Raw genomic sequence first — 114,608 nt, forward strand, 5'->3', positions numbered from 1 at the left:
GGCCCACGATGACGCCGTGAACGCTTTTCAACGCGCCATTGCCCTGTCGCCAAACCTGGCCGGTGCGCACCTGGGACTTGGCGTCGCCTTGCATGAAGCGGGGGACGGGGCGGCGGCGAAGCAGGCTTACGGCAAAGCCGTTGCGCTTAACCCGGATTTTGTCGAAGGGCACTGCAATCTCGGCAATCTGGCACGCGACGACATGGATTTCGAGGCTGCCGTCGCACATTACCGCGCGGCACTCGCGATCGATCCGGCGCAGGCCACGGTGTGGGGGAATCTGGCGGTCGCTTTGCAAGAATCGGGCAATCTCGAAGAAGCGCTGCGTGCCTACGATCGTGCCATGGAACTGACTCCGGAAGCCCCCGACATCCGCCGCAACCGCGGCATGGCGCTGCTGGCCAGAGGGCATTTTGTCGAAGGTTGGCGGGATTACGAATACCGCTGGCAAACGGCGCGGTTCAGGAAATTGCAGCGCGACTGGCCGGTGCCGATATGGGACGGCGGCGATCCGACCGGCAAGCGCATACTGGTGCATGCCGAACAGGGGCTTGGCGATACCCTGCAGTTCTGCCGCTACCTGCCGATGCTGAAGAAACTCGGGGCGGATGTCGTGTTCGAATGCGCCGACAGTCTGCGCCCGCTTATAGAGACCATGCCCGATGTCGATGCCGTCATCGCGCCGGGGGACGCAATTCCGAAAATCGATTTTCACGTACCCTTGCTCAGCCTGCCGGGACTGTTCGGCACCACGGTTGAGAGCATTCCCGCCGACGTACCGTACCTGACGGCGCCGCCGGTCAGGCGGGCGAAATGGCAGCGGATATCCGCCGCTTGGCCATCAGGAGCGAAGATCGGCATCGCCTGGCGCGGCAGCCCGGACCACCCCCGCGATGCGGTTCGCTCACCGGGGCTGGCGCCGTTCATGGCGCTGACCGCTCTGGACAATGTGCACCTAGTGTCTTTGCAGAAAGAAGGCGGCGCCGAGGAACTGGCGATGACCGAAGGCGCGGCACGGATCATCGACCCCGGGGCGGATATCGGCGATTTTGCGGATACGGCGGCGCTGATGCGCGGACTGGATTGCGTTGTGTCGTGCGACAGCGCGCCCCTGCATCTGGCGGGCGCGCTCGGCATCGGGGCCTTTGCCGTTCTGCCGCATGTGGCCGAATGGCGCTGGGGAACGGCAGGGGACACGACGCCCTGGTATCCGGGGATGACGCTTGTGCGTCAGCCGTCACCCGGCGATTGGGAGAGCGTGTTTGGTGAAGTCAAAGAACGTTTTGGCTAATACGTCGTCATTCCGGCGCAGGCCGGAATCCAGTTTTCAAAGTACATTGATTGCACCCTGGACCCCGGCTTTCGCCGGGGTGACATCGGGTGGCTTGATCGGATGGTGTACTTAAGTGGAAATCACTGCCACGGCATCGAGAAGGTTTTGACGTTGGTGAAGCTCTTCATCGCTTCGATGACGCCTTCCTTGTAGCCGAGACCGGAATCCTTGACGCCGCCGAAAGGCGACATCTCGATGCGGTAGCCCGGGACTTCCCAGATGTTGACGGTGCCGTGCTGCAGTTCGTTGATGAACCGCGTGATGTAATCAAAGCGGTTCGTGGCGACCCCCGACGACAGGCCGAAGTTGGTGCCGTTGGCTACGCGAATGGCATCGTCGATATCCTTGATACGCATGATCGGGATGGCCGGACCGAAGGTTTCTTCGGTGACCAGTTCCATTTCAGGCGTCACGTGATCGACAACGGTCGGCGGGAAGATCGCACCCTCGCGGTCATTGCCGTGCAGCAGCGTGGCACCTGCCTTGACCGCGTCATCGACGCGGCGCTGGAAGGTGATGGCGGCATTTTCGGTGATGACGCAGCCGACATCGGTGTCGGCGTCGGTCGGATTGCCGGCCTTGAGTTTCTTGGCCTTCTCGACACAGGCGGCGGCGAATGCGTCGGCGATGCTTTCGTGCACCAGAATGCGTTTCACCGCCGTGCAGCGCTGGCCGGAGTTCTTGGTTGCACCGGCAACGGCCATGGTGGCGGCACGGTCGATATCGGCGTCTTCCATGATGATGAACGGCGCGTTGCCGCCCAGTTCGAGCACGGTGCGGCGGTATCCCGCTTTTTCGGCGATCATCTTGCCGACCGGTACACCGCCGGTGAAGGTGATCAGATCGATGTTCGGGTCGGTGATCATGGAATCGCCGATTTTCCCCGGCAGGCCGGTGACGATGTTGAACATTTCCGGCGGCAGGCCGGCTTCATACAGCACGTCTGCCAGCAGAATGGCGGTCAGCGGCGTCAGTTCCGTCGGCTTGCAGACCATCCGGTTGTTGGTGGCGATGGACGGCGCGATCTTGTGCGCAACCATGTTGAGGGGGTGGTTGAACGGGGTGATGGCGGAAATCACGCCGAGCAGCGGCTCGCGCTGGGTGAAGATTTTGCGGCGCTGGCCGTGCGGCGTCAGATCGCAGGAGAAAATCTCGCCGTCATCCTGAATACACAGCTGACCGGAAAGATGGAACACATCGAACGCGCGCCCGACTTCGTACAGGCTGTCTTTCTTGGACAGACCGCATTCCGCCGTGATCACATCGGAAATCTCGTCCTTGCGGGCAACCAGAAGCTCCGCCGTTTTCATCAGGATCTGCTGACGCTCGTAGCGGGTCAGGTTCGGCTTGAACGCGGCGGCCTTCTTGAAGGCATCGGCGATCTGTGCCGGATCCGCATTCGGAACCGTACCGACAACACTGCCGTCATAGGGGTTCAGAACCTCGATACGTTCATCGCTGTCGACGTGCTGGCCCGCGATCCGCATGGTTTCGTGTCGGGGCTGGAAGGTTTGTTCTGAGTGCGCGTCCATGATGAAATTCTCCGATTTTCAGGAAACGTGATTGAGAGCGACATCGAAGATGTCGAAGTTACGCAGCTGACGACCGCCCGGCAGCTCGCCCAGCGGCTTGGTGACGATCAGCGGCACGGTCTGTTCCGTGACCCCGCCGTGCGAACGCAGCGGTTCTTTCAGTTGCGACAGATCGTGACGGTCGGCACTGGTGCCGAGCACCTTGGATTTCCCGGAAACGACGATCAGGTCGCCCAGACGGTCTTCGGGCAGCCCGAAGATGCGGCAGCCTTCGGCGCGCGGGTAAACACGTTCGATTCCGTCGATCTCGCGAAGCCTGTCGGCAACATCCGCAGCGTCGTCGTCGCCCTTCAGATACACCGTCGCGAAAGAACCGAGCGCGCCGTGATGCACGACGTAAGGATCGGTGATCGGCAGGATCACACGCGCCTTTTCCACACCCAGCATGTCGTCGAGAACTTCCTGCAGGTAAATCACATCGGGTTCGCCATCGGCATTGAATTTTGCGTTCATGCCATGGTCGGCGGTCAGCGCAAGCGTTGCGCCCATGGCGTCGAGCTTGGCGAAATAACCGTCCATCATCGCATAGAACTGGTTGGCGACGGGGGTGCCGGGGGCGTGCTTGTGCTGAATGTAATCGGTGGTCGACAGATACATCAGATCGGGGCGCATGCTTTCCATCAGCTTGACGCCGGCATCGAAAATGAACTCGCTCAGCTCGGCGGAATAAACGGACGGAATTTCCCGCCCGACCATGGCCTGGGCGTTGTCGATGCCGTTTTCCGCCAACGTCGTCTCGTCCGCTTTTTCGGACGAGAAGCTGACCGCGCGGCCGCTTGAAAAGTCGAGGCCATGACCCAACAGCCGGCGCAGCTTGTCCTTCGCCGTGATGACGCAGATCTTTGCGCCGGCATCGTGAAAAGCCTTGAAGATGGTGTCGACGCGCAGAAACTTGGGGTCATTCATCATCACTTCCTCGCCGCTGTCGGGGTCGAGGAAGAAGTTGCCCGAGATACCGTGCACCGCCGGCGGCTGGCCGGTGACGATGGACAGGTTGTTCGGGTTGGTGAAGCTCGGCACGACACAATGCGCGCGCAGATCGGCACCTTTTTCGAGAGCTTTTTCAAGGAACGGCATATGCCCGCCGGCAATCGCCTGTTCGATGTAATCCGGCTCGGAGCCGTCGATGCAGACAACCACGACAGGTGTTTTTGGCCAGTTGTATGTACGGCCGTTCACGGTCACGGTTTTGTTGATGCTGTTCATGTTTCCAACTCTCTCTTACTTGCTTGTCAGGCGGCGGCAGGGCGTCCGTTTTGGACCCCCATATCGCTGAGCACGTTGCGGATGACGCCGAGTGCACCCTGCATTTGTTCGGCTCCGAGCGCGCCGATGCAGCCGATCCGGAATGACGGTGCGACGGTCAGCTTACCGGGATAGATGATGTAGCCCTGGTCCTTGAGGTGATCGTAAAACACCTCGAAATCGAAATTCGGATCCTCGGGCATTTTGAAGGTGATGATGATCGGCGCCTGCAGGTGATCGGGCAGCAGGGTTTCGAAACCGAGGCTGCGCATGCCGTCGATCAGGATGTCGCGGTTTTCCATGTAGCGCTTGAAACGGCCAGGGACACCGCCTGCTTGCAGAAACTGCCGGATCGCCGCATCGAAAGCGACGATGACATGAGTCGGCGGTGTAAAGCGCCACTGCGCGTTCTTTTCCATGGCCACCCATTGATCGTACAGATCAAGGCTGAGCGCATGGGCATTGCCCTTGCATCCTTCGAGCGCGGATTTGCGGATCAGCGCGAAGCCCATGCCGGGGACACCTTCAAGGCACTTGTTGGATGACGCCATGACGGCATCGAACGTCACCTTTGTGGCATCGAGATCGATGGCACCGAAAGCGCTCATAGCGTCGATGATCAGACTTTTGCCATGTCGCGCGCAGACCTCGGCGATCTCGGCAATCGGATTCAGGATGCCCGACGTGGTTTCGCAATGAACCGCCAGCACATGACTGATGTCATGATCTTCGGCAAGTATCTTGTCGAGATACGCCGGGTCCGGCGGAGTATCTTCCGGCGTTTCATACGTTGTGCAAGTGCGCCCGGCATAACCGAGGATTTTCACCATGCGCTGGCCGTATGCACCGTTGATCAGAACAAGGGCTCTGCCGTCCTTGGGGATCAGCGTACCGAGTGTCGCTTCGACGGCAAACGTGCCGCTGCCCTGAACCGGGACGCAGACATGCGTGCCTTCGGCGTTGGCGATTTTCAAAAGATTGGCCCGAACGCGGGCATTGGTTTCGATGAATGTCGCATCGCGCGAGCCCCAGTCGTGCAGCATCGCCTGCTTGGTTTCTGCGCTGGTGGTCAGGGGGCCAGGGGTCAGAAGCCAAGGATCTCGGTCTGAAGTCGTCATGTTTCTCTCCGCAGGATGATCAATCGTTCGCGAATGCGGACTTTATCGGGCATAAACGGTCAAAAGTCCACAAATAAAAAGGCCTGCGTAACGAAAATCAGCGTTTTCGCCAGGCCTGGGTGCGCCGTTGTATGCCGCGCGTCAGTAGCATGTGCAGCAACCGCACGCCGGCTGCGGTGCTGACGATCATCATGCCCATGGCGGCAGCAGGAGACTGGTCGCCGGCATCGTCCATGTTCAGCACGGCCACCGAAGCCAGCGTCGTGTCGGATGAATACAGGAACACCACGGCGGACACGGTGGTCATGGCGTTGACGAACAGATACATGGAAATATCAAGCACCGCCGGTGTGCATACAGGCACGGTGACACGCCAGAAGGTCTTGTAAAACGGCGCCTTCAGGGATTGCGAGACGGCCTCGAATTCCGGGTCCATCTGTTTCAGCGCCGTCACCGCCGACAGGTGCGAGACCGTATAAAAGTGCGTGATCGTGCAGATCACCAGGATCGGCATGGTGTGATACAGAAAGCCCAGCGGGTTCGACGGGTGGTTGAAGAAAAATACATAGGCAAGACCGAGCACGAGACCCGGCACCGCCATCGGCACCATGCAAAGAGCCTGCATCACCGTCCGGCCGGTCTTGAAACCGCGGCTTTTTTCCACCAGATAGGCGCCGAAGAAGATGATTGCCGTGCCGAAAATCGCGGTCCACGTCGCCAGTTCGATAGAGTTGAAATAAGACGCCCAGCCGCCGCCGTCCATCAGATCGAAATTGTAGTGCTTGGTTGTCAGGCTCAGGTTGTAGGGCCAGAAGGTGACGACCGATGAGAATATGGCCATCGCCAGAATGGAAACGATGATAAAACCGACCAGGCAGCAAAACGCCAGCATGATCATGTCGAACTGCCGGTTCGGTTTCGGCTGGAAAGGTACGGCGCGGGCTGACAGCAGGGCCACCTGTTTGCGCTGCACCAGCCGGTCGGCGACGAAGGCAAAGGCGGCCGGGATCAGCAGGGCCATGGAGACCACGGCACCCATCTGGAAATCATGCCGGCCGACGACCTGTTTGTAGACATCCGTTGCCAGCACGTTGTATTGCCCGCCGACGACCTTGGGGACGCCGAAATCGGTGATGATCAGGGTGAAGGCGACAAAGAACGCGGACACCAGCCCATAACGCATGCTGGGCAGCGTCACGGTGAAGAACGTCTTGATCTTGCTTGCGCCGAGAACTTCCGAGGCCTCGTAAAGGCGGGCATCGCTGAGCGACATGCCGATCAGCATTATCGTCATGACGTGCGGGAAAACGTAAAATACCTCGCCCATGACGATGCCGATGGGGCCGTAAAGCTCGGCGCCGAACAGCCATTCCTTGATGATGCCCTGGTTGCCGAAGAAAAACACCAGCGAGATTGCCGGCAGCAATGACGGCATCAGGATCGGGATCAGGGCCACACCCTTGAAAATGCTTTTGAACGGTATGCACGAGCGGGTCAGGGCATAGGCGTAAATAAAGGCAATGACCATTACAATCGCCGAGGCAAGAAGCGTGACCTTGAAGCTGTTGCCGATCGACCATGACAGTGCGGGCGTCGTCAGATAGGTGATGTAGTTGGCGAGGCCGACAAACTCACCGTGCGAATTCTGAAAACTTTTCTCGAGCAGGGCATAAAGCGGAAACGCGATGCCGATCAGCAGAAATAGCGCGATTGCGGCCATCGAGGCGCGCATGACGATGTCGTCGCGGCTGACTTTCGCCTTAACAGGCCGGGAAGTGGCGGCAATGGTATCGGTCATACGTAAAAATCAGTTCCTTGCCGGGTACACAATTGTCAGGTCGGCGGGCAGGGCGAGGTGAATTTTGCCGCCCGGCGTCATGTCGATTTCGCGCGCCCGTGCAACCGAGACATCGACCATCAGTTCCGACTCGGCACCGTTAACTGGCACGGTATGAACGCGGTGGAAGGAGCCCAGGAATTCGACATGTTCAATTGTCAGGTCGATCTGGTTATCGGCGCCGCTGGCACGGCTGCCGGTCAGGATGTTTTCCGGGCGAATGCAAAGGACGATGTCACTGCCGGTTTGCAGCCCCGGCGGCACGTCGCTGAGTGCGATATCGATCGTGCCGATCCGCGCTGCATTTTCGGATTGCAGGGTCGCTTCGATGAAATTGGTCGTGCCGATGAAGTCGGCGACGAACGGGGACGCCGGCTCGCTATAGATTTCATAAGGCGAGCCGACCTGTTCGATCACACCGTTGTTCATGACGACGATCCGGTCGGCCATGGTCAGGGCCTCTTCCTGATCGTGAGTCACCATGATCGTCGTGATACCGATCTTGTGCTGCAGTTCCTTGATCTCGTGGCGCAGGTGTGTGCGGACCTTGGCGTCGAGTGCCGACAGCGGCTCATCGAGAAGCAGAAGACCGGGTTCCGTCGCCAGCGCCCGTGCGAGGGCGACGCGTTGCTGCTGGCCACCCGATAATTGTGCCGGATATTTGTCTTCCTGTTCCGGCATGCCGACCAGTTCCAGCAGTTCCGTAACACGCTGGTTGGTTTGCTGTTTCGGGAGTTTCTGGTTTTCCAGCCCGTAAGCCACATTGCGGCGCACCGTCAGGTTCGGAAACAGGGCATAGGATTGAAAGACGATCCCGAAATCGCGGGACGACGGGGGCAGCGCGGAAATATCGCGCCCCTTTTGAAAAATCTGGCCGCTGGTTTGAATATCCAGGCCGGCAATCGCGCGGAGCAGGGTGGTCTTGCCGCAACCGGACGGGCCGAGGAAGCATACAAACTCCTTCTCGAAGACTTCGAGCGAGATATTCTTAAGCGCTGTGAAATCACCGAACTTCTTCGTGACGTCTTTGATCTTCAGGTACGGTTCGACGTTTACCGATGCCATGTTTGTTCGTGCCCCCTGCAAGCTGCAAACCACATTAGCGTAATGAAGTTACAATTTAAATGGATCGCCCCGGGGGAAATTTCCGCCCGGGGCTTTCCAGTTTCGTTATCCGGACCGCTTACTTCGGATCGGACTTGCTGTCGTAGCGCTTGCGCCATTCATCCAGAATACGGATGCGGTTGGCGGCGGCCCAGGCAAAGTCGTTGTTGATCATTTTGCCTTCGATCCCGGCCGGGAAGTTCGGAACCGGCTTGGATTTGCCTTTCATGGACACGACGGCATACGACTCGTTGTACATCGCCATGGCTTTTTCGCTGACGGACCAGTCGGCCAGTTTTTTCGCGGCGTCCAGATTCTTGGTGTTGTGAACGATGGCAAAAGCTTCGAGGTCCCAGCCAACGCCCGGTGTCGGCGCGATGACTTCAAGCGGTGCACCTTCGGACTTCGACTTGGCGCCACGATAGGCGAAAGATACACCGATCGCCGTTTCGCCGCGCGCGGCCAGTTTGCACGGTGCGGAACCGGAGTGCGTGTAGCGCGAGATGTTCTCGTGCAGGGCATCCATGTATTTCCACGCAGCGTCTTCACCCATCATTTGCATCCAGCTCGAAACATCGAGGAAGCCGGTCCCCGACGAGTTCGGGTTCGGCATGATGACATGGCCCTTGTAGACCGGCTTGGTCAGGTCGTTCCAATCGGTCGGGATCGGCAGATTGGCTTTTTTAGCTTCGACGGTGTTATAGCAGACCGAAGCAATCCACGCGCGCTGGCCGACCCACTGCGGGGCCTTGTTGACCTGGTCGTAGAATTTCGACTCAAGCTTGTCGAGACCCTTCGGTGCATAACCCTGGAAGTAGCCTTCGTTGCCGAGCAGCATCAGGCTGGTGGCGGCGAGGCCCCACACAACGTCGGCCTGCGGGTTGTCTTTTTCGGCCATCAGTTTCGATGTCACGATACCGGTGGAATCGCGGATCCAGTTGATGGTGACGCCTGGGGTGTCACTTTCGAAGGCTTTTTTGAAACCTGCCAGTTCATCGGCTTCGACGGCGGTGTAAACGGTCAGTTCGACTGCCGAGGCCGGTGTTGCGGACATGATGCCGAGGGCGGCGGCCCCGAGCGTCATGCTTTTGAGAAATTTTGAAAATCCTGCATTCATTATTGGTACTCCTAGCTCCCTGGTTGCAATATTGATGAAGTGATCAAACAGGCAAAAAGCCAATATTGTCAACAAAACCGGTCATCGCGAATATAGCAAGCGTGTGCGTCGATCCGAAATTAAGGTGATGATTGAAAGTGCAATACTTTTACTGTTTGCCATCGTGCATAAAGATTAGCCAATCAAAGCCGCTGGGGGTAGCGCAAAATCTATTTGTAAAGAAAGTTTGATGTAGGTCGGCTCCTGCGGTTATTTACACGCTAATGTGGATGTTAACTGCGCCGAACAGAAGCGCGACATCGGACCGGGGACTGAGGGCATGCTGGCAGAAGAGCGACGTGCGAAAATTCTCGAAATTGTCAACGAGCGGGGGTCTGTCTCGGTCAGTGACCTGCACCGCCGCTTGAAGGTCTCACAGGAAACGATCCGCCGCGATATCACCAAACTTGCGCACGATACCCGGCTTCGCAAGACCCATGGCGGGGCTTTGGCGCTCGATCATTCGGAGCCGGTTTTCGATGAACGGATGGCCGTCAATATCGACGGCAAAAGGGCGATCGGCCGGGTTGCCGCGGAAATGGTAACGGACGATTCTACGTTGCTCATCGATTCCGGTACCACCACGCTTTGCCTTGCCGAGAGCTTGATGGAGCGCCGCCGTCTGACGGTCTACACCAACGATATTCATATTGCTCAACGCCTGGGCGGGCGGAACGACAATCATGTTTACCTGACGGGGGGGGAGCTGCTGGCCAGCGAAGGGGCGCTGGTCGGGCGCGATGCGACCGCCATGCTGGCCAATTATTATCCGGATTTCTGTTTCGTCGGTGCGGCGGCGTTCGCTAATCATCCCTGGATAATGGATTACACCCGCGAAGCCGCCGAGCTCAGAACGCAGATGCTGTCACAGGGCCGCACCAAGGTCGTGCTGGTCGATCACACCAAGTTCGGCCGCACCGCACCGGTCAAGGTCGGCGGGCTTGAGGACGTGGACATTATCGTTACCGATATCCCCCTGAAGGGCGAGATCAAGGCGGGCATGGCCAGGCTGTCGGCGGAAATCATCATCGCCGAAGAGGTCTGAGCGGACTTCCTGAGAGGCGCCATGCTTCGAGACGGACGCTACGCGTCCTCCACAGCATGAGGCGTATATTATCAGACCCTCATCCTGAGGAGGCCGAAAGGCCGTCTCGAAGGTTGCGTAAGGCAGGCCCCGATTATTCAGCTTCAGCCGTAATCATTTCGCCGTGCAACTCGCAGCCGGCTTCGGCCAGTCTGACGAATTCGTGGGCGATGCTTTCCGGGGTTTTCAGGGTTTCCGGGTTCTCGCCGGGCATGGCGGCGGCGCGCATGCCGGTCCGTGTCGGCCCCGGATTGACGAGATTGACGCGGATGTTCGATTTGCGCGTTTCCTCGGCATAAACCTTGGCCATCATCTCCAGTCCGGCCTTGGAAATGGCATAGGCGCCCCAGAAGGCACGCGGCTCGTGTCCGACCGTCGACGTCACATAGATCGCGCGGCCGCTGTCGGACGCCCTGAGAAGCGGGTCCATTGAGCGGGTCAGCCGCCAACATGCCGTCAGGTTGACGCTCATAACGTCGTTCCAGACCTTAGGGTCGAGTTGGTGCATCGGTGTCAGCACGCCCAGCAGCCCGGCATTGGCGATCAGAACATCCAGACGGCCGAAACGCTCGTACATCGCTGCGCCGACCTTGTCGATGGCGTCGAAATCCCTGAGATCGAGCGGCACCAGCGTCGATTCAATCCCGTAAGCGGTGCGGATCTCGTCATCGAGTTCCTCAAGCGCGCCTTGTGTGCGGGCAACGAGGATCGGGTGCGCGCCTTCCTCGGCAAAGCGTTTCGCAACGGCGCGGCCGATGCCGCGCGATGCACCCGTGATCAGGGCGATACGTCCGTCCAGTCGTTTGGTCATTGATGAGATTCCCGTCTAGTCCCGTTCGGCGAGCAGGGATAACTGTTTCGGAAGGCCGCCGCCATCGCGGTCGACAAGCGGTATCGGATACTCGCCGGTAAAGCAGGCATCGCAGTATTGCGGTATTTCGGCATCGCGTTTCGCTTCGCCGACGGCGCGGTAAAGACCATCGATGGAAATGAATGCCAGGCTGTCGACGCCGATGATATCGGCCATTTGCTGTACGTTGTGCTGCGACGCCATTAGCTGTTCGCGTTCCGGCGTGTCGATGCCGTAAAAGCATGAATGCGTCGTCGGCGGCGAGGAAACACGCATGTGAACTTCGGTCGCCCCCGCAGCGCGGACCATTTCGACGATCTTGGTCGAGGTTGTGCCGCGGACAATGGAATCGTCGACGAGGATAACCCGCTTGCCCTTGATCGATCCCAGGTTCGCATTGTGCTTGAGGCGCACACCGAGGTTCCGGATCTGTGCCGTCGGTTCGATAAAGGTGCGGCCGACATAGTGGTTGCGGATGATGCCGAGCTCGAACGGGATTTCGGATTCCTGTGCATAGCCGATTGCAGAAGGCACGCCACTGTCCGGTACCGGCACGATGACGTCGGCATCGACATGGCTTTCGCGGGCCAGTTCCTTGCCGATATTCTTCCGCACGGCATACACGTGGCGGCCTTCGATCATACTGTCGGGGCGCGCGAAGTAGATATATTCGAAGATGCAGAAGCGGCGCGGTTTCTTGGTGAACGGCTTTAGCGAATGCAGACCGTTTTCATCGATGATGACGATTTCACCGGGATCGACATCGCGGACGAACTTGGCGCCGATGATGTCCAGCGCACAGGTTTCCGACGTGATGATATAGGAATCGCCGACCCTGCCGATGACCAGCGGGCGGACGCCATGCGGGTCGCGAACGCCGATCAGCTTCTTGCCGGTCATGGCGACCAGCGAATAGGCGCCTTCGAGCTGCGAGATGGCATCGGTCAGGCGGTCGACGACGCGGCCGTATTCGCTGCGCGCGATCAGGTGAATGATTGTTTCGGTATCGCTGGTCGATTGGAAGATGCTGCCGCGTTCGATCAGTGCGCGCCGCACGGCATAGGAGTTGGTCAGATTGCCGTTGTGGGCGACGGCCAGGCCGCCGAATTTAAACTCGGCGAAAAGCGGCTGCACGTTACGGATGACCGTGTCGCCGGTTGTCGAGTAGCGGACGTGCCCGATGGCGGTGTGGCCAGGCAGTTGCTTGATGACTTCTTCGGATGAAAAGTTGTCGCCGACCAGACCGAGCGCGCGGTGGCTGTGAAACTGTTCGCCGTCATAGGAGACGATGCCGACGGCTTCCTGTCCGCGATGCTGGAGTGCATGCAAGCCGAGCGCGGTGTGCGCGGCGGCGTCGATATGTCCGAATATGCCGAATAATCCGCATTCCTCGTGCGGGTGGTCGTCATCGAGGAAGGGGTCCGTAGAGTTCATCATCGCGGGCATCCTAGCGCTTTCGTTCACTGATTGGAACCTGTGCCGTCGATCAGGCGCTCAAGATTTTTGCGCTGATCGGCATTGTATCCGTCCCGGGCCGGGGCGTCTTGCTGTTTCGGGGTCGGGGACAGCAATCCCTTGACGTCGATATTGGTTTTACCGCCGCCCGCCGATTTCCCGGAAATCTGGTCCGGCACCAGGGTTTTAAGTAATTCGGCGCCGGGTTTTATCAACTGCATGGTGCGGGCATCGCGGATTATGGCCGGCTGGTCTTCCTCGGGCATGATCAGTTCCAGCCCGATATAGGCGACGCAGACGAGAACCGCACCGCGTGCCAGGCCGAACAAAAAGCCGAGCGACCGGTCGAGCACGTTGAGCGCGCTGGCCTGAACCTTCTTGGCGATGGCGCGGGTGATCAGCGACAGGAATACCAGCGTGACGATGAAGATCACCGTACCTGCGGCGAGGTCCGCAGCGAGATCCAGCGAGATATACTTGCGGGCAAACGGTTTGGCATACGGAAAGCCGTAAAACGTCGCGAAAATCGCCCCGACCCAACCGCCGACGGACAGCACTTCGTGTACGAAGCCGCGCGCATAGGCGAGTACGGCGGAAACCAGAAGGATGAGGAGAACGCCGACATCGACGACATTGATCGGCAGATCGTTGATGGCGTCCATGTTCCGACCTCAGCCCAACGCCCTGTGGCTGCGCGCCGTTGGCAGAATGGCATCCGCTAACTCGCGCAGATGCGCGATTTCAATCATCTCGAGACCATGGTCGGGGTTTTTCGCACGCTTGGAAGCACGGACACGCGGTACGATGGCACGGGTGAATCCCAACTTTGCGGCCTCCTTCAGGCGTGCGTCGATCCGGGAAACGGGCCGGATTTCACCGGATAAACCGATTTCACCGAATATCACCGTGGGACCGGAAATGGCGTCCCCGCTTTCCGACGAAAGCAGCGCTGCTGCAACGGCAAGATCGGCGGCCGGTTCGGAAATCTTCAACCCCCCGGCGACGTTGAGGTACACATCCAGCGGCCCCAATGCAAGCCCGCAACGCGCATCCAGCACTGCCATGACCATCGCCAGCCGGCCACTGTCCCAGCCGATAACGGCGCGCCGGGGCGTCGCCAGCGCGCTGGGCGCGACAAGTGCCTGAATTTCAACCAGAACCGGGCGCGTCCCCTCGATCCCGGCGAACACCGCCGCCCCCGAGACATCGCCTTCGCGTTCGCCCAGAAACAGCTCCGACGGGTTCGTGACTTCGACAAGCCCGCCATCCGACATTTCGAAGACGCCGATCTCGTCGGCCGGACCGAAGCGGTTCTTGACGGCGCGAAGAATGCGGAACTGGTGCGAACGCTCGCCTTCGAAGTGCAGTACGGTATCGACCATGTGTTCGAGCACGCGCGGTCCGGCGATGGTGCCTTCCTTGGTCACATGACCGACCAGCAACAGCGCGAAGCCGCGCCGCTTGGCGAGACGGATCAGTTCCTGTGCCGATGCACGGACCTGCGAGACGGTGCCGGGGGCGGATTCTAGATTGTCCAGATACATGGTCTGAATGGAATCGATCACCACCACATCGATATGATCGGGCGTGTCTAGGGTCGAGACGATATCGCGCACATTGGTGGCGGCGGCGAGCGACACGGGGGCCTTGTCGAGACCAAGCCGGCGGGCGCGCAACCTGAGTTGGGCGATTGCTTCCTCGCCTGAGATATAGAGCGTCTTGCCCGACCCGGCGAGCTTCGCCGTGACCTGCATCAGCAGGGTCGATTTGCCGATGCCCGGATCGCCGCCGACCAGCACGGCGGAGCCGGGGACGAGACCGCCACCGAGCACACGGTCGAACTCTTCGATGCCGGCGACACGGCGCGGCGGGTCTTTTTCATGGCCGTCCAGACCGACGAATTCGATTTTTTTGCCGCGTTTGGAGCCAAGCCCCTTGGGCGCACTTTCGGTCCCGGTTTCCTCTGTCAGGCTGTTCCAGGCACCACAGGCATCGCAACGGCCCATCCATTTCGGATGTGTGGCGCCGCATTCCTGGCAGACGTAAACGGATTTTGCTTTGGCCAAGCCTCGCTCCCTTAGCCGACGGAGATTGAGGCTTAAGCCAATCCGGGCGTTGTCGCAAGCGGCCTCGTTTTTTCAATGATGCGGAGTTAGACTCCGCGCAACTTAGCGGAAGGATTTTCGATCATGTACACGCTTTATTGGGGGCCACGAACCAGCGCAATCGCTCCGGATGTGGTGCTCAGCGAGGCAGGCATCGATTTTACACGAAAACTCGTCAACAGGACCGACGGCCGTGTCGACGATCCGGCGTTCGAGAAGATTTCACCGATGAAGCAGATTCCGGCGCTCGTTCTGCCGGATGGCACGGTTTTGTGCGAATCGGCGGCGATTGCCCTGAGCTTGGCTGAACGGCACCCGGAAAGCTGCATGCTGCCCCCCGTCGCCGGCGAGGCGCGGGCAAAAGTCTATCGCTGGCTGATGCATATCCTGTGCAATATCTACGAATGTGATCTGCGATACAGTTACGCCGACCGCTACACGTCCGACCGAGCCGGCATCGACGGGGTCCGCAAGGCTGCCGCCGAGCGGTGGGACCGTGCGTTCGAAGTGATCGAAGCCGAAGTCGGCGACGGCCCCTGGTTCCTTGGGGCGGATTATTCACTTCTGGATATCTATCTCGCGGCCACGGTGTGCTGGCACTACGACACGCCGGCATTGCTGGCGCGCTCGCAGAACATTGCCCGGATATGCGCGAATGTCCGGAAGCGCGAAAAGAGCGGACCGCTGTTCCAACTTTATGAAATGCCCGAGCTGGACGGCTTGGTTTGATTTCTGCCTCATCGTGAGGAGCAGCTTCGCTGCGTCTCGAAGGATGAGCGGGTTGGTGTCTAACCCCTAACCGCCATCTTGATCGGGCCGTCGGCGCGGCCGTGGATGAACTGATCGACGTATGCGTTGTCAGAATGGTCAATGGCGTCGGTCGGCCCGGCCCAGATAATCCGGCCGTCATAAAGCATGGCGATCCTGTCGCCGATCTTGCGCGCAGACGCCATGTCATGGGTGATGGTCACGGCTGTGGCGCCGACGGTCTGGTTGACGTGCACGATCAGGTTGTTGATGACGTCGGCCATGATCGGGTCAAGGCCGGTGGTCGGCTCGTCGAAAAAGATGATTTCCGGTTCGGTGGCGATGGCGCGGGCCAGGCCGACACGTTTCTGCATGCCGCCCGACAGTTCCGACGGCGACAGATCGAGGACGTCCGGCGCCAGCCCGACGAGGCGCAGTTTCTCGGCGGCGATGTCACGCGCATCGGCGCGCTTGCATTGATTGCGGGCCAAAAGGCCGAAGGCGACGTTTTCCCAGACCGGCAATGAATCGAACAGCGCGGCGGCCTGAAACAGCATGCCGACCTGCCGGTTGATGCCTTCGCGTTCGCCCGGCGACATGGTCGTGACCTCGCGGCCGTCGATGGTGATCGAGCCGCTGTCGGGTTTCATCAGGCCGAGCATGCATTTGATGGTGACGGACTTGCCGGTGCCCGAGCCGCCGATGATGACCACGCTTTCGCCCTTGCCGATATCCAAATCGACATGATCCAGCACCACCTTGCGTCCGTTCGCAAAGCTCTTGCGAACGCCCGACAGACGGATCTTGGCGAGATTATCCTGTGACATCTTTGGTGAAGAACAAAAGGGTCAGGATATAGTTGAGGCAGAGAATCAGGATCGATGCCGAAACCACCGCATTGGTCGTCGCCTTGCCGACGCCCTGTGCGCCGCCGGCGGAATAAAAGCCGTGATAACAGCCCATCAGCGTCGTGATGAAACCGAACACCGACGCTTTGACGAGACCGGAAATCACGTCCATGGGTTCCATGAACTCCCACGTGTTCTGCAGATAGTTCGACGGGTTGAAGCCCAATTTATAGACCGATACCAGATAGCCGCCGAAGACACCGATGATGTCGGCGATGAAAATCACCAGCGGCAGCATCACCGTCCCGGCGATCAGGCGCGGTGCGACCAGATACTTCATCGGGTTGGTGGACAGCGTGGTCAGGGCATCGACCTGTTCGGTCACGCGCATGGTGCCGATTTCGGCGGCCATGGCGGCGCCAATGCGCCCGGCGATCATCAACCCGCCCAAGACGGGGCCTAGCTCGCGGGTAATCGAAAGGACGACGACGTTGGCGATCGCGCCTTCGGCAGAGAAGCGCGCGAAGCCGGTATAGCTCTGCAGTGCCAGCACCATCCCGGCAAAGATCGCCGTCAACCCGACGACGGGCAGGGTAAAGAAGCCGATCTCGATGATCTGGCGCAAAAGCTGGCGGCCATAGAACGGCGGTCGCACGCAATGCGAAACGGCGTTGAGTGTAAACATGGCCAATCTGCCGGTCGTGGCGAGAAACGCGAGGAACCCTCCACCAATCGGCCGCAACGGATTAATCATGCACCAGTCCCTTTATACGTGCGGGCGTAGCGCCGCCCGAGTCCGGTTAATACTTCATAGGGGATGGTCTGCCAATCCTTTGCCAGATCGTCGGGTGTGCGGTGCGCACCCATGAATTCGGCCATGACGCCGGGCTGGGCCAGGTGTTCGGGCACATCGGTGACGTCCAGTGTGATCAGATCCATCGAAACGCGCCCGGCAATCGGGGCCTTGTGCCCGTCGATGCTGGCAAAGCCGGTGTCCGAGCCGGCACGGTGATAACCGTCGGCGTAGCCGACCGGCACCGTGGCAATTCTTCTGGGCCCCGTGACCGGATGCGTGGCGCCATAGCCGACTGTTTCCGGCGGCGCGACGTGGCGCACCTGCAGGATACGCGCTTCCAGCCGCACCGGGTTGGCCATAGGGTTGGCCAGATGCGGTGTCGGGTTGCCGCCATAGAGCGCGACTCCCGGCCGGGCCACGGCGAAATGATAATCGGCGCCGAGAAAGACGCCCGATGAATTGCAGAGTGACGGTGTGCCCCGGCCAAGCCGCCCAAACGCCGCCTTGAACAGGGCAAGCTGTCGCGCACTCTGATCGCTTTCGTTAACGTCGGCGCTGGCCAGGTGGCTCATCACCAGGCCGAGATCGATGCCATCCAGCAGCGCATCGGCATCGCCCAGAAAGGTCTCCGTTTCTGCGAGGTCGAGGCCGAGACGGCACATGCCGGTATCGATGTGGACGTGGGCCTTCAGCGCCTTGCCCCGAACCTTTGCAGCATCGCGCCACAACGCGATATCGCCGAGTGAGTTCAGTACCGGCGTCAGGCCGTAATGCAGATAGTCGTCGACGGCGTCGGGCAGGGGGCCGTTAAGGACATGCACACGGACATCGGGCAGCTCTTCGCGCACAATGACGCCTTCGTGCGGATGGGCGACGAAGAAATCCACGCATCCGGCGTGAGCGAGGGCACGCACGACCGGCCGCGCGCCGAGACCGTAACCGTCACCCTTGACCGCGGCCCCGGCTTTGGCACCGGCGGCGTCGAGCTTCCCTTGCAATAGGCGATAGTTCGCCGCGACCGTATCGAGGTCGATGGTCAGGCGCGCGGCATAAAGATCATCCGGGATCGTCATACCGGATATATTCAGTAATCTTCGTGATGCGGGTCAAGATTTCCGAAGCGCGTGAACTCGCCGATGAAGGCCAGTTTGACGGAACCCACGGGACCGTGACGCTGCTTGGCGACGATGACTTCGGCCTTGCCGCGGGCGCGTTCGACCCGTTCTTCCCAGCCGGCCTGACGCTGTGCGAACTTCTCACCGCTTTCGTCGGCGCGCTGCATGGGCTCGGCTTTTTCGAGATAATATTCGTCACGATAGATGAACATGACGACGTCGGCATCCTGCTCGATCGACCCCGATTCGCGAAGATCGGCAAGTTGTGGGCGCTTGTCTTCGCGGTTTTCGACCTGGCGTGAAAGCTGCGACAGGGCCAGCACCGGCACGTCCAGTTCTTTGGCTAGCGTCTTCAGGCCACGGGTGATTTCCGAGACTTCCTGCACGCGCCCGTCGGATCGTGACTTGGCGCTGCCTGAGATCAGCTGGAGATAGTCGATCACGATCATGCCGAGATTGCTCTGGCGTTTCAGACGCCTGGCCCGGGTGCGGAGCGCACTGACGGTCAGCGCCGGGGTGTCGTCGATGAAGATCGGCACTTCGTGAAGCGCATTCGATGCCTGAGCCAGACGGGAGAATTCCTCGTTCGTCAGTTCGCCCTTGCGCATGCGGTCCGACGACACATTCGATTGCTCGGACAGAATACGTGCGGCCAGCTGTTCCGCCGACATTTCCAGCGAGAAGAACCCGACAACCGCACCTTCGTTGCCCTTTGTGTCGGCGAAGTTCTTGGCGGCGTTATAGGCGATGTTGGTCGCCAGTGCGGTTTTCCCCATGGCCGGACGTCCGGCAAGGATCAAAAGGTCGGAGCGGTGCAGACCGCCGAGCAGCTTGTCGAGATCGATCAGGTCGGTGCCGACACCGGCCAGCCCGCCCTGTCGCGCGTGCGCTGCGTCGGCAACCTTGATGGCTTCCATGACGGCGTTTTTGAAAGGCTGGAAACCACCATCGAAATCGCCGGTGGTGGCAAGGTCGTAGAGCGCCTGTTCGGCTTCTTCGATCTGCGTTGTCGCTTCCTGATCGATGTCGTTGTCGTAGGCATCGTTGACGACCCGCTCACCCAGCGAGATCAGCTCGCGGCGCAGGTGCATGTCATAGATGATGCGCCCGTATTCCCGCGCATTGATGACGTTGATGGCGCTGGCCGCCAGGTGCGCCAGATACTGCGCGCCGCCGATGTCATCGAGGGAGTTGTCGGCTTCGAAGTAGGGGCGAAGCGTCGTCGGGTCAGCAATCTGGCCGCGATCGATCAGCTTCATCATGGCTTCGAAAATACGCGCGTGCGCGGTCAGGGCGAAATGTTCGGCCTGCAGGAACTCAGCGACTTGTTCCAGCGCTCGGTTGTCCACGAAAATGGCGCCCAACAGACCGCGCTCGGCCTCGATATTGCGCGGCAATTGACGGTATGCCGGGGTATCGAGGTCGCTCGTGTCGTCGTCCGGGACAAGGTCCTGGGGGGCGTTTTGGGTGTTTGCAACCATGGCCGGACCATACTCGCCTTACGAAATATGTGCGCTTTTTCTTCTGTGGAATGCTGTGGAAGCTGGGGAAAACTCGCGAATAACTCAGTTGACTTTTGAAATCGAGTCTTGGAACCCATCCCATTCCGCCAATCAAAAGGGCGCGCCCTTGCGGACACGCCCTTTGTCATTCTCAAGTCTGCCTGAAGCGTTATTCGGGCTTTTCTTCTTCAGCGGCTTCCTGCACGGGGTGCACAGCTTCGACCACCGGCTCGTTTGCGGCGGCGGCTTCAGCTTCGGCCGTGGCTTCGGCTTCGGCGACAGCTTCTTCGGCAGCGCCTTCCTCGAACACCGCATCGGCCTGTTCGGCAACCGCAACCGCGGCTTCGGCGGCAGCTTCAGCTTCCGCTTCGATTTCGGCCTGTTCTTGCTGTGCCAGTGAAAGAACGGCGGCGCCGGTCGTTTCCTGGGTTTCCGCTTCTTCCAGCGAGCGGGCGATGTTGGCGATTACACTAATGATCACTTCGCCATGAAGCTGGACGCGAACCTCATGCATGCCGATGGTCTTGATCGGCTTGTCGAGGATCACCTGACCACGGCGGATCGTGGTACCGGCCGCCGTGACGGCATCGGCGATATCGCGCCCGGTGACCGAGCCGTAAAGCTGACCGGCATCACCGGCCTGGCGGATCAGAACGACTTTCAAGTCGCCCATCTTCGCCGCGACGGCTTCGGCTTCTGATTTTCTTTTCAGGTTGTCGGCTTCGAGCTGCGCGCGTTGCGCTTCAAAGTGCGACTTGTTCTGATCGGTTGCCCGAAGGGCTTTACCTTGGGGGAGCAGAAAATTACGGGCAAAGCCGGGCTTAACGGAAACGATGTCGCCCATTTGACCGAGTTTTTCGATACGCTCCAACAGAATGACTTCCATTATTCACTCTCCTGGTCATTGACCGGCTGCATCCTGTTGCGCAGTCCGATCCATTGTTCCAAAACACCAGCGCCGGCGACCAGAAACGCGGTCCATCCGAGCACCATGAGAAGTACGTAAAACGCGACAAGCATCAACATGCCGTTTGAAACCCTGCGCGCGAAGGTATGCACGACGGCAAGCCCCAGCAGGAAAAACGGCACCAGTGCCACGATCACAAGATTCCGCCCGAGATAGCTCCCGTCTCCGGGAACCACGAGGGCGATAACGCCTGCGCCGACCAACAGCCACGAGCACCAGTCCGGCAGCGTGATATCGGCATAGGAAATTTTCGGCCGCAGATTGCGCCCCGATTTCACCAATGCAGCCTGTCCGGCAGCCGCATTTACCAGATGCATGACGACCCAGCTTGCGACCGCCATACCGGGGAAGAAAGGCGCCAGATTGCCGGCCAGATTTGCACGGACATCGGCGGGAATATCGGACCCCATCCGTTCCAGTGCGCTGCCGATCAACCCCGCGACGATTTCCTGTAGCGGTCCCGCACCCTCGTCCATGATTGCCATCATGGCAAAAAACACGAGAGCCGTGGCACCGATAACGGTCAGGGTGCCGATCAGATTTCCGGCTGGATACCAGATCGGGTTCCCGTTGGTGTCGGGCTGAGTACGCAATGCCAACTGGCAAAGCACGATTGCCGGTACGGCATAGGCGAATGCGAACGGAATGGCGGTATATGCATTGCCGATCAGTCCGGCGGTAAACACCGCCGTCAGACCGGCGGTAATCGCCCCCTTCGTTCCGATCCCGAATCCTGCCAGATATAGCGGCAGGGGGGCCAGATAGAATAACGGCATTGCCAGAATCGAGCCGAACACGATGGAGAACACCGCGATCGCGCTGCAAATTCCGGCGCTGAGCGCCATGATGGGGGTGAAGGGCATAATCAGTCTGTCCGCTTGGGCGCGTCTACGCCTACGCCTTACTTAAGGACGTAGGGAAGCAGACCGAGGAAGCGGGCGCGCTTGATAGCGCGGGCCAGTTCCCGTTGCTTCTTCGCAGAAACAGCCGTGATACGGCTGGGGACGATCTTGCCGCGCTCGGAAACATACCGGCCGAGCAGTTTAAGATCCTTGTAATCGATCTTCGGCGCATTCGAGCCCGAAAACGGGCAGGTTTTGCGGCGGCGGAAGAATCCACGTCTCATTATTCTTCTCCCTCTTTGCTGTCGCTTTTGACTTCGGGCTTGTCTTCATCAAAGCGCGACGGACGGTCACCACGGTCACCACGATCGTTGCGGTCGTTGCGGCGCGGGCGATCATCACGATCCTTGTTGCGCAGCATGGCCGAGGGGCCTTCCTCGAAGCCATCGACACGGATCGTCATGTAACGCAGCACGTCTTCGTGGATGCGCATCTGACGTTCCATTTCATGAACCGCCGGCGCCGGAGCGTCGATGTTCATGAGCACGTAATGGCCTTTGCGGTTTTTCTTGATACGGTAGGAAATAGAACGCAAACCCCAGCTTTCGGTATTGACGACATTGCCGCCATTACCCGAGATGATTTGCGAAAAGGTTTCTGTAAGTCCCTCTGCTTGGGACGCAGAGATGTCTTGGCGTGCGATGAACACGCTTTCATAGCAGGGCATATTTTTGCTCCCTTCGGCTTTTCTCAACCCGGACATCGACCGAGCATAGCCAGGACAATCCCGGCAAGGAGTGACGAAGCGGCGCAATATACAGAGTTTCCGGGCCACTGCAAGGGTTTGCATGCATCCGGGCCGGGGTGAAATTTACGGTTGGGTCGGCTGGCTTAAATCGTTAATAAATAAGCATGAATAAGACTGCAGATGTTACCCCCTTCGATCTGACCGGCCGCCATGCTCTGGTGAGCGGCGGCGTTCGCGGTCTGGGGTTTGAAATCGCCCGCGGACTGGCGAAAGCCGGGGCTTCGGTGGCGATTACGGGGCGCGTCGAAGAAACCGTCTCGCAAAGTGCCCAGGCTTTGGCGGCAGAGGGTTTCGATGCCGAGGGCATCGCCCTCGACATGACGGATGACGCCGCTGTCACGGCTTGGTTCGAAGCCTATGACAGGGATATAGACATCCTCGTTAATAATGTCGGTATGCGGGACCGCCGCGGCACGCCCGATCTGCCTGCGGAAGCTTTCGCGCGGCTTTTGGACTTCGGCATTACATCCGCGTATCGCATGTCCAGGCTGGTGCAGCCCGGCATGGCAGCACGCGGCAAGGGGGCGATCATCAATGTCGCGTCGATTGCGGGACCGCTGGCGCGGCCGGGTGATCCCGGTTACACGGCGGCAAAGGGCGGCATGGATGCGCTGACCCGTTCGCAGGCCGTCGAGTTTGCGCCGATGGGGATTCGCGTCAATGCCATTGCCCCCGGGTTCTTTGCGACGGAAGCTAATCAGGAATGGGTCAGCGACCCGGTTGTCACCGACTACATCGAACGCCGCATTCCCATGCAACGCTGGGGGCAACCGTCGGAGGTCGCAGGGGCTGCGGTCTTTCTGGCATCGGAAGCGGCCAGCTACATCACCGGTCATACACTGACCATCGATGCCGGCCTGTCGGTCAGAATGTAATCAGGATTCGACGAAATTCACCAGATCGCGGCGGCGCAGCACGCCGATGACACGACCGTGTTCGGCGACGCCGACCCTGTCCCATCCGTCTTTTCTGAGCGCTTGCAGGACCACATAGGGGCTATCCGTGATGCTGCACACCGGCCGGTTGCGCTGCACGGCCTCGATGATCGGATAATCCAGCGCGCGGACGCCATCGCGTTTGATCAGGGCCATCACGTCCTCGTCCACCGCAACGCCCATAAACCCGTATTCTTCATCGTAAACCGAGACCGAGCAGCCGGGGCTCGCCGCCAGCCAGTCCGCGATATAGCCGATCGTCGCCGTGGCCTCGACATCGCGCGTTTGAATATCGTGTGTCCCCAGAAAATCCCGGATCATCACCGGTGGCCAGGGGCGGACGGATACGGCGTCGTTTACGGGGCCAGCGGCCCCGTTCAGGACTTCGATGATGTCGTTTCTGACGATGTCGTCCCAGGCATTCATGTTCATCTTCGCCTCCGGAGATAATTCTCAGTAGGGCGAGAAATACGCCGGCAACGTAATCGCGGTATGTCGGCAATGTAATAAAGTGTTACGCGATGCGGTGGCCCAAGCTTGACAGCCCTGAGACCTGCGGCCAATTTGCGATGAAACCAAGAACGCACTTCCAATGGGAGGACACTTAATGTCCCGAGCTTTCGTTTTTCCCGGTCAGGGGTCTCAGGCAGTCGGTATGGGCAAGGAACTTGCCGACGCGTTTCCCGCCGCCCGCGAGGTATTTCAAGAAATTGACGAGGCCCTGAAGCAGAAACTCTCGGCCCTGATGTTCGGCGGACCCGAAGACGAACTGACACTGACCGAGAATGCGCAGCCTGCCCTGATGGCGGTCAGTATGGCGGTGATGAAAGTTCTGAAATCCGAAGGCGGTATCGATCTCGTCAATGTCGCCGATTTCGTTGCCGGGCATTCGCTGGGTGAATATTCCGCTCTGGCAGCGGCCGGGTCGTTTTCGCTGGCGGATACGGCACGCCTTCTGAAGACACGCGGCCAGGCGATGCAGCAGGCGGTTCCCGTCGGCGAGGGGGCGATGGCCGCCTTGCTGGGGCTCGACCTCGAGCAGGCCCGTGACGTGGTCGCTGAGGCGGCCGGCGGCGATGTCCTGGCGACGGCGAACGATAACGCCCCCGGGCAGGTCGTCATCAGCGGCAAGCGCGAAGCGGTCGAACGTGCCGTTGACGTGGCCAAGGAAAAGGGCGCCAAGCGCGCCATGCTTTTGCAGGTCAGCGCCCCGTTCCATTGCCCGATGATGGCGCCGGCGGCCGATGTCATGGCCGATGCGCTTGCCGAGGTGAATATCGATGCTCCGCAGGTGCCGCTGATTGCCAACGTCACGGCGGCCCCGGTCGAGGATCCGGCGGAAATCCGCCGCTTGCTGGTCGAACAGGTGACGGGCATGGTGCGCTGGCGCGAAAGCTGTATGACGATGCGCGGAAAAGACGTGGACACGCTTGTCGAAGTTGGCTCGGGCAAGGTGCTTTCCGGTCTGGCCAAGCGAATCGACAGGGAATTATCGGCATCGAATATCGGCGTACCGGCCGATATCGAGGCGTTTTTGGGTACTCTTTGAGGCCCTGACGAGCGAAAGGAAAACTTATGTTTGATCTCACAGGCAAGCGGGCAGTGGTTACCGGGGCTTCCGGCGGCATTGGCGGCGCTATTGCCAAGGCTCTGCATACGCAAGGTGCAAGCGTCGCGCTGTCCGGTACGCGCGTTGAAGCATTGCAGGCGGTCGCCGATCAGCTGGGCGATCGCGCCTACGTGGTGCCGGCCGATCTGTCGAGCGCGGAAGGGGCGGACAAACTGATCAAGGATTCCGAAACCGCCATGGGCGGGATCGACATTCTCGTCAACAATGCCGGCCTGACCCGCGACCAGCTGGCGATGCGGATGAAGGACGAAGACTGGCAGACGGTGCTGGATGTCAACCTGACAGCGGCTTTTCGGCTTTCGCGTGCATGCCTGCGTGGCATGATGAAGGCGCGTGCGGGACGTATCATCGGCATCACCTCGGTGGTCGGTGCGACCGGCAATGCCGGGCAGACCAATTATGCAGCAAGCAAGGCCGGCATGATCGGGATGTCGAAATCGCTCGCCCAGGAAGTCGCTTCCAGGGGAATTACGGTGAACTGCGTTGCGCCGGGTTTCATCGAAACCGCGATGACGGATGTGCTGTCCGATGATATTAAAACCAAGCTTCTGGCGGGAATCCCTGCGGGACGGCTGGGGAATGTGGATGACATCGCCGCCGCCTGCGTCTATCTGGCCAGTGACGAAGCCTCTTATGTTACCGGACAGACCTTGCATGTGAACGGCGGCATGGCGATGATATAAGGGCAATCCGCCTTATGAAGTTTTCCGTGCTAACGTTCTGGTAATGGCGAAAAGAGTGTGTTAGTTACCCCCACCTTTCGGGGGATTATAGGCGGGAAACCGTTGTTTCATGAGGGCCTTCGGGCCGGGGAGCGAAGCTCTCAAGTTTAAACCGTAAAGATCGGGGAAAATCGACAATGAGTGATGTTGCAGATCGCGTAAAAAAGATCGTTCTTGAGCATCTCGGCGTGGACGAGGACAAAGTCGTCGAAGGCGCCAGCTTCATCGACGATCTGGGCGCTGACAGCCTGGATACCGTTGAATTGGTGATGGCATTCGAGGAAGAATTCGGCATCGAAATTCCGGACGATGCGGCCGAAAAAATCCTGACCATCAAGGACGCGGTCGACTTCATCGAGTCGCAGAGTAACTGACCTGATACACGGTCGTATCCACATCAGGTGGGTATGACCGGTTATCATTGAAACGACGGGCGCTATCTATGAGACGTGTTGTCATCACCGGGATAGGTGCGGTTACGTCGCTTGGTGTTGGTGCCGAGCATAACTGGAAGAATCTTCTCGAATCCCGCTCGGGTATTCGCGGGATCGACAGGTTTGACGTTTCCGATCTGCCAGCCAAGATTGCCGGGTGCGTTCAGCCGGGCGACGGCAGCGGCGATACCTTTAATGCCGATGACTGGGTTCCGGCCAAGGACCGCCGGCGCATGGATGATTTCATCATCTATGGGTTATGCGCGGCGGAACAGGCCATTGCCGATTCCGGTTGGGAACCGAAGACCGAAGAGGACGCCTGTAATACCGGCGTACTGATCGGCTCCGGCATCGGTGGCCTGCCCGAGATTGCGCGCGGCGCCATCAAGGTCGATGCCGAGAAGAACCCGCGCCGTCTTAGCCCGTTTTTTATTCCGGCCAGCCTGATCAATCTGGTCTCGGGGCATGTTTCCATCATGCACGGCTATAAAGGTCCGAACCATGCCGTGGTCACAGCGTGCTCGACCGGGGCGCATGCCATTGGCGATGCCGCGCGGCTGATCATGTGGGAAGATGCAGATGTGATGGTTGCCGGTGGCGCCGAAGCGGCGATCTGCCGCGTCGGGATTGCCGGCTTCTGTGCCGCCCGCGCACTTTCCACAGGCTTTAACGACACCCCTGAAAAAGCATCGCGTCCGTACGACGTCGACCGTGACGGTTTTGTCATGGGCGAAGGTGCGGGTGTGGTTGTGCTTGAGGAATACGAACACGCCAAGGCGCGCGGCGCGAAGATTTATGCCGAGGTTGTCGGTTACGGCATGTCCGGCGATGCGTATCATATTACCGCACCGGCGGAATCCGGCGATGGTGCGTTTCGTTGCATGAAGGCGGCGCTCAAGCGCGCCGGCATGGACCCGAGCGACATCGATTATGTGAATGCACACGGCACCTCGACGCCGCTTGGCGATGAAATCGAATTGCGTGCGGTCGAACGTCTTTTCGATGGCCATACGCAGGGCATGTCCATGTCCTCGACGAAATCGGCAATCGGACATCTGTTGGGTGCCGCCGGTGCCGTCGAGGCGATTTTCTCTATCCTGGCGATCCGTGACAACGTCGCGCCGCCGACCTTGAACCTCGACAATCCATCGGTGGACACACCGATCGATCTGGTGCCGAAGCAACCCCGTGAGCGGCCGATCCGCGCTGCGCTTTCGAATTCCTTCGGGTTCGGCGGCACGAATGCGTCGCTGATTTTCCGCGAGGTTGATTGAAGGCCGGCGGCATGATGCGCCGTCTTCTTATCCTGTTTGCGATTTTGATCGTCCTTGCCGGGATGACCGGCGGGGCAGGCTTTTTGTGGCTGCAATCCGCGTATAACGCATCCACGCAAACCCAGAATGAAAAAATCATCGTCATCGAGCGTGGCAGCTCGGTGGCGTCGATTGCCCGGCAGTTACAGAGCCTGGGGCTGATCCGCTTTGCCCGTGTCTTCCGTTTAGGTGTCCGTCTGCTTTCCGACAATAAACCGTTACAGGCCGGCGAGTACCGGATTCCGGCGCAAGCAAGCGCATCGGCGATTGCCGAAATCCTGAAATCGGGTGCCCAGGTGGTTCACAAGCTGACGATTGCCGAGGGGCTGACCAGCATTGAAATCGTCGATCTGCTGAGTGACGAGCCGTTGTTGAAAGGCGAGGTCAGGGGCATCCCCAAAGAGGGCACGCTGCTGCCGGAAACATACCACTTCCATCGCGGCGAAACGCGCGCAGAAATCATCAGGCGCATGGGCGATGCCCTCGAAGAGGTTCTGGATGAGTTCTGGGACGGACGGGCCGACGGGTTGCCGTTCGCATCCCCTGAAGAAGCGGTTATTCTGGCGTCCATCGTCGAAAAGGAAACCGCCGTCGAAGCCGAGCGCAGTCTGGTCGCCGGTGTTTTCATCAACAGACTGAAAAAAGGCATGCGCCTGCAATCCGACCCGACGGTGGTATATGGCATTACCAATGGCGCCGGTCCGCTAGGGCGGCCGTTGTCGCGCGCGGATCTGAATGCAAAAACGGCTTACAACACCTATCAGATCGGCGGCATGCCGCCGACGGCGATTGCCAATCCGGGCCGGGCTTCGATCGCGGCTGTTCTAAACCCTGCAACAACCGATGCCCTGTATTTCGTCGCCGACGGCAGCGGTGGGCATGCTTTTGCAGCGACGTTGGAAGAACATAACCGAAATGTCCGGGCGTGGCGCAAGCTGCAACGGGCGAATTGACGGGCGTCAGACGGATTTTCTGGGGGCCCTGCTGAGGATCGCGTTGTAAACCGGCCCCGGCAAAGTTGTCAGGATCCGCATTATCCAAACCATCTGCCACGGAAAGGCAATCGTCTTTTTGCGCCGGTATAGACCGTCGGCAATGATCTCGGCGGCTTTTGCGGCAGGCATCAGGAACGGCATCGAAAAATCGTTGGCATCGGTGATGCGGCTTTCGACGAAGCCCGGATAAATCATGCTGAGGTCAATGCCGTCATGTTTCAATTGCGGGCGGATGGCTTCCCCCCAGGCTTTCAGGGCGACTTTGCTCGCGGAATAAGCCGGCGCTGTCGGCATGCCGCGAAACCCGGCAATGGAACTGACAATGGCAATCTGTCCTTTGGCTCGCGCACGCATGGCCGTCAGCGCGGGCAATACCGTGTTCAAGACGCCGGTAAGATTGATGGCAAACACATCGTGCGTCATTTCGTCGTCACCTTCGCCTGCGCCCGCACTGCTGGAAATACCGGCATTGGCAAACACCAGATCGAGCGGCCAGCGTGCTTCGATATCCGCGACGAGGGCAGACATTGCCGTGCGGTCGGTGACATCCGCCACGTGCGCCATCGTGTCGGCGCCTTTTTCCTTCAGGTCGGCTGCAACGGCCTGAAGTCGTTCGGCGTTCCGCCCGGTAATCGCGATCAGCACGCCCGGGGCGGCGAGTTGGCGGGCGACGGCGGCGCCGATGCCGCTGCTGGCGCCGGTGATGAGGATGCAACGATACGGTTGGATAGCCATGATGCGGTTATAGACAAATTACGTGTCGAAGGCGATGCCGATTGGCGGTTCTGCCGCTTGTAGCCCGTGAAGCGGGCGGCTAAAGTCTCGACATTCGATGGAAAGGAACTGCGTTGACAATCAATTCAATGACCGGGTTTTCCCGTGCCACCGGGACACACGCGGCTTGGTCGTGGACGTGGGAACTGAAAAGCGTTAACGCGAAAGGGCTTGATGTCCGCCTGCGTTTACCGATGGGCTTCGACAGTTTTGAACCGCCCGCCCGCACCCTGCTTTCGAAAATTTTCGATCGCGGCAATGTTTCGGTCAATCTAATGCTGAAGCAGTCGGACACATCGTCTGGATATCGCATCAATGAAGAACATTTGCAGACGCTGCTGTCTGCGGCAGACCGCCTGAAAACCCGGTTGCCGGACGCTGCACCCCTCAGCATAGATGGCATTCTTGCCCTTCGCGGCGTTATCGAGCCGATTGAAGAAGATGTCGACGAGGCCGCCCGCGCCGCATTGGAGTCGATGTTGCTGAAATCGTTGGATACGGCCGCCCATGATCTGCTTGCTGTTCGCGAAGAAGAGGGTGGACGTCTGGAAACGGTCCTCGGCGCGTTTGTCAGGTCTCTGAGCGAGCTGTGTGCTCAGGCACAGGATGCGGCGATGTCGCAGGAAACGGCAATCCGTGCCCGCATGAAAGAGCAACTCGACGCGATCATCGAGGATGTTTCCACCATGGATGCAGGACGGCTGGAACAGGAAGTCGCCTTGTTGATGACGAAAGCGGATATCCGCGAGGAACTAGACCGTTTGGGTGCGCACATTGCATCCGTCCGCGAGCTTCTTGAGGCGGGCGGTGCTATCGGCCGCCGTCTTGATTTCCTGTGCCAGGAGTTGAACCGCGAAGCCAATACAATATGCTCGAAAGCGCACGAGACGTCGCTGACGCGCATCGGTCTGGATTTGAAGGCAACCATCGAACAATTCCGTGAGCAGGTGCAGAATATTGAGTGATAACAACCAGTCCATTCACATTTCTCGTCGTGGCTTCATGCTTGTGCTGTCCTCACCGTCGGGGGCAGGCAAATCGACGATTTCCCGTGCCCTGCTCGAAAAACACCCGGACCTGACGATGTCCGTGTCGGCGACCACGCGGCCGATGCGTCCGGGCGAGGTCGAGGGAAAGGACTACTTCTTCGTGAGTACGGAAGAATTCGAAAACATGGTCGCTGCCGGCGAACTGCTCGAACATGCGAAGGTCTTTGATAATTATTACGGAACACCGCGCGCCCCGGTCGAGGCGGCATTGAAAGCCGGTAAGGATGTTCTGTTCGATGTCGATTGGCAGGGGACGCAGCAATTGCGCCAGAATGCTCGTGACGACCTTGCCAGCATCTTTATCCTGCCGCCCTCGGTGGAAGAACTGGAACGGCGGTTGTATGCGCGTGCGCAGGATCCAGTCGAGGTCGTGAAGCGCAGAATGGCCAAAGCGACGTCCGAAATGAGCCACTGGGCCGAGTACGATTACATCATCGTCAACGAGGATATCCCGCACAGCGTTTCCGAAGCGGAAGCGATCTTGTCCGCTGAGCGGCTTAAACGCGAGCGCCGTGTCGGACTTGCAGAATGGTTGCGCGGTATGGGCGTCGGCCAGTAAGCCTGATCCAGAAGAACTAGTCCTGGTCTTCAAGCATCCGCGACAGCGCGCAAAACTGCTCGATTGTCAGTTGCTCTGCCCGCAGTTCGGGATTGATGCCGGCATCTGCCGGATTGATCCCCACGGATTTCAGTGAGCTGCGCAGCATCTTGCGCCGTTGACCGAATGCCGCCTGTGTCACGCGCTCAAGATGGGGGAGCGATGCTTCGGCGATTTTATTTTTACGGGGTATGAGTTCGATAACGGCTGACATGACTTTTGGCGGCGGCGTAAAGGCGCGTTTGTCGACGTTGAAAAGGATGCGGGCCTCGCACAGCCATTGCGTCAGTATCGCCAGCCGTCCATAAGCCGAAGTGCCGGGCTGTGAAGCGATACGCTCGGCAACCTCTTTTTGGAACATCAGGACCATCCGCTCGATCCCGTCCAGGTTGTTGAGCCACTTGATCAACAGCGCGGTCCCGACGTTATAGGGCAGGTTCGAGATAATAATGCCGGGTTGTGGCGAGAGACCGGCGAGATCCGTCTTCATCGCATCCGCTTCGACGATATTCATGACGGACGGATATACGGACTGCAGACCGGCAAGGGCGTCGATACAGCGCTTATCGCGCTCGATCACACACAACGATGCGGGATGACAGGCTAGGATGGAACGGGTAAGGCCTCCGGGGCCGGGGCCGACTTCGAGGACATGCTTTCCCTCAAGCGGGCCTGCGCTGCGGGCAATGCGGTCGGTCAGATTGGCATCGAGCAGAAAATGCTGGCCGAGTGATCTCTTCGCGCCGAGGCCATAGGCCTTGATAATGTCGCGCAGCGGCGGGAGGTCGGTATCGGCGCTCATGTGATCACGTTGCTTTGTAGGCGAGGCGGCTCGCGCTGATCTCGGAGGCCATCTTCAATGCGCTTATCAAACTCGACGGATCGGCCAGGCCTTTGCCGGCGATATCAAGCGCCGTGCCGTGATCGGGCGAGGTGCGGACAATCGGCAAGCCAAGGGTGACATTGACTGCATTGTCGAATTCCAGCGCCTTGATGGGGATCAGCGCCTGGTCGTGGTACATGCAAAGCGCAGCGTCATAGCGTAACCGGGCGCGTGGTGTGAACAGGGCATCGGGCGGCACAGGCCCGAACAATTCCACGCCCGGCGTGGCCAGCGCCTGAATAGCGGGAGCGATGATGTCTTTATCCTCGCGCCCGAGTTTGCCGTTCTCGCCGGCATGGGGGTTCAACCCGGCCACGGCGAGGCGGGGATTCTCAATGCCGAAATCCTGCCTCAGGGCGGTAATAACGAGCCTGCCTTGTTCAATGATCGCCTCGGTCGTCAGCTGGTCCAGTGCGTCACGAAGCGGCAGATGGACGGTAAGCGGCACGACGCGGAGTGACGGTGACGCCAGCATCATGACCGGGCGCATGCCGCCACCGACCAGTTCCGCCAGATACTCCGTATGGCCGGGAAAACCGAAACCGGCATCGTACAGGGTTTCCTTCTGGATCGGGTTGGTGATCAGGGCATTCGCCTGGCCATCTGAGGTATATGCAACGGCGCGTTCTATCGATTCCAGAACGGCTTTCGCGGTTTGGATGCTGGGAATGCCAGCATCTGCCTGCGCGTCTGCCGTAAGCGGCAGGACGGGTAGGGCATCGGCGAATACAGCGGCTGCCTCGGCCGGCGTGCCGATCTCGGTAATGTTGATGTTCCAACCGTTAGCCGTGGCGATTTTTCTGAGGCGATCTGGACTATCAAGGGTGAAAAACGGCGACAGCCGGTCGCGGAATCCCGACCATGCTTTCAATGTCAACTCACCGCCAATACCGGCTGGTTCACCCATCGTCAGCACACTTGGCGCCTGAGTTGTCATATCCTGGATCAGAGCCTGATGTCGATGAAGGCCTGGCGGCGGAGTTTATCCTCGTGCTGGGCTGCCATGCGCGCGATCCGGCGGTTGAGAATGCGCAGCCGGATGTTTCCTCTTGCTGCGGCGATGGGATCTTCCTGACCCCCGGATTCCCTTGAACAGACCATCAGAACGATCACGCCGTCGGCCGTGCGGAGCGGCTGGCTTGCTTGATCGACATTCAGGGACCTCACCATGGCCTTCAATTGCGGGTTGAGTTGGTCGAGCTTGAACTTGCCTAAAAATCCGGAATGCTCACTACCTTCGGATTTTGAGATTCTGCTGAAAGCATCGCAGTTTTCGGCGCTTTGTGCGAGTTGCGTTGCCTGCATAGTCGTATCGGTGATTGTTTTGGGGTCGGCGTTCTGCGGAATCGTCAGATGCAACTGGTGGATGCCCAGCGTAATGTCTTCAGGACTGGCTTCTATACCCTTGGCGATCCGCTTGTTGCGCAGTAGCAGTATATACACGCCGTCATCCGTTGTGATCGGCGATGACATCTGCCCTGGCTCAAGCCTCGAGACGACACCGCCAAGGACGGCGCCGAGATCGGAGGCCAAGTTCCATCCCAAATCACCGCCATTCACGGCGCTGGCCGATTCCGAGAAATTCTGTGCCATTTGCGGCCAGCTTGCACCGGCGCCAAGTTGTGCATGAATGCGCTGCGCAACTTGTTCGACTTCGCTGCGTGGTTTCTCGTCGTAAGCCAGAAAAATCTCGGCGACGTGGTATTCAGGTTTGCCTGCATCGGCACGCATTTTTGCCAGTACATCCTCGACTTCCTGATCGGAGACGGAAACCAGACGACTGAAAAGCGATCTGACGATGTCGCCCCAAACAATATCGGCGATGACCTGCTGTCTTAGTGATTCCGGGTCGATGCCGACCCGTTCCAGCGCCGCATTCATCTGTCCGGGAGGTATGTTGTTGCGTTTTTCTATTTCGGCGATGGATCTCTGTATCTCACTCTCCGGCGCTTCGATCTGAAGCCGCTTGGCTTCCTGCATTCTGAGCTTTTCAATAATCAGACGGCGCAGGACATCGGGTGCTATCCGCTGTTGGTTTTGCGGCGTGTTCGGGATTTGTGAAAACGTGATGACCATAAGAATTCGCTGCGACAGGTCGTATACGGAAATGACATCGTCATTCACGATGGCTGCAATATTAAGCGTGTCCTGGCTTCGAGCGGCGGAGACGGCAATAAATTGCTGAGCCGTGCAGGCAAATAACAGTGCTGCAATCAGAAAAAACTGTTTTAGACGCATTGGTTTCAAGAATTTTGCCATGAATGGATTTTCCCAGTCTTACTGTAAACGGGAAGCCCCCGAGTGAATTTCTCCAAGAGTTTTCAGCACGACGGTAAACGTAACTGCGTCGGACGGCCTTAAATCCCGGTCTTCGAAGTAGGAACGGGAGAATTGAGATGTGAATTTAATACACTCATCCTCATAAACGATGCCGAAGCCGAGTGAGCGCAGGTCAGATGCTGAAAGATCATGGCGCGCTCTGACATACGTCGACCAGTTTTTGCTGATCTCGGATGAAATTCCCCCATTGATTTCTTCCCGTCCGGAAAACTCGCTTCCCTGCTTCTGATTGATAAAGATGTAATCCGTATTCACGTTAAACGCCGGTGTGCCGATGTTAGCTGACAATTCATTGCGTTGGGGTGACAAATTATCAGGGCTGAACTGGGTCCGGTAAATCATGTTCAGGTATTTCTGCGGTGAAATCTGCACGCGCCCTACAAAGTCCGAGAAATTGTCCTCAAGCCCGGAAGATTGACTGTAAGAACTGTCGATTCTCGGGCGGTACGACTGGCCCAGGAAAACGGACGTGCTGCCGCCTTCATTTCCAGTAAGGACCCAATTCAGGCCGTAATTGAAACGCGTGCCGCCATCGACACGGTCAAAGCCATCATAACGGTTATCCTGGAAAAGATTGGTCTCGTCGAATTCGATTTCCTGGCTGTCCTCGTTGGGGATTTTATCCGGGTTGCCGCCGTTCGGGGCAACGGTGACGGAAGCCAGGGGTTCGATCGTCTGGCTGAAGTTTTCGCCCGGGCGTATCAGGGGGAGTCGCCACGAAAGAGAAGCGCGAGGCACAAACCTGCCGCTCATGCCGGTGTAACTTGAGCCGTCATCCCGGGTGACGTCTGATGCATGATAGGCATCAGCAGCGAGCGAAACCGAGGCGTTATAAATTTCACCGAACGAGCCGTTGAACGGCCTGTCCCATCGTGGCCGGAATGCGAAACGGCGGGTGTCAGTACCTGAATCCCTGATGATATTCAACGCGTTGAAATCAAATGAAGCAAAGCCGCCAGCCCTGTCACGTTTGCCGCTGTAATTGAAATCATACATAGGCAGTACAATCGGCGAGTCTCCGGATTCTTCTTCCTGTCTTAAATCGTTGAAGGCATAGGTGTTCAGTGCCTGATAATTCTGACCGCGGAAACCTTCCAGGTATCCTCTGGAAACAAGAACCGGCTCCGTGTCGAAGCCGTAGCGGCGTGTGTAGGTATCGTCGGATGCCGTTTCGACTTTCAAACCGGCACGCCAGGTGGGGTCGATGTGATATTCGGTTTCCAGATCAATGTATCCACGCGATCCTTTATCAGGGTCGTCTACGACAAAATTGCCGTCGGCTATGATGCTGCCGTGCTTAAAATTGCGTCTGAACTGACCTATTGCGCCCTGACCGCCGTCGGTTGCCAGCATCGGGGCGAAGGTTGCATCCTGATGTTCGTCAATGGCCCAGAAGTACGGGGTGCGTAACTGTAAACCCAGATCCGAGGAATTCGAGAAAGTCGGTGCGAGGAAACCCGAACGGCGCTTTACGGTCGGGTCGGGATGGCTGAGGTAAGGCGTATACGCGACAGGGATGCCGTAAACCTCGAGCCAGGCATTACGGTAAGAGATTTGCTTTTGTTCTGAATCGTGGATTACGCGGATGGCTTTAATCTGCCAAAGCGGTGCCGCTGACGGGTCGTCCTTGCACAGATTGCAGGGGGAATAGACGGCCCTGCTGATCTCGGTGATTTCAGCGTTGGAACGGCGAGCGCCTGCACCGGCTACCCGCGATTTATCCTCGAGTACCAAGCCGATGTTATAGATGATGCCGTCTTTGAGGTCGCCCGTGATTTCGACCTTGTCGCCGAACAGAACCTTACCGGTCTGATCGGTCATGGAAACATTGCCATCGGCGATGACGACGTCGGTTTTCTGGTTATAGGAAACCTTGTCTGCAATCAGGGAACGGGTCCCGTATGTGATCCCAACGTTTCCTGTTGCGACGACCAATCCCAAGTCGCGATCATATGTCATCGAATCTGCGCTTAATTCAGCACGCAGAACGTTCAGGTCCTGATTAACCGAGGACGCAGCAGTCGCCGTACCTTTTATCGGCTCCGGGCTTTTTGTCTTATCGCTGGATATGCCGGTGGTCCGGTCTTTCGGGATGCGCGGCGAACTGCCGAAAAGCGTACCCAGCGGTTTGGCGTCCGTCGCATCGCTGCCGGGTGTTGCATATGCCTTGTGTGCAGGCTGCACTTCACGTGCCTGAACGGCGGCCCCGGACGTCTGCGCGCCTGCAGAGGTTGGTCGTGCCTGTGGCAGGTTGATCAGGGTGCCCAGAGGGCGTGTCGCCGAGCCCGTGGTGGTGGTATCCTGACCCGTCGGGGCGCTGACGCGAGCCGGGTTCGAGGCCCAGTTCCGGGGCAGGACGGATCCGGTTTTCCGCACGGGTTCCGCTGGCGCGTTAAACAGACTGCCGAGTGGGCGGTCTGTGGCGTCTGCGGCCGAACTCTTTGGCGCGGTGCTGGCGGCGGGAGAACCGGTGCCTGTTTGCTGATGCGGGATCGGTGGGATGGGTGAGCGGACCTGCGGCGCCGGCTGTTGAACCCCCGGAAACAGAATGCCAAGCGGTCGTTCCGCATCCTGCGCGTGGAGCGGCTGGGCAAATGCCATCAACAGGCAGACCGTGGCTGCAGCCGGGAATTCAGGTCTCAACAGACGCATCATGGTTTGACGGCAAAGACGCACTCAACCGTCCTCCAGATGTAAAAGGGTTCCGAGCCCCAGCAAGGTGGCGACCCCGGATGGTGCCCAGGCCGCCAGTGTGACCGGGATGCTGTCGGATAGACCCAGGGCGAAAACGACATCTGAAAAGAAATAGAGCAAGAAGCCGGTCAATACACCCATTGATATGATGAACGTGGTGCCGCCCCGGCGCGAGCTTTGGCGAAGCGTAAAGGTTGCCGCGATCAGAACCATTGCGCACATCAATAACGGAGAGGCCAAGAGGGCATTCAGATGCAGCCGGTGGCGAATGGCCGAAAACCCGGCCGCTTCCAGCGTCTCGATAAAGTCGGACAACGCCCAGAAGGACATCGTTTCCGGGGGCGCAAAACTGTCCTGGATTTTTGTCAGTGTGAGATCGGTCTCCAGCCAGTATTCCTCGTAAGTTTGTGTGCCTTCCTCTGGTTTTTGGATATGCACATCTCGCATGTACCAGAAACCATCTTCGAGGCGTGCATAGGCGGCATCGAGACGTTCCTGAAACTTGTCAGTTCCTTCATATACGAACACGACAACTTTGTTGAGCTCTACGTCCTGGCCTTGCTGCAGAACGGAATTCGAATGAATGACGGATTGCCCCTGGGAGTTCGCCTGACGGAGCCACAGTCCGGATTTTGAAACGGCGAGAGAATTCGCCTGACCGCGAAGTTTTGTCGCCTCGAGTTGTTCGAATCTGGTCAGCATCGTCGAAGCAAGCGGGTTGAAGATGGTGATATGAAAAACGCCAAGGGCCGCAGCCAATAAAAGAACCGGCAGCAGGAATTGCCAGGCTGAAACGCCTGCGGCCCGGGTGATGACCAGTTCATGCGTTCGCGCCAGCCGCCAAAAAGCCGACATGCCGCCGAAAAGTACGGCGAAAGGAAAGGTTTCCTGGCCCATGTGCGGCAGCCTGAAGAATGCCATCTTGATCACATCCGTGAAGGTGATGTCAGGGAGAGACGCAGACCGGCGCAGCAATTCGATACTGTCGAAAAGCATGACGACCAAAAGGAAAACGGCAAAACATGCCAGAAAGCTGACAAGAAAATGCCTGCCGATGTAAATTGAGAGGGTTGTCGATACGCGCATCAGTCCCTCATGCCGTCTTCAGTTTGTTGCGACGGTGCCGTTTTGGCTGCTTCGGGCCTTTCGGGTGGCGCATCAGCATGATTGTGCCTGCCAGCATGGGAACGACCGCCAGTACATAGAACAAAGGCGTCAGAACAAGATTTTTGGCAATGACGTTTTCAAGTCCGAGTGCTGCACCTTGTAAGGAAATCATAATCGTCACTGCAGTTACAATTCGCATCGACTGGCTGCGTCGTGTGATCGGTCCGTACAGCAGACAAGCGAGCCCGATCATGGCATACCCGACGCCCAGAAGCGGGGTGACGAAACGTTTATGAAGTTCGACCTTATACTTGCCCCAGTCATGTGGATTTATGTCCTTGGCGCTTTCGAGGTTGATAAGTTCGCTCATCGATCGTTCTCGGGGTTCCCTGAAGCGCTCGGAAATACTTTCGGAACTGGTCGGTACTTCAAAGACATACCGGTCGAAATACAGGATCGACAGCTTGTTATTGGTGCCGATTGTCTGACGGTTGCCGTTATACATGACGACACGGGGTCCCTTGCCGGTATCCACCAGCGCGCCCCTTTCCGCCATTAATGTGACGGGGGCGGTCTCATCGCGCTCATCGTGCACGAGAATCCCGAGAAGCTGCCCATCTGCTGCACGTTCACGGATATAGACAGTGACGGTCTCGGAAAGCGGGTTAAACGCACCTTCCTTCAGCAGTACATGCGAATAGGTATTGCGGATTTCCCACTGCAAAAGACGGAATGCCCGGTAGGATTCCGGCAACAGATAGAGATTGAGGAAGTAGCCAAAGAGCAGTGTCAGAAATGTAATGATCAGGGCCGGTTTCGCGAGCCCGAACTGGCCGACGCCGGCGGCGCGCATGACCACCAGTTCACGGTCCGTGACCATCTTGGAATAAGTGAAGACGATGATCGTGAACAGGGCGATCGGCAGGATGACGGTGAGGAAATTCGGCAAAAGCAGCATCGTCATGTAGACGAAGGTGCCGGCGCTGACACCCCGGTTGACGATCATTTCGACGAACCGGAGTGACTGCGAGAGCCAGATAATGCACGTCAGTCCCGCACTCACCAGAATCATACCGGCGAAGAGCTGGCGCAGCACGTATCGTGTGTAGCTGTTCATGCACTCGAACCTAACCTTCGGAGACCGCCCAAATTGTGGTATCGGCGGCAAAAAATCAAGGAATCTCCGTAAATTAGCGCATGCTATGGTTAATTAATCAGATCGCTTCCGGCGGTGTCTCGGCGATAATCGAACTGCCGTCCAGAACGGCATCAGCGAGACCGGGTGCCTGCGTCAGGATATGCCGCGCATAGAAGCTTACGGACACCTGCCGGCGCTGGGCGAGCAGGGGGTTTTCCGCGCTCCGGGCCTTGGATGCCTCATAGATCCGCACCATCAGCCAGCCGCCGATGGCAATGCCTGCCAAACGTAGATACGGCACCGCGCCAGCCAGTGCGGTGACGGGGTTTTCTGCGAACCCCTGCACAATCCAGTTGGTGGCCCGCTCCAGTTCATCGATTGCCTTGCTGAGCCGGGCATGGTCATGACCCATGGCTGCGATGGACGCTCGCATTTCGGCGATCAGAGCCGTCATCGTCTCGCCGCCTTCGCGAGCGATCTTACGCCCGGCCAGGTCGATGGCCTGAATGCCGTTTGTACCTTCGTAAATCGGTGCAATGCGGGCATCGCGCAGATGCTGGGCGGCGCCGGTTTCTTCGATAAATCCCATCCCGCCGTGTACCTGAACGCCGGTATTTGCGACCTCGACGCCGATATCCGTGCTCCATGCCTTGACGATCGGCGTCAGCAGATCGACGTAGGATTGCGCCTTCTTGGCCACTTCGGGATCCGGATGGCGGTGCGCGATATCAAGCCGGGACGCCACCCAATAGGCCAGCGCGCGCACGGCTTCGGTCTGGCTGCGCATCGACAACAGCATGCGCCGCACATCCGGGTGCTGGATGATCGCCACCGGTTCTTTGCTGGCGGAAGCGCTGTCGCGGCCCTGAACCCGTTCATCGGCAAAGGCACGGGCGCGTTGATAGGCTCGCTCGGCGATGGCGACCCCTTCAAGGCCGACGGCCAGGCGGGCGTTGTTCATCATCGTGAACATGTATTCGATGCCGCGGTTCTCCTCGCCGATCAGATAGCCGATGGCGCCGTCGTTTTCGCCGAACAGCATGACCGCGGTCGGGCTCGCGTTGATCCCGAGCTTGTGCTCGATGGATCCGCACCGGAGGTCGTTTCTGTCGCCGAGCGACCCGTCCGCGTTGACCAGGAACTTAGGCACCACAAACAGCGAAATGCCCTTGATCCCGTCGGGCGCGTCGGGGGTTCGGGCCAGCACCAGATGAATGATGTTCTCGGTGAAATCATGCTCACCATAGGTGATGAAAATCTTCTGCCCGGAAATGCGATAGGCATCACCATCACGGACCGCCTTGGTTCTGACGCGCGCCAGATCGGACCCGGCCTGCGGCTCGGTCAGGTTCATGGTGCCTGTCCATTCGCCGCTGATCATATTTTCAAGGTAAATACCTTTCAACTCGTCCGATCCGTGGATGGACAACAACTCAGCAGCACCGCCGGTCAAGAGCGGGCAGAGGCCGAACGCCATGTTCGCGCCATGCCAGATTTCCGAAACCCCGGTCGACACCAGCCAGGGCAGGCCCTGGCCGCCATACTTCGGATCGAAGGGCATGGAATTCCATCCGGCGTCGATAAATTGTCGATAGGCTTCCTTGAAACCGCTGGGCGTGCGGACCACGCCGTTCTCGAGCGTGCAACCTTCCCGGTCGCCGCTGACGTTGATTGGGTCCAGGACATCGGTGCCAAGCTTTCCGGCTTCATCGAGGATCGCCTGCACAAGGTCGGGCGTTGCATCCTCATAGCCGGGGAGACCGGAAATATCCTCGAGATTGCCGATTTCGTTCATTACGAAAAGCATTTCCTCGACGGGGGCACGATACGCGGTCATGCGTTTCTCCTACTTTTCTTTCAACAGGGCACCAATATTCAGGTCCGGGATGGTGGCGCCGGTTTTCGCGGCCAGTGCCTTGAGGTCGATACGCCGCGATGCCCGTTCCGATGCCGTGATCATGAGTTGGGTGATCTCCGCAATCACTTCGGCAGGCAGTGCCCCATCGGGTGCCTTGCCGATGTCGCGGACACGGCTGTCGGGCAGGGGGACCTCGGTTTCGTTGCCGTCAAGAAAATCGGCGCGGAACAGCATCGTGCCATTCTGCAGGACAAGTTCATCGATGATCAGGCGCTGTCCGGAGGCGGCTTCCTCGTCATCGTTTTCGGACCGCGCCACCCAGGCTTTGTTGCTGTCCTTGAGCCGCATCAGATTGACGCGGCCATCCTTGATTTCGAGAACGATTTTGGGCTGATCGATCACAACCCGGTTCAGCGCAATCGCCTTGTCCGCCATCCGGTCGGTATCGGCATTGAGGGTGATCAACGGGATATGTACGGCATCGGGCGCGGTGAACCCCGGCGGGTTTTGAATTCTGAGGCCGATGATCCGCCCGGCTCCCGACTTTAGCGACATGGTGGCTTCGGTAACGCTCACCGGGACCTTATAGGCTTTGGACGCCGTCCCCTCGATCGTGTCCTTAATCAGCTCATCGATGTTGAACAGGACATACGTGACGGATACGAGGACCAGAATAATCGTCGCGGTTAGCGCCAAGCCACTGAATAAAAAAGCTTTTCTCATAAACCTGTATGCCGCCCAACGTTATGTTCTTTTCTGGACGATATCCGCCGGTCATCCTTGCCGCAAGGCATAGTGAGCCGGGTTTATTTCCAACACATCAAGGAAACCGCTCGCTTTTACAAGCATGATTTGCTGCACTGATTCCAAAGGGGGAATGGCCGATGCCACTGCATTTTGATGATGGGGAATACAATGCACGTGCGGCAAGGGCACGGGACGCTTTGGCGGCACATGATCTTGACGGACTTTTGATGTTCGCCCCCGAAAGCCACTACTGGCTGACAGGATATGACACATTCGGTTTCGCACTCTTCCAGTGCATGGTGATGTGCGCCGATGGCGATATACACCTGTTGACGCGCGCCCCGGATCTGCGCCAGGCGCGCTATACGTCGACACTCGACGATGATCACATTCATATCTGGGTCGACCGTGAAGGCATGGCGCCGGCGGACGATCTGAAAGCGCTGTTGGACGCGCTTGGCCTTCATGGCAAGCGCCTCGGCATCGAAAAGTCCACGGTCGGGCTGACGGCTGCGAACTGGGATATGGTGCGGGGCGTTCTTGGCGAGGATTTCATCGATGCATCGACGCTGATCCGCGACCTGAGAAGGGTAAAAAGCACGGCCGAGATCGCCTGCCACCGCCGGGCTGCCGAACTGGCGGATGCGGCGCTTGAGGCGGGCATAGAACAAACCCTTGCCGGCGCCTTTGAAGGGGATATTCTCGCCGCCATGCAGGGCGCCGTTTTCAAGGGGGGCGGCGATTACGCAGGCAACGAATTCATATTGGGGTCCGGTCCGGGCGCGCTGCTTTGCCGGTATTATTCCGGCCGCCGACATCTGGATGCGACGGACCAGCTGACCATCGAATGGGCGGGTGCCTATGCGCGCTATCACGCGGCGATGATGCGGACCCTTGTCGTCGGCGGGCCGGTCGATCTGCAAAAAAGGATGCATACGGCCTGCGTCGAAGCGCTTGAATCCTGCGAGGCGGCGATGATCCCCGGCGATCCGATGGGCAATGTCTTCGATGCCCATGCCCGGACGTTCGATGCACACGGTTTCGAACATGCCCGGCTGAATGCCTGCGGATACGGCATGGGGGCTGTCTATAATCCGATCTGGGTCGATTTCCCGATGTTCTTTACCGGCAACCCGTTGCCGATGGACGTCGGTCAGGTATTCTTCATGCACATGATCTTGATGGATTCGGAAAGCGGCTACGCCATGTGCTGGGGACATTCCGTGCTGATCGGAGAGAACGGCGTGGAGAGGCTTTCCAAGGCCCCGCAAGATATGATTGTTTGCTGACATGACCATCTCGTCCAAACCGTTTGATATTGTTTTCGATGCTGGCCGTCATCCGCTGGCCAAGCTCGGCTTTATCCTTCTGGCGACGGAACAGACGGTGCAGGACGATATGATCGCGATTTGCCCGCCGGGCGTCGGCGTTCATTTCGCCCGTGTCGACAATCCGGATTCGATCACCAACGAGAGCCTTTCCGCCATTGCCCCGGACCTGACGCGGGCGGCGCGCACGATCCTGCCGGACGGGAGTCTGGATGTCGTCAGTTATGCCTGCACTTCGGGGTCGCTGGTATTGGGTCAGGAACGCGTCGAGGCGTTGCTCAGGGACGGCAATCCGAATGCCAAAGCTTCGTCGATTATCGCCGCGGTGATTCGGGCGCTACAGGCTGTCGGTGCTAGGAAGATCGTCGTCGCGACGCCTTATCTGGATGAAATCAACACGGCTGAGAAGGCGTATTTGCAGGACCGGGGCTTCGACGTTCTGGACATACAGGGTCTGAATCTCGAAAAAGACAGTGACATGGTGCGCGTCAGCCCCGATTTCATCATGGACATGGCACTACAGCTCGACCGGCCGGACGCAGACGCGATTTTTATATCCTGCGGGGCGCTGCGCTCGGTGGATGTCATCGAAGCGCTGGAGGAAAAGACCGGCAAGCCCGTCATTACGTCCAATCAGGCGCTGGCGTGGGATGCGCTCCGACTTGCCGGGATGAACGAAAAACGCGACGGATATGGCCGGCTTTTACGTGAATTATAAGGGATGGCCGATCAGGGCTGCGGGCGCGTGAAGACCCAGGTGGTCTCGTCGGACTGATCGGGCTGATAGCTATAGCCGCCGTCATTGAAGGCCTTGAGCTTGGCTTCCGTCTCGATCCTGTTGACGATCATATAGCGTGCCATCATGCCGCGCGCCCGTTTGGCGAAAAGGCCGAGCACGCGCGCCGTGCCGTCCTTGATTTCCTTGAACACCGGCGTGACGATGCCGCCTTCCAGTGCTTTGAGGCGGACGACCTTGGCGTATTCGTTCGACGCCAGATTGATGATCCGCCGATCCTTGTGTGATTTGGTGGCGGTATTCAATTGCTCGGTGACGCGATTGTCCCAGAAGTCATATAGGTCCTCGTTGCCATTCACCGGGAACTTGGTGCCCATTTCCAGGCGGTACGGCTGGATCAGGTCCAACGGGCGCAGGACGCCATACAGGCCTGACAATATCCGTAAATGATCCTGTGCGTATTCCAGGTCTTTCTTTTTCAGGCTCGGCGCATCCAGCCCGACATAGGTATCGCCGGCAAAACTGAACGCGGCCTGGCGGGCATTCGCCAGGTTGAACGGCGGCTGGAAATCCTGGAATCGCCGAAAGTTCAGATCGGCCAGCTTGTCGGAGATGCTCATCATTGCCTTCAGGTCCGAGCGTTTGAGCTTTTTGGCGTTTTTCGCCAGAACCTCGGCGTCTTTCATCAAAACCGGCTGCGTGTGTGCATCCGTGATCGGATCGCTCTCGAAGTCGAGCTTTTTCGCGGGAGAGATGATCGCGAGCATGGACCGGATTCCTTTTTTGACCGTTTCTAAACTACACCTTACATATAGAACGCTCACCCCAACCTTCAAACCTTAAGAGATATTCATGTTGAAGATGTACGGCCTCAAGAACTGCGATACCTGCCGCAAAGCCGTGAAATGGCTGGGCGGGGAAGGAATCGATCATGAATTCATCGATGTGCGCAAGGATGGCATAAGCGAAGCCGATATCGCTGAATGGGCAGCTTCGGCGGGTGTCGATTCGCTTTTGAACAGGCGAGGCACAACATGGCGCGGCTTGTCCGAGGCAGACAAGGCGAAAGCCGATGACGGCGGCGCCATCGCCCTGATGGCGACTTACCCGGCTCTGATCAAGCGCCCGGTGTTCAACAACAACGGCGATATCCGGGTCGGCTTCAAGACGGATGAGCAGGACTGGCTGAAAGCGTGATCCGCTTATAAGGCAAGCGGGCCGCTGCGCTGTTGCCATGCTTCAAAGCCACCCCGGAGGTATGACGCCGAAATACCCGCTGAGCGCAGTTCCGCCGTGGCGCTTTGGCTGACTTCATGGCCGTGCACGCAATAGCAAACGACGGGAAGCCCGTCATTGACGCTATCTGCCCATGCTTTGACATTCTGAAAGTCCTGCCAGACGGCGCCTTGTATTTTTGCCGGATTTTTCTCGACAGCGGGCTGTTTGCGGACGTCGACGATATGAACCGGGGCTTTGAATTTGATGAGGGTTTCAAGTTCGTCCTGCGTGATCATGCTCATGATGAGTCTCCTTGCGTTAGCAGGGTTGCGGGCGAGAGACGTTTAGATAAAGGAAGAAACGAGGCCGAAAGCGGCACCCAGTGCGACTAGCAATGGAATGCCGAGCCGGTTCGTGACCAGTAAAGCCAGGGAGATCATGGCCGCAGCAACGGCGATCCACTGGATTTCACCCTGCTCGAGAAATGCGGCGCGGCCGAGGAAGATCGCGAGGCTGAGAATTACCCCGACGACCGCCGCAGTAATTGCCGACAGTGCATTTCGCGCCCAGGCGAACCGCTGGATGCTCTCGACATAAGGCGCACCGGCGATGATCAGGTAAAATGACGGGATAAATGTCACATATGTGGTCAGCAGTGCGGACAAGATTCCGGCACCCAGGCCGCCGTTGTTCCAGCCGGCGAAAAAACCGACATAAGTCGTCACCAGTATCAGCGGCCCCGGCGTGGTCTCAGCCAGCGCCAGACCGTTCAGCATGTCGTCGCCGGAGAGCCAGTGGTATGTGTTCACCCCGGCATCGGCAACGAAAGGCAGCACCGCATAGGCGCCGCCGAAGGTTACGAAAGCAGCCGTCGTAAAAAGCTTGATCACGTCGGCGAACGGTTGCGAACCAAGGATGCTCACGGCCAGAGCCGACGGGGCAATCAGGGCGGCAAGAAAGATGATGCTTATTCTTATAAACCTGCGCATTGCCGAAGGTCTGGATGCGCTCTGCACCGTATCCTCGATGGGATGTTCGCCATGCCCTTTGGTCAGCGCATCCGGCATGAACCGCGCGATTGCAATCCCGGCGATCCCGGCACCAAGGATGACGACAGGAAACGGCACGCCGGTGAACTGCAGGGCGGCAAACGCCGCGATCGCCAGAGCAAGCGGCACCGGCCCCTTGCAGGTCTTGCGGCCGATCCGGTAGACGGCGGCGACAACAATGGCGACGACGACGGGTTTGATCCCGGCGAAAATCGCGGCAATGGCGCCTTCGCCGCCGTATGCGGCAGCGATCCATGCGAGGAAAATCATCAGCGCGCAGCCCGGCACAATGAATGCCGTTCCGGCAAACAGCGCCCCTTTGACGCCGTGCAGGCGCCAACCGATATAGGCGGCGAGCTGTTGTGCTTCGGGTCCCGGAAGCAACATCGAATAGTTGAGGCCGCGCAGGAACGCGCCCTGGCTGATCCAGCGCCGGCGATCGACGCATTCGGTCTGCATCATGGCGATCTGGCCCGCCGGGCCGCCAAAACTCATGAAGCCGAGTTTTATCCAATAGCTTGCGGCTTCCGCAAAACTGGGAGCGGTGTTGGTATCGGTAGAGGTGGTGTTGTTTTTAATGTCGTCCATGGACCCTCACATTCGGGATGTCCCGAAGTCAACTAGCGAGGGCAGTTCTTGGACGATCCATCGCCTTTGAATGCCGGGCGACTGCCTCGAGCCCGACGCACAACTCATAAAACAATTCGCTCACGCAGAAAAGAAAAAACCTCACAGGATCGTGACACCCCGTTAGATCAACGTGACACCACTTCACAAAATGCTTCGCTATTATGCTTTTGCCGGTAACGAGCCGGCTGGGGATTTTTAATTCACTACAGGAGAACTTTTTATGTCCATTCAAAAGAAAACCGTTGGTGCTACGCTCGCCACTGCCGCCGCCGCAATGTTCATTGCCGGGGCTGCTCTGACCGGTGCACCGACCGCCGCCAAAGCCGACGTCAAATGCGCCGGCATCAATTCCTGCAAAGGCCATGGTTCGTGTGCCAGCGCATCCAACGCTTGCAAGGGCCAGAACGCCTGCAAGGGTCAGGGGTGGGTCAGCACCACCAGCGCGTCCGATTGCACAGGTAAGGGTGGCCACGTCGTCAAAGGCTGACGCAGACTTCCCAATACGTTACTTTGAATCGGAGGGGACGCGGATGCGGCTCCTCCGTTTCTTTTTTACGGGCGAACACGATGGCACTTGAAGGTTTCGGTCTCGGTCTCAGGCCACAGCATTTTCCGGACATACTGGGCGACGATCCGGATGCGACGGCCGGCGTGGACTGGTTCGAAATCATATCCGAGAATTTTATCGGCGCCGGTGGGCCGCCGCTCCGCAATATGATGGCGGTGCGCGAACGTTTTCCGATCGTCATGCACGGGGTGTCGCTGTCAATCGGCTCGACCGACCCGCTGGACATGGATTACCTGAAGGGCCTCAAGGCTTTGGCCGATCTGGTCGAGCCTGCGCTGATTTCAGATCATCTTTGCTGGACCGGCGTGCATGGTCTCAACATGCACGATTTGCTGCCGCTGCCGATGACCGAAGAGACCGTCACGCACGTCGCATCGCGGGTCATGCAGGTTCAGGATTTTATTGGTAGGCGTTTCATGCTGGAAAATGCTTCCACCTATGTCACGTTCGAAGAAGACGAAATGACCGAGTGGGCATTCTTGTCGGAAATCGCCGAGCGAGCCGATTGCGATATTCTTCTAGACGTCAACAACATCTATGTGTCGGCTTTCAATCACGGCTTTTCGGCAGACGATTATCTGTCCGGTGTGCCGGCAGGACGGATCAGGCAAATCCATCTGGCGGGGCATGAGCACAATGGCGATTACATCGTCGATACCCATGACGAGCCGGTGCCGGATTATGTACTCGATCTGTATGCGAAGACCTTGGAGAGGTTTGGTATGGTGCCGACGATGATCGAGCGCGATGCCAATATTCCGCCGTTCAGCGAGCTTGTCCGCGAGCTTCAGGGCGTCAGGCATATTGCCGAGGCGGTGCTGTCGAAAGTACCGGCATGAAGGATTCTCTTTCACAGTTGCAAGATAAATTTCAGGCGCGGCTGTTGTCAGGCGATCCGTCAATCGATCCGCATCTGACGGCAGGTGGGCCGTACATGAAAGCCTATGATCATGCGTACAGGGCGCGTCTCGTTGAAATCCTGACCGAGGATTTCGAGGGGCTGCACACGCTGCTGGGGGACGAGAACTTCTTTCAGACGATGACCGATTATGTTGATGCGTATCCATCGACGTCGCGCTCGGCGCGTTGGCTGGGCCGGCATTTGCCCGATTGGCTCAGACATTCGGAGGCCTGGGCAACTCAACCCGTCGTCGCCGATATGGCGGCTTTCGAATGGATGATCGGTCTTGCCTTCGATGCACCGGACGCGGCGCTTGTCGCGATCTCGGACATGGGGGCGGTTCCACCAGAAGCTTGGCCGATGCTGACGTTCACGTTTCACCCGGCGCTTAATACGGCGCAATTGACGCATGATGTTTCGGGTTTCTATCAGGCTGCCAAGGCGGGTACCGACCCGGATGGCCCACCGGTCGCATATGATCATCCCGTGACCTGGGCCGCATGGCGTGATCCGCAAAGCCTGATGGTGACTTACCGTGTACTGGATACGGACGAAGCCATGGGACTTGCGGCCGCACAGGACGGTCAGACATTCGACGGCATTTGTGAAATCATCGCCGACTGCACGGAAGCCGACGAAGCGGCTGTTCGTGCTGCCGGGCTGTTGAAGGTATGGATCGAAAGCGGATGGGTGATCGGCCTCGATGCCGAGGGCATGAGCTGGTAGCGCCTAAAGCACCTTGCCCGGGTTCATGATCCCGCTCGGATCGATGATCGACTTGATCTTGCGCATCAGATCGATCTCGACGGGCGAACTGTAACGGACCAGTTCTTCACGTTTCATCCTGCCGATTCCGTGTTCGGCGGAAAAGCTGCCGTTCATTTCTTCGACCAGATCGTTCAACGGATCGGTGATGTCATGCCATTTGTCCAGAAACGCCTGAGGGTCCATGCCCTCGGGCTGGGTCAGGTTGTAGTGCAGGTTGCCGTCGCCGATATGCCCGAAGGTCATGGGGCGTGTGCCCGGAATAATACGCTCGACGATAGCGTTGCCCTTGGTCATGAACTCCGTCACGCGGGAAATCGGGATCGACAGATCGTTCTTGATCGATGCGCCTTCGAATTTCTGTGAATCCGAGATCGCTTCGCGGATATGCCACAGGTCATGGCGTTGCTGACCGCTTTCGGCGATTACGGCGTCGACGACGGCGCCGCTTTCGAACGCGTCACCGAGAAGATTCTCCAATGCCTCGCGGAGATCCGTTCCGGACCTGGGCGAGGTCAGCTCCATCAGCACATACGCTGCATGTTTATCGGCGAACGGATCGCGGAGACCATCGGTATATTCACACGAAACCCAAAAGCTGTTGCGGTTCATGTATTCGAATGCCGTCAGGGTATCGCCGACCACGTTCGATGCCTGACCGAACAGTTGCATCACCGCATTCGCATCCGCCAGGGCGATCAGCGCCGTTTCCGTTTGCTGCGGTTTCGGGAAAAGTTTGAGAACGGCCGCAGTGATGATACCCAGCGTCCCCTCGGCACCCATGAACAGGTGCTTCAACTCGTACCCGGTGTTGTCTTTTCGAAGACCCTTGAGACCGTTCCAGATGTCACCGTTGGGCAGGACCACTTCAAGGCCCAGCACCAGTTCGCGGGCATTGCCGTAACGAAGTACATTGGTGCCGCCGGCGTTGGTCGAGAGATTGCCGCCGATACGGCAGCTACCTTCCGCTGCGAGGCTAAGCGGAAACAGTTTGCCCGCTTCGTCGGCGGCGTTCTGGATATCGGCAAGGATGCAACCCGCACCGACGGTCATGGTGCCGTTCAGCGTATCGATTTCGAAAATATCGTTCAGCCGCTCCGTGGAAACGATGATTTCCTGATCGGCGATGCCGCCGCCGACAAGTCCTGTATGGCCGCCGAGCGGGACAACCGGCACCCCGGCATCCGCGCAGGTCTTGAGGACGAATGCAACGTCATCGGTCGTTCCGGGACGGGCCACGAACGTCGCCGAGCCGCGATACAGGCCGCGAGCTTCGACGTTATAGGCATCCAGTGCGCCGGGATCGTCGACGTAACCGGAGGGGCCGAGTTGCTGTTTGATTTTTTCAATAACGGAATTTTTGTCAGTCATGGGGCAGGATATTGGCGTCGGCGACGGCGATGATCAAGACCGAACGGCACGCCGAAGCCGATCATTTATGGCAAGACCCAGACCGCTCTGCGGTATAGGGGCAACCGCGATGGCTTCAGCATTGCCTTCATCGAGCGCATGCAGCATCTGGAACAGATTGGCCGCTGCCTGTGTCAGGTCCCCGTCGGGGCTGAGGTTGTAACCACCGGGTGTGCCGGTCGTGCCAAAACCGACAAAGACCTCGCCGGATTCTGCGGACAGGGCATTCATCCGGAGCTTGGCCTTCGGCGCATAATGGCGGCTCATCATGCCGGGGGATTTCGGTGCGTGATCGTCGCTGCCGGCCATGGCGAGAGGGCCGATGACGCTTTCGATATCTTCTTTCGATAGGCCGCCGGGGCGCAGCAGTGTCGGTGTCGCGGTGGAAAGGTCGACAACGGTCGATTCCAGGCCGACCTCGCACGGGCCGTCATCGAGGATGATCTCGGGTCCGCCATCTTCAGGACCGGGCAGGGAGGCGGCGACGTGAACGGCCCGGCTTGGGCTGACGGCGCCGGAGGCATTGGCGCTGGGCGCGGCCACAGGGACACCGCAGGCTTCCAGGAATTGCCGCGCTCGGGGGCGGGCGGGAATGCGCACGGCGATGGTCGACAATCCCGCCGTCGTCAATGCCGCGATACCGGCGTCGTCGCGCTTGTTCAGGACAAGGGTGAGCGGACCCGGCCAGAAAGCATCCGCCAGCAAGGTCGCGCGTTCATCGACAACGGCAATCGCCTTCACGCCATTCATGTCAGCGACATGTGAAATCAGCGGGTTGAAGGTCGGACGCCCCTTGGCAGCGAAAATACGCGCAACGGCATCCGCGTTCGTTGCATCGCCGCCAAGTCCGTAAACGGTTTCCGTGGCGAAAGCGACCAGACCGCCGGCACGGATGATCCGGGCGGCGTCTTCGATCGCCGCATCATCCATTGCGCGGATCGGCGTTTTCGCGGTCATGTGTCAGGCTGGGTCGGGGACACCCGGTCCCCGGGCGATAAAGGAAGGATTACGGAATTCCGGCTTGCCGTACTGCAACTGCCTGCCGTCTTCGGTAATGACTTCACCGCCAGCATACATCAGCACCGCGTGTCCAGCGGCCGTGTCCCATTCCATGGTCGGCCCGAAGCGCGGATAGACGTCGGCTTTACCTTCGGCGACACGGCAGAATTTGAGGCTCGAACCGGCGCTGATACGCTCTTTGACAGGCAGTCCGGCGAGGTAGTTTTCGGTTTCTTCGGTCAGATGGCTTTTAGACGCAATGGCGGTCAGGCCATCCTTGGGGGCAAGGCGGCAGGATATCTGGATCGCTTTGCCTTCACCGCCGTACTGAACGAACACACCGGCACGCGTCGCGATAAAGGTATCGTCGCTGACCGGAAGGTGCACGACGCCAAGAACGGGAATGCCGTTTTCTATCAGGGCGATATTGACGGTGAACTCGCCGTTTCTGGAGATGAATTCCTTGGTCCCGTCGAGGGGATCGATCAGCCAGAACGGCTTGTCGCCGATGACAGGTGCTTTCCCCTGCGACATCGCTTCTTCGCCGACCAGCGGAAACTCGCCGGTGATGCCTTCGCGGATCATGCGGAAGATCAGGTCTTCGGCCTGGGTATCTGCCTCGGTCACGGGGGAGGCATCGCCCTTGGCTTCGACGTCGAAGTCCGTCTTGTAGACATCCATGATGACACGGCCTGCACGGCGCGAAACTTCACCGATTTGTTCGGCGAGGCCGAGTGTGACGTTGAGTACCATGATGCGTGCTCTCCGGCAAAATTGACGTATGCGGACAATTGCCTTCACCGGACCGATAGTCAACCGGGCCAATCATCCGGCGGTTCAGGAATGCGCGTGAATTTCCTCGGCAATAAAGCGGTTGGCGCGGAAATCCGGCGACCAGTGGGTAATGCCCATTCCGGCCTTGTGCTTGAGGTGCTGAAGGAACTGCTTCGGATCCGGCAGCTGCTCCCAGACCGAGGGGAGAAACAGGGCGCGGCGCCCGCCGTCTGCAATCACGAGGCCGTCGATGCCGGGTCGTAACTGGCGCAGCAAATCGGCCTCGTCCTTGATGTGCATGGGCGATTGCGGGCTGAGGACGGAGATCGAAAGGTGCAGGTCTTTATATTCATCCGGCCCGACCGCCTTGAAACGGGGATCGTTAAAAGCCGCCTTGAAGGCATTCGTGGCGACATCAAAAGCGAGCGGCTGGTGCGCCACCGGCGAGCCGATGCAGCCGCGGAGCTGCTTATCGCGCGTTTTCAGCGTCACGAACGATGCCCCGTTGGCCTGCAGCGAAGCGGGTTCCGCCGGCAGATCAAGGGGCAGGGGTTTCTTGTGCATGAGGCCATGACGTATCGAGGAATCGGCGATTTCAAGCAGACGCGGACCATGCTCGGCCAGAAGCTGTTTTGTTTGTTGTTCAAAGTCGGCGGCAGTGGCGGGGGACGGCGCCTTGTTTCCGTCTGCCGGTTCCTTGCGTTTAATGGTGATGTTGAGCGGCACTTTCCGCTTTGCCGTTTTCGGCTCGAAGAACGCCCAGGCGCCATACCCGACGACCTTGTCCTTGCCGCCGGCGGTATCGCCGGAATTTTTAAGTTCAAGGGTTTCGACCGTCATGCCATGCGCCTTGGCGAGGGTCAGCAGGCCACCGACCGGGAACCGACCGCAGGCGCCGTTGCGCTCGATCTTTGCCGGGTCGAACGCGGTGATGGCTTCACAGGTGCGCCGGTCGATTTCCCTGGCGGCCTCGTACCCGAGAAAATGACTGAGATCGGACGAGACGACGATCAGGGTTTCCGGTCCGCCCCACAGCGTTTCGAGGACTTCGGCGACTTTCGACGGCGGCGTTTCGCCGACGACCAGCGGCACCAGCTTGAAGTCGCCCAGAACCTCTTGCAGGAACGGCAGGTGCACTTCCAGCGCATGTTCCGCCACATGCGTCGGCGGAAAGACGCCGACCTGGGGCAGGTTTGCGATTTGCGATTCAGCGTCCTTGTCGATTTCTATGCGACCCAAGGGGGTCTCGAAATAATCGGCGCCGGAAAGGGCCAGCCCCTGTACCGCGACACGGTGGCAAGGCCCCAGCAGGACAACACGCTTGATACTGTCGGCAACGGGTTTCAGCAGGGCATAGGCCTTGGCGGCAATGGCGCCGGAATACCGGTAACCCGCATGCGGCGCGATAATCGCCTTCGGCGCGGGACCCGTGGGGGTGCCGGCATCGTTCAGGAAGCCTTGCACCTCGACCTGCAGGACGCGGGCATCGTTTGGATAAAAGGCTCCGGCGACGGCGGGTTTGCGAATAGCGGTCATCTGTCTCTGTTCCAAAAGCTCATTTGATTATTTTAGAGCAAAATGACGGTATTCGAAATACCACGTCACTGTTTTGCCGACGGGCAGGGAGGTTTATAATAATTATATGACTGATGCTGCCCCCATGATGGACGAGACCTTTGCTGATGCCGTGCCGGGCCGCTACTGGCACAAGCTTGATGACGGCCGTATCCAGTGCGATGTCTGCCCGCGTTTTTGCAGGCTGCACGAAGGCCAGCGTGGGCTGTGTTTCGTGCGCGGCCGTCAGGACGATCAGGTTGTGCTTACGACCTACGGCCGCTCCAGCGGTTTCTGCGTCGACCCGATCGAGAAAAAGCCTCTGAACCACTTCCTGCCGGGGACCCCGGTGCTGAGCTTCGGCACGGCGGGTTGTAATCTCACATGTACGTTCTGCCAGAACCACGACATTTCAAAGTCACGCGCGTTCGACAAACTGCAATCCAAGGCAACGCCTGAGATGATTGCCGCCGCTGCCGTCAAAACCGGCTCGCGGTCCGTCGCCTATACCTATAACGATCCGGTGATCTTCCTCGAATACGCGGTCGATACGGCGATTGCCTGCCGCGAGCGGGGGATTAAGAACGTCGCCGTGTCGGCGGGGTATATCTGCGATGCACCGCGCGAAGAATTCTACCGGCACATGGATGCGGCCAATATCGATCTGAAAGCGTTCACGCAGGAATTCTATCGCAAACTCTGCACGGCCGATCTTCAACCGGTGCTCGAGACGCTCATGTACCTCAAGCACGAAACGGATGTGTGGTTCGAGATCACCGATCTGTTGATCCCGGGCGAAAACGACTCGGAGCATGAAATCGAGGAAATGACGCAGTGGATCATGGAGAACCTCGGCCCCGACGTACCGCTGCATTTCACGGCGTTTCATCCGGACTGGAAAATGCTCGACAAGCCTCGCACGCCACCGGAAAGCCTGATCCGGGCCCGGGAAATAGCCATGAAGAACGGGATACGATACGTTTATAGCGGCAATATTCACGACAAGCCGACCCAGAGCACGTATTGCCATAACTGCGGCGAACTGCTGATCGGACGGGACTGGCACCAGCTGTCCGACTGGAATCTTGTGTTCGGCGGGAATCACATTTGCGACTGTAAAAACTGCGGTACACAGCTGGCCGGTGTGTTCGAGGAAAAACCCGGGGATTGGGGCCGAAAACGTGTTCCGATCCGCTTTGGCGATTAAATCTTTCTTGTCGGTTTTAATATACGTCTCACAGCGTGACTTTCCGCGCCTGACCTGCTAAACGCGCGCCCATATTCCAGTTAAATAAGGCCATTAAGTTTAATGACCAGAAAACAATTTTTGATCGCGCTGAAGGTCGTTGTTTCCATCGGCTTGATGAGTGTCCTGATCAGCGGGATCGACCTCGGCGCCGAAAAGGACCGCATCATATCGGCCGACATCGGCCTGATGCTGGCGGCTGCTTTTGTGCTGATATTCCAGATGGGAATCGGCGGCGCGCGCTGGTGGGCGGTGATGCGTGCGATCGAGCATCCATTGCCGTGGCTTGAACTTACGCGCCTGTTCTGGATCGGTGGATTTTTCAGCCAGGCACTGCCGTCATCGGTCGGTGGCGACCCGATCCGGATTTATATGGCCTACAAGGACGGGCTGCCGCTCGGCAAATCGATCAACGGCGTGATGCTGGAACGGGTCGTAACGATCGTCGGTCTTGTCGTGCTGGTTACGGCTGTACAGCCTGCGTTCCTGCCGAAACTCGATGATCAGGCGCAGATGCTGACGCTATGGAGCCTGTTCCTGCTCGGGGTGGGAACGATCGCCGGTATTATCGTCTTGATGTGCCTCGACCGTCTGCCGGCAGCACTGACACGCTTCAGGGTTGTTCGTGGTCTGCACGAGCTTGCCGGCGATACGCGGAAACTGTTTCTGCACCCAGGCCATGTCGTCGCCGCACTGTTTTTCGGGGTGATGACCCACATAAACATTTCATTGTGCGTCTTTCTGCTGGCGCAGGGACTTGCCGTCGATGTGACCTGGCTGGACTGCATCGTACTGATGCCGCCAGTGATCCTGGTAACCACCTTGCCGATTTCCATAGCTGGCTGGGGCGTCCGCGAGGGGGCCATGACGGTCGCTTTTGCGCTTGTCGGCGTATCCCAGGGCGGCGCCGTCGTCCTGTCGCTGTCGATGGGCTTGCTGGCGATCGTCATTACGCTGCCGGCCGGCGTGGTCTGGTTGCTGGGCCGCAAGAAGGGCGAATCGATCTCGGTCGCCGAAGCCGAGGCTGCGGTCGAGGAAGAACTCGAGCACGCCGCCGAAAGTGCTTCCGAAAAGTCCTGAACCATCGAAGCGCGGCCTTGAACCGTGGACGCTGGCCTATACACTCGCTTAAACCGTTTTCACAGCGAGGTTCTCCATGAAGGTCACGTTCACTAATCCTGCACAGCCCGCCAAGGGTATCGCCGTTGTTTTCGCCGCCGAGGGTGGCAAATGGACATCGACGGCAGCGGCTCTCGATAAAAAACTCAATGGCACTCTCAAACGTGCCGCCAAGGCCGCCAGCTTCGATGGCAAGAAGAAACAGACGATGACGGTGCTGGCGCCGGGCGGGACCAGCCTGGACCGCGTGCTTTGTGTCGGTGTCGGCAAGCCTGGCGATATTACCGCCGAGAGCATGGCCGAAGCCGGCGGGGCGATTTTCGCAGCCCTCAAGGGGGCGGGTAAAAGCGCTGAAATGCACGTCGACGACATTCCCAGAAGCAAACTGAAAGCCGACGAATGTGCCGCCAACCTGGCTTATGGCGCTAAGCTGCGGGCCTATAAATTCGAAAAATACAAGGGCAAGGAAAAGCAGGACAAGCAGCCGGGTATCGATACACTGTCGGTCCGGTGCAATGGTTCCGCATCGGCCCGCTCGAGTTACGCCAATCTCGCGAAGATTGCCGATGGTGTCTACTTCACCCGCGATCTGGTGTCGGAGCCGCCGAATATTCTCTACCCGGCCGAATTCGCGAAGCGCCTGAAAAGCGATCTGACCAAGCTCGGCGTCAAAGTCACCATTCTCGGCGAGGCGCAGATGCGCAAGCTGGGTATGGGATCGCTCCTGTCCGTCGGCGACGGCAGTTCGCGCGAAAGCCAGATGGTGGTGATGGAATGGAACGGCCTGCCGGCATCCAAGAAGAAAGGCTCGAAGCCGATTTCCTTTATCGGCAAGGGGGTCTGTTTTGATACCGGCGGTATTTCTCTCAAACCGTCAGCCAGCATGGATGACATGAAATGGGATATGGGCGGCGCTGGTGTCGTTTCCGGACTGATGAAAGCGCTGGCCGGCCGCAAGGCCAAGTGCCATGTGATCGGCGCGGTCGGGTTGGTCGAGAACATGCCGGACGGCAACGCCACCCGTCCCGGCGATATCGTCAAATCCATGTCCGGACAGACCATTGAGATTCTGAACACCGATGCCGAAGGCCGCCTGGTGCTCTGCGACGTGCTGCACTACGTCAACAGCAAGTATAAGCCGCAGTTCATGGTCGATCTGGCGACGCTGACCGGCGCGATTATCATCTCTCTCGGGGCCGAGCGCGCCGGCATGTTCACCAACGATGACAACCTGGCTGACCGCATCTTTGCCGCCGGCGAAACCATCGGCGAGCGCGTCTGGCGTTTTCCGCTGGGCGAGGAATACGACAAGGATCTGGATACCGCTGCGGCCGATATGCGCAATATCGGATCCGGCCGCGGCGCCGGGTCGATTACGGCGGCGCAGTTCCTGAAACGCTTTGTCGGCGACACGCCATGGGCGCATCTGGATATCGCCGGTGTGACGTGGTCCAAGAAAGACACGCCCGTGGTGCCGAAGGGCGGCACGGCTTTCGGTGTCCGATTACTGGATCGTTTCGTCGCCGATCATTACGAATAGGCTTCGTTCGGGACGCAGCTTTGCTGCTCCTCGCGATGCGTCCGGGGTTAAAACTTCGTGCCGGGGGAGTTCGCTCAGGGCCGTCTTGAAGCATGTGAGGCTAAAAATGGCATGACCGAAATCGGCTTTTATCACCTGACGCGTTCCGGCCTTGACCGGGCACTGCCGCAGCTTCTGCAGAAAACCATGGAGGCGGGGAAGCGCGCGCTCGTTGTGCTGGGCTCGGATGAGCGTGTCCACTGGTTCGACGATTACCTGTGGACGTATGATTCCGCGTCGTGGATGCCGCATGGCTCGGCTAGGGACGGCGAGCCCGAAATGCAGCCGGTGTGGCTCGATACTTCCGACGCCAATCCGAATAATGCCGAATTTCTGTTCCTGGCCGACGGCGGCGCATCGGCGCGCGTCGGGGATTTCGAACGCTGTTTCGATCTTTTCGACGGTCAGGATGAAGACGCCGTTACCGAAGCGCGGGCGCGCTGGAAAGCATTGAAGGACGCCGGGCATGAGCTCACGTACTGGCAACAGGGCGAGCGCGGCTGGGAAAAGAAGGCTTAACCGTAAAAAGAATATCGGGGGAAGACAGATGACCAAACGCTGGGTGAAGCGGCCCGAGGGATCGACCTGGGGGGACTGGGGCGATGACGACGAGTGGGGACGGAAAAACCTTCTTACACCTGACAAGGTCAGAGCTGGCGTTGCCGAGGTGACGGAAGGACTGACGTTCTGCCTGTCCATGCCGCTCGATATGCCGGGCGGTAATGGCGTCAATCCGAAACGCTTCCCGCCACAGTTCGGCCCCGTGTTCCACCCGCCGGGCGGCGATGCGTTCTACTACAATATGGAATGGCGGAAATGGCAGGACGGCAACATGGATGTGTCGTCGGATGAATGCACCACATTCTGGAACCAGTATTCGACGCAGTGGGACAGCTTTGCGCACGTCGGTAGTATGTTCGATGCCGATGGCGACGGCGAGCCGGAACGGGTCTACTACAACGGCTTCCGTGCCGATGTCGACGTTCTGGGACCGGATCACCCGGACGGCATGGGCGCGCGTTCGCTTTCCGTTGCGGGGATGGCCGAGGCCTGCATGCAGGGCCGGGGTGTTATGCTGGACATGGTGGCGCACCATGGCCGCGAGCGAGTCGTTGTCGGCTATGACGAGCTGATGCGCATGTTCGAGGCTGATAACATTGTCGTCGAAGAAGGCGATTTCTTTCTGTTCCACACCGGTTGGGACGACATGATCTTCGAGATGGACGGCAATCCGGACGCCAAGAAACTGCATTCCAGCGGCGCCGTGCTGGATGGTTATGACGAGAAGCTTTTGCAGTGGATTACCGACAGCGGCGTTGTTGCCCTTATTTCAGACAATATGGCGGTTGAGGATTCTCATGGATATGGCGAGACCCAGGGTGGGTGTTCGCGTCTGCCGCTGCACCGTCATTGCCTGTTCCGTCTTGGCGTCCATCTTGGTGAGATCTGGCATCTTTCAGAACTGGCCAAGGCGCTCAGGGAGCGGGGCCGCTCGCGGTTCCTGCTGACGGCACCGCCGTTGCGGCTGCCAGGCGCGGTGGGATCGCCGGCGACACCTGTCGCCACGATCTGATCGATGCTGCAGCAACGCGAATTCAATCCCGATCAGCCGCAGCCGCTCGAGGGTGTGCGGGTGCTGGACCTCTGTCGCCTCGTGTCGGGCAATATGCTGACCCATCAGCTGGCCGATTTCGGCGCCGAGGTGATCAAGATCGAACCCGCCGGCAAGGGCGATCCGCTGCGTGCCTGGACGCAAGGCGGGATCGGCACGTTCTGGAAAGCGTATTGCCGCAACAAGAAAAGCATGGCGATCGATTTTCGCGCCGAGGGCGCCACCGAGGTCATCCTCAAACTTTGTGAAACAGCGCAGGTCCTGGTCGAGAATTTCCGCCCGGGCCGGCTGGAAGAAATGGGGCTGGCCCCGGATATCCTGCTGGCCCGTAATCCGAAGCTGATCATCGTACGGATTTCCGGTTTCGGCCAGACCGGTCCGTATCGCGAGCGCCCGGGATTCGGATCGCTGGTCGAGGGTATGTCGGGCTTTGCCTACCGTAACGGTTTTCCCGACCGGCCGCCGCTTTTGCCGCCCATTGCCATGGCCGACATGATTGCCGGTCTGCAGGGGGCCTATGCGACCATGGTGGCGTTGCGTGAAGTCGAGTTGAAGGGCGGCAAAGGACAGGTGATCGATATGTCCCTGCTGGAACCAATCCTGTCCACGCTGGGGCCGTCGGCCATGGATTACCTTGCCACGGGCGAGGTCGCGGAAAGGGTCGGGAACCGTTCGAACACATCGGCGCCGCGCGATGTATACACGACCCGCGACGGGGGCTTCATTTCGCTCTCGGCTTCCATCCAGCAGATGGCCGAGCGCGTATTCCGCACCATCGGCCGCGAAGACATGATCGACGATCCGCGTTACCGCACCAACGCCGAGCGGGTGGCGCGCCGCGACGAGGTGAATGACATTGTCGCCGAATGGGTGGCGGCGCGCGATATGGATGAAGTCCTGGAAATTTTCGATGCGGCGGGCGTTACGGCCGCGCCGATCTATAATGCGGCTGATATTCTCGACGATCCGCACGTGAATGAGCGGGGCGTGCTGGTCGAAGTGCCGGACGACGATCTGGGCCGTGCGCCGATGCACAATATCCATCCGTATCTTTCTGAGACACCCGGCGGCTTTCGTATTCGGGCGCCGAAGCTCGGCGAGCATACCGATGACGTGCTCGGCAATGGCGGCTTTAGTGCTGAAGAGGTCGAAAGCCTGCGCCGACAGAAAATCGTCTTTTAAGGATCGTTTCGCCTGCGGCGGATGCTCCAGGCCAGGATCATGCCGATCCCCCCCATGCCGGCCATGGCCAGATATGCCTGCCCCTGATAGGCACCATAAAGGTGACCGGACAAATAACTGGTAAGGCCGATGCCAAGGCCGGAAACCAGTAACGCATAGACCGTCTGTGCCGTCGCCGAAACTTCGTCGGGCATGCGGTCGGCGATGAAATGAATGGCACCGAGATGTGCCGCGCCGAAGGTGAATGCATGCAAAAGCTGCAGCAAGACAATGACCGGCATGTCGACCGCGTAGGCGGTCAGTGACCAGCGGATGAGACAGGCCAGTCCGCCCAGCGCGATCAGTCGTGCCGGGCCGATCCTGCGGATGGCGTTGGCGGCGAAGACGAAAAGAATAACCTCGGCAATGACGCCTTCGGCCCAAAGCATGCCGATGACGCCTTCGCCCAATCCCATGCGCAGCCAGTTCAGGGTGCCGAAGCCGTAATAAAGGGCATGCGATCCCTGTATGCACGCCGTCGCCGCAACGAACACCAGAAATGTCCTGTCGGTCAGAACATGCGTCAACGGGGCGGTTTCCTTTGTCGCGGCCCGCGTGCGGAGATCCGGCAGGAGCAGGCTGCAAAGCACGGCGATCAGGATTGCAACGGCGATGCTGGTCCAGATCATCCCGGGATCGGCGCCCTTGAGGAAGAAGCCGACACCCGATGCACCGACAATGAATGTCAGCGACCCCCATAACCTTACCCGCCCGTAATCGATCCCGTGATTGCGCACGCCGATCATCGACAGGCTGTCGCTGAGCGGCATCAGCGGCCCGAGCACACCGGCGAAGCAAGCCTGCAGCATCAGGATCGCTATGAAGTCGTCCAGCAAGGCGAACGGCAAAAACAACAAGAACGCGCTCAACGACAATGCGACGATTGGCCGTTTGCGCTCGCCCAGGCGGTCGCAGAATCGCGCGATCAAAGGGCTGATAAAAACCCGAACGACACTGCCTGCGGCCAGAACCATGCCGATTTCCGATGCAGAAAGTCCTTTCGCGGAAAGCCAGACCGGCCAAAACGGCATCATGATGCCGATGACCAGAAACATGCCGCCGAAGTGCAGGGACAGGCGGAGTGCGGTGCTCATGACGCTATCGTTTCAGCAAAATTCTTCAGATAGCCAAGTCCGCTTATGGCGCGCGATCCGTACCATGACGTCATCTCGCCATCAATCAGATGCGCCTTGTGCGCGTGTTCGGGAAACGCCGCTTGAAAAGCATCGATATCGGTTTTGCCGAAGGCATATGGCTCTGTCGAGAAAAGCACGAGATCGACATCATTCAACATGTCGACGTTGAGGGTAACTTCAGGATAACGCGCGGCGTCACCGCTAAGGGCAGGTTCGGCGCCCGGTGTTGCGGCCTGCCAGTTCACCAGCCCCAGCATGTTCGCGATATAGGTGTCCGGGGAAATCGCCATCCACGGGTCTTTCCAGATCAGGTACAGTACACGCCGATGCGTAAACGGCCCGGTTTCAGCAAGTGCCGCATGCGCATCGTTATAGGCTGTGACCAACGTTTCTGCTTTGGCACCGGCGTTGAAAATACCGCCGATAAGCCGGAACAGTTGAATATTATCGTCCGGATGCATGGGATGGGTGACGATGACGTCGATGCCCTGGTCCCGAAGCGCATCGGCCATGTCTTTGGGGTTCTCATCGACATTCAGCAAGGCATGCGTGGGCGCCAGTTCGGCGACGCGGTCCATTTTGATTTTCTTTGTGCCGCCGACGGAGGGGACCGTCTTGAGGCCTTCGGCTGGATGGATGCAGAATTGCGTGCGCCCGGCGAGGTTCTGTTCAAGCCCGAGATCGAATAACAGTTCTGTCAAGCTCGGCACCAGCGAAAGGATGCGCGCATCCGGAGCCTGTTCGAATGTTTGCCCAAGATAATCGGTGAGCGGGATGTGCATCACGGCTCACGCCGCGCCTTCCAGCGCTTCCTGAGCTTCGAGCCAAGCCGCTTCTTCCGTTTCAAGGGCTTCCTTGATCTCAGCATGCTTGAGCTGCAGGTCCATTAAATCACGGGTTGAATTGTTATATACTGCGGGGTCGGCAAGCTTGGCCTCAAGCGCAGTTTTTTGCTCTTCGAGTTTGGCCATCCTGGATTCCGCATTCTTGATGGCTTTGCGGAGATTTGCCGTCGCCTGACGTTGCTCGGCACGTTCCTTGCGGGCTTGTTTGCGGTTGTCGCGGCTGTGCTCGCCCTCGGTCGACTGCTTGCCGGACTGACGTTTTGCTCTGCGCGATGCCTGCAATTCAGCGGCATAATCGTCGAGTGTCCCGTCGTAGGGTAGGCAGGTGCCGTCCGCGACCAACCACAATCGGTCGGCGACCAGTTCGATCAGGTGCGCGTCGTGGCTGACCAGAATGACGGCGCCCGGGAATGCGTTAAGTGCCTGCACCAGCGCTTCACGGGCATCCACATCCAGGTGGTTGGTCGGCTCATCGAGCAAAAGAATATTCGGCTTGCCGCAGCTCATCAGCGAAAACAGCAATCGTGCTTTCTCGCCCCCGGAAAGGTTCTCGACACGGGTGTCGGCCTTGTCCGAGGAAAAACCGAAGCGGCCAAGATGGCCACGTACCTGACTTTCCTTTCTATCGCCGAGCGCACGGGCGACATGGTCATAAGGCGTTTCATCCAGGTTTAATTCGTCCGTTTGATGCTGGGCGAAATAGCCGATTTCCAACTTCGATGCTTTGACAATCGTGCCGTCCTGCGGCTTCAGGCGCTGGCTCAACAACTTGACGAGCGTCGACTTGCCGTTGCCGTTGGCGCCGATCAGTGCAATGCGGTCATCGGGATCGATGCGCAGGTCCAGATGTTGCAGGATTGGTTTTTTCGCCTCGTATCCGACGCTGACATCCTGAATGGCCATCAGTGGCGGCGGCGGCGGATCCGATTCCGGGAACGAGAACTGGATGGATTTGTCCTCGATTGCGGCGGCAATGGGTTCCATTCGTTCCAGCATTTTCAGGCGGCTTTGCGCCTGTTTGGCTTTGCTTGCCTTGGCGCGGAACTTGTCGACAAAACTCTGGATGTGCGCGCGTTGGGCTTCCTGCTTCTCGCGCTGCTTGGATTCATGCATCAACCGCTCGCTACGGGTTTTTTCGAAGCGATCATAGTTCCCGGCATATCTGGTCAGCTTGAACTCTGCGAGGTGCACGATGCCATCGACAATTTGGTTCAGAAAACGCCTGTCATGTGAAATCACCAGCAAGGTGCCGTTCCACGTAAGTAGATACTGTTCCAGCCACAATGCGGCTTCGAGATCCAGGTGGTTGGTCGGCTCGTCGAGCAAAAGGAAGTCCGGGCGTGCGAACAGCGCGGCCGCCAAGGCAACGCGCATTCGCCAGCCGCCGGAATAATCGGAACAGGGACGTTGCTGGGCTGTTTCATCAAATCCGAGACCCGCCAGAATACGGGCGGCGCGGGCCGGTGCGCGTTCGGCATCGATATCGGCCAACCGGGTATGGATTTCGGCAATGCGCATCGGGTCCTGGGCAACCTCAGCTTCGCTGAGCAGGTCGGCGCGCTCGGTATCAGCGGCCAGAACCGTATCGATCAGGCTTTCCGGCCCGGCAGGCGCTTCCTGGGCGACCTCGCCCAGACGCACGCCCTTCTGTAACTGTATCCGGCCGCCATCTGGCTGCACATCCCCGGTTATAAGACGAAACAGGGTTGTTTTGCCGGTGCCGTTACGGCCGACAAGACCCAGTTTCTGGCCGCGCTCGACGTTCAGCGACGTGCTTTCCAGAAGTGTGCGCCCGGCGATCCGGTAGGTGATGTCCTGAATGCTTAACATGGCGCGGGTCTTAGCATGCACCCGGTTTCTTCAAAAGGGGGATTCCCAGGAATATTAAATGTTTGTCCGAATACGCCAGGCTCATGTTTCCCGGGATAATATCCTGCCGGCCCGGTATGTGCTGAATACAATGCCTGGTGGGAATATTAATATATCAAATCGAGCCGTTTTATTATTGTTTACTCGTCCTGACTGCACGATGGGCAGGTTGTCTGGCGGGTGAGCAGAATATGGCGGTTGAGCAGAATATGGCGATGGTAGAAAATGGCATCTAGGTAATATACGCAACTTTTCATATGGCCCTGCGTATGGTCTTTAGAATCCGGTAGCGACCTATGAATTGAAAAATATAAAGAAATCCAACTGAATATTCAGACGGAACAGCGATCCAGAGAATGCAAAGAGAATGCAATCAGCTTAATTAGCGAGTTCCCTTGACCCGTCATCGAAATTTGAAACTCAAACTGATGTATGCGGCGCCGTTTCCGGTTGTCGCAGCCGTCCTGTCTTTTTTGTTTCTGTCGATATCGATTGGCGCGGTCTCATATTTCCTCAGTGTTTCTGCCGACAGAGAGAACGATGTCGCTTTCAGGGAGTCTCAACATATAGTCGAGACGGCTTTTTCTCTGGCGCAACGTGACGTCAGCAATTGGGTAAAGGACTATGCATGGTGGGACGACACGGTCCTGAAAGCATCAAATAATGTCGATATTGAATGGGCTGAAGACAATATCGGCACGTACATGCAGGAATCATTCGGCATTACCGGATCTTTTATTGTTTCCCCCACTCTGGAAACGATTTTTCACTCTCCGAGATCGGAAAACGCAAATGACGACGCGATTGCTTTTCTGGGCGTAACCGGGCGTGATTTTTTAGGCAGCGTGCAATCGACAAGCATGGACAAAAGTATTCCGCTGACAACGTACACGTGGTTCAAGAACGACCTTTATCTTGTTGGTGCGGCGGCGATCACGAAAGAACATCCGACAGCGGCGGAACTGGTCCCTCGTTTGCGCTCGGTACTGATATTATACAAGAAGCTGGATCGTGAGCAGATAGATGAAATGTCAGCGCTATTTCTGCTGCGTGATCTGCAGGTCACTGTCGAAGCGCCACAAGGGGCCTCGGCGTGCATTCCCATGTATGACAACGGCGGGAATGTGATCTCATACATTAGCTGGACACCCGGCAAGCCAGGGGATCAGCTTTTTATGGAGTTGTTGCCTAAAATTTCGCTGGTCTCCATTTTGCTGTTCATAATGGCTTTGCTGGTCTTTTTTGCATGGTGGCGCACGGCGTCACAGGCAAACGAGGAAAAGTCCAGATTTCTTGCAAAAATGAGCCATGAGCTTCGCACGCCCTTGAATCCGATCATCGGGTTTTCAAGCCTGATGTCGAACGAAACGCTGGGGCCATTGCCGGATACTTATAAGGGTTATGCTGATGATATCCATCAGTGTGGTGTGCATTTGTCGGCGATTATCGAAGATATCCTCGATGTGTCGCGGATCGAATCCGGGGAAATGACCCTCAATGAACAGGTTTTCGATATTGCCGAGCTGATAGAGAATCTGCCGGCCTTTTCCAATCGTGCCACCGGTCATGATGCCGTTGACTCGTCTACGCCCGAAATTCGCAAGGAAATCGCAGAAAATATGCCGCAACTGCGTGCCGATAAGCTTCGTATCCAGCAGGTTCTGATGAACCTGCTTTCGAATGCCATGAAGTTTTCCGAAGGCAAGGAAATCGTCATTCGTGCAAATAAAGAATCAGATCACATTATCATATGTGTTGAGGACCAGGGGGTCGGTATATCCGAGCACGATATGAACCTGCTCTTTCAACCCTTCGTTCAGGTCGGTCAGCAATCGATTGAAAACCGTTCTCACGGCAGCGGGCTGGGATTGCTGGTCTCCAGGGAATTGATGCGGTTGCATCACGGCGAACTGTCGCTCGAGAGCGAACCGGGAAAGGGGACCACCGCGATTATGAAGTTCCCGGCAAACCGCTCCGCTTGAACCATCGGGACGGACTTTTAATTCACAGCTGGTTTTTTGCCGGCCGCCAGGCGCGGATACGTGACTTGGCCTCCGCCAGTTCATCCGGGCCAAGGGCCTTGGCAATCCGTGACTTTTCCCGCACCAGATCGGCACGGCTTGGCGCCGGCCATGAGCGCTCGGCCAGGGAGATCCATTTGAATGCCTCAATCGGGTTACGAGGGATGTCCTGCCCATTGTAAAAGACGGCCGCCAACCGGCGTTGCGCGGGGGCATAACCTGTCTCGGCTGCCTGTTGTAAATACGCGAGCCCCACATGCCTTTTTTTGCTGTCGCCGTTCAGCAAAAGCCGGGCGAGATCGTATCGGGCCGGGGCGTGCCCGCGGGCTGCGGCACGGCTATACCAGTCGTGTGCGGCAGTGGTGTCCCGGGGGACGGCGATCCCCTCATGATACAGGCGGCCAAGATCATGTTCTGCCGGCGCATAGCCTTTGTCGGCGGCAACCATCAACCAAGCGATGGCTTGCTTGTAATCCCGTATCACGCCATCGCCCAGACGGTAGATATTGCCGAGAGTAAAAGCTGAGATGGCTGATCCGTTTTCTGCAGCGCGTTTATACCAAAGCAAGGCCTGATCAAGATCTTGCGGTGCTCCTAGGCCTAGCCGGTATGCATTGCCGAGATTATATGCAGCCTCCGCATGCCCCGCTTCAGCGGCACGCCGGAACCAGCCTGCTGCCATGGCAGTGTTGCGGGTGAGCCCGTCACCATTGAGGTACAACGTCGCCAGGGCATTCGCGGCTTCTGTATCGCCGGCCCGGGCATCGTCCTCAAGATATGGGATTGCTGCGATTACATTGCCGGCTTTGTAATACGCGAGGCCTTGTGAGAACTGCCGCGGCAGACCGATGTCACTGAAATGCATGGTGCCAGGCAGCACCGCGCAGAACAGGACAATGGCGATGGATTTTATTTTACGGCGCCCATGCCGGTTTTCCGCCGTGTCCGATTGAAGAGCAGGCGCCTTGGCGTAAGTCAGCGCGGCATCGTGAATGATTTTTCTGAGGTCGTCCGCGCGCAGTGGCCAGATCAAGCCGATATCGACGGCAATTGCCGCTTGCGGCGTATCTCCGAGAATGCGCCTGAGTTTTGATGATTGCCAGGCCACGATCTGCGGATGCTTGAAATGGAACAACAGCCGGTCATGAATGTCCCCGGTCGCACCGCGACGCGCCCCGGCCTGGATTTTGGCAATATCCGGCCAGCGGATGGGGGTCGAGAGGATTTTCGGAATTTCAATGCCGCCGGGGCTGACGCGCATCAGGGGGGCTGCGTTAAAAAGCCGGATCGCCGCCAGCGCCAACGCGACCGCCGAGATCGAACTCAGCACGATCCATGCAGGTTCACCCATCCAGACGAGAGCGTCCCGGCGCAAGGCCAGTAACCCGAATAACGGCAAGGCAAGTAACACGGATACGGCAATTGCCGGCAGCTTTCGCGGACGGATCAGTGTTATGGGCTGGAGGTCACGGTCATGGCGCATGATCGTTGCAGCATACCACGCGCACCGTGGTGCAAATATGCCCGATTGCCGGCACCGATACGAAGCCCCCGGTGACGTGGCGGAATCACTTGCTCAGCCGGGCATTGAGGGATCGGGGTGTTCGGCGGTATTCTATGCGTATACGTTAACGCCGGGAGTTGAAGCCCAGATGATGATCCTTGTTGGACAACTCGATTCGCCGTTCGTCCGTCGTGTTGCGGCGACGCTCAGTCATTACGAGCTTCCGTTCGACCGCCATGTGCTTTCGGTTTTCGGCGATCGCGATGAGGTCATGCGCCTCAATCCGCTCGGCAAAGTACCGGCCCTGATTATCGATGAAGGGGAAACGCTGGTCGACAGCGCCATTATCATTGATCACCTCGATCAATTGGTGGACCCGGATATTTGCCTGACGCCGAAGCAAGGGGCCGGGCGACGGCAGGTGCTCCGGCTGGCAACCATCGCCATGGGCATGTCGGAACGCGCCGTTCAACTGCGTATTGAGACGGTCCGCCGGCCTGCGCACCTGCAGAGTGAGGAGTTCATCGATACCTACCGGAAATCGATTCGCGACAGTCTGGACTTTCTGGACCGGGAAGCAGCTACGCCATGGATGGCCGGTGCCGCCTTGAGCCAGGCCGATTTCGCCGTCACTTCGGCGTTGACCCATCTTTCCGCAAAAATTGACGCGTTTTCCGACCTCCAGGCATGGCCGAGGCTTGCTGCAATAAGGGCGGCGGGCGAAAAGCTGCTGGCCTTCAAGTGCAATCCTTTCATGGAAGGCTGACAAAGCTGTTTCGACAGCGCTTCAGGTCGTGTAACGTCTGGCCTCATGTCAGATGTGATTACCGATACGGAAACCCTCCGCGCTTTTTGTGACTCCCTCGTCGACGAATCTTACGTAACCGTCGATACGGAATTCATACGAGAAAGCACTTTCTGGCCCGAGCTTTGTCTGGTGCAGGTTGGCGGCACCGAGCAGGCCAGGGCCATCGACACGTTGGCCCCGGGCATAGATCTGAAACCGCTTTACGATCTCATGGCGAACACCAAGGTGCTCAAGGTGTTTCATGCCGCGCGTCAGGATCTTGAGATTTTTCTGCATCTCGCCGGCGCGCTGCCGCGCCCGATCTTCGATACGCAAGTTGCCGCCATGGTATGCGGCTTTGGTGATTCGGTGGGTTATGAAAACCTGATCACCAGGCTGACAAACGGGAAGATCGACAAAGGGTCCCGGTTTACCGATTGGAAACTTCGACCGCTCAGCGAGAAGCAGATCCAATATGCTCTGGCCGATGTGACGCATCTCAGGCCGGCCTATGAAATTCTTGCCGGTAAACTGGAACTTTCCGGCCGCCAGTCCTGGGTAAAGGCGGAAATGGAAATTCTGGAAGACCCGAAAACCTATATCGTCGATCCGGACGATGCCTATTTGCGGATCAAGACCCGTGGCGCGAAAGGCAGGCAATTGTCCGTATTGCAGGCCGTTGCGGGTTGGCGCGAGCGCGAGGCGCAGGCGCGCAACATACCGCGGAACCGCGTTCTCAGGGATGAAGCGCTGCTGGAAATATCCCACCGCATGCCGAAAACGGTCGACGACCTGGCCAAGACCAGAGGACTGGGCCGCCGCCTCGCGGAAGGGTCGTCGGGTGACGCCTTGCTGAAGGCCATCCGAAAGGGAGCCGATGCGCCGAAATCCGAGTGGCCGACGCCGCCGGTCAAGCCGGACCTGCCGCCATGGACGGCCGCCGCCGCCGATCTGCTGAAAGTGCTACTTAAAATGAAATGCGCGGATGCCGATGTCGCCACGAAGCTGGTAGCCAATGCCGCTGATGTGGAACTGATTGCGGCCTTCGGTGAAGATGCGGATGTCCCGGCGATCAAAGGCTGGCGCCGTTCCGTGTTTGGTGAGGATGCCTTGCGGCTTCGCCGCGGGGAGATATGTCTGAAACTCGACGGCGAGCGGGTCGCCATTGTCGAGAAGGATGTCGTTTCCGAAGCCCCGGATTAATTCCTGGAAACCGTGCCGCTGACGCCGAGGCTCTTGCAGAGACCGCGAAACCGCCGGTCGACCGTTTCCGATTGGAATGCACGGCTGTTACCGGGAAGATGTAGTATCAGCTTCTTGTCCGTGCGTTCGAGGCTGGTTTGCGACAGCAATCCCGGCGCCGATCCGGAAAGGGTATGCGCCAGCCTGATAGCCCGGCCGATCCCGTCGACCTTGTTGAGTTGTTCCGGGTCGAGGAGGCTGCGCACATCGTTCACGACCGGCGCATTCGAATCGCCGTTATATCTGACGAAGACGGTTGCCGCGATAAAGACCCTGTCGGCGTGAGACAGGCCTGCGAACGGCAGGCGCAGAGCGCGGAAAAAGGAATGCTCGGCGCGGTAATCCGGATGCTCATTCCAGCCGATGTCGGACAGCAGACATGATGCCAGAATGCGGCGCCGGTCTTCTTCTTCGAGGCTGGGGAATATAGGATCGACCCAGCCCGCAACTTCGGCGCCTTTGAGGGAAAACCGCCCGGTGCGCTCGGCCAGTGTTTCCGCCCCGGCAATCAGCGGGTCCTGATGACGCATGTCTTCCGGCAGATGTTGCAGCATTTGCCCTTCACGCATCCCAAAGCCCGAAAATACGACTGAAGCCGGCTCGGCCGCTTCGATCATGCTGCCAAGGACTTCCGTTGCAAAGGGAACGCTTTTAACCCGCGAAGGCGAGATCGAGGAAATACGCCGTAACGTTCCGGTGCTGAGGCCGGCCATCAAGCGCGAGAGTCCCAGAGCATCGTCAGCCCGGATCGTATAGTTGTCGACGACATGCAGCGGATAGTTCGTCTGTTCGATGAAAACCCTTGCGATGGCACGCATGATGCCGCCGGTCAGATACAGGCTTTTGCCTTTGGCCTGTTTGAGCCATTTCTTTTTCGCGAAATTCTTGTCGATGATGTCCTTGGCGCGTGAAATATCGTCGCCGGACATTTCCTGCAGGCGTAAATGACCCAGTGGCAGCGTTCCATAAGTCTTGCAGTTGCCATTTTCCAATCGCACCAGATCGAGCGAGCCGCCGCCGAGATCGCCGAGTATACCGTCGGCTTTCGGGACACCGACGACGAGACCCAGTGCGGAAAGCTCCGCTTCTTCAGAACCGCTGAGAACCTGGACGGATATGTCGAACTCTGATTCGATCCTGTTGACGAAATCGTCGCCGTCCGATGCATCCCTGACGGCAGCCGTTGCCACCAGATCGAGTTTTTCCACGCCCATCGCCTGGGACAAGCGGATAAACCGCCGCAGGGAATTCAGGGCTTTCTTGACGCCGGCAGGAGAAAGTTTACCCGACTTCGACATGCCTTCGACAAGGCGGCACTCGGCTTTTTCGTTGAACATCGGTACCGGCATGCGCTCGGGGACATCATATACAACCAGCCGCACGGTGTTGGAACCGATGTCGACGATCCCGATGCGGCCCGTGACGGTCGATGTGTCCGGGTGCAGGCGAATAGCTTTTTCAGTCACAAAGCGATCCTAAGTCCTGTGGCATGGCCCAATATAAGGGCCGTCAATGTCTGGTGATTTTCGTTGCTCAGGTCAGCTTTGGCTAGTGTCGTCTTTGTGGGTCATTTCCTGACCGACATTAAGCGCTGAACCGCGCCCGGACAAGCTCGGGTTGGTCATGAAATATTCCTGTGCGGACAGGCCTTCCCCGGTTGCAACCCGCTGGAAGTTGCCATCGGGATGCATGATCCAGCTTTGCGCCTGATCGCGCAGGTTGGCGATCATGATTTCTTCCAGAACCTGTTTGTGGACGGTTGGATTTTCGATCGGCACCAGCGTCTCGACCCGGCGATTCAGATTTCTGGGCATCAGATCAGCCGAGGCGATGAATATCTTCGCCGCCGGGGAGGGCAGGCTTTCGCCGTTGGCAAAGCAATAAATGCGCGAGTGTTCAAGAAACCGCCCGACAATGCTTTTGACCCGGATGTTCTCGCTCAGCCCTTTGATGCCGGGACGCAGACAGCAGATGCCGCGGATTACGAATTCCAGTTGCACACCGGCTTGCGAGGCTTCGTAGAATTTCTCGATCAAATCCGGATCGACGAGGGAGTTCATCTTCATCCAGATGCCGGCCGGTTTTCCGGCTTTGGCATTCTTGATTTCGACATCCGTCAGGCGCTCAAGCGTTTGCCGTAGCGTCAGCGGTGAAAATGAGAGTTTTTCCATCTGTGCCGGCTGTGCGTAGCCTGTCATGTAATTCAACAGCCGGGCGGCATCGCGGCACAGTGCCTGATCGCAGGTGAAGAACGACAGATCGGTGTAAATCTTTGCGGTAATGGGGTGGTAGTTCCCGGTTCCGAAATGGACATAGGATTTCAAGGTCTGTCCTTCGCGCCGCACGATCAGGTTGACCTTGGCGTGAATTTTCTTGTCGACGAAACCGTAAACGACCTGTGCGCCCGCACGTTCCAGATCGCGTGCCCAGCGAATATTGGCTTCTTCGTCGAAACGGGCCTTCAATTCGACCATCGCGGTCACCGACTTGCCCGCTTCGGCAGCCTCGATCAATGCGGCGACAATGGGGGAGTCGTTCGACGTTCTGTAAAGTGTTTGCTTGATGGCGACGACATCCGGGTCCCGGGCGGCCTGGCGGACGAACTGCACGACAACGTCGAAGCTTTCATAGGGATGGTGGACGATGATGTCTTTCTTGGAAATCGCCGCGAATATATCGCCACCGAAGTCGCGAATTCGTTCCGGGAAACGGGCGTTGAAGGGCGTAAACAGAAGATCGGGGCGCTCGCTGAGAATCAGTTGCTTGGTGTCGGCAAGGCCAAGCGGGCCGCTCATGGCCATGGCAACCCCGTTCTCGGCACCCATTTCGCCGATGATCAGGTCCTGCAACTGTTGCGGCATGTCGGCATTGAAGGTCAGGCGGATGACCGACCCGCGGCGGCGGCGTTTCAGGGCGCTTTCGAAGGTTCGAACCAGATCTTCGGCTTCTTCGTCGATTTCCATTTCGCTGTCGCGGATGACACGGAAAGAACCGTTCTCGACCAGCGAAAAATCGGGGAACAACTTGTCGATAAACAGCAACACCCAGTCTTCAAGGGCGAGGAAGCGAATGTCGGGGCCGGGCAGCCGCACATAGCGTTCAAGCTGCGACGGGATCGGCAGCAGGGCGCGCAGATGCTCATCGAAATCGCGGTGCTCAAGCAGCAAGACCAGCGAGAATCCGAAATTCGGGATAAACGGGAAGGGGTGCGCGGGATCGACGGCAAGCGGCGTCAGGACAGGGAACACGTGCTCCATGAATTGCTGTTCCAGCCAGACCAGATCGTCTTTTGAAACTTCATCGCGATTGAGAACATAAATTTGCTTCGAGCGCAGTTCCTGGCGCAGACGGTCCCAGATGGCATGCTGTTGATGCATCACCGTATGCGCCTGGCGCTGGATGGCGTCGATCTGTTGCGAAGGTGTCAGGCCGTCGTCGCTCGTCTGCGTCACACCGGCGCGGATCTGGCCGCGAATACCGGCAACGCGGACCATGAAAAACTCATCAAGGTTGGCAGCGGAAATCGACAGAAAGCGCAGCCTTTCCAGGAGCGGATGCGCTTTGTTCTCGGCTTCCTCGAGAACCCGCGTATTGAACGAAAGCCACGACAGTTCACGGTTCAATAGATGCGGTTCATACGTCACACGATCTAAAGCGGCGCTCTTTTCATCAGGGGCCTCGCTTTGGTCCTTGCCGTCATTGCCTGATTCTGGCGGTGTCGTTTCATCCATCGGGTTCACCAAGATATGGAGATTGCTGCTTTAATGATACCAGTCCCGGGCCGGGAATGTCACTGAGCGGAATTTTGACAGTTATAAAACCACGGTCTTGCCGAGGTTTCTAATCAGTCCCTTCTGGATCAACATGCAGCGAACATGTTCTAATTACGGTGGACTTATATCTTCCGGAGATAAACACACGTTGAAAAGATTACTTGGGCTGCTGATCGTAATTTGCTGTCTGGCGGGGAATGCCTCGCCGGCGCAGGCGAATATCACGCTCGCCGAATACATGGCGCTCCGGGCCGAAGCCAAGTCGGGGAACAAAGGCGCCGAAGCCCGTTGGCGTTATTATATCATCGGTTTGATGGATGGGATCCAGGCGGTCCAGGCACCGGCATCTGCCGCGGGTACGAGGCTGCATTTCTGCATGCCGGATACCTTGCCGATTTCGCCACGGTTTCTCGACGAATTCATCCAGGAAGCGATATCGCAGCTCAGCGCCAAGGGCGCGCTCAAGAACCGTATCGGGCAGCCGATGGCGGTTCTTGTCGCATTGGAACTGAAAAACGCGTTCCCTTGTGAATAGAGCGCTTTACAGCGTCCCCGGATAGTTGCCGCCGTCGATCAGGCAGTTTTGACCGGTGATGTACCCGGCCTGTGCGGAACACAGATACGCACAATACTCCCCGAATTCAGCGGCATCACCCAGACGCCCCGCAGGAATGCTTTCGGCTCGCTGTGCCGCTGCTTCTTCCAGGGTAATGCCGTCCTTGCCGGCGTGCGCCATCAGGTTCGATTTCAGCCGGTCCGTATAAAAAGCGCCCGGCAGCAGGCCGTTGATGGTGACGTTGTGGCGAACGGTCTTGCGGGCCAGTCCGGCGATGAACCCGGTCAGTCCGGCGCGCGCGCCGTTGGAAAGGCCGAGAATCTCGATCGGTGCCTTCACGGAACTCGACGTGATGTTGACGATGCGGCCGAACTTGCGCTCGATCATGCCGTCCACGGTCGATTTGATCAGGAAGATCGGCGTCAGCATGTTGGCATCGACGGCCTTGATCCAGTCCTCGCGGTCCCAATCGCGGAAGTCGCCCGGCGGCGGGCCACCGGCATTGTTGACAAGAATATCTGGCGCCGGGCAGGCCTCAAGCACGGCCGCGCGGCCTTCCTCGCTGGTGATATCGCAGGCGACGGTCTGCACCTTGCCGCCGCCGAGGGCGCGGATTTCATCCGCAGCGGCGTTCAGCGTTTCCTCGGTCCGTGCGCAGATCGTCACGTCGACACCTTCGCGCGCCAGGGACGCCGCACAGGCTTTTCCCAGTCCCTTCGACGCTGCACAAACGATGGCTTTCTTGCCGGCTATTCCCAAATCCATTCGATCCTCCCGTTGATATATAAACTTGCAACTACTCTATGATGTCAAAAAGCCCGGTCAAGCGGGCCATTCCGGCGTCATTTCAATGTCACTTGAGTTAGCATGTGGTGACGCGTAAGTCGGTTTACATCGACGGGGAAGGTGAAAATGTGCTGATCGCAATCGCTAGCGGCGCATGGTACCCGCAACCGAATGGCGTGGTCTGGGTATTCGGAACCGTATGCGAGCATCCGAAAGCCCGCGGTCATGATGTGCAGCCCATCAATCCAGGTTTGGCAGGCTCGCTTGATGGTTCAGAACCTCACGCGCCAGCGGCACGGTAATCCGGCGCTTGTCTTCTAGCGCCATCCGGTCTGCGCTGGCGACAAAGGCCTGGGCTGCGGCGAAGGATCTTTCGATCCGCGGTACGACGAAATCAAGCACCGCCTGTTCGATGCCGATCTGTCTGTCAGCGAACAGCTTGACGAGAATCATCGTCAAAAGCGCATCGTCCGGGGCCGATATTTGCACCGACGGCGCCGCGCGCAGCCTTGAAGCCAGATCCGCAAGGGCGATACCCCAGCGGGCTGCCGGTTTGCGCGCCGTCAGCAGGATTGCCCGGCCGTCTTCGCGGGCCTGATTATACAGGTGGAACAGTGCTTCTTCGGCGACGGGGTCGCCGGCGAGGGTGTCGCAATCCTCAATGACCACGGCCCGGACGTCAGGAAAAACCGGCGTCGCGTTATGCAGAAAATCATGCGCCATTTCCATGGCCGATGACTTCGCCATGAAAACCCGGGCCAGATGGGTTTTGCCGGAACCGGTATCGCCGCTCAGGACCAGAGCCGGCGCTGGCCAGTCCGGGTAGCGGTCGATCCACGCGACGGCTTCGGCATTGCAGGGGGCGACGAGATAATCGTCTTCACCAAGTGCCGGGCGGTGTTCAAGATCGAAGGCAAGCTGCTTGGGGCTCACTTGCCCTCCGACGTACTATTGTTCTCGCCATGATAAAGCTCGCTTTGCAGGTACTGCTCGATCCCGAAACGGACCAGCACACCGCTGACGGCGGCAACGGGCAGGGCAATCAGAACCCCGGTCAGGCCGAATAGCGTCCCCCCGGCGAGCATCGCAAAGATGATCCAGATCGGCGACAGTCCGACCCGGCCGCCGACAAGTTTCGGTGTCAGGAAGTAGCTTTCCAGGGTTTGTCCGCAGATAAACACGGCGGCAACGATCAGGATCGATACCCAATCCTGCTGAAACTGGGCAATGGCCAGTCCGACACCGATGAAGAAGCTGACCGCAGCGCCGATATAGGGAATAACAGCCAATGCACCGGCGGCGAGGCCGATCAATAGCCCGGCCTTCAGTCCGGCAAGGCTGAGCCCGATTGCATACAAGACTGCCAGCACGAGGCAGACGCTGGCCTGACCTCGGACGAACCCGGCCAGGGTTTCGTCGATCTTGCGAACCTGCTCGCGGATCGTGTCGGCGGATTTCAGCGGCAGCCAACTGTCGACTTTGGCAACGATTTCATCCCAGTCCCGGAGCAGGTAAAACGCGACGAGTGGCGTAATCAGGATAAGCGACAGGAGGTTGAGGACAGCCAGTCCGCCGCTCCAGACATTCGCAATGAAGCCTGAAAGCCACTTGAAGACAGTGCCCGCATAATTCCCGGCAGCTTCCTTAAGTTTGCTTACGGTTTCGGCCGTGAAGTCGGCGCGAAGTTGTTCCATCAAGGGCGATAATATGGCCTGGAACTGATCGACCATGGCGGGGACTAGCTTGATCGCAGCGGTGATCTGTTTTTGCAGGGCGGGAAATATCAGGACAACAATACCCGTGGCTGCGAGGAAGAAACCCAACAGGATTAAGGACGTCGCCAGTGGTCGTGACATGCCTACGCGCTCAAGCCGGTCGGCGAGCGGATCAAAGAAATAGGCGATGGTGATGCCGATGACGAACGGCAAAAGCACATCGCTGAGCAGATGAAGGATAAAACCGGCACCGAGCAAGGCAATCAGCCAGATAATCACGTGTTGTTCACGGCTCACGATTGTTTCCCTTTGTATCCGCGTCGCTTACCCGTTCAAGTACATGTACCCGCATGGTCCAGATGTACACGTAAGCAGCCCCTGAAACCAGTGTCGTGACTAAAACAGCGGTACTCAGCAACGTTACGACGGGTGCGATGGGGGACGCAAATACACTCGGCAACATGGCGGCTATGATCAACAAAAGCTGCATCACCGTGTTCAGCTTGCTGACCAGAAGAGGTTCCATATTCAGCCTGCCCGTTAGTTTGTCGAAGAGCAGCGCGCCGCCGACGATCAGGGCATCGCGGGAAACCACAGGAATGACGACCCACAACGGCAGAAGTCCCTTGCCGCCGAGAACGATATAAGCGCTTACCAAAAGTGTTTTGTCGGCAATCGGATCGAGATAGGCGCCGAGATCGGTCTGCATGTTGAAGCTTTTGGCGATGATCCCGTCGACGGCATCGCTGATGGCGGCTGCCAGAAACAGCCAGAACGCGGCGGCGGTTTCGTCGATCAGGATCAGCCATACGAAGACAGGCACCGACAGCAGTCTGGCCAGTGATATGATGTTGGCGATGTTCATGCGCGCTGATGCTTACACTGATCAGGTCTTAGGCGGCTGAAAGACACCGATCGGCATGATGATCCATTCACCGCTTTCCTGCAGCATCGACAGGTTTGCCTGCTCAAGGGCGGTGATCAGTTGCTCCGCGCCACCAACGAAATGCACATTCACGCGGACCTGATCCTTGGACATCAGGACAATTTCGGATTCCCGGATGATGCCGACACGCGATAACTGATCGCGGATGGTGAGCCAGTCTTTAAGGCCGGTGATCGGAATGGTGACAGCCAGAACCCCCGTGCCGGACTGGGAAATCAGATTCCGGCGTTTCCAGATGTTCTCGATTCGCTTCGCCGTTGCTTCCGTCACACGTGCCATCATGGCATCCGGTGTCTCGCCTTCGTTTTGGATATAACTGTCCGTGCGGTATTCCACTTCGATCGGATCGCTTGGGCGCAACAGTGTCACGGTCATCATCTGCCGGCCGCTTGCCGGATCGGCTGTTTGATTGTTATGGGCAACGACTGTGTCGGCGGCGGCATATCGTTCGGCGATAACGCCGAGCCTGTTGGTGTCGCCTGCCATTGCCTCGCTGACGCCGACGGTGGAAATGTCCGAAAGATCGCCGATCGGCACGATAAGAGGCACCAGTCCCTCGGGGCGGTCCCGGCCGCTCCATGCCTGACGCCAGGGATTCGGTTCGTCCCACAAAACGGCACTGGCACCGATTTCGTAAACCGGAAGCACAACCATCGGCTTTGAAGGGGTTTCCGCGAACGGGACATTATAAGACCGCAGCAGACCGCGAATGGCATCGGGTTTGAAGCGGTAGTTCAGGCGCGCAATATATCGCACGCTCGACGCTTTTTCCCGCGCAACCGAGAAATCGCGAACATACGGTGCGATTTCGGCATTAGAGAATTCGGGAATGCGTTCTTCATCCTCGCTCAGGGTCATTCTCGAAACAAGCACGTAAAAAGCGCGCCGTTCCGCTTGCGCCAGAGCCTGCTTACGGGCTTCGGCAGCCGTCGCCGCCTTGACGTCGACGCCGACATTTTTCACCTCGAAGACATCGGCCCGGGCAAATTGGGCTGGCCAGGAGACCATGGCGGCGATAAACAGCGCTGCCAGCAGGCGGGGATACGGAGTGAAACGTTTTTCGGCTATGGGCGCCATGAGTTCTTCTTTCTGCGCGAGGTGGCCGCTCTTACGCCCTGTTTAAGCCTTGTTGGCACAGGGGACGGCGCGTAATTTAGCATACTAACGCCAAGGAGAAAGACCATTACCGAGCCGACTGAAAAAACCACGGATAAAGCCGCTTCCGCACTTAGCTACAAAGACGCTGGCGTCGATATCGAAGCCGGCAACGAGTTGGTGCGCCGGATCGGTCCGATTGCAGCGAAAACCATGCGTTCAGGTGTCGTTGCGGATTTGGGCGGTTTTGGGGCGTTGTTCGATGTTGCCAAGGCCGGATACAAGGATCCGGTGTTGGTTTCCGGTACGGATGGCGTCGGCACCAAGCTGATGCTGGCGATCGAAAGCGGTGTACACGGCAGCGTGGGTATCGATCTGGTTGCCATGTGCGCCAACGATCTGGTGGTGCAGGGCGCGGAACCGCTGTTTTTCCTGGATTACTTTGCCTCTGGGAAGCTCGACGTCGGGGTCGCGGAAAGTGTCATCACCGGCATTGCCGAAGGATGCAAGCAGGCAGGCGCTGCGCTGATCGGCGGCGAAACGGCAGAAATGCCCGGTATGTACGATGACGGTCATTATGACCTTGCCGGATTCTGCGTCGGTGCCGTGGAACGGGCCGACGTGCTGCCCAGATCGGACATCGCCGTTGGCGACGTTATTCTCGGTATAACATCTAGTGGTGTGCACTCGAACGGTTATTCGCTTGTCCGCAAGGTCGTGGCGCGCGCAGGTCTGGCCTGGGACGCACCATCGCCGTTCGACGAAGCTAAAACCTTGGCCGAATCGTTTCTGACGCCGACACGCATGTATGTGAAGCCCTGCCTCTCGGCGATCAAGGCCGGCGGCGTCAAGGCGCTGGCGCATATCACCGGCGGTGGGCTTGTCGAAAACCTGCCGCGCGTTCTGCCGAAAGGTATGGGGGCGGATATCGATGCCGCTGCATGGCAGGGCCTGGCGGTATTCTCGTGGCTAAAGAAAGCCGGAAATATCGACAGCGCCGAGATGTTCCGCGCCTTTAACGCCGGTATCGGCATGGTTGTCGTATGTGCACCGGAAGATGCCGGAAAGATTTCCGATACCCTTCGGGCCGCCGGAGAAACCGTGCAGATCATCGGTCAAATGACCGGGGCTGCCGGGGCTGATCCGGTTGTCATCAAAAACGGCGATGCGCTATGGCGCGGATGAAGATCGCCGTTCTCGTTTCCGGCCGGGGATCGAACATGCAGGCGATCCTCGATGCCAGTGCCGATAATCAATTCCCGGCAGAAGTCGCCGTCGTGATCTCAAATATAGAAGGTGCCCCGGCGCTGGCCCGTGCCGAAGCTGCCGGGGTCAGGACGGCTACGGTCCGTCACAAGGACTTCCCCGATAGGGAAAGCTTTGACCGGCGCGTCAGCGAAGAAATCAAGTCCGCCGGATGTGAGCTGGTCGTTCTTGCCGGGTTCATGCGATTGCTCAGCGAAGAATTCTGTGAAACGTGGCGTGACCGGCTGATAAATATCCATCCGTCCCTGTTGCCGTCCTTTAAGGGCTTGGATGTGCATGCGCGGATGATCAACGCCGGGGTCAGGTTCGGCGGTTGCACGGTGCATTACGTCCGCCATGAAATGGACACGGGCCCGATTATCGTTCAGGCGGCAGTCCCCGTTCATCCGGGCGATGACGCCGATACACTGGCGGCCCGCATTCTTGAGCAGGAACACATCATCTATCCGCTTGCCGTCAGGTGGATTGCCGAGGGCAGGGTCCGGATCACGGGCGAGGTTGTTCGGGTTTCCGGCGCAAAGGCGCCGGATGGGGCGTTAATCAACTATCAGGACTGAACATAAAAAAAACCCGGCCGAAGCCGGGTTTTTTGATTCGAACCGACCAAAGTCAGCCGACAATTTCGGTCTCAGCAAAGAAGAACGAAATTTCGATGGCGGCATTTTCCGGCGAATCGGAACCGTGCACCGAGTTGGCTTCGACGTTTTCGGCGAAGTCCTTGCGGATCGTACCTTCGTCGGCGTTTGCCGGATTGGTCGCGCCCATGATTTCCCGGTTCTTGGTCACGGCGCTTTCGCCTTCGAGAACCTGAACGACAACGGGACCCGAGGTCATAAAGTCACAGAGGTCGCCAAAGAACGAGCGTTCCTTGTGCACACCGTAAAATGCCTCGGCCTGTGCACGGGTCAGCTGAATGCGTTTTTGCGCGACAATGCGCAGTCCGTTTTCTTCGAAGCGGGCATTGATCTTACCCGTCAGATTACGGCGCGTGGCGTCTGGTTTAATGATCGAGAGTGTCCGTTCTACGGCCATGTCTCTCTCCTAGTCTGTTGCGGTTAAAGGTAAAAACCTAATTCGCCGGATTTTTTTACCGGTTCCATAAAAAGAAAGCCCCTCAAGCAGGAGCGGGCGGGTTATAACGGTCCCCAGACGGGGTGACAAGCCCATAAAAATGAAATCATCAACCACGGAACAGAGAGATATTCCATGATTATCGACCATCGCACCTACACCATCGCACACGGACGCAACAAGGAATATCTGGCGCTGTTCGAAGCCGAGGCACTGCCCGTGCAATTAAAGCATATAGGCAATCTGATCGCCTATTTCACCACCGCCGTGGGACCGGTGAACGAGGTTGTCCACCTTTGGGGATTTGAGGATTTCGCCGACATGGAGCGCCGCCGCAAGGCACGCGATGCCGATCCGGCATGGGCTGAATACAAGCGCAAGTCGGCTGGAATGCTGATCGACCAGCGGAACAAGATTCTCACACCGGCCAGCTTCTCGCCGCTGAAATAGCCGCCCATCTGCGTAAACGCGCTAGATTATCAGCCGCGTAAACGCGCTAGATTATCAGCCGCGTAAACGCGACATGTCATCGCCGTAACCGGCGGCATCGATGCGGACATCGATCAGCTTCGGTCCCGGTATTACAAGGGCTGCCTTCAGTTGCGTCGCATCGTTGGCGCGGACGCCCTGCCAGCCATAGGCCTTGGCGATGGCGGCAAAGTCCTGTGCCGGATAGCGGACGCCCAGGCTCGGCCGCTGTTGGCGTTGCTGCTTGATGTCGATCAGCGAGAGTGCGCTGTCGTTCATGACGACCAGCGTGATATCCAGGTTCAGTTCCCTTGCCGTTGCAAGTTCGCCGACGCACATGGAAATGCCGCCGTCACCGGTGACGGCCATGACCGGTGTCGCCGGATCGGCAAGCGCCGATGCTATGGCTGCGGGCAATGCATACCCCATCGTCGAAAGACCGTTCGATTTCAGAATGCCCTGTGGCTTCGTGGCCGGCCAGCGGCCGATGGTAGCGAACATGTGGGCGCCGGCATCGACGCATATGCGCGTGCCGTGATCTATCGATTCGCCGATCGCGTCGATCGCCGCCGCTGTCGAGAAGCCGTTGCTGTCAGGTGTGTAAATCCGTTCAGCAATGGCTTTCAATTCATTGAGGCCGCTGTCGGCCCAGCCGCTGTCCGTGAGGCCATCTCCGAGCGCGCGGAGGATCGTCTCAAGGGGGCCGGTCAGTTTAAGATCGAACGGCACACGCGGATTCGCGGGCGAGCCCTCGCCGATCTGAAGGAACGGGGGAAAATCCGCCGGCCATGTGCCCGGAATGAATTCAATCGGATCGAAGCCGATGCCTATTATCAGGTCCGCCTTTTGCAAAATCGGCATTTCACCGGCGGCCCCCGTAATCGGCCCGATGAATCCGGGGGATTCTGCGGATATAATGCCCCCCGCCTTATAGGTGGTCATGGCGGCGCAGCCCAGCCGGTCGGCGAACGCGCGGACGGCGTCCGCATGCAGGCGGGCTTCAAGGCCGACAATGACCATCGGCCGCTTGCTTGCGGCGATCATGCTTGCGGCGGCGGCAAGGTCATCTGTCGATGGCGGTGGTGGTGTAGCGTCATCTGACGGTATGCATGTGTTGGCTTTGGCGGCGGCATCGCCGGCCGTCAGCTCGACCATAACGGGGCCTTCAGGTGCGCTGAGCGTGGTCTTCAGCAAATTATCTAGAACCTCGGCGCCGTCGGCCGGTTGCAATCGTGCCGTGCCGCGCGAGATCGGTGCGAACATTGCCTGCTGATTGAAATGCTGATGCATCGTCGACGCCGGACCGTCGATGAACAGCACCATGGGCGAGCGCTCGAGCGATGCATAGGCAAGCCCGTTGGTGGCGCTTGATGCGCCAGGTCCGACGCCGACGAGAACCGCACCCGGGGCGCCGGTCAGTTCACCTGTCACGGCGGCCATGATGGTCGCTGCGGCTTCGGTACGGGTCAGTGTAAACGGAATGCCGGCCTTGTCGGCGGCATCGATCAGATCAAGGCTGGAGCCGCCGCCGGGTATGCCGAATATACGTGTCACCTTGCGGGCCTTCAGAACCTTTGCAATTTCTTCGGCAAGCGAGGCCATCAGATATTTCCAAACTTTTTCATGGCATCTGAAAACTTCATGCCGTTGCGAATTGCATCGGCCGCTTTTTCATCTTCGCGTGTGAACGCCTCGGCAAGCGTGATGACATCTTCGACGGCGCTGGCGGGTATCGACAGAATGCCCGTGTCGTCGGCGACGATCCAGTCCCCGGCGCTGACGGTCACGCCATCGACGACGATGGTCGTGCCGATGTCGGCGACCCGCAGGCGGCAACGCCCCGTGGTCGGGATCAGATGCCTGGAAAAGACCGAAAACCCGGCCTCGGCGGTTTCATCGGCATCGCGCGCGCCGCCGTCGATGGCAATCCCGGCGATACCCTTGTGCGCGGCTGCGAGCGATGCCATGCCGCCCCAGGTCGAATACGGGACGCCATCCGCGGCGACGACAATCACTTCGCCGGGGCTGGCGGCATCGATCATGGCGCCGACCCGGAAATCATCCGAACTGAAGGTGCCGAAGGGGCCGGATTCTTCCAGTACCGTGAGCGCCGGGCCGGCGAACTTCATGCCCGGCGCGACCGGTTTCAGATTGACCATGGTGCAGCCGAAGCAGCCCGTGCGGTCGAGAGCGTTTGCAATGGTCGATGTGGCAAGCGCACTGAGTTTTCCGGCGAGTGCCGTTTGCTGCGAATTCATGGCGTCCCCCAAATGTCGTTGGCGTGAATAGTAGCCGCACAGATGCGCGCGGCAAGTGCCGTTGTTTGAAATTCCTGCCTTGTCCGGGGCGGGATCATGTTATGCACATAAAGCATGGCGGTGAGCGTAAAAGTGGGAGTAGGCTCGTGCCGTTCAAGGGGGGATCATGCGCCGTACCGTAGTGCCGTTATGGCTTTCCAGTGCACCAAAGCCACGTGCCGGGACCTTCATTTTGCTGTTTGCAATTGAGGCTTGGTCCCGCGCGACGCTGATCACACTGGTGCCTTTACAGGCGCACAAGCTGATGGGTGATGCGCAGTCCGTCAGTTTGATTTATTTCGCCGTTTCGATCATCGGCTTGCTCTCGACCATGGTGATCCCGATGGTGGTTCACTGGATCAGACGCCGTTGGGCCTTTACGCTCGGCGGGGCGCTGATGCTGGCCGCGCTTTGGGGGTATGGGACCGGCGATCCCGTAGTGTTCGCCTTTGCGCTGGCCTTGCAGGTCGTGGCCACGGCGTTCCTCGAAATCGTGATGAATTTGTTCGTTCTTGACCATGTGCCGCGGGCTGAGATCACGAAGTTTGAACCGCGCCGGCTTGTTTTCGTCGCAGCACCGTTCACTTTCGGTCCCTGGCTCGGCGTCTGGCTGGCGGAAACGATCTCGCCGCAAACGACATTTAGCTTGGTCGCGGCATTTGTCATCGTGCTGATGGCTTTTTTCTGGTTTCTCAGGGTTACGGACAACCCGGCTGTTACCATGCCGTTGCGGCTTCCGCCGAATCCGTTGCGGTATCTGCCGAGATTCTTCAAGCAGCCGCGTCTGAGATTGGCATGGGTTCTGGCGACGGGGCGGTCCGCATGGTGGATGATGTTTTTTGTTTATGCGCCGATCTATTTGACGACGAGCGGATACACCCCGGAGACGACAGGCATGATCATGTCGATTTCACTCGGCTCGCTTTTTCTGGCGGGAATCTGGGGAGCCGTCGGGCGTAAATACGGGATGCGGTTTATTCTGATCCTCGGCTATGCCCTGGCCGGGGTCACGACGATCTTAATTGCCGTGATGCAGGGCTGGCCTGAATTGATTCTTGTCCTGATCGTGCTGTCTGCATTTGCCGCGTCGCTGGTCGATGGTGCCGGCAATATCCCGTTTCTCCGCGCCGTACATCCTTATGAGCGCGCCGAGATGACATCCGTGTTCGTCACATACAGGCATACGGCGCAGTTGCTGACACCGGGCGTTTTCTCGTTGGTGCTTGGTTTTTTTGCGCTGCCGGCGGTATTTGTCGCCGGGGGCGCCTGCTTCCTCAGCATGGCATGGCTGGCGAAGTATCTGCCGAAAAAACTTTAGGGTCCTGACCCTAGTCCTCGGTTTTCGGGAAACGCCGCCTGGACCAGCGGAAATAAACGATCATGTAGGCGAGGGCGAAAAAGAACCAGATGACGCCCCACCAAAGGATGAAGAGGGCTGTCGCCGCAACAATGGCCCATGTTGCCAGCACCGGCACCACGAGCCAGCCGATGAAGGCAAGCCAGCGGATCGGATGCGGCGGTCCGGGATTCGGTTTACCTTGGATTTCAGACATGCCGTTGTTCAGTTGATGCGTGTTGAAATTGAACAGGGCTGACGACGCGTGTAGTCTTGTCTGCGAAACAAACCAACATTCGCCAGGGGCCTGCGAACATGCCGCAAAATGTAATCGGAACCGTCTTCAAGATACTGATCGCTTCGCTGGTGCTCGGGTTCATCCTAAAGTTCCTTGAAATCGATCCCAAGGACCTGTTGCTAAATTTCGGCGAGACGATCCAGTCCGCGTTCGCATGGGCCGGTGAATTCATCGCCGGCAGTGTCGAATACGTTCTGATCGGTGCCGTGATCGTGGTGCCGATCTGGTTGATCGTGTTCCTGATCGGCAGAATCAAAGGCAAATAATTTATTCGCCTAATTTATTCTCCTGCCAGCCTTTTCGCCGTCGTGTCGTCGCCGGTAAAGGATGGTGCGACCGATTGCGCCACGCTTTCGTCCAACGCCTCGAAATCATGATATCCGATGATGTCGTAGCTTTCGGCCCGGGTCATCATGCGATCCTCGAAACCGCCAGTGCCGTCATTTTCGCGAATGTGTTTATATAGATCGCGCATGGCAAAACCGGAAACCCGCATCGAGGTCGCCGGCCAGATAACGATCTTGTAGCCGAACTCCTCGAACTGCTGGCCGGTGAAATGCGGCGTACGCCCGAATTCGGTCATGTTGGCCATGCGATAGCCGGTGGTTTCCTCGGCGAAGCGGCGGAATTCAGCTTCCGAGGCGAGGCCGTCGGGGAATACCACATCGGCACCGGCCGCTTTATAGATATTGGCGCGCGCGATTGCGCCTTCCAATCCTTCAACGCCGGCGGCATCGGTCCGCGCGATGATTACCAGGTCGCGGGCGGCCTTCTTTGCCGCGGCGATCTTGGCGGCAGCCTCCTCGGCGGGGATCAGACGTTTGTCGTTCAGATGGCCGCACTTTTTCGGCAGGAGCTGGTCTTCGATATGCACCGCCGCAGCGCCCGCCTGTTCCAGTTCACGGACCGTGCGCATGGCATTCAGGGTGCCGCCGTAACCGACATCGCCGTCGACGATGAGTGGCAGGTCGGTGGCCCGGGCGATCATCCGGGTAATGAAGCAAAGCTCATCCAGCATCATGACGCCGAGGTCCGGCAAGCCGAGGCTGGTAGTGACGGCGCCGCCCGAGATGTAGAGCGTTTCGAACCCTTCACGCTGGGCAATCCGGGCCGCGAACGGGTTATGCGTGCCGGGAACTCGGAGGATCTCATCGCGTTCAAGCAATTCACGCAGGCGGATGCCGGCGGGTTTGTCGTTGCGGGTCGGGCCTTCGAGCCATGTCGTCATCTTTTCTCTCCCTGGATCAGTTCTTGTTTCCAGATATATAGGCATTGCGCATTCACTGGCAATGCATCGCATATTCATGCTTGCCGCAAGAAGGTCAGCGGTCGGGGACGGTCCAGTCGCTCGGCGGCGGCTTTTCCTTGTAGAGCCTGAGTGCAAGGCCGATGGACACGCCGACACCGATGGCGACGGTCAGGTCGACGAGTACAGTCAGTGCCAGCGTAACCAGTAGCAGTAAACGGTCGCTCACCGGTGCCGACATGTACTCCCGCCATTTGTGCGGTTCGCTCATGCGCCACGCGGTGATCAGCAGCAATGCCGCCAGCGCCGGCATGGCAAGATATCCGGCCGCCGACGCAAACAGCATCATCGCAAGAAGGATCGTTACCGCATGAACCAGACCAGATACCGGCGTCTTGCCGCCAGCATTGACGTTGGTTGCGGTTCTGGCAATGGCACCCGTTGCCGGCATGCCGCCGAATAGAGACGAAGCGACATTGGCCGCGCCCTGTGCCAGTAATTCGGCATTCGGGCGGTGCTGCCCCTGTATCATCCGGTCGGCGACCATGGCCGATAAAAGAGATTCTACACCGGCGAGGAAGGCAATGACGAAAGCCGACGGCAGAAGTTCCTTGAGCTTGAGGAGCGTGATGTCCGGCAGTTCAGGTATCGACAGGTGATCGGGCAAGGCGCCGAACCGTGAGCCGATTGTATCTACCGGAAGCGCCATCAAAGCCACGGCAGCAGAACCGATCCCGACGGCAAAGATCAGTCCCGGCAGTTTCGGTGCCATACGGCGTAACACGATGATCAGGAACATCGTCGCAAGGCCGATCATCAGCGCGGAGACATTGAGACTTTCTCGCACCTGCCAAAGGGCTGAGATCTTGTGAATGAATTCGGCGGGCACCTTGTCCAGATCGAAGCCGAAGAAATCCCGCAACTGACTGGTTGCGATGATAATGCCGATCCCGATGGTGAACCCGTTGACGACAGCTTCGGGGACATAAGCGATCAACCGGCCCATTCTTAGGAATCCTGCGACCAACAGAATGATGCCGGCCATCAGGGTGGCGAGGACAAGGCCATCATAACCGTGTTCGGCGATGACGCTGAATACGACGACAATGAAGGCGCCTGTGGGGCCGCCGATCTGCACCCGGCTGCCGCCCAGTAAGGATATGAAAAAACCGCCGATGATGGCGGTGATAAGTCCTTTCGCGGGGTCTGCCCCCGAGGCGATGGCAATCGCAAGGCTTAACGGGATCGCAACCATGGCCACGGTCACGCCGGCGACGGCATCCGATCTGAACAAAGGCCAACTGTAGGACTGGATGGTGGTTAGGATCTTCGGTCTGCGCATGCCTGTATTTAACACAAGGTGTTGTTGTGGAATTAACGTTCAATCGCTTATTTTTACGTGAAAGTCACGAAAAGAATGATGTTTTACCGTTCTTTACGTATTCGGCGATCAGGGGGGCGGGCTCAAACATCCAGCCATGCCTGTTGTGCAAGTGCTTCAATGTCTCATGGACTGCGTCCAGACCAAGCTCGCTTGCGACATGCATCGGACCTGTTTTCGTTTCCGGAAATCCGTAACCGTATCGCCAGATGGTATCGATATCCTCTGCGCTTTCCACCATCCCCATGCCGAGCAGACGGGCGCCTTCGTTAACAAGTGCATAGAGGCATCGCTCGCGGATTTCGTCCGCGGAGATATCACGGCGCGCTATGCCGAGATCGTGGGATGTTTGTTCGATCAACGCATTTGCTTCCGGGTTCGCCAGACGCTTTCCGTCTTCATACAGATACCAGCCGCGCCCGGTTTTCCGACCGAACCAACCACGCTCACACATTCTGTCGGCGATGACCGGGTAGGGGGCGCTCAAGTCGATAAAGCCGCTGGCGATCTGTCCCTGGCGTACCTGCCATGCCACGTCCTGTCCGGAAATATCGCCGACGGCGAGGCAGCCGAGGGGAAATCCGAAATCCTGCATGGCCTGGTCGACAACTTCCGGATAGGCGCCTTCCTGCAGCAGGAAATAAGCCTGCCAGGTATAGCGGTGGTACATGCGGTTGGCGACGAAGCCGGGACCGTTGCCGACGCAGACACCGACCTTGCCGATCCGCTTCGAGAGCGCGAGCAGTGTTGCGACCGTTTCGGCGGATGTTACTTTGCCGCGCACGATCTCCAGTAATTTCATGACCTGCGCCGGGGCGAAGAAGTGCGCGCCGGCAATGTTTTCCGGCCGTGACGTCGTCGCCGCTATTTTATCGATATCTAGACTGGACGTATTCGTCGTCAGAATCGCGTGTGCCGGGCAGACGGCATCCAGCTTGGCAAAAATACGCGTCTTGATATCCATGTCCTCAAGCGCGGCCTCGATAACCAGATCGCATTCCGAAAGTGCCTGGATCGACGTCGCGCCCTTGATCCTTTCAAGCTCGGACGCCATTGCTTCCGCGCTCATGCGGCCGCGTTTGACCCTGTCTTCCAATCCGGCTCTGAGGCTTGCCAGCCCCGCATCCAGCCGTGCTTGTTCGACTTCGACGGCGGTAACTTCGATGCCGGCGCGTGCAAGGACGAGTGCTATGCCCTGTCCCATGGTGCCGAATCCGACAACACCGGCCTTGGCAATATTCGATGCGGTTTTGACGGTGCCGTTTGCGGCATTTTCATTTTCGACCTTGATTGAAGTGCCCTCGGACATAATCTCTCCTTTAACATCATGAAGTGAAGAAAGTATGGGGGAGGCGTATGACACTCAAGCTGGCAATTCTGGATGATTATCAAAACGCGGCACTAGGTTCCGCCGACTGGTCGGTTCTGGGCGACACGGAAATCACGGTTTTCGACAAGCACCTGGGTTGGGACGAAGACGTTATCGCCGGGGCCCTGCAGCCCTTCGACATTCTGGTATGCATGCGCGAGCGGACGCGCTTTCCGGCTTCGCAGATCGATAAGCTGCCGAACCTGAAATTCATGGTAACCACCGGCATGCGAAACAATGCGATCGACATGGCCCATGCAAAAGGCAAGGGGATTGTCGTTGCCGGTACCGCCATGCTGCCCTATCCGGCGGCCGAGCACGCGGTCGCGCTGATCACCGATCTATACAAGAAAATTTCCAAGGAAAGCCGCGTCATGAAAGACGGCGGCTGGCAGGCCTATGTATCTGAATCCCTGAACGGACGAACACTTGGGGTGTTGGGACTCGGGAATCTCGGATCACGCGTCGCTAAGTTCGGTCAAGCAATGGAAATGGATGTCATCGCCTGGAGCCAGAACCTGACCCAGGAACGCTGCGATGAAGTCGGTGTGCGCCTCGTCGACCGCGAAACCCTGTTCGGGGAATCGGATGTCATCTCGATTCATCTTGTGCTGAGCGAGCGGACGACGGACCTCGTTGGAGACGAAGAATTCAGTCTGATGAAACCGACAAGCTATATCGTCAACACATCTCGCGGCCCCATTATCAACGAAGCGGCACTGGTCAAAGCGCTGTCCAGCGGGGCCATCGCCGGCGCCGGTATCGATGTTTACGATGTCGAGCCGCTGCCAGCGGATCATCCCTTGCGCGGCCTCGACAATGCCGTGTTGACAGGGCATACGGGTTACGTGGTCAAGGAACTGTACGAGATGGCCTACACGCAAGTGGCTGAAAACGTTAAATCTTGGATGGACGGTGCACCGACGCGTGTACTGAATGATAAATGAGCAACGATCCAATTCTGGTTGAACGCAAGGGCGATATCGCCTTTGTCACCCTTAACAATCCGGCGAAACGCAATGCCCTGACACTGGCGGCGTGGCACTGGCTGTCGGAAACGATAACCTTGCTCGACGCCGACGAGACGCTACGCTGCATCGTCTATCGCGGTGCCGGTGACAAGGCATTCGCCGCCGGGGCCGATATTTCCGAATTTCCGGAAAAGCGCAGCACCGCCGAGCAGGCGTATCTTTATGGTGAAGCGACGGACAAGGCGTTGAACCTTCTGCTCGCCTGCCGTCATCCGAGCATTGCCATGATCCGCGGTGCATGTACCGGCGGCGGCCTTGAGATCGCGGCCTGCTGCGACATGCGGATCGCGTCCGACACGTCGCGGTTCGGGGTGCCGATCAAACGCATCGGCCATGCCTTTGCCGGATCGGAAATGAAGCCGCTGCTGGATCTGGTCGGCAAGGCTTTGGTGCTTGAGTTCCTTTTGGAGGGCCAGGTGATCGATGCCGCAGAGGCGCTTCGACACCGACTTGTGAATCGCGTTGTTGCCGATGCGGATCTGGAAACCGAAGTCGTGGAAACGGCTAAACGGATCGCATCGGGTGCACCGTTGGCGGCGCGCATGACAAAGAAAGTGCTGAACAGGCTGCTGGATGACCCGTCGCCGGTTTCCGAGGCGGAAACGCGCGACAGTTACGCACCGTGCGACAGTGAGGATTACCGTGAAGGCTATCAGGCGTTTCTTGAAAAACGCACACCTGTCTTCAACGGGCGATAGAAATACTTTACAGGAGATACAACCATGACCGCAGCCGCCAACCTTCAGGACCTTTTGAACAAGCCTGAAATCATCACCGCGCCGGGTGTTTTCGATGCGATTTCGACACGGCTCACCGAACAGGCCGGTTTCAGCGCAGCTTTCATGAGCGGCTTCATGGTTTCCGCTGTCCGCATCGGTGAGCCGGATACGGGCCTCATCAGCTATGCGGAAATGGTCGATCAGGGACGCAACCTTTGCAGCGCGGTCGACATTCCGGTGATCGGTGACGGCGACACGGGCTTCGGCAATCCCATCAACGTCAAGCGCACCGTGCAGGGATATGCGCAGGCCGGCTTTGCGTGCGTGATGATCGAGGATCAGGTTTCGCCCAAGCGTTGCGGGCATACGATCGGCAAACGCGTCGTGCCGTTCAACGAAGCGAAACAGCACCTGCAGGCGGCCGTGGATGCACGCGAAGCCGTTCGCGATAAGGGCGGCGACATCCTGATCATGGCGCGCACCGACGCCAACGGGCCGGAAGGCATGGACGAGGCGATCCGCCGCTGCGAAATGTTCCGCAAGGTGGGTGTCGACATCACGTTTCTGGAAGCGCCCAAGAACGAAGACGAAATGCGCCGTTACTGCGCCGAGGTCGATGGACCGAAGATGGCCAACATGGTCGAGCAGGGAACGACCCCTTATCTGTCGCCGAAGGAACTGGAAGAAATCGGCTACAAGGTTGCGATCTATCCGGCGGCCCTGCTGATGAGCGCGATCAAGGCGATGCAGGAAACGTTGCAGATGATCAAGTCGGGCGAGCAGGACCTTTCGAACCGGATTACCTTTCAGGAACTGCAGGCGATTGTCGGGTTCCCCGAATACTACGCCGCTGAAAAACAGTACGCGGCGGAGTAACGCTCTAGGCTGCGCGCACCCATTCCGCGACAAACTCCGGCAGCATATCGGCGACGGCGCGGGCCGCCGGGGAAGGGTTATGCCCGCGCGACATCAATATCCCCATGCGCCGCTTCATTTCCGGTTCCTTGAGGGGGATGACGGCATACGAGCCGTCGCGCGCCGGCGGCACGGCGGTTTCCGGCAACACGGCAACACCGAGACCTGCATCGGCCATGCTGATCAGGGTCTGGTGGTGCAGCATTTCATATTTCGGTTCCAGGACGCGGCCGTGTTTTTCAAAAGCTTTTTCAAGCAGATCGCGCGTCGCCGAACGCCGCGGCATGGCGAGGATCGGCATCTCCATGATGTCGGTAAACTTTATGGCGGCCTTACGGGCCAGCGGGTGCCTGCCATTAAGGACGGCAACGAAACCGTCCGAAAGCAGATGCGTGAAGGCGATGTCCTTGTCGTCGCAATCCAGGGGGCCGATGCCGAAATCGACGCTGTCGGTCCTCAGCGCCTCGATGATTTCGCTGCCGTACGCTTCGCGGACCTGAATGAAGATTTCCGGATGGCGCGACTGAAAAGCCGCCAGGGCGGGCGGCAGGATCGACGAGGCGAAACTCGGTGCGCAGGCGACCAGCACCCGGCCCCGCGTCATCGCCGCTTCGTCGCGAAACGCGCGGATGGTGTCTTCCAGGCCGGTCACGGTCCGGCTGGCCCGGTCGAGTAATTCATTACCCGCATCCGTCAGACGCACCGAGCGGGTCGTGCGGTGAAACAGCGGCACCCCCAGTGTGGCTTCCAGTTGCTGCACATGCGCCGTTACCGCGGACTGCGACAGGTTCAGACGTTCCGAGGCGCGGCGGAAACCGCGCGCTTCGGCGACGGCAAGGAAGGTCTCCAATTGCTTCAGGGTGACCGGGAGCATGGCTGCCTCCTATTGATCTGATTTATAGATATATAGTGCATATATTTCTATTTGTTCAATCGAATGTTGTGTGATGGAATATTCCCTCAAGAGCCGGGGCTTCCCGGCGACAATCAACATGTTGGGAGACATCCGATGACCGGTATCAGCCGCCGTCTGGCGGAATTCGCAGTTAATCTCGGTTATGAAGATCTGCCTTCGGAAGTGATCGAGCGGACCAAGCTTTTGATCCTGGATACGGCGGGCAACATGGTGCGCGCCCGCAACGATGCGGAATCGACGCCGGCGATGGTACGCGCTATTGAAATTCTTGGTCTGGCGTCCGGCGACTGCGCCGTGCCGGGGGATGTGCAGTCTTATGTGCCATCGGCGGCGGCTTTGCTGAACGGAACGCTGGCCCACTCGCTCGATTTCGACGACACCCACGCCGAAGCCTCGCTGCATTCGTCGGCGCCGATCGTACCGGCAGCCCTGGCGGCGGCGGAAATGACAGGCGCGTCCGGCAAGGACCTGATCGCTGCCTGTGTCGCGGGCTATGAAATTCAAATCCGTCTCGCATTAGCCTTGGGGCCGTCCGATCACTACGACCGCGGCTATCATCCGACGGCGACCTGCGGCATCTTCGGTGCTGTGGCAGCGGCGGGCAAGCTGCTGGGCATGGACGCCGATCAGATCGAAAGCGCCTTTGGCATTGCACTCAGCCAGTCGGCAGGATCCATGCAGTTCCTTGCCGACGGTGCGTGGACCAAGCGTTCGCACGTCGGTCAGGCGGCGCAGAACGGTCTGATGTGCGCGGTCATGGCCAAGGAAGGGTTCAAGGGTCCGAAGCAGGCGTTCGAAGGCAAGTGGGGGTTCCTGCATGCCTATGCACCGAACGCCGATCCGTCCAAAGCGGATGCCGAACTGGGCGAACGCTGGGAGACCATGCGCCTCGCCGTCAAACCGTTCCCGAGCTGCCGCTATACCCACGCCGCCATGGATGCGCTGAAGCAGATCATCCGCGACGAAGGCGTCACGGCAGACGAGGTCGAGGCCGTCGAGATAGGCCTGCCGATGACCGGCATGAAGATCGTCAGCCTGCCAGAAGAGGCCAAGCATCATCCGCAAAGTGTTGTCGACGGCCAGTTCTCGATGCCGTTCTGCGCCGCTGTGGTGCTGCGTGAAGGCACCATGCTTTGGGATCATTACGCAACGCACCTGACGGACCCGGAAACGCTGGCGCTGACCAAAAAGGTCACCTGCGTCAACGATCCCGACGTCGAGGCGCTGTTCCCGGAGAATATGGCGGGCAAGGCGACGGTCAAGACGGCGCGCGGCACATTTTCGGTGCTGATCGACATGCCGAAGGGCGAGCCCGGCAACTTCATGACGGTCGAGGAATTCCGCGGCAAGTTCAACGGTCTTGCCGATCCTTATTTGGGTGCAGACGGCGCCACGTGGTTCGCCGACCTGATCCTCGGTCTCGAGGCGCAGAATTCGGTTTCGTCGGTGCTGGCCGCCGGCAAGCCGCAGATGCAGGCGGCGGAATAAAGCGGAAATATAGAAATCTGGAGGGCTGTTTACTCATGCGAGGGTTTGCAAGGGATTGTCGTTCCACGAACCGCAATAAAATAAACGATGATCCCCCCAATAGTGAAATCGACTAAAGCCAGGAAACCTGTAGCGTAAATGAATAGCTTGTCGTGATACGAGGCTGAGTCGACATAGAGCATCATCCACCAAGTGAGGGTGTAAATGCCTCCTGTAGATAAGCCGCCGGTCATGTAATGGCTGAAATTGGTCTTGTTGGCATGCCAGAGAAGAAGATGCATTGGCAAGCCGATGATTAGGGAGAATGGAACAGCGGAAGTTACAAATAAAGCAGTGGATTGTAGTTCTGGACCAACAAGTTGAGCGAAATGGGCAAGCCCACCTGAAATCTGAGTATAAAGATAGAGAAATGCGAGATTGGATGCGTAGATCGCCCCCCAAGATATTGGAAAGGCAAGTATAGTCCTTGCAATGAATAGAGCTATCGTGAGCCGGCGATTTGTTTGAACGTCCACTTGAGTTCGCCTTGTGCCAAGTAAGTGACGAGGTTTGCCTGAGCTATCTATGCAAGGACGAAAGCGTTTTTTGGGAATGGAATGAATAAATGGTAGCAAATGCGAAGGAAGTCGGTCCGAACCGGTATCGCGAGTCCTACGGACGGTATCTCGAGGATTTCAAGGTCGGCGATGTCTATGAGCACCGGCCGGGCCGGACGGTGACGGAAAACGACAATACCTGGTTCACGCTGTTGACCATGAACCAGCATCCGCTGCACTTCGACCGGGAATACGCCAAGCATTCCGAGTTCGGGCAGCCGCTGGTGAATTCCTGCCTGACGCTGGCCATCGTCGCCGGCATGAGCGTATCGGACGTCAGCCAGAAGACCATTGCCAACCTGGGCTGGGACAAGGTCAAGATGCCGGCCCCGGTGTTCAACGGCGATACGCTGTATGCCGAAAGCGAGGTGCTGGCGGTGCGCGAAAGCAAGTCGCGCCCGACGCAGGGCATCGTCACCATCAAGACCACTGGCTTCAAGCAGGGCGGCGTCGAGGTGATCTCGTTCGAACGCAACATGCTGATCCCGAAACGTGGCCATGCGGTCGACGACAAGCTGGATTATTGAGGAAGCGAAAATGCCCGACGCACTGAACGACAGTGAAAACACCCTGATCCTTGATGCCATCGATAAGTTCCTCGAAAAGGACGTTGCACCGTATGTGAGGGAATTCGAGTCCGCCGACAAATATCCCCACGACATCGCTGACAAGTTGGCCGATCTGGGGATGTACGGGGCGACGATCTCGCCGGAATACGGTGGCCTCGGTCTCGATATCCGCACCTATTCGCAAATCGTCGAGCGGGTCTCGGCCGTCTGGATGTCGGTGTCCGGCCTGTTCAATTCGCACCTGATCATGGCCGCCGCCGTGGAACGGTTCGGCACTGAAGAGCTGAAGCGGGAATACCTGCCGAAGTTCGCCAGCGGCGAAATCCGGGGCGGCATCGCGCTTACCGAACCGGACGCCGGGACGGACCTGCAAGGCATCCGTACCAAGGCAATCAAAGACGGCGACGATTACGTCATCGACGGCACCAAGACGTGGATCACCAATTCGGTTCAGGGCGAGATGCTGGCGGTGCTCGTCAAGACCGACCCGGATGCCGAACCGGCGCATCGGGGTATGAGTCTTTTGCTGGTTGCGAAATCGGCGGGCTTCAAGGCGAGCAAGTTGAAAAAACTCGGCTACAAGGGCATCGATACCGGCGAGGTACAGTTTTCCGGCGTGCGTGTGCCGCAATCTCATCTGATCGGTGAGAAAGAGGGCAGAGGCCTGCAGCAGATTCTCGGCGGGCTGGAGCTTGGCCGTATCAATGTCGCCGCCAGGGGGGTCGGCGTCGCCCGCGCCGCGCTGGAAGATTCCATATCCTATGCGAAACAGCGCAAGACATTCGGCAAGCCGATTTGCGAGCATCAGGCGATCCAGATCAAACTCGCCGATATGGCGACACGGGTGCAGGCCGCGCGCAAGCTGGTCGAGGACGCCGCCGTTGCCTATGACACCGGCGAGCGCTGCGACATGGAAGCCGGCATGGCCAAGCTGTTCGCCACCGAAGCCGCCATGGAAAACGCCGCAGAGGCGATGCGCATTCACGGTGCCTACGGTTACTCGCCGGAATACAATATCGAACGGTATTACCGCGATGCGCCTTTGCTGTGTATCGGTGAAGGGACCAACGAGCTGCAGCGCATCATCATTGCGAAGCAATTGGTGGAGCGCAGTTCGTGACCAGCGCTCACTGTTCTTACCGTCGTCCTGAACTTGATTCAGGACCCATGAAGCGGCAATACCATCCGGGCCAGGATGGAAATAAGATATGGACCCTGAAACGCGGCGCGACTGAACCGCGCCTTGTTCGGGATGACGGGAGAAACAGAAGTGCAGAATAATCCTCTTCCCCTCGCGGGGGTCAGGGTCCTCGCCGTTGAACAATATGGCGCCGGTCCGTTCGGTACCATGTTCCTGGCCGATCAGGGCGCCGAGGTCGTCAAGATCGAAAACCCCGAGGGTGGGGATTTCGCCCGCGACATCGGTCCGTACTGGTTCGGTGACGGCTCATCCGAATTTTTTCACGCCTATAACCGCAACAAGCGTAGCGTCACGCTCGACCTGACCAGCGAAGAGGGGCGCAAGGTGTTTCTGGATCTTGTCCGCAACGCGGATGCGGTGTCGTCGAACCTGCGAGGCGACGTCCCCGACAAGCTAGGCCTGAACTATGCCGATCTGAAACACGTTAATCCGAACATCGTCTGCGCGCACCTGTCGGCCTACGGGCGAACCGGCCCCCGCAAAGCATGGCCCGGGTTCGACTACCTGATGCAGGCGGAGGCCGGATGGTTTTCGTTGACCGGCGAGCCGGAAAATCCACCGACCCGTTTCGGGCTTTCGGTGGTCGATCAGATGACCGGTCTGGCACTGGCCTATGCGGTGCTGGCCGGCATTACCGGGGCGCGGGCCACGGGCATCGGGCGCGATATGGATGTCAGTCTTTTCGACATCGCACTCAGCAATCTGGGCTACCCGGGCATCTGGTATCTGAACGAAGGTCACGTGCAGGGGCGCCTGCCGCGCTCGGCGCATCCGGCATTAACGCCGTGCGCGCTCTATCAGACGAAAGACGGCTGGATTTATCTGATGTGCAACAAGGAAAAATTCTGGCCGGCACTGTGCGGCAAGCTGGGACGCCCCGAATGGGGCGATGATCCGCGCTTCAAGACCTTCAAGGATCGGTTCGAGAACCGCCCGTTGGTCGAGGAGATCCTCGACGAAGCCTTGTCGGCGAAAACCACGGCCGAGTGGCTTGAAGTGTTTGCCGGTGTCGTTCCGGCGGCGGCCATCAACGATGTGAAGCAGGCCCTCGACAATCCGTTCGTGACCGACGAAGGAAGAATTCAAGAGATCGAGTTGGAAGGCCATGGTACGTATAAGTACATGGCACCTGCCGTGCGTTCGGGCGGCTCGCCGGCACCCGCGAACCCTGCGCCGAAGCTGGGCGCGGATACGGACGACTTGTTACGGGACGCCGGATACGACGATGCGGCGATTGCTGCGCTCAGAAATAAAAAAGTCATCTGACGGGGATAGGGAACATCAATATGGCGCAAACGCTCGCCGAAAAAATCATTGCCAGGGCTGCCGGTGTCGGCAGTGTATCACCAGGAGAGATCGTGACCTGCCAGGTCGATCTGGCCATGATGCACGACAGTTCGGGGCCGCGCATGGCCGGCAAGAAACTGGATGAGCTTGGGGTGCCGGTCTGGAACCTGGATAAGCTCGTCGTTATCACCGACCACTACATCAACGACGACAATCCGGGCCACCAGGACATTCAGAAACATGCACATGCATGGATCGCTGAACACGACATAAAGCACTTCATCAACGAGCAGGGCATTTGCCACATCGTTCTGCCCGAGGGCGGACATGTGAAGCCCGGTATGTTCATCGTCGGCGGCGACAGCCATTCCGTCACCGGTGGGGCTTTCGGCACGATCATGGTTGGTATCGGCGCAACGGAACTGACTGGCGTTCTGGCGACCGGTGAAATCTGGGTGCGCGTTCCGGAAACCGTGAAGATCGATGTGACCGGGACTCTGAAACCGGGGGTCGCCGCCAAGGATGTGATCCTCAAGCTGTGTGGCGATCACGGTATCATGGGCTTCAACTATCAGGCGCTTGAATATGCGGGGACGGCTGTCACGGCGATGTCGGTCGAGGAACGTATGACGCTATGTAACATGGCGGCTGAACTGGGCGCCAAGGCCGGGTACTGCGAACCGGACGGTAAAACCGAAACCGTCCTGAAGAAGTGGGGCGCAACGGGGATTGAGGTTGATCCCTGGCAGTCGGATGCGGACGCGGCATACGCAAGGACGGTCACGGTCGACGGTGATGCGCTGTCGCCGTATGTTGCGGCCCCTTCGAGCCCGGAAAATGCTGCCCCTGTCGAGGAACATGCCGGCACCAAACTCGATCAGGCCTATCTTGGGGCCTGCACGGGCGCGAAACTGGATGATTTGCGCATGGCGGCGCAGGTGCTCAAAGGGCGGAAAATTCAGAGCGGCTTCAAATTCATGGTCTCACCTTCGTCGCTGTCGATGCAGGCCGAGGCGAAGGCCGATGGCACCTTGCAGATTATCGAGGATGCGGGCGGGGTGATCCTGCCCATGGGGTGCAGCGGCTGTATCGGTATCGGGCCGTCCAGGCTGGAGGAGAATGCCGTCGGTATTTCGTCGACGAACCGTAATTTCGTCGGTCGCGCCGGACCCAAGTCTTCGAAGTTGTTTCTGGCGTCACCCTATACCGTGGCGGCTTCCGCTATTAAGGGCTCAATCTCGGATCCGAGGGAATTCCTATGAAAACGATCAATGGCAGCGCCTGGACGTATGGCGCGAATATCGACACCGATGCCCTGTCGCCGATCGGTTCGTATCAGGGAACAAACGATCTTGCCGCCGGGGCCGTGCACTGCATGCGTGACATCGACCCGAATTTTGCCAAACAGGTAAAACAAGGGGATGTCTTTGTCGCCACCGATAATCTCGGCATCGGGTCATCGCGCGAAACGGCGCCGCTGTTTTTGAAGACGCTGGGCATTCGGGCCGTCGTTGCAAAGTCCTTCGCACGTATTTTCTATCGGAACTGTTTCAATATCGGATTGCCGGCGCTGGTCTGCCCCGAAGCCGCAGAGATAAATATGGGCGACGCACTGGTCGTTGACCCGCAGAGCGGCGAAATTGTTAACGAAACACAGGGGAAGACGTATCACTGCCAGCCGATCCCCGATCATCTGATGGCAATCGTCGATGCCGGGGGATTGATGCCGCATTTGCAGAAGAAGCTCGCCAAAACAGGCTGAATCCGGATTTCCGAAAAAAATATATTAGAAAATTATTATACTTCCGTATGACATCACGCGGGCGAGTTGTCGCGACCTCCCTCGTCATGGATTTATTCTTCATCCATATGTAGGCTAAATCACCGTGCCTCAGCTACTATAAATGGTGCATGCATTCCTTCATGGTTAATGTCCAGCGGCTTTTCATTCTGGATTCAGCAATGATTCCAATAGTCTATCAATGCCGTTAACCATATTGCATTGCACCATTTTTGTAGACACGCGATTCAAACCCCCGCTAAGATCAAAGAAAAAATAAACCGTTAACAGAAACGTTAACGCGAGGGAAAGTGATTGGGCGATGGGTAGCAACAGAATGCGCTCCCATGATTTTGTGGAGGCCTTACGGGCGCACGCACGGTACATACGTTCGCGACCGGGCGGCAAGCGGTTGCAGATGCACCTTGCCGCGCTCGGTGGCATCAAGCTCCCGGGCATTGATCTTCGCGATGCCATTCTCGCCGGTGCCGATTTTACGGACAGCTATCTCGCCGAAGCGACGTTCGACCGCGCAGATCTCTATGCCGCCGATTTCTCAAGTGCCGACCTCACCAGAGCAAGGTTTTGTCATGCCGATATAAGAGGTGCCGTATTCCGGGGCGCATCCATGGCCGGTGCGAACCTGAGCGGTGCCGATCTTCGGCCGGGGGCATATGCTGACACATCGTTTAAACTGGTTGGTGCACACAAGACGTATCGCCAGCGTGCCCGTGCAAGCCGTTTGCGGTTGAGCGTGGGCGCGACGGTTTTTGAAACGGCAGACCTCGAAGGCGCCAATTTCAAGGATACGGACCTGCATTGCAGCGATCTGTCGAACGCCATTCTATGCAACGCGGATTTATCCAGGTGTCGTATCCGTAAAGCCAGGTTTGTGAATGCGAACCTGACAGGGGCCGACTTTTCCGATGCACAGCTTGAAGGCGTGGACTTCAGGGGCGCGCTTCTCGCCGGCGCTAATTTCTCAAACGCGCAATTGGTCGATGTTCAATTGCCGGCGGACATCGGTTCATTGAGCGGTGAAATTCGAGACGGACTGGATAGACACCAACTCTGGCTTGGCACCTTGGGCCGCAAGGGGAAGCGTGCAGATTTTGCAGGGAAGAATCTGTCGGGGCTTGATTTGCGGGGCACAAACCTGACAGGCGCTGATTTCACTTCGGCGACCTTGAACGGCACGATGCTGGACGATGCCATCATGGATTTCGCGGTGTTTCGTAATGCCGATCTTTGCTTTGCGAGCCTTGATCGGGCGCGGCTTGATGGGGCATTTATGCCCGGCGCCGTCATGCGCATGGTGTCCCTGCGTGATGCGTCGTTCGGCCGCACCCGGCTTTTTCGACATAACCTCGAGAAGAAACCGGGCCGTCCGTGGCCGGCATCGCTGAAAGGGGCGGACCTGAAAGGTGCGGATCTGCGCCATTCCAGTTTTGAGAGTACGGATCTCAAGGATGTTAATCTTGTTGGCGCGTTGGTCGACAATGCCGAATTTCGCGGCTGCAAACTGAGCAGCGATGTCCGCTCCTTATTGCGGAAGCGTGGTGCGAAGGTGAGTGCGGCTGCGTACTGATTTAAAGCAACAAAAACGGAAAACCGAGCGGGCAGGTCCCCGCGCCAGCTATGCCTTAGTTGATGGCGGACGTGCGGTCTGCTGAAAGCCTTTGTTCGATGATTGCATCGATTTCTCTGTCTTTGCGCCAGTCATTTTCGTCGATCATGAGCGCCCAAGCTTTCGGATACCCATGCTTGGCAGCTGTTTTCAGTGCGCCCGGGTATTGGCTGCGCGTGACGGGGCCAACAATGACGTGATAGATAACGCGTCGTCCTCCTGCCGGCATGGCAAATACCTGCGGCGCGGTCGCGCCACTCTGCACGCCAATATTGTGCGCCGTTACACGGTCGCGGGTGCTCGCCAGCACCATGTAAACGCCAGGGACCGGGTCGGCGACTGAATCCAGACGAGACCCGGTATGGTTTTTCGGCGTCGCCACTGTATTGCGGAATTCGGGTTGTTGCAGCTGGCGGGTCGGTGATGGCACCGTGTCGTTGACGGCTGCGACGGCTGCGACGGCTGTGGTGCCGTATGCGGAATCCCGGCACATGGCACCTTCAGTCAGCACCCGGTGCATCGCGCAATCCTGATCAGACAACGCAGAAAGCCCGTGGTCCGTCAGCGATTTTTCAGTGGTCGCGTATGACACACCATCGGCAAACAGCGTCGCAACCGTTAACGGAAGCGGTGCGGCGCAACCGGCACACATAAAAGCCGTCAGGGAAATCGTCGCGAGCGTTTTCATCTCTATACACTCAGGGGGCTGGTTTGTTTTTTTATGGTTTGTTCTATCGCCGCGAGACAATCTGCTGCCCGACCCCAGTGACACGATCAATCTTCGCAATTGCACTATTGCGCGTTATGACATGCGGATGCAACAGGAATGACATTTTTCAGAATCTTTTATTTATCTGAAAAACAACGATAATTTCGATGCAATTTTAATAAATGTTGATGCTGCACTGCGATACCAACGGTAGCAATCGCTGATCTTTTTTCGACTTTTCCTGTCACAATGGGGTGGCTGCTTTGGTGGGTCAGTTTGCCGAAATCGCACCGCTGCCCGCTTGTGTGTTAAACGTGCGACGCGTCGGCGCGAGGCTGGATCGGGCAAGTTGATCGGAGATCATGTCTCCCATGGCGTCAGCCGCAGCGTTCTTGCTCTTGCCGGATCGGTACAGCACGAGATCGACACTCGGGAGTGCAGGGTAACTGTCGGCCTCTCCCAGGATGCGCATGCCAGCGATGACTGAACTTTTGGCAATGGCGCTGACGGCACACCCGCTGAGAATGGCTGCGTGAAGCCCGCTGATGCTGGGGCTGACCAACGCGATCTTCCACTTTCGCCCGACAAGATCCAAGCCTGTCAGCGCGATGTCGCGAAAGACGTTACCGGTCGGTAGCGACGCCAATGGCACCGGATTGCTGTCATGCATCGAGCGGTCGAGCCCGGTTGCCCAAACCAACGGCTCTTGTGCAACGATCTGGCCGTCACGGAAAGCGCGCATGCCTGTAACAAGGGCCAGATCGATCTCACCTTTTTCGAGAGAGCCGATCAATGGGCTGGATAATTCCGTTCGAAGCTCGACCTCAACGTCGGGAAAAGCCGTAAAAAAGCGCGATAAAATCTCCGGCATAACATATGCCGCATAGAGATCGGGGACGCCGATTACGACCCGGCCGCTCAATTTCGGGGCAGCCAAACGGACCGTCACTTCGTCCTGCAAGCTCATGATCGTGCGCGCATAACCGAGCAGCAATTCGCCGTCGTTGGTAAGCACGAGCTTGCGGCCGATGTTGTTGAACAGGTTTGCGTTTACGGCTTCCTCGAGGCGTTTCAGTTGCAGACTAACCGCTGGTTGTGTGCGACCGATCCGCCGCGCGGTCTCCGATACGCTGCCTGTCTCAACGAGGATAATAAATGCCTGAAGGAGGCGGAGGTCTATGGGCTGTTTCATGTGAAGTATTTATACAATTTATACAACCGATTTAAACAATAAATTTTATTAAATTGTGCATTGCGGCATAAAGTGAGGGTACATCGAACGTCAATACGTTCACCCCTTAATCTAGGAGTTTGATATGTCAGGGAAAAATCGCCGCGCATTTATGCGTATCGCACTTATGGGGGTCATTTGCGCTTTTGCTGCACATGCACCCTCGCCGGTGCAAGCCGCGGACAAGACCATCAAGGTCGGTACACTGAAACTGATCCATGGCGTGACGCCGTATTTCTATCAAAAGTTCGCACCGGCGGGCTACAAGATCGAGGTAATCCCCTTCGAAAGCCCGACTGACGGTAAGAACGCCGTCGTCACCGGCACCGTCGATTTCGGTATCTACGGCCTTGCGGCCGCAACCCTCGGCGCCGCCGGCGGTGAGCCGGTCGTCGTCGTTGGCGCCGCATGTAATCGCGGTATGGCCGTGGTGTCCGGCATCAAGTCCGACATCAACACGATTAAGGACCTCGCCGGGAAGAAAGTCGCCATTTGGCCGGGGTCGACCCAGGAAGTGGTCATCCTCGACCGTCTCAGCGCCGAAGGCATGACGATCAAGGACATCAAACCGATCCGTGTTTCCTTCAGCGACATGGCGCCGGCACTGGAACGTGGCGATATCGACGCATATGTCGGCGCCGAGCCGGGGCCGGGCATCAGCCTCGCCAAGGGTGTCGGCAAAATTGTCGAGTATCCGTATTCGACGCCGACCGGTTCGCTGAACATGGTGCTGACGACAAGCCAGGAAAAAATCGAGAAAGATCCCGAACAGGTGGCACTGTTGCTCAGCATCCACAAGCAGGCGACCGAGTATGCGATGGGAACGCGTGAAGCCTTCATCGAGATCGCGATGCAGAAGTTGGGGCAGCCTCGGCCGTCCATCGAAAAAGCCGCGCCGAACGTGGAACTGACCTGGAACATCGACGACCTGTTCCAAACGCAGGCGAAGTACTACGGCAAGCAGATGCTCGCTAAGAAGCAGATCCGTCAACTGCCGGACTATCCCACCTTCATCGATCCGAGATTCGTGAAGAAACTCGTGGGGATGTGAGTGGACGATGAGCAAGCTTGCTGAACTCGCGCCGCAAGCAATAAGCGATGCGCCGGGGGACATTTCCCCGGCGCAATCCGCCTTTGCCAAGTCGGCCATGATGAGCGCCCGCAAATTCGCCCTTGGCCTCATCTTTCCCCTCACATTGATCGGGTTCTGGGAATTCATGGTACGGTGGACGGGGACGCGTCTGATCCCGCCGCCATATGAAGTCATCCTGATGATGTGGGACTTTGCATTCGGCGGCATTTACGATGATGCATTCAGCGCCAGTCTGCCGACCCATTTGTGGGTGTCGCTGCAGCGGGTTTACGGCGGTTTCTTTCTTGCCGCGGTGATCGCCATTCCGCTGGGTATCATGCTCGGTCGGTTTAAGCTTCTGCGTGAAATGCTTGACCCGACGTTGTCTTTGTTGCGCCCGGTGCCCGTCACCGCTTGGCTGCCGCTTTCGATGATCTTCTTCGGATTGGGCCCTCGCTCGGCAATATTTCTGGTTTTCCTCGGCGCCTTCTATCCGATCCTTCTGAACACGGTGTTTGGTGTGAAGTCCGTTGACGCCAAACTGTTCGAGGCCGCGTCGATGCTTGGTTGTGAAGGATCGCAGCTTTTTCGCGCCGTCGTCCTGCCGGCCGCCACGCCGAACATTTTTAACGGCCTGCGCCTGGGACACGGCTTTGCCTGGATCCTCATCGTCGTCGGCGAAATGACCGGCGTGCCCGAGGGATTGGGTGCCGTCATCATGGACGGCAGGACGCTGTCGCGAACCGACCTCGTCATCACCGGTATGATCGTCATCGGGATTACCGGGTATTTTTCCGACCGCTTGATCATCATGCTGAACAACCGGTTACTGAGATGGAGCCCGCAACATCATGTCTGAGACACATTCCAATCGTATCAAGGGGTCGCAACCGATCCTGCGTGTCAGCAAGTTGGACAAGGTATTTCCGTCCGACAACGGCGATACGGTGGCATTAAGCAATATCGACCTGAATATCGAGAAGGGCGAGTTCATTTGCCTTCTGGGTGCGTCCGGTTGCGGCAAGTCGACGCTGCTCAGGATCATCGCCGGGTTCGAGAATGCGACCGCCGGTGAGGCGGCACTGTATGGCCGTGTCATCGACAAACCGGGGCCGGACAGAGGGATCGTTTTCCAGGACTATGCGTTGTTTCCCTGGCTGACGGTCTACGACAACATTTCCTTCGGCCCGCACCACCGTGGCCACGCCAGCAAGGAAGTTAAGAAGATCACCGACAAGTTTATCGACATGGTTGGTCTGTCGGCGTTTGCAAACCACTACCCAAGCCAGTTGTCGGGCGGGATGAAGCAACGGGTTGCCATCGCCCGGGTGCTGGCCAACGATACGGATCTTTTGCTGATGGACGAGCCGTTCGGTGCCTTGGATGCGCTGACCCGCGCCAAATTGCAGGAAGAGTTGCTCGATATCTGGGCGCAAACCAACCTGACTGTCATTTTCGTTACGCATTCCGTGGAAGAGGCCGTCGTCCTGGCTGACCGGATCGTCGTCATGAGTGCATCGCCTGGCCGTATCGATAGCGATATCGCCGTCGATCTGCCGCGTCCGCGCGATGTGTCGTCGGAAGAGTTCAATGCGGTGCGTCGTTCGATCACGAAAAAATTGAGCAGTAATATCGGGCCCGTCCGCGCGAAAATGTCGATATCCGGCGAATAACAAAAAGAAGGGGGGCGGCATGCCTGAAGGTGAAGTGTATCGGAGGTTGGACAAGGTCTCCCTTGATGCGGCGTACAATAACTCCGCAGCTGTCAAAGACAGTGCTGATCGGGTAGAGGATTGGGAGCGGATCGGGAAAACGGTTCGTGCGAAACCGAACGCCCGTCTCGATCTTGCCTACGGTCCGCTGCCCAGGAACAAGATCGATTATTTTCAGGCGGCGCCGCAGAACGCACCGCTCCTTGTTTTCATCCACGGCGGATACTGGCAGCGCAACAGCAAGGAGACGTTCTCCTATGTCGCTGATGGCCTGGTGCCGCTCGGGATCAACGTGGCGGTCATCGGGTATACGCTGGCCCCCGAGGCCTCTCTCACGCAGATCGTCGGCGAGACCATGCAGGCGCTCGATTTTCTGTACGATGCAGCAAACGATCTCGGTTTCGACCCAACGGGGATATTTGTCAGCGGCTGGTCGGCCGGCGGGCATCTGGCTGCCGCTGCCGCGGCGCATCCGCATGTCGCAGGTGTCCTGTCGGTCAGCGGAGTTTTCGACCTGGAACCGATTGAGAAGACCTACATCAACGACATTCTCAACTTAAGCCAGTCCGAGATCGTGCCGCTCAGTCCTATCCACAACATCCCTGCGCGGCGCATTCCTTATCTGCTGTATGTCGGTGGCGACGAATTGAGCGAACTGCAGCGGCAATCGGCGGCGTATGCCGACGCATTGCAGCAGGCCGGCCTGACGGCGGAATTGTCAGTGCCGCCCGGCTATAATCATTTCACGCTTGTCGAAGAGATGGGACGTCCGGATGGATTGCTGGTGCAAGGCGTGCGTCGGCTGATTGAACTCGCCGAGTAAGGGCTACCGGAAGAAACGGCGGTGCTCAGTCTTCCGCAGGCGCGGGACCAACTTTTTTCGCCTTCGGCATGTCCAGCTTGATCGACAGTTCCTTCAGGCGTCGGGCTTCCACTTCCGTGGGCGCGCCCATCAGAAGATCTTCGGCCTGCTGGTTCATGGGGAAGGCGATCACTTCGCGGATGTTCTGCTCGTCGGCCAAAAGCATGACGATACGGTCGATGCCGGGGGCCGAGCCACCGTGCGGCGGCGCGCCGTACTGGAACGCGCGCAGCATGCCGCCGAACTTGTCCTCGATGACATCCATGCCATAACCGGCGATCTCAAAAGCTTTGACCATGATGTCGGCGCGGTGGTTCCGGATCGCGCCCGACGACAGCTCTACGCCGTTGCAAACGATGTCGTACTGGTAGGCCAAGATATCGAGCGGGTCTTTGGTTTCCAGCGCCTCAAGGCCACCCTGCGGCATCGAGAACGGGTTGTGCGAGAACTCGACCTTGCCGTCGTCGTCCAGTTCGTACATCGGGTAGTCGACGATCCAGCAGAAGCGGAACACGTCCTTTTCGCACAGATCGAGGTCGGTACCGGCCTTCATGCGGGCGGCGCCAGCAAAGGCAGAGGTTTCCTTGGGATCGCCGCAGACGAAGAACACGGCATCGCCGTCCGCGAGGTCGAGCTGGCTGCGCACGGCTTCGGTGCGTTCTTCGCCGATATTCTTGGCGATCGGTCCGGCACCTTCGCCGTCACGGAAGAAGATGTAGCCCAGGCCGGGCTGGCCTTCGCTCTGCGCCCACGAATTCATACGGTCGCAAAAGGCGCGGCTGCCGCCGGTCTTGGCCGGAATGGCGATAACGCGGACGGCGTCGTTCTTTTCGATCATGCCGGCGAAGACCTTGAACCCGGAACCGCGGAAATGCTCGGTCACGTCCTGCATCTCGATCGGGTTTCTGAGGTCCGGCTTGTCGGAGCCGTACTTGGCCATTGATTCCGCATAGGGAATTTCCGGGAACGGCGTCGGCGTCACCTTACGGCCGTCGGCGAATTCCTCGAACACACCGGCCATGACCGGCTCGATGGTGCGGAAAACGTCTTCCTGTGTGACGAAGGCCATTTCGAAATCGAGTTGATAGAACTCGCCCGGCGAGCGGTCGGCACGCGCGTCTTCGTCACGGAAGCACGGTGCGATCTGGAAGTACTTGTCGAAGCCGGACACCATCAGCAACTGCTTGAACTGCTGCGGCGCCTGCGGCAGGGCATAGAACTTACCGGGATGGTTACGGGCCGGCACCAGATAGTCGCGCGCACCTTCGGGCGACGACGCGGTCAGGATCGGCGTTTGAAATTCGAGGAAGCCCAAGTCCGTCATGCGGCGGCGGATCGAGGCGATGACCCCGTTCCGGAGCTTGATGTTCCGCTGCATTTTCTCGCGCCGCAGATCGAGGAAACGATAACGCAGACGTATGTCCTCACCATATTCCTGATCGCCCGCAACCTGCAACGGCAACACTTCCGCCGGGCCTTCGACATTTACCGCGCGAATGCGGATTTCGACATGTCCGGTCGGGATGTTCGCGTTGATGGTTTCCGCTGAACGCTCGACGACCTCGCCGGTGATGGTCAGCACGCTTTCCGGGCGTGCTTCTTCGACGATCGGGAACAGATCGCTCGAGGTGTCGATAACGCACTGGGTCAGCCCGAAGTGATCGCGCAGGTCGACAAACAGCAGGTTGCCGTGGTCGCGCTTGCGGTGAACCCAGCCGGACAGACGGACCGTCTCGCCAACGTGCTCGGGACGCATTGCGTCGCAGGTATGCGTACGGAAAGGATGCATGGTGTCGGTCACGGCGGCGATCTCCGGGCGTATGGCAGTTATTGTGAATTCAGGCGCGAGGTTTAAGCGCCAAACCCCGGATATGCAAGGGGGAAGGGCATCACCACAGCGACTTTGCCGCCCGTCCGGGCCATTCGGCGTCGTAGGCTTCGCCGTCAATGCCACCGTCGTCGCGGGTTTTGGTCTGCGCCGCCAAAATATCGCCGGGTGACGGCAGGGATTTCGGGTCCTCATGCTCGGCCGGATCCCACAGTTTCGCGCGCAGGATGGCACGCGCGCACTGGAAATAAATGACGTCGATATCGATGACGATGACGGAGCGCGGCGGTTTGCCCTGCTCGGTGAAGCTTTCCAGCAGTTCGGGGTCGATGCTGAGCTTTGCGCGGCCGTTAATCCGAAGTGTCGTGCCGGCCCCCGGGATCAGGAACAGGAGTGCGACGCGCGGGTCGCGGACGATATTGCGCAACGTATCGACACGGTTATTGCCGCGCCGGTCGGGGATCATCAGGGTCTTTTCGTCGTGAATGCGGACAAACCCCTTGAGATCGCCCCGCGGCGAACAGTCGATGCCTTCGTCGGCGACGGAAGCCAGGGCGACAAACGGCGAGGCCTCGATCAGGCGGCGGTACTCTTCGGTCACATAGGTACTCTCCTTGACCAGCGAAGCTTCGGCGGGGCTGTGATAAATCTCTTCGAGGGCCTCGATGCTCTCGATCAGGTGCGCGCTCATGCTTTGGATTCTCCGATCCGTTCATCGAAAAAGGTTTGGGCGTCAGGAAAACCGTCCGGGTTTGCGGCGAACTTGTCGCGGCAGCCGGGATTACAGAAACCGACCGTATGGCCGCGATAGAATGTCAGGCTGTCCGGCTCGACCGGCTTACCGGAGAACGGGCAGACCGGATTGACGCATTCGTTCAGGATCGGATCTGGCATGGTCTCGCTCCTTGCGTTTCGTGGCTTCAGGTGCCGCCGACGTAGGGATTGGTCTTTCGTTCCTGGCCAAAGGTCGACATCGGACCGTGTCCCGGTACGAATGCCGTATCATCGCCGAGCGGCCACAACTGCGTGGTGATCGAGTTTATCAACTGATCGTGGTCCCCCTTCGGGAAGTCGGTTCGCCCGATCGATCCCTGAAACAATACATCGCCGACAAAGGCAACTGAACTCTCCGGCTGGTGAAACACCACATGACCCGGTGTATGGCCGGGACAATGATACACATCGAATGTGACATTTCCGAGTGACACCGTATCGCCGCCTTCGAGCCAGCGGTCGGATTCAAACGCTCGCCCACCCGGAAACCCGTACTTGGCGGACGACGTCGGGATATCCTTGATCCAGAACTTGTCATCGATGTGCGGCCCTTCGATCGGCACACCCAGCCGTTCGCGCAATTCGTCGGCGGCACCCGCATGATCGGCATGGCCGTGCGTCAGCATGATCTTTTCGATTTCGCAGCCGGTTTCGCGGGCGGCTGCCAAAAGCCTGTCTATATCGCCGCCGGGATCGATGAACGCGCCCTTGTTGGTTTCAATACACCAGACAAGGCTGCAATTCTGCTGTAGCGGGGTCACCGGGACGATGGCAGCGCGGATCGGTGGTTCGGAATTCGGATTTGTTTCTGTCATGGTAGCGGCATCCTAAGCGCCGCTGTGGGGACGCTCAAGAAAGATGCGCACGGAGCCATTCAAGTGTCCGGGAAATCGCCTTGGCGCGCGCCGCGGGATTGCTGCCTACGTGGACTTGCTTCTGCCCAGCGGCATAGCCGGCGCTTTTTGTAATGATCGTTTTGAGCTTCGAACTCGGATGATCGAAGTTATGATAGGCGCCCGGATAGATATCGATAAACATCGGTGGGGCGTTGCCGGCGCCATTCACGCGCTGAACCAGTTCTCTGCACGGCGCGGCAATGGTCCAGTCATCAAGTGCCCCGTGCTGGATCAGGGCCGGGACACGCGGCCGGTAGTCCGGGAATGATTTCTTGAGCGCAATGCATCCCGGATAAAACAGGACGGCTGTCCGGAAGTCGGACTTTCCGTTCCCTTTTGCGGCAGGGGCGCCGGCGCGGATCGTGTGCAGGCCGGCCATGGCGCCGTTGGACCAACCGAGCAGGGCGATCTTGTTCGGATCGATACCCGCTCGCCCGGACAAATACCGCAGCGCCGCCATGGCATCGTATGGACGTTGAAGATCCGGCTTCACCGGTCTTTCCCGGGTCTGGCACAGACTGCCGAAACCGCGTGAGCCAAAACTGTCAGGAAGCAGCAGGGCCCAGCCTTCTTTTTGCAGGATGTCGGCCCAGGCACGTTCGCGTGCCCGCACTTTGCCGGATTTGGTGAATAGCCCGGCACAACCGTGCAGTATGACGACGGCTGGTGACGGTGTGGCACTTCCGGCCGGTGCGGGCAGAAAGACCGCGTTGATTGCCTCGCCCTGTTCGTTGCGAAAACTTATCCGCTCTTCAGCACGAACCGGGGAAAGGGGGAGCAGGAAACTCAGCCAAACGATCAGCCCCCATAGAGCGGCTGATCGAAAGCCGGCGTTCAACCCGCGATTTTCCAGGTGCCGTCCGCTTGGCGGCAAGCCGTGCCGACGCCTTTTTCCTGCTTGCCGTCAACGTAGATCGAAGTTTCGAACTCGCGGCAATCCGAACCTTCAGTGGTACGGTAGGTGCTGACGGGGGTTACAGTGCCGGAATGGCCCGAGTCGGGATTCCGCCATGTGGATGCCTGTCCGACCTTGTTGTATTCAAGGGCATCCTGCGCCGTGCGTTGGGCATACTGCTTGTCGGCCTTGTCCAGCGACTTGCCGATTTCGCTCCCGGCCCATGCACCGGCCAATGTGCCGACAGCAATAGCTGCCATAGCCCCTTTGCCGCCACCGATTTGCGAACCCAAAAGCGCGCCCAGACCGGCACCGGCCAAGGTGCCGATGGTTTCTTTTTCACGGCCTTGTTCACAGGCGGCCAGGGCCAGACATAAAACGATGGCGATCAGTGGTTTTGTCGTCTTCATTGCGGGAAAGTGCCTCTGTCATGTTAGTGTTGGCGATCTTTAGAGCAGTTACCGTGAACATCCATCAAAAGCACGGCAAATATCTTGGCGATCGAATGTCGACTTTCACCACATATCCCTATATCAACGGGTTATGGCGAAAATGCGGCAGCATTATAGCGCACAATTAAATTGAATTCAGTGACAGAAATCACGGAACGCGACATGGCAGACTTAAAAGAACCTTTTGAGCTTTTCGGAAGCTGGTTCGAAAAGGCCAAAGAAAGCGAACTGAACGACCCGAATGCGATGAATCTGGCAACGGCAACGCCGGATGGCCACCCGTCGTCGCGGATGGTGCTGTTGAAGGACTTCGATACAGCCGGTTTTGTTTTCTATACCAACCTTGAAAGCAACAAGGGCCGCCAACTCGCGGATAACCCGCATGTTGCCCTTAATTTTCATTGGAAAAGCCTGCGCAAACAGGTGCGCGTTGAAGGTAAGGCATCGCCTGTCAGCGACGAGGAAGCCGATACTTACTTCCAGTCCCGTGCGCGTGGCAGCCGGATTGGCGCATGGGCGTCGAAACAGTCCCGTCCAATGGAAGGCATGTTCATCCTTGAGCGCCGGGTCGCCGAGTACACGGCCAAATTCAATATTGGCGAAGTGCCGCGCCCGGAATTCTGGTCCGGTTTTCGGGTCATACCGCAATTGATCGAATTCTGGTCGGACGGAAAATTCCGACTGCACGAACGAATCGTATATCATCGTGATGGCGAAGGCTGGACGACGGAGCGCCTGTTCCCGTGAGCGTGACGCACGAACCTCCGACAAACGGCAATGTAAATGCCCCGCATCCCGTGATTCGGGGCGGCAGCCTTATGCGTGCGGCTGCCATTGCGTCAGTAAGCGTGGCATCGATTTTGATCGTCACGAAATTCGTCGCCTGGCTGATGACGGATTCGGTAAGCCTGTTGTCGACGCTGATCGATTCCATCCTTGATGCAGCGGCATCGCTGGTCAATTTGCTTGCCGTTCACCATGCCTTGCAGCCGGCTGATCGCGAACACCGTTTTGGACACGGCAAGGCCGAGCCGCTGGCGAGTCTCGCACAGGCTGCCTTTATCTGCGGCTCGGCAGCATTCCTGCTGGTTCAGGCCGGCGAGAGGGTGGTGCACCCAAGAGACGTCGTGAATGCCGATATCGGCTATGCGGTCATGGTGTTTTCTATTGCCCTTACGATACTGCTGGTCGGATTCCAGCGTTACGTGGTCAGCAAATCCGGTTCGGTCGCAATCAATGCCGATAGTTTGCACTATAAAACGGACGTGCTGATCAATCTCGGCGTTATGGGGTCGTTGTTTCTGTCCAGCTATTTCGGTTGGAAATATGCCGACCCGTTGATCGCGATCCTGATTGCTTTGTATATCGTCAAGGGGGCATGGGGGATCGGCAAGACATCACTGGCGATCCTCATGGACCGTGAACTGGAAGACGATGACCGCCAGAAAATCCGCAACATCGTCATGGCGCATGAAGAAGTAAAAGGGCTTCATGATCTCAGAACCCGGTCATCCGGCGTGCACGTCTTTATCCAGTTTCACCTGGAACTGGATGGAGACATGATGCTGAAGCAGGCGCACGATATCTCGGAAGAAGTTGAGCGCGAACTGATGGAGGCATTTCCCAATGCCGAAGTTATCATTCACGAAGATCCGGAGGGCGTCGAAGAGATGCGCATGACTTTTCGCTGAATCATGGCTGAAACGGAACAGCAGCAGGTTATTGAATTCCTGTCGGCCACATTGGCGATGGATGGTGCGCCACCGAATATCATCACCACGCATATCTCGGTCATTTTCCTGAGCGGTACGCGTGCTTTCAAACTGAAGCGCGCCGTCAAATTCCCGTTTCTTGATTTTACGACCCTTGAGGCCCGCCACCAGGCCTGCCTGCAGGAGGTAGAGATCAACCGGCGTACAGCGCCGAGTATTTACAAAGGCGTCGTTCCCATAACCGAACAGAACGGGACGCTGGCCATGAACGGCCGGGGGAAAACAATCGAATGGTTGGTCGAGATGGTGCGCTTCGATGAAGCCACACTGTTCGACCGTCTGGCAGGGATTGAAAAGGGGCTGAGGCGGCCGTTGATTGAAAATCTGGCGGACACGATTGCAACCTTTCATGCCAAGGCTGAAATCAAACGCCACGCAGGCGGTGCGCCCGGTATACGCAAGATTGCCGAAAACAATATCCGGGCCTTCAAGCTGCATCAGGCAAGCGGCATTCTCGATCCCGCGCAGGCCGAAGCCGTTACGGCAAAGACGCTCGGTATGATCGATAAACTGGCCGGCGTGCTGGACAAGCGCCGGGATGTTGGCCGTGTGCGTGCCTGTCATGGCGATTTGCACCTCAGAAACATATGCCTGGTGGATGGGCAGCCGACGCTTTTCGACGCCATTGAGTTTTCGAGCGAGTTCTCGGAAATAGATGTGCTTTATGATCTCGCCTTTTTGCTGATGGATCTCGATTTTCACGGCAAGCGCAGGTTATCGGCCTTCCTGTTTAACCGTTATCTCGATGTCGGGGACGAACAGGCGGATACCTTTAATGTGCTGCCTGTCTTTCTGACGATGCGCGCGCAAATCCGCGCCCATGTCGGCGCAGCGATCGC

Annotated in this window: 111 protein-coding genes and 1 pseudogene (2 of these 112 running past the window's edge); 49 read left to right on the plus strand and 63 right to left on the minus strand. The window is 58.3% G+C overall.

All coding sequences use genetic code 11. The annotated features are described in order from the left end of the window. On the plus strand, positions 1–1,291 hold the 3' portion of the coding sequence (locus L2D14_08850; protein WNK01529.1) for a tetratricopeptide repeat protein. 470 nt of this gene lie to the left of the window's left edge; the window shows 1,291 of its 1,761 coding nt (coding positions 471–1,761); its start codon lies off the left edge, out of view; its stop codon occupies positions 1,289–1,291. A 122-nt stretch (positions 1,292–1,413) separates the two neighbouring features. Here L2D14_08850 and phnY read toward each other — a convergent pair whose 3' ends face one another. The 6 genes from phnY to L2D14_08880 form a co-directional block, all read right to left on the minus strand. Continuing rightward, positions 1,414–2,865, minus strand: coding sequence for a phosphonoacetaldehyde dehydrogenase (phnY, locus tag L2D14_08855; protein ID WNK01530.1), 1,452 nt, complete (start codon positions 2,863–2,865; stop codon positions 1,414–1,416). 18 nt (positions 2,866–2,883) lie between these two features. Then, the gene (gene phnA, locus L2D14_08860; GenBank protein WNK01531.1) at positions 2,884–4,131 is read right to left on the minus strand and encodes a phosphonoacetate hydrolase; all 1,248 of its coding nucleotides are present in this window, start codon (positions 4,129–4,131) and stop codon (positions 2,884–2,886) included. Positions 4,132–4,157: 26 nt separating this feature from the next. Beyond that, complete coding sequence (locus L2D14_08865; GenBank protein ID WNK01532.1) at positions 4,158–5,288, minus strand: 2-aminoethylphosphonate--pyruvate transaminase; 1,131 nt, start codon at positions 5,286–5,288, stop codon at positions 4,158–4,160. 97 nt (positions 5,289–5,385) lie between these two features. After that, a complete protein-coding gene (locus L2D14_08870) occupies positions 5,386–7,086 on the minus strand; it encodes a putative 2-aminoethylphosphonate ABC transporter permease subunit (protein ID WNK01533.1) in 1,701 nt (566 codons plus the stop codon). A 9-nt stretch (positions 7,087–7,095) separates the two neighbouring features. After that, complete coding sequence (locus tag L2D14_08875; protein ID WNK01534.1) at positions 7,096–8,190, minus strand: putative 2-aminoethylphosphonate ABC transporter ATP-binding protein; 1,095 nt, start codon at positions 8,188–8,190, stop codon at positions 7,096–7,098. 118 nt (positions 8,191–8,308) lie between these two features. Further along, on the minus strand, positions 8,309–9,346 hold the full coding sequence (locus L2D14_08880; GenBank protein WNK01535.1) for a putative 2-aminoethylphosphonate ABC transporter substrate-binding protein: 1,038 nt from the start codon (positions 9,344–9,346) through the stop codon (positions 8,309–8,311). A gap of 265 nt (positions 9,347–9,611) precedes the next feature. Between L2D14_08880 and L2D14_08885 the strand changes: the two genes are divergently transcribed. Further along, positions 9,612–10,430, plus strand: a complete 819-nt coding sequence (locus L2D14_08885) for a DeoR/GlpR family DNA-binding transcription regulator (GenBank protein ID WNK01536.1) — start codon at positions 9,612–9,614, stop codon at positions 10,428–10,430. A gap of 133 nt (positions 10,431–10,563) precedes the next feature. Here L2D14_08885 and L2D14_08890 read toward each other — a convergent pair whose 3' ends face one another. The 4 genes from L2D14_08890 to radA are packed head-to-tail and all read right to left on the minus strand — an operon-like array spanning position 10,564 to position 14,840. Then, complete coding sequence (locus L2D14_08890) at positions 10,564–11,280, minus strand: SDR family NAD(P)-dependent oxidoreductase (GenBank protein ID WNK01537.1); 717 nt, start codon at positions 11,278–11,280, stop codon at positions 10,564–10,566. Between the two features lie 15 nt (positions 11,281–11,295). Continuing rightward, positions 11,296–12,753, minus strand: coding sequence for an amidophosphoribosyltransferase (gene purF / locus L2D14_08895; protein ID WNK01665.1), 1,458 nt, complete (start codon positions 12,751–12,753; stop codon positions 11,296–11,298). A 26-nt stretch (positions 12,754–12,779) separates the two neighbouring features. Then, a complete protein-coding gene (locus tag L2D14_08900) occupies positions 12,780–13,436 on the minus strand; it encodes a CvpA family protein (GenBank protein ID WNK01538.1) in 657 nt (218 codons plus the stop codon). A gap of 9 nt (positions 13,437–13,445) precedes the next feature. Further along, a complete protein-coding gene (gene radA, locus L2D14_08905) occupies positions 13,446–14,840 on the minus strand; it encodes a DNA repair protein RadA (GenBank protein WNK01539.1) in 1,395 nt (464 codons plus the stop codon). 123 nt (positions 14,841–14,963) lie between these two features. Here radA and L2D14_08910 point away from each other — a divergent pair, with 123 nt between their 5' ends. Further along, positions 14,964–15,608, plus strand: coding sequence for a glutathione S-transferase family protein (locus L2D14_08910; GenBank protein ID WNK01540.1), 645 nt, complete (start codon positions 14,964–14,966; stop codon positions 15,606–15,608). A 59-nt stretch (positions 15,609–15,667) separates the two neighbouring features. Here L2D14_08910 and L2D14_08915 read toward each other — a convergent pair whose 3' ends face one another. From L2D14_08915 to rpsF, 8 genes and pseudogenes are all read right to left on the minus strand, one after another. Then, positions 15,668–16,453 carry an ATP-binding cassette domain-containing protein gene (locus tag L2D14_08915; GenBank protein ID WNK01541.1) on the minus strand — a complete coding sequence of 262 codons (786 nt, stop codon included), beginning with the start codon at positions 16,451–16,453 and terminating at the stop codon, positions 15,668–15,670. Further along, positions 16,440–17,228, minus strand: a complete 789-nt coding sequence (locus L2D14_08920) for an ABC transporter permease (protein WNK01542.1) — start codon at positions 17,226–17,228, stop codon at positions 16,440–16,442. Before L2D14_08920 ends, L2D14_08915 begins: the two co-directional genes overlap by 14 nt. Further along, entirely contained in the window at positions 17,225–18,343 is a 1,119-nt protein-coding gene (gene alr / locus L2D14_08925) for an alanine racemase (protein WNK01543.1), read from the minus strand. Before alr ends, L2D14_08920 begins: the two co-directional genes overlap by 4 nt. An 11-nt stretch (positions 18,344–18,354) precedes the next feature. Further along, a complete protein-coding gene (locus L2D14_08930; protein ID WNK01544.1) occupies positions 18,355–19,866 on the minus strand; it encodes a replicative DNA helicase in 1,512 nt (503 codons plus the stop codon). Between the two features lie 352 nt (positions 19,867–20,218). Beyond that, positions 20,219–20,773, minus strand: a pseudogene (gene rplI, locus L2D14_08935) (50S ribosomal protein L9). Continuing rightward, positions 20,773–21,717 carry a DUF2232 domain-containing protein gene (locus tag L2D14_08940; GenBank protein WNK01545.1) on the minus strand — a complete coding sequence of 315 codons (945 nt, stop codon included), beginning with the start codon at positions 21,715–21,717 and terminating at the stop codon, positions 20,773–20,775. Before L2D14_08940 ends, rplI begins: the two are co-directional and overlap by 1 nt. Before the next feature lie 38 nt (positions 21,718–21,755). After that, the gene (rpsR, locus tag L2D14_08945; GenBank protein ID WNK01546.1) at positions 21,756–21,980 is read right to left on the minus strand and encodes a 30S ribosomal protein S18; all 225 of its coding nucleotides are present in this window, start codon (positions 21,978–21,980) and stop codon (positions 21,756–21,758) included. Next, positions 21,980–22,423 (minus strand): 30S ribosomal protein S6, encoded by a 444-nt coding sequence (gene rpsF, locus L2D14_08950; GenBank protein WNK01666.1) that lies wholly within the window; start codon positions 22,421–22,423, stop codon positions 21,980–21,982. Before rpsF ends, rpsR begins: the two co-directional genes overlap by 1 nt. A 185-nt stretch (positions 22,424–22,608) precedes the next feature. On the opposite strand from rpsF, the gene L2D14_08955 reads away from it, so the two are divergent. Beyond that, complete coding sequence (locus L2D14_08955) at positions 22,609–23,379, plus strand: SDR family oxidoreductase (GenBank protein ID WNK01547.1); 771 nt, start codon at positions 22,609–22,611, stop codon at positions 23,377–23,379. On the opposite strand, the gene L2D14_08960 is transcribed toward L2D14_08955, so the two are convergent. Further along, positions 23,380–23,871 (minus strand): hypothetical protein, encoded by a 492-nt coding sequence (locus tag L2D14_08960; protein ID WNK01548.1) that lies wholly within the window; start codon positions 23,869–23,871, stop codon positions 23,380–23,382. Positions 23,872–24,046: 175 nt separating this feature from the next. Here L2D14_08960 and fabD point away from each other — a divergent pair, with 175 nt between their 5' ends. The 5 genes from fabD to mltG all read left to right on the plus strand — a co-directional run bounded on the left by fabD (position 24,047) and on the right by mltG (position 28,491). Continuing rightward, on the plus strand, positions 24,047–24,988 hold the full coding sequence (fabD, locus tag L2D14_08965; GenBank protein ID WNK01549.1) for an ACP S-malonyltransferase: 942 nt from the start codon (positions 24,047–24,049) through the stop codon (positions 24,986–24,988). A 26-nt stretch (positions 24,989–25,014) separates the two neighbouring features. Beyond that, positions 25,015–25,752, plus strand: coding sequence for a 3-oxoacyl-[acyl-carrier-protein] reductase (gene fabG, locus L2D14_08970; GenBank protein WNK01550.1), 738 nt, complete (start codon positions 25,015–25,017; stop codon positions 25,750–25,752). Between the two features lie 176 nt (positions 25,753–25,928). After that, positions 25,929–26,165, plus strand: a complete 237-nt coding sequence (locus L2D14_08975; protein ID WNK01551.1) for an acyl carrier protein — start codon at positions 25,929–25,931, stop codon at positions 26,163–26,165. A gap of 68 nt (positions 26,166–26,233) precedes the next feature. Then, entirely contained in the window at positions 26,234–27,499 is a 1,266-nt protein-coding gene (gene fabF / locus L2D14_08980) for a beta-ketoacyl-ACP synthase II (protein WNK01552.1), read from the plus strand. A gap of 11 nt (positions 27,500–27,510) precedes the next feature. After that, positions 27,511–28,491 (plus strand): endolytic transglycosylase MltG, encoded by a 981-nt coding sequence (gene mltG, locus L2D14_08985; GenBank protein WNK01553.1) that lies wholly within the window; start codon positions 27,511–27,513, stop codon positions 28,489–28,491. 6 nt (positions 28,492–28,497) lie between these two features. Here mltG and L2D14_08990 read toward each other — a convergent pair whose 3' ends face one another. Beyond that, a complete protein-coding gene (locus L2D14_08990; GenBank protein WNK01554.1) occupies positions 28,498–29,268 on the minus strand; it encodes an SDR family NAD(P)-dependent oxidoreductase in 771 nt (256 codons plus the stop codon). Positions 29,269–29,381: 113 nt separating this feature from the next. On the opposite strand from L2D14_08990, the gene L2D14_08995 reads away from it, so the two are divergent. Next, complete coding sequence (locus L2D14_08995) at positions 29,382–30,272, plus strand: YicC/YloC family endoribonuclease (protein WNK01555.1); 891 nt, start codon at positions 29,382–29,384, stop codon at positions 30,270–30,272. Positions 30,273–30,309: 37 nt separating this feature from the next. After that, positions 30,310–30,915: a guanylate kinase gene (gmk, locus tag L2D14_09000; GenBank protein ID WNK01667.1), complete on the plus strand. Its 606-nt coding sequence runs from the start codon at positions 30,310–30,312 to the stop codon at positions 30,913–30,915. 16 nt (positions 30,916–30,931) lie between these two features. Here the strand turns inward: gmk and rsmA are convergent, their stop codons facing one another. The 8 genes from rsmA to L2D14_09040 all read right to left on the minus strand — a co-directional run bounded on the left by rsmA (position 30,932) and on the right by L2D14_09040 (position 41,697). After that, entirely contained in the window at positions 30,932–31,756 is an 825-nt protein-coding gene (rsmA, locus tag L2D14_09005) for a 16S rRNA (adenine(1518)-N(6)/adenine(1519)-N(6))-dimethyltransferase RsmA (GenBank protein WNK01556.1), read from the minus strand. 4 nt (positions 31,757–31,760) lie between these two features. Continuing rightward, positions 31,761–32,774 (minus strand): 4-hydroxythreonine-4-phosphate dehydrogenase PdxA, encoded by a 1,014-nt coding sequence (gene pdxA / locus L2D14_09010; GenBank protein WNK01557.1) that lies wholly within the window; start codon positions 32,772–32,774, stop codon positions 31,761–31,763. Positions 32,775–32,782: 8 nt separating this feature from the next. Then, entirely contained in the window at positions 32,783–34,096 is a 1,314-nt protein-coding gene (locus L2D14_09015) for a peptidylprolyl isomerase (GenBank protein WNK01558.1), read from the minus strand. Between the two features lie 18 nt (positions 34,097–34,114). Further along, the gene (lptD, locus tag L2D14_09020; protein ID WNK01559.1) at positions 34,115–36,832 is read right to left on the minus strand and encodes an LPS assembly protein LptD; all 2,718 of its coding nucleotides are present in this window, start codon (positions 36,830–36,832) and stop codon (positions 34,115–34,117) included. Positions 36,833–36,853: 21 nt separating this feature from the next. Continuing rightward, positions 36,854–37,957, minus strand: a complete 1,104-nt coding sequence (gene lptG / locus L2D14_09025) for an LPS export ABC transporter permease LptG (GenBank protein WNK01560.1) — start codon at positions 37,955–37,957, stop codon at positions 36,854–36,856. Between the two features lie 7 nt (positions 37,958–37,964). Continuing rightward, complete coding sequence (locus tag L2D14_09030; GenBank protein WNK01561.1) at positions 37,965–39,095, minus strand: LptF/LptG family permease; 1,131 nt, start codon at positions 39,093–39,095, stop codon at positions 37,965–37,967. 97 nt (positions 39,096–39,192) lie between these two features. Next, entirely contained in the window at positions 39,193–40,953 is a 1,761-nt protein-coding gene (locus L2D14_09035; protein WNK01562.1) for an acyl-CoA dehydrogenase, read from the minus strand. Positions 40,954–40,962: 9 nt separating this feature from the next. Further along, positions 40,963–41,697, minus strand: coding sequence for a hypothetical protein (locus L2D14_09040; GenBank protein ID WNK01563.1), 735 nt, complete (start codon positions 41,695–41,697; stop codon positions 40,963–40,965). A gap of 161 nt (positions 41,698–41,858) precedes the next feature. Between L2D14_09040 and L2D14_09045 the strand changes: the two genes are divergently transcribed. Both L2D14_09045 and L2D14_09050 read left to right on the plus strand, forming a co-directional pair. Further along, positions 41,859–43,010, plus strand: a complete 1,152-nt coding sequence (locus L2D14_09045; GenBank protein WNK01564.1) for a Xaa-Pro peptidase family protein — start codon at positions 41,859–41,861, stop codon at positions 43,008–43,010. A 1-nt stretch (position 43,011) separates the two neighbouring features. Then, on the plus strand, positions 43,012–43,767 hold the full coding sequence (locus L2D14_09050; GenBank protein WNK01565.1) for an Asp/Glu racemase: 756 nt from the start codon (positions 43,012–43,014) through the stop codon (positions 43,765–43,767). A gap of 11 nt (positions 43,768–43,778) precedes the next feature. Here L2D14_09050 and yaaA read toward each other — a convergent pair whose 3' ends face one another. Then, positions 43,779–44,552: a peroxide stress protein YaaA gene (yaaA, locus tag L2D14_09055; protein WNK01566.1), complete on the minus strand. Its 774-nt coding sequence runs from the start codon at positions 44,550–44,552 to the stop codon at positions 43,779–43,781. A gap of 85 nt (positions 44,553–44,637) precedes the next feature. Here yaaA and L2D14_09060 point away from each other — a divergent pair, with 85 nt between their 5' ends. Continuing rightward, a complete protein-coding gene (locus tag L2D14_09060) occupies positions 44,638–44,982 on the plus strand; it encodes an arsenate reductase (GenBank protein ID WNK01567.1) in 345 nt (114 codons plus the stop codon). Between the two features lie 5 nt (positions 44,983–44,987). On the opposite strand, the gene L2D14_09065 is transcribed toward L2D14_09060, so the two are convergent. Next, positions 44,988–45,305, minus strand: coding sequence for a rhodanese-like domain-containing protein (locus tag L2D14_09065; GenBank protein WNK01568.1), 318 nt, complete (start codon positions 45,303–45,305; stop codon positions 44,988–44,990). Between the two features lie 42 nt (positions 45,306–45,347). Continuing rightward, positions 45,348–46,640: a chromate efflux transporter gene (chrA, locus tag L2D14_09070; GenBank protein ID WNK01569.1), complete on the minus strand. Its 1,293-nt coding sequence runs from the start codon at positions 46,638–46,640 to the stop codon at positions 45,348–45,350. A 262-nt stretch (positions 46,641–46,902) separates the two neighbouring features. On the opposite strand from chrA, the gene L2D14_09075 reads away from it, so the two are divergent. From L2D14_09075 to L2D14_09085, 3 genes are all read left to right on the plus strand, one after another. Next, positions 46,903–47,169 carry a hypothetical protein gene (locus tag L2D14_09075; protein ID WNK01570.1) on the plus strand — a complete coding sequence of 89 codons (267 nt, stop codon included), beginning with the start codon at positions 46,903–46,905 and terminating at the stop codon, positions 47,167–47,169. 80 nt (positions 47,170–47,249) lie between these two features. After that, positions 47,250–48,089: a DUF692 domain-containing protein gene (locus tag L2D14_09080; protein ID WNK01571.1), complete on the plus strand. Its 840-nt coding sequence runs from the start codon at positions 47,250–47,252 to the stop codon at positions 48,087–48,089. 17 nt (positions 48,090–48,106) lie between these two features. Continuing rightward, positions 48,107–48,877 (plus strand): DNA-binding domain-containing protein, encoded by a 771-nt coding sequence (locus tag L2D14_09085; protein ID WNK01572.1) that lies wholly within the window; start codon positions 48,107–48,109, stop codon positions 48,875–48,877. 3 nt (positions 48,878–48,880) lie between these two features. Here L2D14_09085 and L2D14_09090 read toward each other — a convergent pair whose 3' ends face one another. The 4 genes from L2D14_09090 to amrB all read right to left on the minus strand — a co-directional run bounded on the left by L2D14_09090 (position 48,881) and on the right by amrB (position 53,635). Further along, the gene (locus L2D14_09090; GenBank protein ID WNK01573.1) at positions 48,881–50,287 is read right to left on the minus strand and encodes an FAD-binding oxidoreductase; all 1,407 of its coding nucleotides are present in this window, start codon (positions 50,285–50,287) and stop codon (positions 48,881–48,883) included. 33 nt (positions 50,288–50,320) lie between these two features. After that, positions 50,321–51,283 (minus strand): L-threonylcarbamoyladenylate synthase, encoded by a 963-nt coding sequence (locus L2D14_09095; GenBank protein ID WNK01574.1) that lies wholly within the window; start codon positions 51,281–51,283, stop codon positions 50,321–50,323. Between the two features lie 3 nt (positions 51,284–51,286). Then, positions 51,287–52,078, minus strand: coding sequence for a 3'(2'),5'-bisphosphate nucleotidase CysQ (gene cysQ / locus L2D14_09100; GenBank protein ID WNK01575.1), 792 nt, complete (start codon positions 52,076–52,078; stop codon positions 51,287–51,289). 84 nt (positions 52,079–52,162) lie between these two features. Next, a complete protein-coding gene (amrB, locus tag L2D14_09105) occupies positions 52,163–53,635 on the minus strand; it encodes an AmmeMemoRadiSam system protein B (GenBank protein ID WNK01576.1) in 1,473 nt (490 codons plus the stop codon). Positions 53,636–53,741: 106 nt separating this feature from the next. Between amrB and amrS the strand changes: the two genes are divergently transcribed. From amrS to L2D14_09135, 6 genes are all read left to right on the plus strand, one after another. Then, positions 53,742–54,860, plus strand: a complete 1,119-nt coding sequence (gene amrS / locus L2D14_09110) for an AmmeMemoRadiSam system radical SAM enzyme (protein ID WNK01577.1) — start codon at positions 53,742–53,744, stop codon at positions 54,858–54,860. Positions 54,861–54,962: 102 nt separating this feature from the next. Further along, positions 54,963–55,979 (plus strand): lysylphosphatidylglycerol synthase transmembrane domain-containing protein, encoded by a 1,017-nt coding sequence (locus tag L2D14_09115; protein WNK01578.1) that lies wholly within the window; start codon positions 54,963–54,965, stop codon positions 55,977–55,979. A gap of 76 nt (positions 55,980–56,055) precedes the next feature. Continuing rightward, positions 56,056–57,558 carry a leucyl aminopeptidase gene (locus L2D14_09120; GenBank protein ID WNK01579.1) on the plus strand — a complete coding sequence of 501 codons (1,503 nt, stop codon included), beginning with the start codon at positions 56,056–56,058 and terminating at the stop codon, positions 57,556–57,558. 111 nt (positions 57,559–57,669) lie between these two features. Beyond that, complete coding sequence (locus L2D14_09125; protein WNK01580.1) at positions 57,670–58,116, plus strand: DNA polymerase III subunit chi; 447 nt, start codon at positions 57,670–57,672, stop codon at positions 58,114–58,116. Positions 58,117–58,144: 28 nt separating this feature from the next. Continuing rightward, positions 58,145–59,170: a cyclase family protein gene (locus tag L2D14_09130; GenBank protein WNK01581.1), complete on the plus strand. Its 1,026-nt coding sequence runs from the start codon at positions 58,145–58,147 to the stop codon at positions 59,168–59,170. A 3-nt stretch (positions 59,171–59,173) separates the two neighbouring features. Next, positions 59,174–60,391, plus strand: coding sequence for a CoA transferase (locus L2D14_09135; GenBank protein ID WNK01582.1), 1,218 nt, complete (start codon positions 59,174–59,176; stop codon positions 60,389–60,391). Here L2D14_09135 and L2D14_09140 read toward each other — a convergent pair. Genes L2D14_09140 through L2D14_09150 form a run of 3 tightly spaced genes read right to left on the minus strand, consistent with a single transcriptional unit; the run spans position 60,388 to position 64,262 of the window. After that, complete coding sequence (locus L2D14_09140; protein ID WNK01583.1) at positions 60,388–61,524, minus strand: 3-phenylpropionate MFS transporter; 1,137 nt, start codon at positions 61,522–61,524, stop codon at positions 60,388–60,390. The two genes, L2D14_09135 and L2D14_09140, sit on opposite strands and share 4 nt — an antisense overlap. Further along, the gene (locus L2D14_09145) at positions 61,521–62,348 is read right to left on the minus strand and encodes a helical backbone metal receptor (GenBank protein ID WNK01584.1); all 828 of its coding nucleotides are present in this window, start codon (positions 62,346–62,348) and stop codon (positions 61,521–61,523) included. The genes L2D14_09140 and L2D14_09145 overlap by 4 nt, the downstream gene beginning before the upstream one ends. Before the next feature lie 6 nt (positions 62,349–62,354). Next, positions 62,355–64,262 carry an ABC-F family ATP-binding cassette domain-containing protein gene (locus tag L2D14_09150; GenBank protein WNK01585.1) on the minus strand — a complete coding sequence of 636 codons (1,908 nt, stop codon included), beginning with the start codon at positions 64,260–64,262 and terminating at the stop codon, positions 62,355–62,357. A 431-nt stretch (positions 64,263–64,693) separates the two neighbouring features. On the opposite strand from L2D14_09150, the gene L2D14_09155 reads away from it, so the two are divergent. Beyond that, the gene (locus tag L2D14_09155; GenBank protein ID WNK01586.1) at positions 64,694–66,262 is read left to right on the plus strand and encodes an ATP-binding protein; all 1,569 of its coding nucleotides are present in this window, start codon (positions 64,694–64,696) and stop codon (positions 66,260–66,262) included. Positions 66,263–66,284: 22 nt separating this feature from the next. Here L2D14_09155 and L2D14_09160 read toward each other — a convergent pair whose 3' ends face one another. Next, a complete protein-coding gene (locus L2D14_09160; protein ID WNK01587.1) occupies positions 66,285–67,652 on the minus strand; it encodes an SEL1-like repeat protein in 1,368 nt (455 codons plus the stop codon). Between the two features lie 301 nt (positions 67,653–67,953). On the opposite strand from L2D14_09160, the gene L2D14_09165 reads away from it, so the two are divergent. Together L2D14_09165 and rnd are read left to right on the plus strand one after the other, a co-directional pair. Then, entirely contained in the window at positions 67,954–68,571 is a 618-nt protein-coding gene (locus L2D14_09165; protein ID WNK01588.1) for a glutathione S-transferase family protein, read from the plus strand. A 45-nt stretch (positions 68,572–68,616) separates the two neighbouring features. Further along, entirely contained in the window at positions 68,617–69,795 is a 1,179-nt protein-coding gene (rnd, locus tag L2D14_09170) for a ribonuclease D (GenBank protein WNK01589.1), read from the plus strand. Here rnd and L2D14_09175 read toward each other — a convergent pair. Continuing rightward, positions 69,792–71,300 (minus strand): Ppx/GppA phosphatase family protein, encoded by a 1,509-nt coding sequence (locus L2D14_09175; GenBank protein ID WNK01590.1) that lies wholly within the window; start codon positions 71,298–71,300, stop codon positions 69,792–69,794. The two genes, rnd and L2D14_09175, sit on opposite strands and share 4 nt — an antisense overlap. Before the next feature lie 72 nt (positions 71,301–71,372). Then, positions 71,373–73,565, minus strand: a complete 2,193-nt coding sequence (locus L2D14_09180; GenBank protein WNK01591.1) for an RNA degradosome polyphosphate kinase — start codon at positions 73,563–73,565, stop codon at positions 71,373–71,375. Between the two features lie 190 nt (positions 73,566–73,755). Between L2D14_09180 and L2D14_09185 the strand changes: the two genes are divergently transcribed. Further along, positions 73,756–74,142 (plus strand): hypothetical protein, encoded by a 387-nt coding sequence (locus tag L2D14_09185; protein WNK01592.1) that lies wholly within the window; start codon positions 73,756–73,758, stop codon positions 74,140–74,142. A gap of 6 nt (positions 74,143–74,148) precedes the next feature. Here L2D14_09185 and L2D14_09190 read toward each other — a convergent pair whose 3' ends face one another. The 5 genes from L2D14_09190 to L2D14_09210 all read right to left on the minus strand — a co-directional run bounded on the left by L2D14_09190 (position 74,149) and on the right by L2D14_09210 (position 78,687). Next, on the minus strand, positions 74,149–74,928 hold the full coding sequence (locus L2D14_09190) for an SDR family oxidoreductase (GenBank protein ID WNK01593.1): 780 nt from the start codon (positions 74,926–74,928) through the stop codon (positions 74,149–74,151). Positions 74,929–75,189: 261 nt separating this feature from the next. Beyond that, a complete protein-coding gene (locus tag L2D14_09195; GenBank protein WNK01594.1) occupies positions 75,190–75,882 on the minus strand; it encodes a DnaA/Hda family protein in 693 nt (230 codons plus the stop codon). Beyond that, the gene (locus tag L2D14_09200; protein WNK01595.1) at positions 75,879–76,961 is read right to left on the minus strand and encodes an AI-2E family transporter; all 1,083 of its coding nucleotides are present in this window, start codon (positions 76,959–76,961) and stop codon (positions 75,879–75,881) included. The genes L2D14_09195 and L2D14_09200 overlap by 4 nt, the downstream gene beginning before the upstream one ends. Then, positions 76,951–77,529 (minus strand): CDP-alcohol phosphatidyltransferase family protein, encoded by a 579-nt coding sequence (locus L2D14_09205; GenBank protein WNK01596.1) that lies wholly within the window; start codon positions 77,527–77,529, stop codon positions 76,951–76,953. The genes L2D14_09200 and L2D14_09205 overlap by 11 nt, the downstream gene beginning before the upstream one ends. A 21-nt stretch (positions 77,530–77,550) precedes the next feature. Further along, on the minus strand, positions 77,551–78,687 hold the full coding sequence (locus L2D14_09210) for a DUF2066 domain-containing protein (protein ID WNK01597.1): 1,137 nt from the start codon (positions 78,685–78,687) through the stop codon (positions 77,551–77,553). 105 nt (positions 78,688–78,792) lie between these two features. Here L2D14_09210 and purM point away from each other — a divergent pair, with 105 nt between their 5' ends. After that, on the plus strand, positions 78,793–79,890 hold the full coding sequence (purM, locus tag L2D14_09215) for a phosphoribosylformylglycinamidine cyclo-ligase (GenBank protein WNK01668.1): 1,098 nt from the start codon (positions 78,793–78,795) through the stop codon (positions 79,888–79,890). Further along, positions 79,878–80,528 (plus strand): phosphoribosylglycinamide formyltransferase, encoded by a 651-nt coding sequence (purN, locus tag L2D14_09220; protein WNK01598.1) that lies wholly within the window; start codon positions 79,878–79,880, stop codon positions 80,526–80,528. Before purM ends, purN begins: the two co-directional genes overlap by 13 nt. 52 nt (positions 80,529–80,580) lie before the next feature. Here purN and ndk read toward each other — a convergent pair whose 3' ends face one another. Then, positions 80,581–81,003 carry a nucleoside-diphosphate kinase gene (ndk, locus tag L2D14_09225; GenBank protein WNK01599.1) on the minus strand — a complete coding sequence of 141 codons (423 nt, stop codon included), beginning with the start codon at positions 81,001–81,003 and terminating at the stop codon, positions 80,581–80,583. A gap of 174 nt (positions 81,004–81,177) precedes the next feature. Between ndk and L2D14_09230 the strand changes: the two genes are divergently transcribed. Beyond that, positions 81,178–81,492 carry an NIPSNAP family protein gene (locus L2D14_09230; GenBank protein WNK01600.1) on the plus strand — a complete coding sequence of 105 codons (315 nt, stop codon included), beginning with the start codon at positions 81,178–81,180 and terminating at the stop codon, positions 81,490–81,492. Positions 81,493–81,546: 54 nt separating this feature from the next. Here L2D14_09230 and L2D14_09235 read toward each other — a convergent pair whose 3' ends face one another. Beyond that, the gene (locus tag L2D14_09235) at positions 81,547–83,112 is read right to left on the minus strand and encodes a thiamine pyrophosphate-binding protein (protein ID WNK01601.1); all 1,566 of its coding nucleotides are present in this window, start codon (positions 83,110–83,112) and stop codon (positions 81,547–81,549) included. Continuing rightward, on the minus strand, positions 83,112–83,768 hold the full coding sequence (locus L2D14_09240) for an RraA family protein (protein WNK01602.1): 657 nt from the start codon (positions 83,766–83,768) through the stop codon (positions 83,112–83,114). The genes L2D14_09235 and L2D14_09240 overlap by 1 nt, the downstream gene beginning before the upstream one ends. Before the next feature lie 166 nt (positions 83,769–83,934). Here L2D14_09240 and L2D14_09245 point away from each other — a divergent pair, with 166 nt between their 5' ends. Next, entirely contained in the window at positions 83,935–85,125 is a 1,191-nt protein-coding gene (locus L2D14_09245; GenBank protein WNK01603.1) for an MFS transporter, read from the plus strand. A 10-nt stretch (positions 85,126–85,135) separates the two neighbouring features. On the opposite strand, the gene L2D14_09250 is transcribed toward L2D14_09245, so the two are convergent. Continuing rightward, the gene (locus L2D14_09250) at positions 85,136–85,360 is read right to left on the minus strand and encodes a hypothetical protein (GenBank protein ID WNK01604.1); all 225 of its coding nucleotides are present in this window, start codon (positions 85,358–85,360) and stop codon (positions 85,136–85,138) included. A gap of 98 nt (positions 85,361–85,458) precedes the next feature. Here L2D14_09250 and L2D14_09255 point away from each other — a divergent pair, with 98 nt between their 5' ends. Beyond that, positions 85,459–85,707 carry a DUF6460 domain-containing protein gene (locus L2D14_09255; protein ID WNK01605.1) on the plus strand — a complete coding sequence of 83 codons (249 nt, stop codon included), beginning with the start codon at positions 85,459–85,461 and terminating at the stop codon, positions 85,705–85,707. A gap of 14 nt (positions 85,708–85,721) precedes the next feature. Here the strand turns inward: L2D14_09255 and prpB are convergent, their stop codons facing one another. From prpB to L2D14_09270, 3 genes are all read right to left on the minus strand, one after another. Next, the gene (prpB, locus tag L2D14_09260; protein ID WNK01606.1) at positions 85,722–86,669 is read right to left on the minus strand and encodes a methylisocitrate lyase; all 948 of its coding nucleotides are present in this window, start codon (positions 86,667–86,669) and stop codon (positions 85,722–85,724) included. Between the two features lie 94 nt (positions 86,670–86,763). Beyond that, positions 86,764–88,029 (minus strand): SulP family inorganic anion transporter, encoded by a 1,266-nt coding sequence (locus L2D14_09265; protein ID WNK01607.1) that lies wholly within the window; start codon positions 88,027–88,029, stop codon positions 86,764–86,766. A 64-nt stretch (positions 88,030–88,093) separates the two neighbouring features. Further along, on the minus strand, positions 88,094–89,377 hold the full coding sequence (locus tag L2D14_09270; GenBank protein WNK01608.1) for a 3-hydroxyacyl-CoA dehydrogenase NAD-binding domain-containing protein: 1,284 nt from the start codon (positions 89,375–89,377) through the stop codon (positions 88,094–88,096). 47 nt (positions 89,378–89,424) lie between these two features. On the opposite strand from L2D14_09270, the gene L2D14_09275 reads away from it, so the two are divergent. The 3 genes from L2D14_09275 to L2D14_09285 are packed head-to-tail and all read left to right on the plus strand — an operon-like array spanning position 89,425 to position 92,063. Then, on the plus strand, positions 89,425–90,384 hold the full coding sequence (locus L2D14_09275; protein WNK01609.1) for a D-2-hydroxyacid dehydrogenase family protein: 960 nt from the start codon (positions 89,425–89,427) through the stop codon (positions 90,382–90,384). Further along, on the plus strand, positions 90,381–91,166 hold the full coding sequence (locus tag L2D14_09280; GenBank protein ID WNK01610.1) for an enoyl-CoA hydratase-related protein: 786 nt from the start codon (positions 90,381–90,383) through the stop codon (positions 91,164–91,166). Before L2D14_09275 ends, L2D14_09280 begins: the two co-directional genes overlap by 4 nt. Before the next feature lie 24 nt (positions 91,167–91,190). Then, positions 91,191–92,063 (plus strand): isocitrate lyase/PEP mutase family protein, encoded by an 873-nt coding sequence (locus L2D14_09285; protein WNK01611.1) that lies wholly within the window; start codon positions 91,191–91,193, stop codon positions 92,061–92,063. A 4-nt stretch (positions 92,064–92,067) separates the two neighbouring features. Here L2D14_09285 and L2D14_09290 read toward each other — a convergent pair whose 3' ends face one another. Beyond that, on the minus strand, positions 92,068–92,976 hold the full coding sequence (locus L2D14_09290) for a LysR family transcriptional regulator (protein WNK01612.1): 909 nt from the start codon (positions 92,974–92,976) through the stop codon (positions 92,068–92,070). A 135-nt stretch (positions 92,977–93,111) separates the two neighbouring features. On the opposite strand from L2D14_09290, the gene L2D14_09295 reads away from it, so the two are divergent. Further along, positions 93,112–94,506, plus strand: a complete 1,395-nt coding sequence (locus L2D14_09295; GenBank protein WNK01613.1) for an MmgE/PrpD family protein — start codon at positions 93,112–93,114, stop codon at positions 94,504–94,506. Positions 94,507–94,535: 29 nt separating this feature from the next. Here the strand turns inward: L2D14_09295 and L2D14_09300 are convergent, their stop codons facing one another. Then, a complete protein-coding gene (locus L2D14_09300) occupies positions 94,536–95,021 on the minus strand; it encodes a hypothetical protein (GenBank protein WNK01614.1) in 486 nt (161 codons plus the stop codon). An 89-nt stretch (positions 95,022–95,110) separates the two neighbouring features. Between L2D14_09300 and L2D14_09305 the strand changes: the two genes are divergently transcribed. The 6 genes from L2D14_09305 to L2D14_09330 all read left to right on the plus strand — a co-directional run bounded on the left by L2D14_09305 (position 95,111) and on the right by L2D14_09330 (position 101,527). After that, positions 95,111–95,629 (plus strand): MaoC family dehydratase, encoded by a 519-nt coding sequence (locus L2D14_09305; GenBank protein WNK01615.1) that lies wholly within the window; start codon positions 95,111–95,113, stop codon positions 95,627–95,629. 10 nt (positions 95,630–95,639) lie between these two features. After that, a complete protein-coding gene (locus L2D14_09310) occupies positions 95,640–96,791 on the plus strand; it encodes an acyl-CoA dehydrogenase family protein (GenBank protein ID WNK01616.1) in 1,152 nt (383 codons plus the stop codon). A gap of 150 nt (positions 96,792–96,941) precedes the next feature. Further along, positions 96,942–98,138: a CoA transferase gene (locus L2D14_09315; protein WNK01617.1), complete on the plus strand. Its 1,197-nt coding sequence runs from the start codon at positions 96,942–96,944 to the stop codon at positions 98,136–98,138. 20 nt (positions 98,139–98,158) lie between these two features. Continuing rightward, positions 98,159–99,421, plus strand: a complete 1,263-nt coding sequence (locus tag L2D14_09320) for an aconitase/3-isopropylmalate dehydratase large subunit family protein (protein ID WNK01618.1) — start codon at positions 98,159–98,161, stop codon at positions 99,419–99,421. Beyond that, positions 99,418–99,921, plus strand: a complete 504-nt coding sequence (gene leuD / locus L2D14_09325) for a 3-isopropylmalate dehydratase small subunit (GenBank protein WNK01619.1) — start codon at positions 99,418–99,420, stop codon at positions 99,919–99,921. Before L2D14_09320 ends, leuD begins: the two co-directional genes overlap by 4 nt. Positions 99,922–100,261: 340 nt before the next feature. Beyond that, entirely contained in the window at positions 100,262–101,527 is a 1,266-nt protein-coding gene (locus tag L2D14_09330; protein ID WNK01620.1) for a pentapeptide repeat-containing protein, read from the plus strand. A 55-nt stretch (positions 101,528–101,582) separates the two neighbouring features. On the opposite strand, the gene L2D14_09335 is transcribed toward L2D14_09330, so the two are convergent. Together L2D14_09335 and L2D14_09340 are read right to left on the minus strand one after the other, a co-directional pair. Beyond that, positions 101,583–102,254 (minus strand): hypothetical protein, encoded by a 672-nt coding sequence (locus L2D14_09335; GenBank protein ID WNK01621.1) that lies wholly within the window; start codon positions 102,252–102,254, stop codon positions 101,583–101,585. Between the two features lie 292 nt (positions 102,255–102,546). Beyond that, a complete protein-coding gene (locus L2D14_09340; protein WNK01622.1) occupies positions 102,547–103,467 on the minus strand; it encodes a LysR substrate-binding domain-containing protein in 921 nt (306 codons plus the stop codon). A gap of 124 nt (positions 103,468–103,591) precedes the next feature. Here L2D14_09340 and L2D14_09345 point away from each other — a divergent pair, with 124 nt between their 5' ends. The 4 genes from L2D14_09345 to L2D14_09360 are packed head-to-tail and all read left to right on the plus strand — an operon-like array spanning position 103,592 to position 107,113. Next, the gene (locus L2D14_09345; GenBank protein ID WNK01623.1) at positions 103,592–104,557 is read left to right on the plus strand and encodes an NrtA/SsuA/CpmA family ABC transporter substrate-binding protein; all 966 of its coding nucleotides are present in this window, start codon (positions 103,592–103,594) and stop codon (positions 104,555–104,557) included. A 7-nt stretch (positions 104,558–104,564) separates the two neighbouring features. Then, positions 104,565–105,437 carry an ABC transporter permease gene (locus L2D14_09350; GenBank protein ID WNK01624.1) on the plus strand — a complete coding sequence of 291 codons (873 nt, stop codon included), beginning with the start codon at positions 104,565–104,567 and terminating at the stop codon, positions 105,435–105,437. Then, entirely contained in the window at positions 105,430–106,251 is an 822-nt protein-coding gene (locus tag L2D14_09355; GenBank protein ID WNK01625.1) for an ABC transporter ATP-binding protein, read from the plus strand. The genes L2D14_09350 and L2D14_09355 overlap by 8 nt, the downstream gene beginning before the upstream one ends. Positions 106,252–106,270: 19 nt before the next feature. Further along, the gene (locus L2D14_09360) at positions 106,271–107,113 is read left to right on the plus strand and encodes an alpha/beta hydrolase (protein WNK01626.1); all 843 of its coding nucleotides are present in this window, start codon (positions 106,271–106,273) and stop codon (positions 107,111–107,113) included. A 25-nt stretch (positions 107,114–107,138) separates the two neighbouring features. On the opposite strand, the gene aspS is transcribed toward L2D14_09360, so the two are convergent. From aspS to L2D14_09390, 6 genes are all read right to left on the minus strand, one after another. Next, positions 107,139–108,941 carry an aspartate--tRNA ligase gene (gene aspS, locus L2D14_09365; protein WNK01669.1) on the minus strand — a complete coding sequence of 601 codons (1,803 nt, stop codon included), beginning with the start codon at positions 108,939–108,941 and terminating at the stop codon, positions 107,139–107,141. Between the two features lie 100 nt (positions 108,942–109,041). Further along, positions 109,042–109,671 carry a pyridoxamine 5'-phosphate oxidase family protein gene (locus L2D14_09370; protein WNJ98091.1) on the minus strand — a complete coding sequence of 210 codons (630 nt, stop codon included), beginning with the start codon at positions 109,669–109,671 and terminating at the stop codon, positions 109,042–109,044. Beyond that, a complete protein-coding gene (locus tag L2D14_09375; GenBank protein WNJ98092.1) occupies positions 109,668–109,874 on the minus strand; it encodes a hypothetical protein in 207 nt (68 codons plus the stop codon). The genes L2D14_09370 and L2D14_09375 overlap by 4 nt, the downstream gene beginning before the upstream one ends. A gap of 26 nt (positions 109,875–109,900) precedes the next feature. Then, positions 109,901–110,569, minus strand: coding sequence for an MBL fold metallo-hydrolase (locus L2D14_09380; GenBank protein ID WNJ98093.1), 669 nt, complete (start codon positions 110,567–110,569; stop codon positions 109,901–109,903). Positions 110,570–110,603: 34 nt separating this feature from the next. Further along, positions 110,604–111,488 carry a dienelactone hydrolase family protein gene (locus L2D14_09385; GenBank protein ID WNJ98094.1) on the minus strand — a complete coding sequence of 295 codons (885 nt, stop codon included), beginning with the start codon at positions 111,486–111,488 and terminating at the stop codon, positions 110,604–110,606. Then, on the minus strand, positions 111,485–111,955 hold the full coding sequence (locus L2D14_09390; protein WNJ98095.1) for an RT0821/Lpp0805 family surface protein: 471 nt from the start codon (positions 111,953–111,955) through the stop codon (positions 111,485–111,487). The genes L2D14_09385 and L2D14_09390 overlap by 4 nt, the downstream gene beginning before the upstream one ends. A gap of 204 nt (positions 111,956–112,159) precedes the next feature. Between L2D14_09390 and pdxH the strand changes: the two genes are divergently transcribed. The 3 genes from pdxH to L2D14_09405 all read left to right on the plus strand — a co-directional run. Next, positions 112,160–112,744, plus strand: a complete 585-nt coding sequence (gene pdxH, locus L2D14_09395) for a pyridoxamine 5'-phosphate oxidase (protein WNJ98096.1) — start codon at positions 112,160–112,162, stop codon at positions 112,742–112,744. A 71-nt stretch (positions 112,745–112,815) separates the two neighbouring features. Next, a complete protein-coding gene (locus L2D14_09400) occupies positions 112,816–113,688 on the plus strand; it encodes a cation diffusion facilitator family transporter (GenBank protein ID WNJ98097.1) in 873 nt (290 codons plus the stop codon). A 3-nt stretch (positions 113,689–113,691) separates the two neighbouring features. Continuing rightward, positions 113,692–114,608, plus strand: the 5' portion of a protein-coding gene (locus tag L2D14_09405) for an AAA family ATPase (protein ID WNJ98098.1). 622 nt of this gene lie beyond the right edge of the window; the window shows 917 of its 1,539 coding nt (coding positions 1–917); its start codon is at positions 113,692–113,694; its stop codon lies off the right edge, out of view.

This window comes from Thalassospiraceae bacterium LMO-JJ14, from assembly GCA_021555105.2.
In the GTDB taxonomy this organism is placed as follows: Bacteria; Pseudomonadota; Alphaproteobacteria; order Rhodospirillales; family Casp-alpha2; genus UBA4479.

Excerpts from the sequence above, each read along its gene's own strand:
- phnY (WNK01530.1), bottom strand. The coding sequence starts at position 2,865 with ATGGACGCGCACTCAGAACAAACCTTCCAGCCCCGACACGAAACCATG.
- phnA (WNK01531.1), bottom strand. The coding sequence starts at position 4,131 with ATGAACAGCATCAACAAAACCGTGACCGTGAACGGCCGTACATACAAC.
- L2D14_08865 (WNK01532.1), bottom strand. The coding sequence starts at position 5,288 with ATGACGACTTCAGACCGAGATCCTTGGCTTCTGACCCCTGGCCCCCTG.
- L2D14_08870 (WNK01533.1), bottom strand. The coding sequence starts at position 7,086 with ATGACCGATACCATTGCCGCCACTTCCCGGCCTGTTAAGGCGAAAGTC.
- L2D14_08875 (WNK01534.1), bottom strand. The coding sequence starts at position 8,190 with ATGGCATCGGTAAACGTCGAACCGTACCTGAAGATCAAAGACGTCACG.
- L2D14_08880 (WNK01535.1), bottom strand. The coding sequence starts at position 9,346 with ATGAATGCAGGATTTTCAAAATTTCTCAAAAGCATGACGCTCGGGGCC.
- L2D14_08890 (WNK01537.1), bottom strand. The coding sequence starts at position 11,280 with ATGACCAAACGACTGGACGGACGTATCGCCCTGATCACGGGTGCATCG.
- purF (WNK01665.1), bottom strand. The coding sequence starts at position 12,753 with ATGAACTCTACGGACCCCTTCCTCGATGACGACCACCCGCACGAGGAA.
- L2D14_08900 (WNK01538.1), bottom strand. The coding sequence starts at position 13,436 with ATGGACGCCATCAACGATCTGCCGATCAATGTCGTCGATGTCGGCGTT.
- L2D14_08910 (WNK01540.1), top strand. The coding sequence starts at position 14,964 with ATGTACACGCTTTATTGGGGGCCACGAACCAGCGCAATCGCTCCGGAT.
- L2D14_08915 (WNK01541.1), bottom strand. The coding sequence starts at position 16,453 with ATGTCACAGGATAATCTCGCCAAGATCCGTCTGTCGGGCGTTCGCAAG.
- L2D14_08920 (WNK01542.1), bottom strand. The coding sequence starts at position 17,228 with ATGATTAATCCGTTGCGGCCGATTGGTGGAGGGTTCCTCGCGTTTCTC.
- alr (WNK01543.1), bottom strand. The coding sequence starts at position 18,343 with ATGACGATCCCGGATGATCTTTATGCCGCGCGCCTGACCATCGACCTC.
- L2D14_08930 (WNK01544.1), bottom strand. The coding sequence starts at position 19,866 with ATGGTTGCAAACACCCAAAACGCCCCCCAGGACCTTGTCCCGGACGAC.
- L2D14_08940 (WNK01545.1), bottom strand. The coding sequence starts at position 21,717 with ATGCCCTTCACCCCCATCATGGCGCTCAGCGCCGGAATTTGCAGCGCG.
- rpsR (WNK01546.1), bottom strand. The coding sequence starts at position 21,980 with ATGAGACGTGGATTCTTCCGCCGCCGCAAAACCTGCCCGTTTTCGGGC.
- rpsF (WNK01666.1), bottom strand. The coding sequence starts at position 22,423 with ATGCCCTGCTATGAAAGCGTGTTCATCGCACGCCAAGACATCTCTGCG.
- L2D14_08955 (WNK01547.1), top strand. The coding sequence starts at position 22,609 with ATGAATAAGACTGCAGATGTTACCCCCTTCGATCTGACCGGCCGCCAT.
- L2D14_08960 (WNK01548.1), bottom strand. The coding sequence starts at position 23,871 with ATGAACATGAATGCCTGGGACGACATCGTCAGAAACGACATCATCGAA.
- fabD (WNK01549.1), top strand. The coding sequence starts at position 24,047 with ATGTCCCGAGCTTTCGTTTTTCCCGGTCAGGGGTCTCAGGCAGTCGGT.
- fabG (WNK01550.1), top strand. The coding sequence starts at position 25,015 with ATGTTTGATCTCACAGGCAAGCGGGCAGTGGTTACCGGGGCTTCCGGC.
- L2D14_08975 (WNK01551.1), top strand. The coding sequence starts at position 25,929 with ATGAGTGATGTTGCAGATCGCGTAAAAAAGATCGTTCTTGAGCATCTC.
- fabF (WNK01552.1), top strand. The coding sequence starts at position 26,234 with ATGAGACGTGTTGTCATCACCGGGATAGGTGCGGTTACGTCGCTTGGT.
- mltG (WNK01553.1), top strand. The coding sequence starts at position 27,511 with ATGATGCGCCGTCTTCTTATCCTGTTTGCGATTTTGATCGTCCTTGCC.
- L2D14_08990 (WNK01554.1), bottom strand. The coding sequence starts at position 29,268 with ATGGCTATCCAACCGTATCGTTGCATCCTCATCACCGGCGCCAGCAGC.
- gmk (WNK01667.1), top strand. The coding sequence starts at position 30,310 with ATGCTTGTGCTGTCCTCACCGTCGGGGGCAGGCAAATCGACGATTTCC.
- rsmA (WNK01556.1), bottom strand. The coding sequence starts at position 31,756 with ATGAGCGCCGATACCGACCTCCCGCCGCTGCGCGACATTATCAAGGCC.
- pdxA (WNK01557.1), bottom strand. The coding sequence starts at position 32,774 with ATGACAACTCAGGCGCCAAGTGTGCTGACGATGGGTGAACCAGCCGGT.
- L2D14_09015 (WNK01558.1), bottom strand. The coding sequence starts at position 34,096 with ATGGCAAAATTCTTGAAACCAATGCGTCTAAAACAGTTTTTTCTGATT.
- lptD (WNK01559.1), bottom strand. The coding sequence starts at position 36,832 with ATGATGCGTCTGTTGAGACCTGAATTCCCGGCTGCAGCCACGGTCTGC.
- lptG (WNK01560.1), bottom strand. The coding sequence starts at position 37,957 with ATGCGCGTATCGACAACCCTCTCAATTTACATCGGCAGGCATTTTCTT.
- L2D14_09030 (WNK01561.1), bottom strand. The coding sequence starts at position 39,095 with ATGAACAGCTACACACGATACGTGCTGCGCCAGCTCTTCGCCGGTATG.
- L2D14_09035 (WNK01562.1), bottom strand. The coding sequence starts at position 40,953 with ATGACCGCGTATCGTGCCCCCGTCGAGGAAATGCTTTTCGTAATGAAC.
- L2D14_09040 (WNK01563.1), bottom strand. The coding sequence starts at position 41,697 with ATGAGAAAAGCTTTTTTATTCAGTGGCTTGGCGCTAACCGCGACGATT.
- L2D14_09045 (WNK01564.1), top strand. The coding sequence starts at position 41,859 with ATGCCACTGCATTTTGATGATGGGGAATACAATGCACGTGCGGCAAGG.
- L2D14_09050 (WNK01565.1), top strand. The coding sequence starts at position 43,012 with ATGACCATCTCGTCCAAACCGTTTGATATTGTTTTCGATGCTGGCCGT.
- yaaA (WNK01566.1), bottom strand. The coding sequence starts at position 44,552 with ATGCTCGCGATCATCTCTCCCGCGAAAAAGCTCGACTTCGAGAGCGAT.
- L2D14_09060 (WNK01567.1), top strand. The coding sequence starts at position 44,638 with ATGTTGAAGATGTACGGCCTCAAGAACTGCGATACCTGCCGCAAAGCC.
- L2D14_09065 (WNK01568.1), bottom strand. The coding sequence starts at position 45,305 with ATGAGCATGATCACGCAGGACGAACTTGAAACCCTCATCAAATTCAAA.
- chrA (WNK01569.1), bottom strand. The coding sequence starts at position 46,640 with ATGGACGACATTAAAAACAACACCACCTCTACCGATACCAACACCGCT.
- L2D14_09075 (WNK01570.1), top strand. The coding sequence starts at position 46,903 with ATGTCCATTCAAAAGAAAACCGTTGGTGCTACGCTCGCCACTGCCGCC.
- L2D14_09080 (WNK01571.1), top strand. The coding sequence starts at position 47,250 with ATGGCACTTGAAGGTTTCGGTCTCGGTCTCAGGCCACAGCATTTTCCG.
- L2D14_09090 (WNK01573.1), bottom strand. The coding sequence starts at position 50,287 with ATGACTGACAAAAATTCCGTTATTGAAAAAATCAAACAGCAACTCGGC.
- L2D14_09095 (WNK01574.1), bottom strand. The coding sequence starts at position 51,283 with ATGACCGCGAAAACGCCGATCCGCGCAATGGATGATGCGGCGATCGAA.
- cysQ (WNK01575.1), bottom strand. The coding sequence starts at position 52,078 with ATGGTACTCAACGTCACACTCGGCCTCGCCGAACAAATCGGTGAAGTT.
- amrB (WNK01576.1), bottom strand. The coding sequence starts at position 53,635 with ATGACCGCTATTCGCAAACCCGCCGTCGCCGGAGCCTTTTATCCAAAC.
- amrS (WNK01577.1), top strand. The coding sequence starts at position 53,742 with ATGACTGATGCTGCCCCCATGATGGACGAGACCTTTGCTGATGCCGTG.
- L2D14_09115 (WNK01578.1), top strand. The coding sequence starts at position 54,963 with ATGACCAGAAAACAATTTTTGATCGCGCTGAAGGTCGTTGTTTCCATC.
- L2D14_09120 (WNK01579.1), top strand. The coding sequence starts at position 56,056 with ATGAAGGTCACGTTCACTAATCCTGCACAGCCCGCCAAGGGTATCGCC.
- L2D14_09125 (WNK01580.1), top strand. The coding sequence starts at position 57,670 with ATGACCGAAATCGGCTTTTATCACCTGACGCGTTCCGGCCTTGACCGG.
- L2D14_09130 (WNK01581.1), top strand. The coding sequence starts at position 58,145 with ATGACCAAACGCTGGGTGAAGCGGCCCGAGGGATCGACCTGGGGGGAC.
- L2D14_09135 (WNK01582.1), top strand. The coding sequence starts at position 59,174 with ATGCTGCAGCAACGCGAATTCAATCCCGATCAGCCGCAGCCGCTCGAG.
- L2D14_09140 (WNK01583.1), bottom strand. The coding sequence starts at position 61,524 with ATGAGCACCGCACTCCGCCTGTCCCTGCACTTCGGCGGCATGTTTCTG.
- L2D14_09145 (WNK01584.1), bottom strand. The coding sequence starts at position 62,348 with ATGCACATCCCGCTCACCGATTATCTTGGGCAAACATTCGAACAGGCT.
- L2D14_09160 (WNK01587.1), bottom strand. The coding sequence starts at position 67,652 with ATGGGTGAACCTGCATGGATCGTGCTGAGTTCGATCTCGGCGGTCGCG.
- L2D14_09165 (WNK01588.1), top strand. The coding sequence starts at position 67,954 with ATGATGATCCTTGTTGGACAACTCGATTCGCCGTTCGTCCGTCGTGTT.
- rnd (WNK01589.1), top strand. The coding sequence starts at position 68,617 with ATGTCAGATGTGATTACCGATACGGAAACCCTCCGCGCTTTTTGTGAC.
- L2D14_09180 (WNK01591.1), bottom strand. The coding sequence starts at position 73,565 with ATGGATGAAACGACACCGCCAGAATCAGGCAATGACGGCAAGGACCAA.
- L2D14_09190 (WNK01593.1), bottom strand. The coding sequence starts at position 74,928 with ATGGATTTGGGAATAGCCGGCAAGAAAGCCATCGTTTGTGCAGCGTCG.
- L2D14_09205 (WNK01596.1), bottom strand. The coding sequence starts at position 77,529 with ATGAACATCGCCAACATCATATCACTGGCCAGACTGCTGTCGGTGCCT.
- L2D14_09210 (WNK01597.1), bottom strand. The coding sequence starts at position 78,687 with ATGGCGCCCATAGCCGAAAAACGTTTCACTCCGTATCCCCGCCTGCTG.
- purN (WNK01598.1), top strand. The coding sequence starts at position 79,878 with ATGGCGCGGATGAAGATCGCCGTTCTCGTTTCCGGCCGGGGATCGAAC.
- ndk (WNK01599.1), bottom strand. The coding sequence starts at position 81,003 with ATGGCCGTAGAACGGACACTCTCGATCATTAAACCAGACGCCACGCGC.
- L2D14_09230 (WNK01600.1), top strand. The coding sequence starts at position 81,178 with ATGATTATCGACCATCGCACCTACACCATCGCACACGGACGCAACAAG.
- L2D14_09235 (WNK01601.1), bottom strand. The coding sequence starts at position 83,112 with ATGGCCTCGCTTGCCGAAGAAATTGCAAAGGTTCTGAAGGCCCGCAAG.
- L2D14_09240 (WNK01602.1), bottom strand. The coding sequence starts at position 83,768 with ATGAATTCGCAGCAAACGGCACTCGCCGGAAAACTCAGTGCGCTTGCC.
- L2D14_09245 (WNK01603.1), top strand. The coding sequence starts at position 83,935 with ATGCGCCGTACCGTAGTGCCGTTATGGCTTTCCAGTGCACCAAAGCCA.
- L2D14_09250 (WNK01604.1), bottom strand. The coding sequence starts at position 85,360 with ATGTCTGAAATCCAAGGTAAACCGAATCCCGGACCGCCGCATCCGATC.
- L2D14_09255 (WNK01605.1), top strand. The coding sequence starts at position 85,459 with ATGCCGCAAAATGTAATCGGAACCGTCTTCAAGATACTGATCGCTTCG.
- prpB (WNK01606.1), bottom strand. The coding sequence starts at position 86,669 with ATGACGACATGGCTCGAAGGCCCGACCCGCAACGACAAACCCGCCGGC.
- L2D14_09265 (WNK01607.1), bottom strand. The coding sequence starts at position 88,029 with ATGCGCAGACCGAAGATCCTAACCACCATCCAGTCCTACAGTTGGCCT.
- L2D14_09270 (WNK01608.1), bottom strand. The coding sequence starts at position 89,377 with ATGTCCGAGGGCACTTCAATCAAGGTCGAAAATGAAAATGCCGCAAAC.
- L2D14_09275 (WNK01609.1), top strand. The coding sequence starts at position 89,425 with ATGACACTCAAGCTGGCAATTCTGGATGATTATCAAAACGCGGCACTA.
- L2D14_09280 (WNK01610.1), top strand. The coding sequence starts at position 90,381 with ATGAGCAACGATCCAATTCTGGTTGAACGCAAGGGCGATATCGCCTTT.
- L2D14_09285 (WNK01611.1), top strand. The coding sequence starts at position 91,191 with ATGACCGCAGCCGCCAACCTTCAGGACCTTTTGAACAAGCCTGAAATC.
- L2D14_09290 (WNK01612.1), bottom strand. The coding sequence starts at position 92,976 with ATGCTCCCGGTCACCCTGAAGCAATTGGAGACCTTCCTTGCCGTCGCC.
- L2D14_09295 (WNK01613.1), top strand. The coding sequence starts at position 93,112 with ATGACCGGTATCAGCCGCCGTCTGGCGGAATTCGCAGTTAATCTCGGT.
- L2D14_09305 (WNK01615.1), top strand. The coding sequence starts at position 95,111 with ATGGTAGCAAATGCGAAGGAAGTCGGTCCGAACCGGTATCGCGAGTCC.
- L2D14_09310 (WNK01616.1), top strand. The coding sequence starts at position 95,640 with ATGCCCGACGCACTGAACGACAGTGAAAACACCCTGATCCTTGATGCC.
- L2D14_09320 (WNK01618.1), top strand. The coding sequence starts at position 98,159 with ATGGCGCAAACGCTCGCCGAAAAAATCATTGCCAGGGCTGCCGGTGTC.
- leuD (WNK01619.1), top strand. The coding sequence starts at position 99,418 with ATGAAAACGATCAATGGCAGCGCCTGGACGTATGGCGCGAATATCGAC.
- L2D14_09330 (WNK01620.1), top strand. The coding sequence starts at position 100,262 with ATGGGTAGCAACAGAATGCGCTCCCATGATTTTGTGGAGGCCTTACGG.
- L2D14_09335 (WNK01621.1), bottom strand. The coding sequence starts at position 102,254 with ATGAAAACGCTCGCGACGATTTCCCTGACGGCTTTTATGTGTGCCGGT.
- L2D14_09340 (WNK01622.1), bottom strand. The coding sequence starts at position 103,467 with ATGAAACAGCCCATAGACCTCCGCCTCCTTCAGGCATTTATTATCCTC.
- L2D14_09345 (WNK01623.1), top strand. The coding sequence starts at position 103,592 with ATGTCAGGGAAAAATCGCCGCGCATTTATGCGTATCGCACTTATGGGG.
- L2D14_09350 (WNK01624.1), top strand. The coding sequence starts at position 104,565 with ATGAGCAAGCTTGCTGAACTCGCGCCGCAAGCAATAAGCGATGCGCCG.
- L2D14_09355 (WNK01625.1), top strand. The coding sequence starts at position 105,430 with ATGTCTGAGACACATTCCAATCGTATCAAGGGGTCGCAACCGATCCTG.
- L2D14_09360 (WNK01626.1), top strand. The coding sequence starts at position 106,271 with ATGCCTGAAGGTGAAGTGTATCGGAGGTTGGACAAGGTCTCCCTTGAT.
- aspS (WNK01669.1), bottom strand. The coding sequence starts at position 108,941 with ATGCATCCTTTCCGTACGCATACCTGCGACGCAATGCGTCCCGAGCAC.
- L2D14_09370 (WNJ98091.1), bottom strand. The coding sequence starts at position 109,671 with ATGAGCGCGCACCTGATCGAGAGCATCGAGGCCCTCGAAGAGATTTAT.
- L2D14_09375 (WNJ98092.1), bottom strand. The coding sequence starts at position 109,874 with ATGCCAGATCCGATCCTGAACGAATGCGTCAATCCGGTCTGCCCGTTC.
- L2D14_09380 (WNJ98093.1), bottom strand. The coding sequence starts at position 110,569 with ATGACAGAAACAAATCCGAATTCCGAACCACCGATCCGCGCTGCCATC.
- L2D14_09390 (WNJ98095.1), bottom strand. The coding sequence starts at position 111,955 with ATGAAGACGACAAAACCACTGATCGCCATCGTTTTATGTCTGGCCCTG.
- pdxH (WNJ98096.1), top strand. The coding sequence starts at position 112,160 with ATGGCAGACTTAAAAGAACCTTTTGAGCTTTTCGGAAGCTGGTTCGAA.
- L2D14_09400 (WNJ98097.1), top strand. The coding sequence starts at position 112,816 with ATGCGTGCGGCTGCCATTGCGTCAGTAAGCGTGGCATCGATTTTGATC.